Origin of the sequence: Mesorhizobium sp. M0909 (assembly GCF_040319515.1) — a bacterium.
Taxonomy (GTDB): Bacteria; Pseudomonadota; Alphaproteobacteria; order Rhizobiales; family Rhizobiaceae; genus Mesorhizobium.
Map to the genome: position 1 here is coordinate 1 of NZ_JAMYOA010000003.1, position 114,230 is coordinate 114,230.

103 protein-coding genes and 1 tRNA gene are annotated in these 114,230 nt (G+C 62.8%); 57 read left to right on the forward strand and 47 right to left on the reverse strand.

Annotated features, from left to right (window positions below; genetic code table 11):
• Nucleotides 1-581: 581 nt before the first annotated feature.
• Nucleotides 582-1,055: a phosphatidylglycerophosphatase A family protein gene (locus NKH83_RS04580; RefSeq protein WP_352802274.1), complete on the reverse strand. Its 474-nt coding sequence runs from the start codon at nt 1,053-1,055 to the stop codon at nt 582-584.
• A gap of 273 nt (nt 1,056-1,328) precedes the next feature.
• Here NKH83_RS04580 and NKH83_RS04585 point away from each other — a divergent pair, with 273 nt between their 5' ends.
• The 3 genes from NKH83_RS04585 (at nt 1,329) to NKH83_RS04595 (ending at nt 2,937) form a co-directional block, all read left to right on the forward strand.
• Nucleotides 1,329-1,955, forward strand: a complete 627-nt coding sequence (locus NKH83_RS04585) for a CDP-alcohol phosphatidyltransferase family protein (RefSeq protein WP_352647135.1) — start codon at nt 1,329-1,331, stop codon at nt 1,953-1,955.
• A gap of 68 nt (nt 1,956-2,023) precedes the next feature.
• Nucleotides 2,024-2,458, forward strand: coding sequence for an antitoxin Xre-like helix-turn-helix domain-containing protein (locus NKH83_RS04590; RefSeq protein WP_352802729.1), 435 nt, complete (start codon nt 2,024-2,026; stop codon nt 2,456-2,458).
• Nucleotides 2,455-2,937, forward strand: a complete 483-nt coding sequence (locus tag NKH83_RS04595; protein WP_352802276.1) for an RES family NAD+ phosphorylase — start codon at nt 2,455-2,457, stop codon at nt 2,935-2,937. The genes NKH83_RS04590 and NKH83_RS04595 overlap by 4 nt, the downstream gene beginning before the upstream one ends.
• 43 nt (nt 2,938-2,980) lie before the next feature.
• Here the strand turns inward: NKH83_RS04595 and NKH83_RS04600 are convergent, their stop codons facing one another.
• The 6 genes from NKH83_RS04600 to NKH83_RS04625 all read right to left on the reverse strand — a co-directional run bounded on the left by NKH83_RS04600 (nt 2,981) and on the right by NKH83_RS04625 (nt 8,384).
• Complete coding sequence (locus NKH83_RS04600; RefSeq protein ID WP_352802278.1) at nt 2,981-4,009, reverse strand: LLM class flavin-dependent oxidoreductase; 1,029 nt, start codon at nt 4,007-4,009, stop codon at nt 2,981-2,983.
• A 12-nt stretch (nt 4,010-4,021) separates the two neighbouring features.
• Complete coding sequence (locus NKH83_RS31590) at nt 4,022-4,372, reverse strand: hypothetical protein (protein WP_502895550.1); 351 nt, start codon at nt 4,370-4,372, stop codon at nt 4,022-4,024.
• A gap of 18 nt (nt 4,373-4,390) precedes the next feature.
• Nucleotides 4,391-5,533 (reverse strand): DegT/DnrJ/EryC1/StrS family aminotransferase, encoded by a 1,143-nt coding sequence (locus NKH83_RS04610; RefSeq protein ID WP_352802280.1) that lies wholly within the window; start codon nt 5,531-5,533, stop codon nt 4,391-4,393.
• A 252-nt stretch (nt 5,534-5,785) separates the two neighbouring features.
• Entirely contained in the window at nt 5,786-6,709 is a 924-nt protein-coding gene (locus NKH83_RS04615) for a carbohydrate kinase family protein (RefSeq protein WP_352802282.1), read from the reverse strand.
• The gene (locus tag NKH83_RS04620) at nt 6,706-7,152 is read right to left on the reverse strand and encodes an RbsD/FucU family protein (RefSeq protein WP_352705729.1); all 447 of its coding nucleotides are present in this window, start codon (nt 7,150-7,152) and stop codon (nt 6,706-6,708) included. Before NKH83_RS04620 ends, NKH83_RS04615 begins: the two co-directional genes overlap by 4 nt.
• 2 nt (nt 7,153-7,154) lie before the next feature.
• Entirely contained in the window at nt 7,155-8,384 is a 1,230-nt protein-coding gene (locus NKH83_RS04625; RefSeq protein WP_352802285.1) for an ROK family transcriptional regulator, read from the reverse strand.
• A gap of 266 nt (nt 8,385-8,650) precedes the next feature.
• On the opposite strand from NKH83_RS04625, the gene NKH83_RS04630 reads away from it, so the two are divergent.
• The 10 genes from NKH83_RS04630 (at nt 8,651) to bglA (ending at nt 24,726) form a co-directional block, all read left to right on the forward strand.
• Entirely contained in the window at nt 8,651-9,628 is a 978-nt protein-coding gene (locus NKH83_RS04630) for a sugar ABC transporter substrate-binding protein (protein WP_502894341.1), read from the forward strand.
• Between the two features lie 154 nt (nt 9,629-9,782).
• Nucleotides 9,783-10,844, forward strand: a complete 1,062-nt coding sequence (locus NKH83_RS04635; protein WP_352479482.1) for an ABC transporter permease — start codon at nt 9,783-9,785, stop codon at nt 10,842-10,844.
• Between the two features lie 2 nt (nt 10,845-10,846).
• Nucleotides 10,847-11,629 (forward strand): ATP-binding cassette domain-containing protein, encoded by a 783-nt coding sequence (locus tag NKH83_RS04640; RefSeq protein WP_352479483.1) that lies wholly within the window; start codon nt 10,847-10,849, stop codon nt 11,627-11,629.
• 175 nt (nt 11,630-11,804) lie between these two features.
• Nucleotides 11,805-14,273, forward strand: coding sequence for a glycogen/starch/alpha-glucan phosphorylase (locus tag NKH83_RS04645; protein ID WP_352802287.1), 2,469 nt, complete (start codon nt 11,805-11,807; stop codon nt 14,271-14,273).
• 147 nt (nt 14,274-14,420) lie between these two features.
• Nucleotides 14,421-16,637, forward strand: coding sequence for a 1,4-alpha-glucan branching protein GlgB (gene glgB, locus NKH83_RS04650; protein ID WP_254819895.1), 2,217 nt, complete (start codon nt 14,421-14,423; stop codon nt 16,635-16,637).
• A gap of 35 nt (nt 16,638-16,672) precedes the next feature.
• Nucleotides 16,673-17,938, forward strand: coding sequence for a glucose-1-phosphate adenylyltransferase (gene glgC, locus NKH83_RS04655; protein ID WP_254819896.1), 1,266 nt, complete (start codon nt 16,673-16,675; stop codon nt 17,936-17,938).
• Nucleotides 17,939-17,941: 3 nt separating this feature from the next.
• Entirely contained in the window at nt 17,942-19,387 is a 1,446-nt protein-coding gene (glgA, locus tag NKH83_RS04660) for a glycogen synthase GlgA (protein WP_352479486.1), read from the forward strand.
• A 3-nt stretch (nt 19,388-19,390) separates the two neighbouring features.
• On the forward strand, nt 19,391-21,019 hold the full coding sequence (locus NKH83_RS04665) for an alpha-D-glucose phosphate-specific phosphoglucomutase (RefSeq protein WP_352802291.1): 1,629 nt from the start codon (nt 19,391-19,393) through the stop codon (nt 21,017-21,019).
• Between the two features lie 82 nt (nt 21,020-21,101).
• Complete coding sequence (gene glgX, locus NKH83_RS04670) at nt 21,102-23,108, forward strand: glycogen debranching protein GlgX (RefSeq protein ID WP_352802292.1); 2,007 nt, start codon at nt 21,102-21,104, stop codon at nt 23,106-23,108.
• Nucleotides 23,098-24,726 carry a beta-galactosidase BglA gene (gene bglA, locus NKH83_RS04675; RefSeq protein ID WP_352802294.1) on the forward strand — a complete coding sequence of 543 codons (1,629 nt, stop codon included), beginning with the start codon at nt 23,098-23,100 and terminating at the stop codon, nt 24,724-24,726. The genes glgX and bglA overlap by 11 nt, the downstream gene beginning before the upstream one ends.
• A 16-nt stretch (nt 24,727-24,742) precedes the next feature.
• Here bglA and NKH83_RS04680 read toward each other — a convergent pair whose 3' ends face one another.
• The gene (locus NKH83_RS04680; protein WP_352802296.1) at nt 24,743-26,449 is read right to left on the reverse strand and encodes a pilus assembly protein TadG-related protein; all 1,707 of its coding nucleotides are present in this window, start codon (nt 26,447-26,449) and stop codon (nt 24,743-24,745) included.
• Between the two features lie 78 nt (nt 26,450-26,527).
• Nucleotides 26,528-26,950: a TadE/TadG family type IV pilus assembly protein gene (locus NKH83_RS04685; protein ID WP_352802731.1), complete on the reverse strand. Its 423-nt coding sequence runs from the start codon at nt 26,948-26,950 to the stop codon at nt 26,528-26,530.
• Between the two features lie 441 nt (nt 26,951-27,391).
• On the opposite strand from NKH83_RS04685, the gene NKH83_RS04690 reads away from it, so the two are divergent.
• The 4 genes from NKH83_RS04690 to NKH83_RS04705 all read left to right on the forward strand — a co-directional run bounded on the left by NKH83_RS04690 (nt 27,392) and on the right by NKH83_RS04705 (nt 32,805).
• The gene (locus tag NKH83_RS04690; protein WP_352479492.1) at nt 27,392-28,984 is read left to right on the forward strand and encodes a peptide ABC transporter substrate-binding protein; all 1,593 of its coding nucleotides are present in this window, start codon (nt 27,392-27,394) and stop codon (nt 28,982-28,984) included.
• Between the two features lie 163 nt (nt 28,985-29,147).
• Complete coding sequence (locus tag NKH83_RS04695) at nt 29,148-30,071, forward strand: ABC transporter permease subunit (protein ID WP_352479493.1); 924 nt, start codon at nt 29,148-29,150, stop codon at nt 30,069-30,071.
• The gene (locus NKH83_RS04700; RefSeq protein ID WP_254819905.1) at nt 30,064-31,182 is read left to right on the forward strand and encodes an ABC transporter permease; all 1,119 of its coding nucleotides are present in this window, start codon (nt 30,064-30,066) and stop codon (nt 31,180-31,182) included. Before NKH83_RS04695 ends, NKH83_RS04700 begins: the two co-directional genes overlap by 8 nt.
• A 3-nt stretch (nt 31,183-31,185) precedes the next feature.
• Nucleotides 31,186-32,805: an ABC transporter ATP-binding protein gene (locus NKH83_RS04705; RefSeq protein WP_254819906.1), complete on the forward strand. Its 1,620-nt coding sequence runs from the start codon at nt 31,186-31,188 to the stop codon at nt 32,803-32,805.
• Nucleotides 32,806-32,873: 68 nt separating this feature from the next.
• Here the strand turns inward: NKH83_RS04705 and NKH83_RS04710 are convergent.
• Nucleotides 32,874-32,950 (reverse strand) — tRNA-Pro (locus tag NKH83_RS04710).
• A gap of 204 nt (nt 32,951-33,154) precedes the next feature.
• Here NKH83_RS04710 and NKH83_RS04715 point away from each other — a divergent pair.
• Entirely contained in the window at nt 33,155-34,669 is a 1,515-nt protein-coding gene (locus tag NKH83_RS04715) for a phosphomannomutase/phosphoglucomutase (protein ID WP_502895541.1), read from the forward strand.
• Between the two features lie 15 nt (nt 34,670-34,684).
• Entirely contained in the window at nt 34,685-36,955 is a 2,271-nt protein-coding gene (locus tag NKH83_RS04720; protein ID WP_352802301.1) for an AGE family epimerase/isomerase, read from the forward strand.
• Here the strand turns inward: NKH83_RS04720 and betB are convergent.
• Genes betB through betI form a run of 5 tightly spaced genes read right to left on the reverse strand, consistent with a single transcriptional unit; the run spans nt 36,919 to nt 43,218 of the window.
• Nucleotides 36,919-38,382, reverse strand: coding sequence for a betaine-aldehyde dehydrogenase (betB, locus tag NKH83_RS04725; RefSeq protein WP_352802303.1), 1,464 nt, complete (start codon nt 38,380-38,382; stop codon nt 36,919-36,921). The genes NKH83_RS04720 and betB overlap by 37 nt on opposite strands.
• Nucleotides 38,383-38,441: 59 nt before the next feature.
• Complete coding sequence (gene betA / locus NKH83_RS04730; RefSeq protein ID WP_352802305.1) at nt 38,442-40,094, reverse strand: choline dehydrogenase; 1,653 nt, start codon at nt 40,092-40,094, stop codon at nt 38,442-38,444.
• A 3-nt stretch (nt 40,095-40,097) separates the two neighbouring features.
• A complete protein-coding gene (locus NKH83_RS04735; protein WP_502895542.1) occupies nt 40,098-41,105 on the reverse strand; it encodes a threonine/serine dehydratase family protein in 1,008 nt (335 codons plus the stop codon).
• The gene (gene betC / locus NKH83_RS04740; RefSeq protein WP_352802309.1) at nt 41,105-42,631 is read right to left on the reverse strand and encodes a choline-sulfatase; all 1,527 of its coding nucleotides are present in this window, start codon (nt 42,629-42,631) and stop codon (nt 41,105-41,107) included. The genes NKH83_RS04735 and betC overlap by 1 nt, the downstream gene beginning before the upstream one ends.
• On the reverse strand, nt 42,628-43,218 hold the full coding sequence (gene betI / locus NKH83_RS04745) for a transcriptional regulator BetI (protein WP_352802310.1): 591 nt from the start codon (nt 43,216-43,218) through the stop codon (nt 42,628-42,630). Before betI ends, betC begins: the two co-directional genes overlap by 4 nt.
• A 228-nt stretch (nt 43,219-43,446) precedes the next feature.
• Between betI and NKH83_RS04750 the strand changes: the two genes are divergently transcribed.
• Both NKH83_RS04750 and NKH83_RS04755 read left to right on the forward strand, forming a co-directional pair.
• Complete coding sequence (locus NKH83_RS04750; RefSeq protein ID WP_352802312.1) at nt 43,447-44,613, forward strand: acetyl-CoA acetyltransferase; 1,167 nt, start codon at nt 43,447-43,449, stop codon at nt 44,611-44,613.
• Nucleotides 44,614-44,639: 26 nt separating this feature from the next.
• Nucleotides 44,640-45,644 (forward strand): asparaginase, encoded by a 1,005-nt coding sequence (locus NKH83_RS04755; RefSeq protein ID WP_352802314.1) that lies wholly within the window; start codon nt 44,640-44,642, stop codon nt 45,642-45,644.
• On the opposite strand, the gene NKH83_RS04760 is transcribed toward NKH83_RS04755, so the two are convergent.
• Nucleotides 45,637-47,013: a TIGR03808 family TAT-translocated repetitive protein gene (locus NKH83_RS04760; protein WP_352802315.1), complete on the reverse strand. Its 1,377-nt coding sequence runs from the start codon at nt 47,011-47,013 to the stop codon at nt 45,637-45,639. The two genes, NKH83_RS04755 and NKH83_RS04760, sit on opposite strands and share 8 nt — an antisense overlap.
• A 121-nt stretch (nt 47,014-47,134) precedes the next feature.
• Between NKH83_RS04760 and NKH83_RS04765 the strand changes: the two genes are divergently transcribed.
• Nucleotides 47,135-47,608 (forward strand): GreA/GreB family elongation factor, encoded by a 474-nt coding sequence (locus NKH83_RS04765; protein WP_254819923.1) that lies wholly within the window; start codon nt 47,135-47,137, stop codon nt 47,606-47,608.
• On the opposite strand, the gene NKH83_RS04770 is transcribed toward NKH83_RS04765, so the two are convergent.
• The 4 genes from NKH83_RS04770 to NKH83_RS04785 form a co-directional block, all read right to left on the reverse strand.
• Nucleotides 47,605-47,994: a type II toxin-antitoxin system death-on-curing family toxin gene (locus tag NKH83_RS04770; protein WP_352479505.1), complete on the reverse strand. Its 390-nt coding sequence runs from the start codon at nt 47,992-47,994 to the stop codon at nt 47,605-47,607. The two genes, NKH83_RS04765 and NKH83_RS04770, sit on opposite strands and share 4 nt — an antisense overlap.
• Nucleotides 47,991-48,221: an AbrB/MazE/SpoVT family DNA-binding domain-containing protein gene (locus tag NKH83_RS04775; RefSeq protein WP_352479506.1), complete on the reverse strand. Its 231-nt coding sequence runs from the start codon at nt 48,219-48,221 to the stop codon at nt 47,991-47,993. The genes NKH83_RS04770 and NKH83_RS04775 overlap by 4 nt, the downstream gene beginning before the upstream one ends.
• Nucleotides 48,222-48,294: 73 nt before the next feature.
• Nucleotides 48,295-50,418, reverse strand: coding sequence for a methylmalonyl-CoA mutase (gene scpA / locus NKH83_RS04780; protein ID WP_352802318.1), 2,124 nt, complete (start codon nt 50,416-50,418; stop codon nt 48,295-48,297).
• Nucleotides 50,415-51,857, reverse strand: a complete 1,443-nt coding sequence (locus NKH83_RS04785) for a methylmalonyl-CoA mutase subunit beta (protein ID WP_352802320.1) — start codon at nt 51,855-51,857, stop codon at nt 50,415-50,417. The genes scpA and NKH83_RS04785 overlap by 4 nt, the downstream gene beginning before the upstream one ends.
• 275 nt (nt 51,858-52,132) lie before the next feature.
• On the opposite strand from NKH83_RS04785, the gene NKH83_RS04790 reads away from it, so the two are divergent.
• Together NKH83_RS04790 and NKH83_RS04795 are read left to right on the forward strand one after the other, a co-directional pair.
• Nucleotides 52,133-53,665 carry a helicase HerA-like C-terminal domain-containing protein gene (locus tag NKH83_RS04790; protein ID WP_352802322.1) on the forward strand — a complete coding sequence of 511 codons (1,533 nt, stop codon included), beginning with the start codon at nt 52,133-52,135 and terminating at the stop codon, nt 53,663-53,665.
• A gap of 272 nt (nt 53,666-53,937) precedes the next feature.
• Nucleotides 53,938-55,707: an adenylate/guanylate cyclase domain-containing protein gene (locus tag NKH83_RS04795; RefSeq protein WP_352479510.1), complete on the forward strand. Its 1,770-nt coding sequence runs from the start codon at nt 53,938-53,940 to the stop codon at nt 55,705-55,707.
• A 110-nt stretch (nt 55,708-55,817) separates the two neighbouring features.
• On the opposite strand, the gene NKH83_RS04800 is transcribed toward NKH83_RS04795, so the two are convergent.
• Both NKH83_RS04800 and NKH83_RS04805 read right to left on the reverse strand, forming a co-directional pair.
• Nucleotides 55,818-56,642, reverse strand: coding sequence for a L,D-transpeptidase (locus tag NKH83_RS04800; RefSeq protein WP_352802324.1), 825 nt, complete (start codon nt 56,640-56,642; stop codon nt 55,818-55,820).
• Between the two features lie 174 nt (nt 56,643-56,816).
• Complete coding sequence (locus tag NKH83_RS04805; protein ID WP_352690040.1) at nt 56,817-57,479, reverse strand: haloacid dehalogenase type II; 663 nt, start codon at nt 57,477-57,479, stop codon at nt 56,817-56,819.
• A 151-nt stretch (nt 57,480-57,630) separates the two neighbouring features.
• Here NKH83_RS04805 and NKH83_RS04810 point away from each other — a divergent pair, with 151 nt between their 5' ends.
• From NKH83_RS04810 to NKH83_RS04825, 4 genes are all read left to right on the forward strand, one after another.
• Complete coding sequence (locus NKH83_RS04810; protein ID WP_352507473.1) at nt 57,631-58,509, forward strand: branched-chain amino acid aminotransferase; 879 nt, start codon at nt 57,631-57,633, stop codon at nt 58,507-58,509.
• Nucleotides 58,510-58,616: 107 nt separating this feature from the next.
• Nucleotides 58,617-59,213, forward strand: coding sequence for a superoxide dismutase (locus tag NKH83_RS04815; RefSeq protein ID WP_352802325.1), 597 nt, complete (start codon nt 58,617-58,619; stop codon nt 59,211-59,213).
• Nucleotides 59,214-59,386: 173 nt separating this feature from the next.
• A complete protein-coding gene (locus NKH83_RS04820; RefSeq protein WP_352802327.1) occupies nt 59,387-59,830 on the forward strand; it encodes a c-type cytochrome in 444 nt (147 codons plus the stop codon).
• Between the two features lie 9 nt (nt 59,831-59,839).
• A complete protein-coding gene (locus tag NKH83_RS04825) occupies nt 59,840-60,790 on the forward strand; it encodes a cytochrome c (protein WP_352802329.1) in 951 nt (316 codons plus the stop codon).
• An 11-nt stretch (nt 60,791-60,801) separates the two neighbouring features.
• On the opposite strand, the gene NKH83_RS04830 is transcribed toward NKH83_RS04825, so the two are convergent.
• From NKH83_RS04830 to NKH83_RS04840, 3 genes are all read right to left on the reverse strand, one after another.
• The gene (locus NKH83_RS04830; RefSeq protein WP_352802331.1) at nt 60,802-61,185 is read right to left on the reverse strand and encodes an SET domain-containing protein; all 384 of its coding nucleotides are present in this window, start codon (nt 61,183-61,185) and stop codon (nt 60,802-60,804) included.
• A 145-nt stretch (nt 61,186-61,330) separates the two neighbouring features.
• Nucleotides 61,331-61,957, reverse strand: coding sequence for a LysE family translocator (locus NKH83_RS04835; RefSeq protein ID WP_352802333.1), 627 nt, complete (start codon nt 61,955-61,957; stop codon nt 61,331-61,333).
• A gap of 79 nt (nt 61,958-62,036) precedes the next feature.
• On the reverse strand, nt 62,037-64,148 hold the full coding sequence (locus tag NKH83_RS04840) for a S9 family peptidase (RefSeq protein ID WP_352802335.1): 2,112 nt from the start codon (nt 64,146-64,148) through the stop codon (nt 62,037-62,039).
• Nucleotides 64,149-64,262: 114 nt separating this feature from the next.
• On the opposite strand from NKH83_RS04840, the gene NKH83_RS04845 reads away from it, so the two are divergent.
• Both NKH83_RS04845 and NKH83_RS04850 read left to right on the forward strand, forming a co-directional pair.
• Nucleotides 64,263-64,634, forward strand: a complete 372-nt coding sequence (locus NKH83_RS04845) for an SH3 domain-containing protein (RefSeq protein WP_352479517.1) — start codon at nt 64,263-64,265, stop codon at nt 64,632-64,634.
• A gap of 414 nt (nt 64,635-65,048) precedes the next feature.
• The gene (locus NKH83_RS04850) at nt 65,049-65,474 is read left to right on the forward strand and encodes a Ros/MucR family transcriptional regulator (RefSeq protein WP_023677844.1); all 426 of its coding nucleotides are present in this window, start codon (nt 65,049-65,051) and stop codon (nt 65,472-65,474) included.
• A gap of 104 nt (nt 65,475-65,578) precedes the next feature.
• On the opposite strand, the gene NKH83_RS04855 is transcribed toward NKH83_RS04850, so the two are convergent.
• Nucleotides 65,579-66,007 carry a SufE family protein gene (locus NKH83_RS04855; protein ID WP_352479545.1) on the reverse strand — a complete coding sequence of 143 codons (429 nt, stop codon included), beginning with the start codon at nt 66,005-66,007 and terminating at the stop codon, nt 65,579-65,581.
• A gap of 113 nt (nt 66,008-66,120) precedes the next feature.
• On the reverse strand, nt 66,121-66,489 hold the full coding sequence (locus tag NKH83_RS04860) for a DUF5330 domain-containing protein (RefSeq protein WP_352802337.1): 369 nt from the start codon (nt 66,487-66,489) through the stop codon (nt 66,121-66,123).
• Nucleotides 66,490-67,008: 519 nt separating this feature from the next.
• On the opposite strand from NKH83_RS04860, the gene NKH83_RS04865 reads away from it, so the two are divergent.
• Nucleotides 67,009-68,754 (forward strand): ATP-binding protein, encoded by a 1,746-nt coding sequence (locus NKH83_RS04865; RefSeq protein WP_352802734.1) that lies wholly within the window; start codon nt 67,009-67,011, stop codon nt 68,752-68,754.
• Complete coding sequence (locus NKH83_RS04870) at nt 68,729-69,502, forward strand: peptidoglycan-binding domain-containing protein (RefSeq protein ID WP_254819938.1); 774 nt, start codon at nt 68,729-68,731, stop codon at nt 69,500-69,502. The genes NKH83_RS04865 and NKH83_RS04870 overlap by 26 nt, the downstream gene beginning before the upstream one ends.
• Before the next feature lie 23 nt (nt 69,503-69,525).
• On the opposite strand, the gene NKH83_RS04875 is transcribed toward NKH83_RS04870, so the two are convergent.
• Nucleotides 69,526-69,816: a type II toxin-antitoxin system RelE/ParE family toxin gene (locus NKH83_RS04875; RefSeq protein ID WP_254819939.1), complete on the reverse strand. Its 291-nt coding sequence runs from the start codon at nt 69,814-69,816 to the stop codon at nt 69,526-69,528.
• Nucleotides 69,809-70,084, reverse strand: coding sequence for a type II toxin-antitoxin system ParD family antitoxin (locus NKH83_RS04880; protein WP_502895544.1), 276 nt, complete (start codon nt 70,082-70,084; stop codon nt 69,809-69,811). The genes NKH83_RS04875 and NKH83_RS04880 overlap by 8 nt, the downstream gene beginning before the upstream one ends.
• A gap of 156 nt (nt 70,085-70,240) precedes the next feature.
• Here NKH83_RS04880 and NKH83_RS04885 point away from each other — a divergent pair, with 156 nt between their 5' ends.
• Nucleotides 70,241-70,588 (forward strand): DUF1491 family protein, encoded by a 348-nt coding sequence (locus NKH83_RS04885; protein WP_352802340.1) that lies wholly within the window; start codon nt 70,241-70,243, stop codon nt 70,586-70,588.
• Nucleotides 70,589-70,598: 10 nt separating this feature from the next.
• Here NKH83_RS04885 and NKH83_RS04890 read toward each other — a convergent pair whose 3' ends face one another.
• Entirely contained in the window at nt 70,599-71,609 is a 1,011-nt protein-coding gene (locus tag NKH83_RS04890) for a DUF2336 domain-containing protein (protein ID WP_352802342.1), read from the reverse strand.
• 187 nt (nt 71,610-71,796) lie between these two features.
• Between NKH83_RS04890 and NKH83_RS04895 the strand changes: the two genes are divergently transcribed.
• The gene (locus tag NKH83_RS04895; protein WP_352647215.1) at nt 71,797-71,982 is read left to right on the forward strand and encodes a hypothetical protein; all 186 of its coding nucleotides are present in this window, start codon (nt 71,797-71,799) and stop codon (nt 71,980-71,982) included.
• A gap of 14 nt (nt 71,983-71,996) precedes the next feature.
• Here NKH83_RS04895 and NKH83_RS04900 read toward each other — a convergent pair whose 3' ends face one another.
• The 6 genes from NKH83_RS04900 to NKH83_RS04925 form a co-directional block, all read right to left on the reverse strand.
• Nucleotides 71,997-72,545, reverse strand: coding sequence for a DUF1254 domain-containing protein (locus NKH83_RS04900; protein WP_254819944.1), 549 nt, complete (start codon nt 72,543-72,545; stop codon nt 71,997-71,999).
• Nucleotides 72,538-73,122, reverse strand: coding sequence for a DUF1214 domain-containing protein (locus tag NKH83_RS04905; RefSeq protein WP_352802344.1), 585 nt, complete (start codon nt 73,120-73,122; stop codon nt 72,538-72,540). Before NKH83_RS04905 ends, NKH83_RS04900 begins: the two co-directional genes overlap by 8 nt.
• Before the next feature lie 97 nt (nt 73,123-73,219).
• Nucleotides 73,220-75,379, reverse strand: coding sequence for a transglycosylase domain-containing protein (locus NKH83_RS04910; protein WP_352802346.1), 2,160 nt, complete (start codon nt 75,377-75,379; stop codon nt 73,220-73,222).
• Nucleotides 75,380-75,532: 153 nt separating this feature from the next.
• Nucleotides 75,533-75,694: a hypothetical protein gene (locus NKH83_RS04915; protein WP_352479526.1), complete on the reverse strand. Its 162-nt coding sequence runs from the start codon at nt 75,692-75,694 to the stop codon at nt 75,533-75,535.
• 81 nt (nt 75,695-75,775) lie between these two features.
• Entirely contained in the window at nt 75,776-77,395 is a 1,620-nt protein-coding gene (gene groL / locus NKH83_RS04920; protein ID WP_352479527.1) for a chaperonin GroEL, read from the reverse strand.
• A 98-nt stretch (nt 77,396-77,493) separates the two neighbouring features.
• On the reverse strand, nt 77,494-77,832 hold the full coding sequence (locus tag NKH83_RS04925) for a co-chaperone GroES (protein WP_352479528.1): 339 nt from the start codon (nt 77,830-77,832) through the stop codon (nt 77,494-77,496).
• A gap of 242 nt (nt 77,833-78,074) precedes the next feature.
• Between NKH83_RS04925 and NKH83_RS04930 the strand changes: the two genes are divergently transcribed.
• The 16 genes from NKH83_RS04930 (at nt 78,075) to NKH83_RS05005 (ending at nt 94,562) form a co-directional block, all read left to right on the forward strand.
• Nucleotides 78,075-78,344 carry a hypothetical protein gene (locus NKH83_RS04930; protein WP_352479529.1) on the forward strand — a complete coding sequence of 90 codons (270 nt, stop codon included), beginning with the start codon at nt 78,075-78,077 and terminating at the stop codon, nt 78,342-78,344.
• Nucleotides 78,341-78,607 (forward strand): DUF1488 family protein, encoded by a 267-nt coding sequence (locus tag NKH83_RS04935; RefSeq protein ID WP_254819951.1) that lies wholly within the window; start codon nt 78,341-78,343, stop codon nt 78,605-78,607. Before NKH83_RS04930 ends, NKH83_RS04935 begins: the two co-directional genes overlap by 4 nt.
• A gap of 255 nt (nt 78,608-78,862) precedes the next feature.
• Nucleotides 78,863-79,273, forward strand: coding sequence for a DUF3168 domain-containing protein (locus NKH83_RS04940; protein ID WP_352802349.1), 411 nt, complete (start codon nt 78,863-78,865; stop codon nt 79,271-79,273).
• A gap of 373 nt (nt 79,274-79,646) precedes the next feature.
• A complete protein-coding gene (locus tag NKH83_RS04945; RefSeq protein ID WP_352479531.1) occupies nt 79,647-79,946 on the forward strand; it encodes a hypothetical protein in 300 nt (99 codons plus the stop codon).
• 64 nt (nt 79,947-80,010) lie between these two features.
• Nucleotides 80,011-80,676, forward strand: a complete 666-nt coding sequence (locus NKH83_RS04950) for a response regulator transcription factor (RefSeq protein ID WP_023718390.1) — start codon at nt 80,011-80,013, stop codon at nt 80,674-80,676.
• An 82-nt stretch (nt 80,677-80,758) separates the two neighbouring features.
• Entirely contained in the window at nt 80,759-82,099 is a 1,341-nt protein-coding gene (locus tag NKH83_RS04955) for an ATP-binding protein (RefSeq protein WP_502894334.1), read from the forward strand.
• 109 nt (nt 82,100-82,208) lie between these two features.
• Nucleotides 82,209-82,643, forward strand: coding sequence for an RT0821/Lpp0805 family surface protein (locus NKH83_RS04960; RefSeq protein ID WP_352479532.1), 435 nt, complete (start codon nt 82,209-82,211; stop codon nt 82,641-82,643).
• Between the two features lie 121 nt (nt 82,644-82,764).
• A complete protein-coding gene (gene ccmI / locus NKH83_RS04965) occupies nt 82,765-83,901 on the forward strand; it encodes a c-type cytochrome biogenesis protein CcmI (protein WP_352479533.1) in 1,137 nt (378 codons plus the stop codon).
• 3 nt (nt 83,902-83,904) lie between these two features.
• Complete coding sequence (gene ccmE, locus NKH83_RS04970; RefSeq protein ID WP_352479534.1) at nt 83,905-84,348, forward strand: cytochrome c maturation protein CcmE; 444 nt, start codon at nt 83,905-83,907, stop codon at nt 84,346-84,348.
• Nucleotides 84,349-84,419: 71 nt separating this feature from the next.
• The gene (locus NKH83_RS04975) at nt 84,420-86,408 is read left to right on the forward strand and encodes a heme lyase CcmF/NrfE family subunit (RefSeq protein ID WP_352479535.1); all 1,989 of its coding nucleotides are present in this window, start codon (nt 84,420-84,422) and stop codon (nt 86,406-86,408) included.
• Nucleotides 86,405-86,869, forward strand: a complete 465-nt coding sequence (locus NKH83_RS04980; protein WP_352479536.1) for a cytochrome c-type biogenesis protein — start codon at nt 86,405-86,407, stop codon at nt 86,867-86,869. The genes NKH83_RS04975 and NKH83_RS04980 overlap by 4 nt, the downstream gene beginning before the upstream one ends.
• 116 nt (nt 86,870-86,985) lie before the next feature.
• On the forward strand, nt 86,986-88,530 hold the full coding sequence (locus NKH83_RS04985; RefSeq protein ID WP_352479537.1) for a Do family serine endopeptidase: 1,545 nt from the start codon (nt 86,986-86,988) through the stop codon (nt 88,528-88,530).
• Between the two features lie 289 nt (nt 88,531-88,819).
• Nucleotides 88,820-89,494, forward strand: coding sequence for a response regulator transcription factor (locus NKH83_RS04990; protein WP_254819962.1), 675 nt, complete (start codon nt 88,820-88,822; stop codon nt 89,492-89,494).
• A gap of 6 nt (nt 89,495-89,500) precedes the next feature.
• On the forward strand, nt 89,501-90,970 hold the full coding sequence (locus tag NKH83_RS04995; RefSeq protein WP_352802353.1) for an ATP-binding protein: 1,470 nt from the start codon (nt 89,501-89,503) through the stop codon (nt 90,968-90,970).
• Nucleotides 90,970-93,936, forward strand: coding sequence for a bifunctional [glutamine synthetase] adenylyltransferase/[glutamine synthetase]-adenylyl-L-tyrosine phosphorylase (locus tag NKH83_RS05000; RefSeq protein WP_352802355.1), 2,967 nt, complete (start codon nt 90,970-90,972; stop codon nt 93,934-93,936). The genes NKH83_RS04995 and NKH83_RS05000 overlap by 1 nt, the downstream gene beginning before the upstream one ends.
• A gap of 146 nt (nt 93,937-94,082) precedes the next feature.
• Nucleotides 94,083-94,562, forward strand: a complete 480-nt coding sequence (locus tag NKH83_RS05005; protein WP_352569858.1) for an EF-hand domain-containing protein — start codon at nt 94,083-94,085, stop codon at nt 94,560-94,562.
• A 51-nt stretch (nt 94,563-94,613) separates the two neighbouring features.
• Here the strand turns inward: NKH83_RS05005 and NKH83_RS05010 are convergent, their stop codons facing one another.
• Nucleotides 94,614-96,938, reverse strand: coding sequence for a PAS domain-containing sensor histidine kinase (locus NKH83_RS05010; RefSeq protein ID WP_352802357.1), 2,325 nt, complete (start codon nt 96,936-96,938; stop codon nt 94,614-94,616).
• Nucleotides 96,939-97,128: 190 nt separating this feature from the next.
• On the reverse strand, nt 97,129-99,774 hold the full coding sequence (gene pepN / locus NKH83_RS05015; RefSeq protein WP_352802359.1) for an aminopeptidase N: 2,646 nt from the start codon (nt 99,772-99,774) through the stop codon (nt 97,129-97,131).
• Between the two features lie 154 nt (nt 99,775-99,928).
• Here pepN and NKH83_RS05020 point away from each other — a divergent pair, with 154 nt between their 5' ends.
• Entirely contained in the window at nt 99,929-100,147 is a 219-nt protein-coding gene (locus tag NKH83_RS05020; protein ID WP_352802757.1) for a hypothetical protein, read from the forward strand.
• Nucleotides 100,144-101,121, forward strand: a complete 978-nt coding sequence (locus NKH83_RS05025) for a DMT family transporter (protein ID WP_502895546.1) — start codon at nt 100,144-100,146, stop codon at nt 101,119-101,121. The genes NKH83_RS05020 and NKH83_RS05025 overlap by 4 nt, the downstream gene beginning before the upstream one ends.
• On the opposite strand, the gene NKH83_RS05030 is transcribed toward NKH83_RS05025, so the two are convergent.
• From NKH83_RS05030 to NKH83_RS05040, 3 genes are all read right to left on the reverse strand, one after another.
• Nucleotides 101,122-101,940, reverse strand: coding sequence for a helix-turn-helix domain-containing protein (locus NKH83_RS05030; protein WP_352802361.1), 819 nt, complete (start codon nt 101,938-101,940; stop codon nt 101,122-101,124).
• Nucleotides 101,941-102,045: 105 nt separating this feature from the next.
• Nucleotides 102,046-102,927 (reverse strand): uracil-DNA glycosylase, encoded by an 882-nt coding sequence (locus tag NKH83_RS05035; protein ID WP_352802363.1) that lies wholly within the window; start codon nt 102,925-102,927, stop codon nt 102,046-102,048.
• A gap of 37 nt (nt 102,928-102,964) precedes the next feature.
• Entirely contained in the window at nt 102,965-103,609 is a 645-nt protein-coding gene (locus tag NKH83_RS05040) for a hypothetical protein (protein WP_352802365.1), read from the reverse strand.
• Here NKH83_RS05040 and NKH83_RS05045 point away from each other — a divergent pair.
• The 3 genes from NKH83_RS05045 (at nt 103,560) to NKH83_RS05055 (ending at nt 106,236) form a co-directional block, all read left to right on the forward strand.
• Nucleotides 103,560-103,742 carry a hypothetical protein gene (locus NKH83_RS05045; RefSeq protein ID WP_254820002.1) on the forward strand — a complete coding sequence of 61 codons (183 nt, stop codon included), beginning with the start codon at nt 103,560-103,562 and terminating at the stop codon, nt 103,740-103,742. The two genes, NKH83_RS05040 and NKH83_RS05045, sit on opposite strands and share 50 nt — an antisense overlap.
• Before the next feature lie 106 nt (nt 103,743-103,848).
• Nucleotides 103,849-105,528: an electron transfer flavoprotein-ubiquinone oxidoreductase gene (locus NKH83_RS05050; protein WP_352802367.1), complete on the forward strand. Its 1,680-nt coding sequence runs from the start codon at nt 103,849-103,851 to the stop codon at nt 105,526-105,528.
• A gap of 111 nt (nt 105,529-105,639) precedes the next feature.
• Entirely contained in the window at nt 105,640-106,236 is a 597-nt protein-coding gene (locus NKH83_RS05055; RefSeq protein WP_352802369.1) for a DUF922 domain-containing protein, read from the forward strand.
• A 30-nt stretch (nt 106,237-106,266) separates the two neighbouring features.
• Here NKH83_RS05055 and NKH83_RS05060 read toward each other — a convergent pair whose 3' ends face one another.
• From NKH83_RS05060 to NKH83_RS05080, 5 genes are all read right to left on the reverse strand, one after another.
• Nucleotides 106,267-107,304, reverse strand: a complete 1,038-nt coding sequence (locus NKH83_RS05060) for an endonuclease/exonuclease/phosphatase family protein (RefSeq protein WP_352802371.1) — start codon at nt 107,302-107,304, stop codon at nt 106,267-106,269.
• Between the two features lie 80 nt (nt 107,305-107,384).
• On the reverse strand, nt 107,385-108,887 hold the full coding sequence (locus tag NKH83_RS05065) for an AMP nucleosidase (protein WP_352802373.1): 1,503 nt from the start codon (nt 108,885-108,887) through the stop codon (nt 107,385-107,387).
• An 85-nt stretch (nt 108,888-108,972) separates the two neighbouring features.
• Entirely contained in the window at nt 108,973-109,167 is a 195-nt protein-coding gene (locus NKH83_RS05070) for a hypothetical protein (RefSeq protein WP_352802375.1), read from the reverse strand.
• A gap of 30 nt (nt 109,168-109,197) precedes the next feature.
• Nucleotides 109,198-109,350: a hypothetical protein gene (locus NKH83_RS05075; RefSeq protein ID WP_352480304.1), complete on the reverse strand. Its 153-nt coding sequence runs from the start codon at nt 109,348-109,350 to the stop codon at nt 109,198-109,200.
• Between the two features lie 206 nt (nt 109,351-109,556).
• Nucleotides 109,557-109,901, reverse strand: a complete 345-nt coding sequence (locus NKH83_RS05080; protein WP_352480305.1) for a DUF2147 domain-containing protein — start codon at nt 109,899-109,901, stop codon at nt 109,557-109,559.
• Between the two features lie 459 nt (nt 109,902-110,360).
• On the opposite strand from NKH83_RS05080, the gene NKH83_RS05085 reads away from it, so the two are divergent.
• Both NKH83_RS05085 and NKH83_RS05090 read left to right on the forward strand, forming a co-directional pair.
• The gene (locus tag NKH83_RS05085; RefSeq protein ID WP_115145099.1) at nt 110,361-110,627 is read left to right on the forward strand and encodes an SEL1-like repeat protein; all 267 of its coding nucleotides are present in this window, start codon (nt 110,361-110,363) and stop codon (nt 110,625-110,627) included.
• Nucleotides 110,628-111,004: 377 nt separating this feature from the next.
• On the forward strand, nt 111,005-112,126 hold the full coding sequence (locus tag NKH83_RS05090) for a branched-chain amino acid ABC transporter substrate-binding protein (protein WP_352480306.1): 1,122 nt from the start codon (nt 111,005-111,007) through the stop codon (nt 112,124-112,126).
• 82 nt (nt 112,127-112,208) lie between these two features.
• Here the strand turns inward: NKH83_RS05090 and NKH83_RS05095 are convergent, their stop codons facing one another.
• Nucleotides 112,209-114,194, reverse strand: coding sequence for an acetyl/propionyl/methylcrotonyl-CoA carboxylase subunit alpha (locus NKH83_RS05095; protein ID WP_352480307.1), 1,986 nt, complete (start codon nt 114,192-114,194; stop codon nt 112,209-112,211).
• Nucleotides 114,195-114,230: the final 36 nt, after the last annotated feature.

Sequence of the window (114,230 nt, forward strand, 5' to 3'; positions counted from 1 at the left end):
CCTCGTTGAAACGATCGAGGCAACCGAATGCAACAACTACTTCGCAAACGCCGGCTACGCTTCCGTCAAAACGTGAAAGACTCTAGGACTGACCTCGCTTTGCCTTGGAGCTTTATGCGTGCGGACTATTCGCTTCGGTCACATTGGCCGGCGGGGCGGCTGGACAAGCTGAAAGCATGGCCGTGACGGCCCTTTATACGCTTCTGAGTATACGTAGCGGCGGTGCCGCCTTGGTCAGGCCGGACAGCTTTATCGCGTGGCGGTCACCGCACGGTGTGCCTGATCCCGTACAGGTGCTGATCGAAACACTTGACGGGTTTGGTTTCCGCACGCAGGCACACGAACACCATCGGTGAGCGCGCGGATACCTGCTGCATTCTGGCACGCCGATGTCGTCGCCGGGAATGCGGGCGATGCCAAGGGTGCAGACGGCCAGCGCACGAAGCCCGGCCGGTGCGACTTCCTTGCCGATCCCATCGCCTGGAATGGCCGCGATCCTGTGGCTTCGCATCGTTCCGGTCTCCCCTTGTGGCGCTAAATCCGATGGCCCCACCGTGGCCTTGGCAGACCGAATGTCGCCATTACCGCAAATGGCCAATCAAGCCGTTCAGCAGGAGCAGCAACGCCCCAGCGACGACAGCCGCGGCCGCGTCGTCCAGCATAATGCCGGCCCCACCCCTTACCTTGTCATGCATGATACGGATGGGCCAAGGCTTGACGACGTCGAAAAACCGGAAAGCGAGGAAGCCTGCTGCCCACCAGAGTGGGTCGATCGGAAGCATGGAAAGTGTCAAGGCGGCGCCGAAGGTCTCATCGATGACGACGATCTGCGGGTCCTCCGTCCCGGTACGGGAGATGACATGCGACGACGCCCATACGCCGACGGCAAACAGGGCCGCATAGGCAAGCGCGGTCAGCCACGGCGATGTGGGTATCAGAGCGGCGGCAACAGCCACTCCAACCATTGCGCCGGCCGTGCCCGGCCATACTGGAGACAATCCCGCGCCAAGAGAGGTCGCGAGCACGTAGGCGAACTTGGGTGGAAATTTATGCATCGAGTTCCGCCGGCTTTCCGAGGATGGCAAACAATCATAGTCACATCGTTCGGGTGCGACCGCCAGACCGTCGGCCGATCTGCTCCGTCAGCCTGGCGAGCGCCTTAATCCGCCGGCCGCATCCGCCAAAAAGAAATCGCTGTTGCCGCCGGTTGCGAACGTTGCTGAGCCAGTTCTCCGTCTGCGTTGACCAAGTCGAACGGTGGCGACGGTGGAACAAACCCGCAAATTGCTGGTAAAGCTCGGTGAAACGACATCATCAGAGGAGCCGCCATGATCGCCGGTCTCATGAAAAGTCGCATCGACCCGCTATGGGAGCAGGCCGCCTCTCCGCTGATCGGGATCGGCATGACGCCGAACCAGGTTACGGCCAGTGGGCTCGTGCTAGTCGCTTTGTCGTCGGCGGCCTACGTCTATCACCATTCAAGCCTTGCCTTTGGCCTTTGCCTGGCGTTTGCCTTCACCTTCGATGCGCTGGACGGTGCTGTCGCCCGCCGAACAAATATGATCACCAAGGCCGGTGGCTATTTCGACGCTGTCGTCGACCGCTATCAGGAATTGGCCGTCTTTGCGGCTATCGGCTGGGTCGCCGATCTGTGGGCGATCGCAATGTTCGCGTTCGCCGGCGGGATACTCACAAGTTACGCCAAGGCGCGGACGGCGCTGGAAATCCCTGTGGAAAACCATGGTTGGCCGGATTTCTTCGAGCGGATGGAACGTCTGGTTTTCATTTGCGTGCTGCTCGCCGCCGACGGAGTCGCGGCCGCCCTGGGCGCGGCATCGCCCTGGATTCTGGCGGGTGGGTTCGCGCTTTACGCAGTGCTGGCCAACGCCACAGCGCTGCAACGGATCAGTCGCGCATTCACGATGCTGAAACGAGCCGACGGAAAGCAGCCGTGAGACTGCAGCCCACTTGCGCGTAGTCTCACATGAAGGTATATCATGCTTCACATGAGGAGGCAGTGATGATGCTGGCGTTCGGAAATGTCGCCGACGTGCTGGGCTTGCCGCCCAAGGAAACGGCTGCACGGTCGCCATTCGGGCTGATGGCTCGAATTGAAGACGGATTGCCCATCGGCGCGCTCGAACGCGTCTCACAATTGCTGGCACCGGCCGATGCCCAGTTCAAATATCGCCTCGTTCCAAAGGCAACCTATGAACGTCGCAAGAGGGGTGCTCTTCGACTGTCTTCGGAAGAGGGCATGCGGGTGGCACGAGTTGCTCGTGTATGGGACTTGGCCCTCGACGTCTGGAAGGTCGAAGATAAGGCTCGTGACTTTCTATTTCGGCCTCATCCCATGCTGGAAGACCGGCGCCCGATCGAAATGGTCATCCAAAACGAGATCGGCGCCGAGCTGGTGATCGATATCCTTGCAGGCCTGAAGTACGGCACCGCCGCTTGACGGCGCAGATACTCGACCGGACGCTGCTGTGCTTCAGGATCGGCGATCCTGCCGGCCCTTATCCGATCTTTGACGCGACGGGCTCGACGATTGCGCCCGGCCGCTGGAACACGCCCGGCAGCCCGGTGATCTACGCCAGCGAGCATTATTCGACTGCCTTGCTGGAAAAGCTAGTGCACGGCAGCGGCAGACTGCCGCCCAACCAGCACTACGTCCAGATCATGGTTCCGCGCGGGCTGAGCTACGAGACCTTTTCTCAGCCGTCGCTGCCGGGTTGGGACGTAATGCCGGCAAAGGTGAGCAAGGAATTCGGTGAGACTTGGTGTATCGAGCGCCGCAGCGCGATCGTAATCGTACCAAGCGTCGTGGCTCGCCTCGACAACAACGTGTTGATCAATCCGGCCCATCCGGAGTTTGCCTTGATCACAGCCAGCCTGCATCAGCCCGTGTATTGGGACAGGCGGCTGTTCGGTTCCTGAGCGGGGCCGGGAGGGGAGGTTCCTGCCTCCTGCGGTCGATTGCTCAAACTCGCCAGCGCCAGCCCAAGCCCGGAGCGACATGGGTCAGGATTGCCTCGATGACATGGGCATTGTAGTCGACGCCGAGTTGGTTGGGGACGGTAAGCAGCAGCGTATCGGCCTCGGCGATGGCTTCGTCGCCCTTTAGCTGCTCGATCAAGACGTCCGGTTCGGCGGCATAGGAGCGGCCGAAGACGGCAAGCCTGTCTGCCTCGATATAACCGAAATGATCTCCGCTTTGGTTGCCGCCGAAATAGGCCCGGTCGCGATCGTCGACCAAAGCAAAAATGCTCCGGCTGACCGACACCCGCGGCTCGCGCGTGTGTGCGGCCGCCTTCCAGGCCTCACGAAAAGCCCGGATCTGTTCGGCCTGCTGGATGTGAAACGGCTTTCCGCCCTCGTCGAATTTGAGGGTGGAGCTCTGCAGGTTCATCCCCAGTTTCGCCGCCCATTCAGCGGTGGCGTTTGTGGCGGCGCCCCACCAGATGCGCTCGCGCAGGCCCTCCGAGTGCGGCTCGACGCGAAGCAGGCCAGGCGGGTTGGGAAACATCGGCCGCGGGTTGGGCTGCGCAAAGCCTTTGCCCAGCAACACTTCGAGCAGCACTCCGGTGTGTCTGCGGGCCATGTCGGCATCGCTCTCGCCCTCTTGCGGGGCGTAGCCGAAGTAGCGCCATCCCTCGATTACCTGCTCCGGCGAGCCGCGGCTGATGCCCAGCTGCAGACGCCCTCCGGCGATTAGGTCGGCGGCGCCGGCGTCCTCCGCCATATAGAGCGGGTTCTCGTAACGCATGTCGATCACCGCCGTGCCGATCTCGATTCGGCTGGTCTTCGCCCCGACCGCTGCCAGCAGCGGGAAGGGCGAGGCGAGCTGGCGCGCGAAGTGATGCACGCGGAAATACGCGCCGTCCGCACCCAGCTCCTCGGCCGCGACGGCCAGCTCGACGGACTGCAAAAGCGCATCGGCTGCCGTCCGCGTCTGCGATTGCGGGGAGGGCGTCCAGTGCCCGAACGAGAGGAAACCAATCTTCTTCATGAAATAGCCAGCCTAGAGGGAAGACAGGTGCAGACTATGCTTCGACGCAGAGCAAAGCATCCCGAAATCGGTACCGACGGCCCAGTTTGAGGTGAACGGTCCGTTGTTGATCAGCGATGCCGTCAATGGCGAGCCTGTTGCCGGCGCGAGCGCATCTAGGAAGGCGCCGCGAATGCGAGGCACTATCGCGATGAGGAGCAACAGCGGCCCCATCCATTTAAAATGGGTTCCAAAGTTGGTCCACCATGCCTGCCGTTGGCCGGGGCGAGCTTGAGAGGGGTCCGAGAAAAATCCGAAGCCAACGCCAGCCATCCACAACCCGGCGCAGAACATGATGAACTCGTCGATGTAATCCGCGACCACGCTTCGAAGCTTTCGAATTTATGCCGCCGCTACATGCGCCGAATTCGAGCCGATATAGTTACGGATCGTTTCGATGATCCGGTCCTGGTCAGCCTCGCTCAGATAGGGATGCATCGGCAGGCACAGGATGCGCTTCGGCAGCTCTTCCGAAACGGCAAGGCCGGTCGGCGTGCGCGGATAATCGCGATAGGCAATCTGGCTGTGCAGCGGTTTCACATAGTAGATGACCGACGGAATGCCCTTTTCACCGAGATGTGCCTTGAGCCCGTCGCGTTTCGGCGTTTCGATGGCGTATTGCGCCCAGGCCGAGCGGCCGCCGCCCAGATTGCGCGCCGCCTTGACGATATCGCCCAGACCTTCGGCATAGCGATTGGCGACCGCTTGCCGCGCCACCATCTCGTCCTCGAGGATGGCCAGCTTCTCTATCAGGATCGCCGCCTGAAGCGTGTCGAGCCGTGAATTGATGCCGACGCGGACATTGTCGTATTGCGTTTCGCCCTTGCCGTGAAAGGCGAACGAGCGCAGCTGTTCGGCCAGCGCATCGTCATTGGTGAACATCGCACCGCCGTCGCCATAGCAGCCGAGCGGCTTTGCCGGATAGAAGCTGGTCGAGCCGACGGTGCCGAACGAGCCGCACATCTTGCCGTCGGCCGAGCCCCCGGTCGCCTGCGCCGCATCCTCGATGACCATCAGGCCTTCGCGATCGGCGATGGCCATGATCGCCTCGTAATCGGCGGCGAGGCCGAACAGGTCGACGGGAATGATTGCCTTCGGCCTCAGCCGGCCTTCCGCCTTGATCATGGCGATTGCCGCCTCGAGGCTGGCGGTGTCGATATTGTAGCTGTCGGCATCGACATCGACGAACACCGGTTCGGCCTTGGTCAGCGCCACCACTTCGGCCGTGGCGGCGAAGGTGAAGCTCGGCACGAACACCGCGTCGCCTGGGCCGATGCCGGCGGCAAACAGCGGCAACAGCAGCGCATCGGTGCCGTTGGCGCAAGCGACCACGTGCTTGGTGCCGATATAGGCGGAGAGCTTGTTTTCGAATTCAGTGACCTGAGGTCCGAGGATATAGCGGCCTTCGTCGACGACCCGGTCGATTGCCGCTTTCAGCCTGTCGCGGATGCGTTCGCGCTGCGCGCCAAGATCGATGAACTGCATGTCGGCCTCAAACGGTTTAGTCAGATAACCGGCCGCTGGTAGCAGACTTGGCACGGCCGAGAAAGCCGCAGGGCAAAACCCTGAATTGCTCAAATGTCGCAGCCTGTTACCGCTGACTTCCGACCTGCCCTCTTAAACGCGGGGAAATCCGGGCTTCGGCCGGCTCGATATGGACCTTCACAGCCCGTCCCGCCGGGTCGACGAAACATAAAGTGATCGCGGCAGACAGTCCTTGAGCGTGTTGCCAGCCGGTCAGGCGATTTCATGCCGCCATGGCGGGTTGGCGCCGGCCCGCGAGACCGTCACAGCCGCGGCTTTCGCGCCGAGCGTCAGCGCCTTATGGATGGCTTCTTCCGGCAGGCTGGCGATTGCCGTCTTCAACAACAGGCCCTGTTCGTGCAAGGAGGCAAGGATGCCGGCATTGAATGTGTCGCCGGCGCCGACCGTATCGACCACCTCGACCTTGTCCGGCACGACCGTGACCCGGTGCCGGCTGCTGTAGCCGACTGCGCCCTCGCTGCCGTGGGTGACCACGATCAGCTTCGGGCCGCGCTCCAGCCAGTTGCGCACGACGTCCTCATGCGAGCCGGCTTCGCCGAACCAGTTCAGATCCTCGTCCGACAATTTGACGATGTCGGCCATCGCCATCATGCCGCGGATGCGCCTGAGGTGCTTGGCCTTGTCGGGAATGAAGTTTGGCCGGATGTTGGGGTCGAGCATCATCACGCGGCGCTCATGCTCGCGTCGCATGAACTCTTCATAGGCCGACCCGGCCGGCTCCGAGATCAGGCTGATGGCGCCGAACAGCATGGCCTCGATCTCGCTGCCGAGTTCCGGCAGGTCCTCGATGGTCAGCATGCGCCCGGCGGTGTTCTCGTCGTAGAAGGTGTAGGTCGCCTGGCCGTTGTTGAGCCGCACGAAGGCGAGCGTAGTCGGGCGCGGCGAGGTGTGTGCATAGGTGGAACTGACCTTGCTGGCTCCCAGTGCCTCCCTGAGCTGGCCCCCGAACAGATCCGACGACAGGCCGGAGAAGAAGGCAGCGGGCGCGCCGAGCCGGCCAAGCGCAATTGCCGAGTTGAAGACGGCACCGCCGACATAGGGCGCAAAGGCCGACTCGCCCTCCGTCGTGGTCCGCGGCAGCATATCGATCAGGGCTTCGCCACAGCAGAGGATCATGAAGTCTTGCTTTCCGGCGGATAGATCACGCCCTTGCGAATGATGATGTTGGCATAAAGCCGCGGCTCGCTCGTCGCGACAATTGCGTGCGCGGCCTTCACCCGTGCATAGAAGTCGGCGCCGGCAAGCGCAACCACCTTGCGGCCCGGCGCACGCCTGGCGCAGATCGCTTCCATCTCATGGTGAACCGGATCGGCGAGCAGGGGATCGCCTTTGGCCGAGGCGCGAAACAGCGCCTGCGGCACGGCGTCGTCGACCGGCAATACGCTCAATACCGCATCGAGCACCGGGACGAGATGATGACCGTCGGCGCGGATCAGCCGCTGTGCCTGCTGCTCGGCCGGGTAGTTGCCGTCGACCAAGGCGATCTCGTCGCCATGGCCCATGGCGCGCAATATCGCCAGAAACTCCGGGCCGAGCAGCGCCGGGATGCCGATCAGCATGCTCAGAAGCTCCGGGAAATCGTGGTCGAGCCGATGAGGAAGCGCTCCGACAGCGGCAGGCTGGCGCCACCCAGCGCCCGCGCATGGATGCCGACGGTTCCCTCACGAATGGCCGGCAGCCTCAGGCCCTCGCCGTCGATCCGGCCGATGGCCTGGATGACGGCATCGACAAGCCGCCTGCGCACGGCAAGCGGCATCCACCCGTCGATCACCGCGGCTTCGAAATCAATGACGGAGGACGCCGAAACGATGGCATAGGCGAGCGCTTGCGAGGCGCTGGCGATCCAGTCGTCGAGCTCGGCGCCGATCTCGCCCCAGTCCCCTGGTGATGTCCACAGATGCGAGGCCTCGATGCCGCGCGCGTTGAGCGCCTTTTCCAGCATGGCGATCGACGCCACGTCGATCAACTGCGTCGGCTTGCCGTCCGGCCCGGGCACCGGCATCGAGCCCAGCGCGCCGGCATTGCCGGTTGGGCCGCCAAACAACCGGCCGTTCAGCACGATGCCGCCGCCGGCAAAGGCGCCGATGTAGAAATAGACGAAATCGCGTGCCGCACCTGCCGCGTGACCGAACACGAGCTCGGCACCGCAGGCCGAGGTGGCATCGTTCTGCAGATAGACTGGAAATTCGCATTGCGCCTGGATGTCGGCGCGGATGTCGCGATGGCGCCATTCGTCCATGATTTCGCGCGGCGCGCCCGCGGTATCGGCCCAGTTCCACAATTCGAACGGCATGGCGATGCCAAGCCCGGCAATGCGCTTGTCTTGCGCCGGGGTGAGCTCGCCGCGCATCTTGTTCATGCCGCCTGTGACGAATTCCACCGTCTCGCGCGGGGCAGGGTAGCGGTAGGAATGCTGCAGCATCGAGCGTACGTTGCCGAGGAAATCGATCAGCACCAATTCGGCGCTGCGGCGGCCGATCTTCAGGCCGATGAAATAGGCACCGTCGGGATTGAGCGCCATGGGTATCGAGGGCTGGCCGATCTTGCCGCGCAACGGCGCCTGGCGGACGAGCAGGTCGTCGTCCTCCAACTCGCGCATGATCACTGAGACCGTCTGCGCCGAAAGGCCGGTCATACGGGCAATGTCGGATTTGGCCAGGCTGCCATGCTGGCGCACCAGCGACAGCACCAGCCGCTCATTGTGGTCCCGCATGCCGCTTTGATTGGTGCCGCGGTGCAGACGGCTTTCGGCCGCATTGGGCGAACCGTGCCTCGTAACGCCGGTCTCCACCCTGTTCCTCCGTCGTTTCCCCTCAATGCTTTTGGTCTAGAGTGGGTGAACAATCCTGCGTTGTCAATAATAAATAAGAGTGATTTAATTATTGACAGTGCTGGCGGACTGGTGTCTCTTGGGATCGGCGCCGATGCTGGGAGATTTCGTCGGACGCGCTGCAGATGTCGGTTGGCCGGCATCCTAAATGGTTCCATGGGAGGAAAATCGTGACCACGTCAAAACTGTTGAAATCCACCGTGTTCGCCGCGGCCGGACTGAGCCTGATGGCCTTTGCGTCGACGGCATCGGCCGCCGGGGTCGGCGCCTGCTTGATCACCAAGACCGACACCAATCCATTCTTCGTCAAGATGAAGGAAGGTGCGACGGCCAAGGCCAAGGAGCTTGGCGTCGATCTCAAGACTTACGCCGGCAAGATCGACGGCGACAGCGAGAGCCAGGTTGCTGCAATCGAGAGCTGTATCGCCGACGGCGCCAAGGGTATTCTCATCACCGCGTCCGATACCAAGGGCATCGTGCCGACGGTGAAGAAAGCGCGGGACGCCGGGCTGTTGGTGATCGCGCTCGACACGCCGCTTGATCCGATCGATGCGGCTGACGCGACCTTCGCGACGGACAATCTGGAAGCCGGCAAGCTGATCGGCGCATGGGCCGCCGCGACACTCGGCGATAAGGCCAAGGATGCCAAGATCGGCTTCCTCGACCTGACGCCGTCGCAGCCGACGGTGGACGTGCTGCGCGACCAGGGCTTCATGATGGGCTTCGGCATCGACGTGAAGGACCCCAACAAGATTGGCGACGAGGACGACCCGCGCATCGTTGGCCATGACGTGACGAACGGCAATGAAGAGGGCGGCCGCAAGGCGATGGAGAACCTTCTGCAGAAGGACAACACCATCAACGTCATCCACACCATCAACGAGCCGGCAGCTGTCGGCGCCTACCAGGCGCTCAAGGCCGTCGGTCTCGAAAGCCAGGTGCTGATCGTCTCGGTCGACGGTGGTTGCCCCGGCGTGAAGTCGGTCACCGAAGGCGTGATCGGCGCTACCTCGCAGCAATATCCGCTGCAAATGGCGGCGCTCGGCATCGAGGCGATCGCCACTTTCGCCAAGGACGGGACGAAGCCGAAGCCGACCGAAGGCAAGAACTTCTTCGACACCGGCGTCAACCTTGTCACCGACAAGCCCGCCAACGGTGTGAAGTCCATCGACACCAAGGAAGGCCTCGCCAAGTGCTGGGGCTGAGGCTGGCCTGACCGGCAACAGATCGCGATCGGCCGGGGCTTGATCCCCGGCCGCTCAGGGTGGACGATGTGCCGGTCTAAACGCAAATAGTCCCGGCGGCAGACCGGAAGGCGTGGACGGCGTTGGCTCTTGGCTGAAGCCCAGGGGAGGAAACATGTCTCAAGCACAAGAATTCGAAAAAGTTCTATCGAGCAGCGACACAAGCGTCGCCGCGTTCGACGAGCATAAATCGGCCGTCAAGCGCGCCCAGCATTTCCTGCATTCCACGCCGGCAGCGGTGCCGCTGATCGTGCTGGTTCTCGCGATAATTATCTTCGGCATCACCATCGGCGGGCGTTTTTTTTCATCCTATACGCTGACGCTGATCCTTCAGCAGATTGCCATTGTCGGCATTCTGGGCGCCGCGCAGACGCTGGTGATCCTGACCGCCGGCATCGACCTGTCGATTGGCGTGATCATGGTGATTTCGGCTGTGATCATGGGCAATTGCGCGGTCAGCTACGGTATGCCGGCCGTGCTCGCGGTGGCAATCGGGCTTGTCGCCGGTGGCGCATGCGGCCTGCTCAACGGGGTGCTGGTCGCCTACATGAAGCTGCCGCCCTTCATCGTGACGCTAGGCACCTGGAACATCGTCATGGCTACCAACTTCATCTACTCGGCCAATGAGACGATCCGCGACACCGACGTCGACGTTCAGGCGCCTCTGCTGCACCTGTTTGCCTTGAGCTTCAAGGTCGGCACGGCCGTGCTGACGCTTGGCGTCATTGCCATGGTCGTTCTCGTGTTGGTCCTCTGGTACGTGCTCAACCACACCGCGTGGGGCCGCCATGTCTACGCGGTTGGCGACGATCAGGAGGCCGCGAAACTGTCGGGCATCCAGACGAAGAAGGTGCTGGTGACGGTCTATGCCCTTGCCGGGCTGATCGCCGCCTTCGCAGCCTGGGTCTCCATCGGCCGCAATGGCTCGATCTCGCCTTCCGCCGCCGTGACCGACTACAATCTTCAGGCCATCACCGCGACGGTGATCGGCGGTATTTCGCTGTTCGGCGGGCGCGGCTCGATCCTCGGCACGCTGTTCGGCGCCATGATCGTCGGCGTCGTCTCGATGGGCCTCAACATGCTGGGCGCGGATCCGCAGTGGAAGGTGCTGCTCACCGGCGTGCTGATCATCGGCGCCGTGGCGATCGATCAATGGATCAGAAAGGTTTCGGCATAGCCATGACCCAGGAACCCATCCTCACCGCGCGCAGCCTGGTCAAGCGCTACGGTCGCGTCACCGCACTCGACAATGCCGATTTCGATCTCTATCCGGGCGAAATCCTTGCCGTCATCGGCGACAATGGCGCCGGCAAATCGTCGCTCATCAAGGCGATTTCCGGCGCGGTCGTGCCCGATGAAGGTGAGATCCGGCTTGAAGGCAAGCCCGTTGCCTTCAAGTCGCCGATGGAGGCCCGCGAGGCCGGCATCGAGACCGTCTACCAGAACCTGGCTCTGTCGCCGGCGCTGTCTATCGCCGACAACATGTTCCTCGGCCGCGAGATCCGCAAGCCGGGGTTCCTCGGCGAATGGCTGCGCATGCTCGATCGCCCGGCGATGGAAAAGCGCGCCCGCGACAAGCTCACGGAGCTTGGCCTGATGACCATCCAGAACATCAGCCAGGCCGTGGAAACGCTTTCCGGCGGCCAGCGTCAGGGTGTGGCGGTGGCGCGCGCCGCCGCCTTTGGCAGCCGGGTGGTGATCATGGATGAGCCGACGGCCGCACTTGGCGTCAAGGAGAGCCGCCGCGTCCTCGAACTGATCCTCGACGTGAAGAAGCGAGGCCTGCCGATCGTGCTGATTTCACACAACATGCCGCATGTCTTCGAGGTGGCGGATCGCATCCACATTCACCGGCTTGGCCGTCGCCTGTGTGTCATCGATCCCAAGCAGTATACGATGTCCGACGCCGTCGCCTTCATGACCGGCGCCAAGGTGCCGCCGGAAGCGGCGCTGGCAGCTTGAGCAAGAGCTTGAGGCCCATCGCCGAGGAACCTGAACGCGCTGTTTCCAAATGCCAAATTGCCGCAGGGCAACCCGGCTTTCGGTCGCCTGAATCGATTGAACATCCGGTGGGATGCACTAGCATTGGCAGAGATGGTGAAAGCCGCATGATCCTGGCAACGTCACGAGAGGCAGCATGACGCGCGCGATGACAACCGAAGCTCCTCAGCCCACACTCGAAAACCCGGATCCCAAGACACTCGCCGACGAAGTCTTGCAGGCCCTCAAATACAGGGTCGGCAAGGGCACCAACGTTGCAACCCAGTACGACTGGCTCACCGCCTCGATCAAGGTTGTGCGCGACCGCATCGTCGATCACTGGATGCAGGCGACCCAAGAGGCCTACGCCCAGCAGGAAAAGCGCGTCTATTACCTGTCGCTGGAATTCCTCATCGGCCGCCTGATGCGCGATGCCTTCTCCAATCTCGGCCTGATGGACAATATGCGCGAGGCGCTGTCGTCGCTTGGCGTCGACCTCGACATCGTTGCAGCGCTCGAACCGGACGCTGCCCTTGGCAATGGCGGTCTTGGCCGGCTCGCCGCCTGTTTCATGGAAAGCATGGCTACCGTCGATATCCCCGCCCATGGCTACGGCATTCGCTATGCCAACGGCATGTTTCGGCAGGAGATTCATGACGGCTGGCAGGTGGAACTGCCCGAGACATGGCTCGATCACGGCAATCCCTGGGAGTTCGAACGCCGCGAGCGCTCCTTCGAGGTCGGCTTCGGCGGCTCGGTGGAATCGATCACCTCGAAGGACGGCAGGCTCGAGCGCCACGTCTGGAAGCCGACCGAACATGTTCTGGCCGTTGCTTACGATACGCCAGTGGTCGGCTGGCGGGCCAATCGCGTAAATACGCTGCGTCTGTGGTCCGGCATGCCGGTCGACCCGATCCTGCTCGACAAGTTCAACGCCGGCGATCACATCGGCGCGCTCGCCGAAAGCAACAAGGCCGATGCATTGTCGCGCGTCCTTTACCCGGCCGATTCCCACAAGGCCGGCCAGGAGCTGCGACTGAGGCAGGAGTATTTCTTCTCCACCGCCTCGCTGCAGGACATCGTCCAGCGTCATCTCAGCCAGTATGGCGACTTGCAATCGCTGCCCGACAAGGCGGCGATCCATCTCAACGACACCCATCCGGCGATCGCCGTAGCCGAGCTGATGCGCCTGTTGATGGATGTCCACGGCATGGATTTCGACCAGGCCTGGAGCATCACCAAGCGCACCTTCGGCTACACCAACCACACGCTGCTTCCCGAAGCGCTCGAAAGCTGGCCCGTGCCGCTGTTCGAGCGGCTGTTGCCGCGCCACATGCAGATCGTCTACGCCATCAACGCCGAAGTGCTGCTCGAGGCGCGCGCCTCCGACCAGTTCTCGGACGAGCAGATCAGCCGCATCTCGCTGATCCAGGAAAATGGCGATCGCCGCGTGCGCATGGGCAATCTGGCCTTCGTCGGCTCGCACTCGATCAACGGCGTCTCGGCCCTGCACACGGAATTGATGAAGGAGACGGTGTTTGCCGATCTCCACAGGCTCTACCCGGACCGCATCAACAACAAGACCAACGGGATCACACCGCGGCGCTGGCTGATCCAGTGCAATCCCGGCCTCACGACACTCACCCGAGAGGCTATTGGCGACGGTTTCCTCGACGACATCGACGAGATAAAGCGGCTTGATCCTTTCGCCGAGGACGCCGCGTTCCGAGACAAGTTCGCCGCCGTCAAACGGGCGAACAAGACGAGGCTTGCCAATCTTGTTGCCGACCGGCTCGGCATCAAGGTGGACCCCTCGGCGCTGTTCGACATCCAGGTCAAGCGCATCCACGAATACAAGCGCCAGCTCTTGAACATTCTCGAAGCGGTCGCGCTTTACGACCAGATCCGCTCACATCCAGAGCGCGACTGGATGCCCCGCGTCAAATTCTTCGGCGGCAAGGCGGCGCCCAGCTATCACAATGCCAAGCTGATCATCAAACTTGCCAACGACGTCGCCCGTGTCATCAACCGCGACCCCGCGGTGCGCGGCTTGCTGAAAGTGGTTTTCGTGCCGAACTACAATGTCAGCCTGGCCGAGATCATGATGCCGGCCGCCGATCTTTCGGAGCAGATATCGACCGCCGGCATGGAAGCCTCCGGCACCGGCAACATGAAGTTCGCGCTGAACGGTGCGCTGACCATCGGCACGCTCGACGGCGCCAATGTCGAGATCAAGGAATGCGTCGGCGACGACAACATCTTCATCTTCGGCCTGACCACAGAGGAAGTCGCCGAGCGGCGCAACAATGGTTACGATCCGCGCGCCGTGATCGAGGGCTCGCCCGAATTGGCGCAGGCCCTGTCGGCGATTTCATCGGGCGTCTTCTCACCTGACGATCCGGACCGTTATCGCGATCTGATCAACGGTCTTTACCAGAGCGACTGGTTCATGGTCGCCGCGGATTTCGATGCCTACGCCGCCACCCAGCGCGACGTCGATGCCGTCTGGCGCAACAGCCCGGACTGGTACGCCAGAGCCATCCGCAATGTGGCCCGCGTCGGCTGGTTCTCGTCCGATCGAACGATCCGCCAATATGCGAAAGACATATGGCACGTGCCCGCCTGATATGATTGCATGAGACCACGGACAATGTGGTCCTAGTGGAGTGGATTTGACCCTCGCATCCTTTGGAGGGTCAGGCGGCATGCGAATGTCGAATTCAAAACTCCAGTAGAAACATACACTTGGTGCCCCGGGGAGGATCACTGCCTGATGAGCAAGCCGCGCGCGACCGTTGCGACAAGCGGGCCGGACGGACTGGCGCAAACCAGCGATGTCGCGGCGATTGTCGCGGGCACGCACGGCGACCCGTTTGCCGTGCTCGGCGTGCATGAGGCTGGGAAGGGATTTGTCGCCCGTTGCTTCGTTCCTCATGCCGAGTCCGTCACTGCCTACACGCTGACCGGCAAGAAGGCTGGCGAGCTGTCGAGGCGTGACGATCGCGGTTTCTTCGAAGGCAAACTGTCGCTGCGCAAACGCCAGCCGCTGCGCTACCACGCCAGGAACGCCGGCGGTGACTGGTGGCTGACCGATCCATATTCCTTCGGCCCCGTGCTCGGTCCGCTAGACGATTATTACATCGCCGAAGGATCGCATCTCAGGCTGTTCGACAAGCTCGGCGCCCATCTCATAGACCATGAAGGTGCATCGGGCGTACATTTTGCGGTGTGGGCGCCCAATGCAAGGCGCGTCTCGGTGGTCGGCGACTTCAACGAGTGGGACGGCCGCAGGCATACCATGCGCGTCCGCCGCGACACCGGCATCTGGGAGCTGTTCATTCCCGACATCGGCGCTGGCCGCCCTTATAAGTATGAAATCATCGGGCCGGATGGCGTGAGATTGCCGCTCAAAGCCGATCCGTTCGCCTTCAAGTCCGAACTGCGCCCGGCCACCGCCTCGGTGACGGCTTTGCCGCCGGCGCATGAATGGGGTGACGAGGCGCACCGGAACTACTGGCGCAATGCCGACCACAGGCGCGAAGCTGTATCGATCTACGAGGTCCATGCCGGGTCATGGCAGCTTCACGACGACGGCAGCTTCCTGTCGTGGGATGAGCTCGCCGACAGGCTGATCCCTTACGTGGTCGAGACCGGTTTTACCCACATCGAATTCATGCCGATCTCCGAACACCCCTATGACCCGTCCTGGGGCTACCAGACGACGGGTCTTTATGCGCCGACTGCCCGCTTTGGCGATCCGGACGGTTTTGCCCGCTTCGTCGACGGCGCCCACCGTGCAGGCATCGGCGTCATCCTCGACTGGGTGCCGGCGCATTTCCCTGTTGACGAACACGGTCTGGCAAAGTTCGACGGTACCGCGCTCTATGAACATGCCGATCCGCGCAAGGGCTTCCATCCCGACTGGAACACAGCGATCTATAATTTTGGGCGCCGCGAAGTGATTTCGTTCCTGGTCAACAATGCGCTGTTCTGGGCCGAGAAATATCACGTCGACGGACTGCGCGTCGATGCGGTCGCCTCGATGCTTTATCTCGATTATTCGCGCAAGGCCGGCGAATGGATCCCCAACGAGAAGGGCGGACGCGAAAACCTCGAGGCGGTCAGCTTCCTGCAGCGTATGAACAAGGAAGTCTACGGCCACCATCCGGGCGTGATGACCATCGCCGAGGAATCGACCTCGTGGCCGAAAGTCTCGCAGCCGGTGCATGAAGGCGGGCTGGGCTTCGGCTTCAAGTGGAACATGGGCTTCATGCACGACACTCTGGAGTATTTCTCCAAGGAGCCGATCTTCCGCAAGCATCACCACAACGACATCACCTTCGGCCTGGTCTACGCCTTCAGCGAGAATTTCGTGCTGCCGCTGTCCCATGACGAGGTGGTGCACGGCAAAGGCACGCTGCTCAACAAGATGGCCGGCGACGACTGGCAGAAATTCGCGACGCTGCGTGCCTATTACGCCTTCATGTGGGGTTATCCCGGCAAGAAGCTGTTGTTCATGGGCCAGGAGTTCGCGCAGCGCCGCGAGTGGAGCGAGGCGCGCGCGCTCGACTGGAACCTGCTCGATTTCCGGCTCCACCGCGGCGTCTGGCAGACAGTGCGCGACCTCAACTATCTCTACCGCTCGCGCCCGGCGCTGCATGCCCGCGACTGCGAGCCGGAGGGCTTTTCCTGGCTGATCGTCGACGACAGCGCGAACTCGGTCTTTGCCTGGCTTCGCAGCGCGCCGGGCGGCAACCCGGTCGCCGTCATTTCCAACTTCACGCCGGTGCCGCGCGACAATTACCGCGTGCCGTTGCCGCAGGCCGGAAAATGGCGCGAGATCATCAACACCGACGCCACGGACTATGGCGGTTCCGGCAAGGGCAACAGCGGCGCGGTCGAGGCTCGAGCGGAAGCGGGAGGAGGCATCTCGGCGACGATGCTTTTGCCGCCATTGTCGACGATCATGCTCGAATTCGTCCCGGACTGAGCTATGTCTGGAGCATCTAACCTGGGAGGATAGGAATGGCTGAAATAAAACGAACACAGCCGCTGGCACGCGACGCCATGGCTTATGTGCTGGCCGGCGGCCGTGGCAGCCGGCTCAAGGAACTGACCGACCGCCGTGCCAAGCCGGCGGTCTATTTTGGCGGCAAGACCCGCATCATCGATTTCGCGCTCTCCAATGCGCTCAATTCCGGTATCCGCCGCCTCGGCGTCGCCACCCAATACAAGGCGCATTCGCTGATCCGCCACCTGCAGCGCGGGTGGAACTTCCTGCGGCCCGAGCGCAACGAGAGCTTCGACATCCTGCCGGCCAGCCAGCGTGTGTCGGAAACGCAATGGTACGAGGGCACCGCCGACGCCGTTTACCAGAACATCGACATCATCGAGGCCTATGGGCCGGAATACATGGTCATCCTGGCCGGCGACCACGTCTACAAGATGGACTACGAAATGATGCTGCGCCAGCATGTCGAGGCCGGCGCCGACGTCACTGTCGGCTGCCTCGAAGTGCCACGCATGGAAGCTACCGGCTTCGGCGTCATGCATGTCGATCCCAAGGACACCATCATCTCCTTCATCGAAAAGCCAGCCGATCCGCCGGGCATTCCCGACAAACCGGATTTTGCGCTGGCCTCGATGGGAATCTATGTGTTCAAGACCAAGTTCCTGATGGAGCAATTGCGTCGCGATGCGGCAGAGCCCGGCTCGAGCCGCGACTTCGGCAAGGACATCATCCCCTACATCGTCGAGCACGGAAAGGCGATCGCCCATCGCTTCGCCAAATCCTGCGTGCGCTCGACCGCCGAGAACGAGGCCTATTGGCGCGACGTCGGCACGGTCGACGCCTATTGGGAAGCCAATATCGACCTGACCGACATCACGCCGGAACTCGACCTTTACGACCGCGACTGGCCGATCTGGACTTACGCCGAGTTGAAGCCGCCGGCAAAGTTCGTGCATGACGAGGATGGCCGCCGCGGGTCGGCCGTGTCGTCTCTCGTGTCGGGCGATTGCATCGTTTCGGGCGCTTCGCTGAAGCGGAGCCTGATCTTCACCGGCGCGCGTATCAATTCCTATTCGACGCTGGAGGAGGTCGTCATGCTGCCTGACGTCCATGTCGGCCGCAACGCCAGGCTGAAGCGCGTAGTCATCGATCACGGCGTCAGGATTCCGGAGGGGCTGGTGGTCGGCGAGGATCCCGTCCTCGACGCCAAGCGTTTCCGCGTTTCGGAAAAAGGCATCTGCCTGGTCACGCAGGACATGATCAACAGGCTGGGATCGTAGTGCATGCAGGTTCTGTCGGTGGCGCCCGAGATCTTTCCGCTGGTCAAGACCGGAGGGCTCGCCGACGTAACCGGCGCCTTGCCCATGGCATTGGCCGGCAAGGGCGTCACTATGCGCACGCTCGTCCCCGGCTACCCGCAGGTGATGGGCGCCTTCAAGAAAAAGAAGGCGGTTCAGCAATATCCGCTGCTGCAGGGCGGCAAGGCGTCGGTGCACGCCGTCCAGATCGCCGGCCTCGACCTGTTCGTGCTCGACGCGCCGCATCTTTTCGACCGCCCCGGCGGTCCATACGGCAACGCGACCGGCGCCGACTGGCCGGACAATTGGCGGCGGTTCGCTGCCTTGAGCCAGGTAGGCGGCGACATCGCCGGGGGCTCCATCTCGGGCTACCTGCCCGATATCGTCCATGCCCATGACTGGCAGTCGGCAATGACGCTCGCCTACATGCGCTACGGCAAGGCGGTCGGCACGCCGTCGATGATCACCGTGCACAACCTCGCCTTCCAAGGCCAGTTCGGCGCCAGCATCTTTGGCGAGCTTGGCCTGCCGGCGGCGGCGATGGCGCTCGACGGCGTCGAATATTACGGCGGCGTCGGCTTCCTCAAGGCCGGCCTGCAGGCCGCCTGGGCGATCACCACGGTCAGCCCGACCTATGCGCAGGAAATCCGTTTGCCCGAATTCGGCATGGGCCTCGACGGCCTGATCAACATGCGCTCCGTCGATCTCCATGGCATCGTCAACGGCATCGATACCGAGATATGGAACCCGGAAACCGACAAGCATCTGGTCTCCAACTACACGGCAAAGACGCTTAAGGCGCGAATGCCCAACAAGGCCGCGGTCGAGGACCGTTTCAGCCTCGATCGCGATGACAGCCCGATCGTCTGCGTCGTCAGCCGGCTGACCTGGCAAAAGGGCATGGACATATTGGCTGCGGCCGTCGACGGCATCGTCGCGGCAGGTGCACGGCTGGCAATCCTTGGGTCCGGCGACGCTGGGCTGGAAGGCGCGTTGCTTGCCGCCGCAGCCCGCCATCGTGGCCGCATCGGCGTCGTCGTCGGCTATGACGAGGGGCTCTCCCACACCATGCAGGGCGGCTGCGACGCCATCATCATCCCGTCGCGCTTCGAACCTTGCGGGCTGACGCAACTCTACGGCCTGCGCTATGGCTGCGTGCCGGTCGTCGCGCGCACCGGCGGCCTTGCCGACACGGTCATCGATGCCAACGAAGCCGCCATCTCTGCCGGCGTGGCGACCGGCTTCCAATTCGCGCCCGCCAATGCCGGCGCCTTGCTGCACGCCGTCCGCCGCCTTGTCGAGGCGCATGCCAATCCCGCGGTGTGGACGTCGATGCAGCGGCAAGGCATGAAGGCCGACGTTTCGTGGGACAAAAGCGCCGAAAAATATGTTCAACTCTTTCGCTTGCTGCTTTCGAAAAGGGCTGCCTGACTGATGATCCGCACCGTCGCCACCAAACCCTATCCCGACCAGAAACCCGGCACCTCCGGGCTGCGCAAGAAAGTCCCGGTGTTCCAGCAGGAGCACTATGCCGAGAACTTCATCCAGTCGATCTTCGACGCGCTGCATGGATTCGATGGCAAAACCCTGGTGATCGGCGGCGACGGCCGCTTTTATAGCCGCGAGGTCATCCAGAAGGCCATCGCCATGGCCGCGGCAAACGGCTTCGGTAAGGTGATGGTCGGGCAGGGCGGCATCTTGTCGACGCCGGCCGCTTCGCATGTAATCCGCAAATACAAGACCTTCGGCGGCATCATCCTGTCGGCCAGCCACAATCCGGGTGGCCCACATGAGGATTTCGGGATCAAGTACAATGCCGGCAACGGCGGCCCGGCGCCGGAAAAGCTGACCGACGCGATCTTCGAAAAAACCAAGGCGATTTCAAGCTTCAAGATCGCCGATATCGGGCCGGTCGACATCGACACGATCGGCACGGTCAAGGCGGCTGACATGACCGTCGAAATCATCGATCCGGTTGCCGACTATGCCGATCTGATGGAAAGCCTGTTCGATTTCGAGGCCTTGCGGGCGCTGTTCAAATCGGGTTTCCGCATGCGCTTCGATGCCATGCATGCGGTGACCGGCCCCTACGCCAAGGAGATCCTCGAAAACCGGCTCGGCGCGCCGAATGGCACCGCCCGCAATTTCATTCCGCTGCCGGATTTCGGCGGCCACCATCCCGATCCCAATCTGGTGCATGCAAAACACCTCTACGACGAGATGATGAGCCCGAATGCGCCCGACTTTGGCGCTGCCTCTGATGGCGATGGCGACCGCAACCTGATCATCGGCAAGGGCATTTTCATCACCCCGTCGGATTCGCTGGCGATGCTCGCCGCCAACGCCCATCTGGCGCCGGGCTACAAGGCCGGGCTGAAAGGCATAGCCCGTTCGATGCCGACCAGCGGTGCTGCCGACCGCGTCGCCGAAAAGCTCGGCATCGGCATCTATGAAACGCCGACCGGCTGGAAGTTTTTCGGCAATCTGCTCGATGCCGGCATGGCGACGATCTGCGGCGAGGAGAGTGCGGGGACCGGCTCCAACCATGTACGCGAAAAGGACGGCCTGTGGGCCGTGCTTTTGTGGCTCAACATCCTTGCCGTGCGCGGCGAAAGCGCCAAGCAGATCGTTACCCAGCATTGGGCAGCCTACGGCCGTAACTACTATTCGCGGCACGATTACGAGGAGGTCGAGACCGACCGTGCCAATGCGCTCGTCGACGAACTGCGCGCCAAGCTCGGCTCGCTGCCTGGCACCAGCGTGCGCGGCATGACGATCGCCAGCGCCGATGATTTCGCCTATCACGATCCGGTCGACGGCTCGGTCAGCAAGAACCAGGGCATCAGGGTGTTGTTCGAAGGTGGCTCACGCGTCGTCTTCCGCCTGTCCGGCACCGGCACCTCGGGCGCGACACTGCGGCTTTATGTCGAGCGCTACGAGCCGGACAACAGCCGCCACAATCTGGAGACCCAGGAGGCACTTGCCGACCTGATTGCGGCGGCCGACGACATCGCCGGGATTCGCAGCCATACCGGTCGCGCCAAGCCGAGCGTGATTACGTGACTTTGGTTGACAGCCGGCCGTCTGAGTTCGGCCTGCGTTGCGAGGCTCCCCCTTCTCCCACAAGGGGAGAAGGAGACGCCGTATGAGCCAACTCGGCGCAACCATCACCAAAGAAGGCATCCGCTTCGCCGCATGGTCCTCGTCGGCTCGGCGCATCTGGGTCTCGATCTTCGACCAGCGCGGCAACCGCGAAATCGACCGGCTGCAACTCCAGTCGGAAGGCGAGGGCGTGCACGCGCTTTTTGTTGCCGGTCTCGGCGCCGGCACCCGATACGGGTTCCGCGCCGATGGCGACTACGCGCCGGAGCAGGGCCTTTGGTTCGATCCCGACAAGCTGCTGGCCGATCCCTACGCCGTCGAGATCGACAGGCCTTATGCCTATGACGGCCGGCTGGCCGCGCGCCGGGGCGAGGGGGTCGATACCGCGCCGCTGATGCCGAAGGCGATTGCCGGCGCCTTGCCGAAGCCGCTGCCTGCCTTGCCGCCGCTGTTTCGGCCCGGCGGCCTAATCTACGAAGTGCCGGTACGTGCCTTCACAAAGCTGCATAAGGACATCCCCGAGAAGCAGCGCGGCACCATTGCAGCTCTCGCTCACCCCCTTGTTGTAGAGCATCTGCAAAAACTTGGTGTTGCAGCCGTTGAGTTGATGCCGGTGACGGCATCGATCGACGAACGGCATTTGCCGCCGCTCGGGCTGCGCAACGCCTGGGGTTACAATCCCGTGACCTTCATGGCGCTCGATCCGCGACTGGCGCCCGGCGGTCTGGCCGAGTTGCGCGGAACGGTCGCTGCGCTGCGCGAGGCCGGCATCGGCACCATTCTCGACCTGGTGTTCAATCACACCGGCGAAAGCGACCGGCTCGGCCCGACATTGTCGCTGCGCGGCCTCGACAGCCGCGCCTACTACCGGCACGAGGCCAACGGCGCGCTGGTCAATGACACCGGAACCGGCAATACGGTGGCCTGCGACCATCCGGTCGTCCGGGAAATGGTCCTCGACACGCTTCGCCACTTTGTCCAGCGGGCTGGTGTCGACGGATTCCGCTTCGACCTGGCGCCGATCCTCGGCCGCCGCGACGGCGTTTTCGACGCCGATGCGCCGCTGCTGAACGCCATTCGCAACGACCCTGTTCTTGGCGACCGGGTGCTGATCGCCGAGCCCTGGGATGTCGGACCGGATGGCTATCAACTCGGCAATTTTCCGCCGCCCTTCCTAGAATGGAACGACAGATACCGTGACGATATCCGCCGCTTCTGGCGCGGCGACGGCGGCATAATCGGTGCGCTGGCGACGCGGCTTGCCGGTTCGTCCGACGTCTTTTCCAAAGCAGGCCAGACAACGGGCCGAAGCCTCAATTTCATCGCTGCGCATGACGGCATGACGCTGGCCGATATCGTTGCCTACGAGCACAAGCACAACGAGGCCAATGGCGAACAGAACCGCGATGGTCACGATGACAACCTGTCCTGGAACAATGGCGTCGAGGGCGAGACTGACGACCAGTCAATCGTTACGGCCCGTTTCGATGACCAGTGCGCGCTGCTGGCGACGCTCTTTGCCTCGCGCGGCACGATCATGCTGACGGCCGGAGACGAGTTCGGCCGCACGCAGCGCGGCAACAACAACGCTTACGCGCAGGACAATGACATTACCTGGCTCGACTGGTCCGGGCGCGACCGGGCGCTGGAGCGGTACACGGCTCTGCTCGCCAAGATGCGTCGTGCCGCGCCGGCGCTTTCGGACACCAGCTTCCTGACTGGAGAACTGCCGGCCGGCTCGCAATTACCTGACGTCGCCTGGCTGACGGAAACCGGCGTGCCGCTCGATGAAGCAGCCTGGCACGATCCTAGGCGACATCGGCTGGTCATGGTGCTCGGTGACAATGAGGACAGTCGCCTTGCGATGGTCATCAATGGCGACCGCCGAGCCTGCGTGTTCACGCTGCCGGAACGGGCGGGTTTTCATTGGCGCCCAGCCATCGAAACGGATACTGGCGACATCTCACGGCCGGTGCCTGGGCGAACGGTCATGTTCATCATCGAAAGCAGGACAGCGCCGGCGGGCGCAGGGGGAAGCCATGATGGCTGACAATGCCGAATGGTGGCGCGGCTGCGTCATCTACCAGATCTACCCGCGCTCCTTCCAGGACACGACAGGCGACGGCAGCGGCGATCTCAGCGGCATCACCTCGAGGCTGGCCCATGTCGCATCGCTCGGGGTCGACGCAGTCTGGCTGTCGCCTTTCTTCAAGTCACCAATGGCCGATATGGGTTACGACGTTTCGGATTACTGCGCTGTCGATCCGATGTTCGGCACATCAGAGGATTTCGACGCGCTGGTTGCCGAGGCACACCGGCTCGGCCTGAAGGTGATCATCGACCAGGTCCTGTCGCACTCATCGGATCGGCACGAATGGTTCGTCGAAAGCCGCACGAGCCGCGACAACCCCAAGGCCGACTGGTACGTCTGGGCCGATGCGAAGCCCGACGGCACCGCCCCCAATAATTGGCTGTCGCTGTTCGGCGGCCCGGCCTGGGAGTGGGATGCGACGCGCAGGCAATATTACCTGCACAATTTCCTCGCCTCGCAGCCGGACCTGAATTTCCACAACCCGCAGGTGCAGGACGCCTTGCTGGAAACGGTGCGGTTCTGGCTCGAGCGCGGCGTTGACGGTTTCCGGCTGGATACGGTCAACTATTACGTCCACGACCGCTGGCTGCGCAGCAACCCGCCTTTGGCGGAAAGCGTCGCCGGCACCAATACGGCAACCAGCCCCTATCTCTATCAGGAGCATCTGTTCGACAAGAGCCAGCCGGAAAACCTTACTTTTCTCAAGCGCTTCCGGGCCTTGCTTGACGAGTATGAAGGCCGCGTCGCTGTCGGCGAGATTGGCGACGAAACTCGTTCCTTGCAGACACTCGCCGCCTATACCGGCGGTGGCGACAAGCTCCAAATGTCCTACACGTTCGATCTGCTCGGCCCGCAATTCTCGGCGTCGCATGTGCGTGGCTGTGTCGAGGCCTTCGAGAGTAAGGTGTTCGACGGCTGGGTTTGCTGGGCGTTCTCCAACCACGATGTCGTGCGCCACGTCAGTCGATGGACAAGGCCGGGCGGCGATCCGGACAGGGTGGCGAAATTCTCGATCGTGCTGCTTTCCTGCTTGCGCGGATCGATCTGCCTTTACCAGGGCGAAGAACTCGGGCTGGAGGAGGCCGAACTGGCGTTCGAGGATTTGCGCGATCCCTTCGGCATCCGCTTCTGGCCGGCAATCAAGGGGCGGGACGGGTGCCGAACGCCGATGGTCTGGGAGGCTGTCGCCGACAATGCCGGCTTTTCAACCGGCAAGCCGTGGCTTCCGGTCCCGGCAAGCCATCGCGCCCGGGCGGTCGACGTCCAGAATGGCGAGCAAACCTCCGTCCTGGCGAGCTACCGGGCGATGCTGGCCTTGCGCAAGCAGCATCCGGCGCTGGTTCGAGGCTCGATCCGGTTCCTCGATGCCGAAGGCGACGTCCTTGCTTTCATTCGCGAAGGCGGTGACGAAAAGCTGCTGTGTGTCTTCAATTTCGCCGACGAGCCGGCCGGCTGGCAATTGCCACCGGATCTGGAAGCGATTGAGCCGAGAGATCTTGGCGGTGCTGCCGGCGTCTTGCAGGAAAGAACTCTGTCGCTGCCGCCGCTGGGCTGCTTCTTCGGCCAGATCGGCTGAGCTCTATTTCATCATCTCATTGAACAAGCACGGAGCGCCCGCAAGTCGCGCCGACAACCCGCACATCGGCCTCGCCGACATGCACGCCGACCGCCGCAAGCACGTTGTAGACCAGTGCGTCGACCGGCGCCGTCACGCCGTTCAGAACCGTTACCACCGCCGGCTTAACCGTTCCGAGCAGGGCCGTCACGTCCAGCCCGAGGCCCAGTGCATTGACGGAGAGCGAGAGGCCACTGACCAGCGATGTCGTGAGCGATTGCGTCAGGTTTTTTGTGGCGGCAGTTTTTATCGTCTTGTTGGCGATATCGGTGCTGTCGAAGGTCAATGTGGTCGGATCGTTGTTGGTGATAGCAAGTGATGAAGAACCCTTCACATCAAGCAGATTGAGGGTTAGCAGCAGAAGCTTCACGCTTACCTGGGCAATCGTGGTGTCGGAGAACGATTGCGGATTGCTGAAATCGGCGAAGGCCGATGGATTGTTGTCTGCGTCGCTGGCGGCAAGGTGCAGCGAGGCCACGCCAGGCTGCGCGGCGATCGACACCTTGATGCTATCCGGCCGGCCCGTCGGGCAGCTGATGTCAGTCAGCTTGGCTTCCGCATAGGCGACTTCGACATGCAGAGGCAGATTGACGGACAGCAGACTGATGCCGCCGCCGAGATTGGAATTGCCGATGCCGACTGTGGTGACCAGCTTGATTCGCGTCTGCGCGGTGCGCACCACGGTGCCTTTTTCCCCGACGGCCAGCCAGGGTGAATATTGCATCGGTTCACCGATGGCGATGGCGAGTGTGGTGGAGGTAAGTCCCGGAATAGTGGCGCCGAGATCGACCTCGACCTGTTTTGAGCCATTGGCCAGCGAGGCGGCGGCACCCAGCATGCCCATCGCGCTTGCGTCGACGGAAAAACCGGGAGATTTTTGTCCGAGGCCAAGCTTACCGATCGGGCCAAGATCGATAAGATGACTGAGGGGTATCTTGACCGTGTTCGTGGCCCTTGACGCGATCGTCTGCAGCACAAGTTTGCTGGCGCTGCCCGACCCGGACGCATTGGCCATGGCGGTCGCGATCTGGCCTACCGTCGCTTTTGACGCCAGCACGTCGGAATAGCTGACACCTGTCAGTTGCAACTGTACGGCAAGGGCGTCGACGAACGAAAGCACGTTGACGTCGGCCGAGATCAGCGCGTTGTAATCCATGACGCTGAGCGAGATGTTGCCGCCCAGCAACTTGCTTAGAAGCGCGTTAAGGATGCCGCCATTGACGCTGAGGAGCCTTGACCCGACCGAGAACATCGCTTGCGGGGTCACGCTGGCAATGGCTTCGGTGCCGATAACCGGAGTAGGGATGAGCGAACTGGCGAAATACCGGGCGGGGATTTTGTGCAGAGTGACGCGAACGGCGTTGTACGGCGTTTTACCGGCTTCGAAGCGCTTGTCGACACCAACGGAGGAAGCCGCTGAGTATCGGCCGCCGGTGACGGACACGACGGTTTTCCCAGCCGTGGGGACGATTGTCTGACCTGGCTTTTGAACAATGATGCCGGGCATTCGGTTGTCACCGAGCGTGGTTACCGCCGCGGCTTCCATATTGTTGATGTTCGACGCCGCGGTGATCGCCGCCAGATCCGTCATCGCTTGGGCTTCCCTGCGCTCCGTGTAGATCGAACCTTCGTCGACGGCGAAGGCCGCAAGCCCCAGGGCGAATGGCGCTATCAGCGCCGTCATGACGGCAAAGTTCGCCTTCTCGTCGCTAACCAGCGAGCGAGCGATCCGACCTATGCCCCTCAGCAAGAACTGCGACATTCAAATGCCTCCAATCCTTATGGTCGACCTGCGTGAGATCGTGGTTTGCGGCATCGCAAGGCTCGGTAACAGGTTCCAGATCGGCAGGTTGCTCGCATCGTACTGGATGGACACGACGAACTGATTTCCATCGGCCGTGCTGTCCGTCGCCTGATATGTCAGCTTGCCGGAATCGACGAACGGGTATCCACTGGCATTGTTTTTGACGAAACTCGCCACCAGCGCCTGGCGCTCGGTTTGGTTCAATCCGGCAATCGCAGTGCGGGCGGCATCGGCGGCGATCTGCTGTAAGGAGTTGCTTGCACCAAAATAGATACCATATGCAACCATTCCGAGCAGGAGGAGGATGAAGACCGGTGAAAGCAGGGCAAATTCGATCGCGGAAGTTCCGGACTCATCTCCAATTTTGCGTAGATTTGTCATTATTCGACACGTGTTTTTTGCCGCTAATGAGACAGCTTTACTGTCTGTCTTATCCATTGCCCTTGTCCACGGAACTTAAGAGGGATGTGCCGAACCCGTCCAAATATGTAACCCGTGGTTGACTAAGAACCAATTAAGACATTCCCGCAAACTGAAATGATCAGCCAGATTATCTCCCACGGAAGGGCGTTTTCTGGGCGATGAAACGCAGACAAGCCCATGGTTTGGATCATTGATTGGCCGTTCGCAAGACGACTGTCCCGGCGCCTTACTTTGGGTGACCCCGAGAGACTGTTGAAATAAAAAATCTCCACGTTACTGTTTGGCCACCAGCTGCCGGAAAGGGAACCGGCTGCGCGCTCGAAAGGAACCAGCCAATCGGTTTCGGGGCGTCAACGCTTAGAGACGTGGCTGAAGGGCGACGTCATTAGGGAGAACTCCATGTTGAAACATGTGCTGAAGGCGACGGTACTCGCCACGACCATGGCCTTGGCCGCCGGTACGTTCTACACGCCGGCTTTCGCCGAGACCGTCTACAACCGCGGAGCCGCCGCCGAAGCGGAGACGCTCGATCCACACAAGACCTCGACGGTCTACGAAGCCGATATCATACGCGACCTGTTCCAGGGCCTCGTCATGCATGACCAGAAGACGAACCTCATTCCGGGTGCCGCCGAAAGCTGGACGGTCTCCGACGACGGCACTGTCTACACCTTCAAGCTGCGCAAGGACGGCCTCTGGTCGGATGGCAGCCCGGTGACGGCGGACGACTTCGTTTATTCGTTCCGTCGGCTGGAAGATCCGGCCACCGCTGCCGAATACGCTTCCATGCTCTATCCCGTGAAGGGTGCCGAGGAAGTCAACACCAAGAAGGGCAAGCCGGAGGATATGGGCGTCAAGGCGATTGACGCAAATACTCTCGAAGTCACGCTCAAGGCGCCAACGCCTTACTTCCTGGAGATGCTGACCCATCAGGCGACCTATCCGGTTAACAAGGCGTCCATCGAAAAGCTTGGCGCCGACTGGATCAAGGCAGGCAAGCTGGTCTCCAACGGGGCCTTTACAGCGGCGGAGTGGATTCCCAACGACCATCTGAAGCTGGTCAAGAATCCGAAATTCTGGGACGCCGCGAGCGTCAAGTTCGACGTGGTCAACTACATCCCGACCGAGGATCGCTCGTCTGCGATGAAGCGCTTCGAGGCCGGCGAACTAGACAGTTACGGTGACCTGCCGACCGAACAGCTCGCCGATCTCAAGGCCAAATTCGGCGACCAGGTCCGCGTCGGGCCATATCTCGGCATCTACTATTATGCGATCAAGACCGACAAGGCGCCGTGGGACAATGTCGAACTGCGCAACGCCATCTCTATGGCGATCGATCGCGACTTCCTGGCCGAGAAAGTCTGGCAGAATTCGATGCTGCCCGGCTATTCGATGGTACCTCCGGGCATCGAGGGCTACACGCCGGCACTGGCGAAATACGCCGACATGCCGCAGATCGACCGCGAAGATGAAGCCAAGAAAATCCTGGAGAAGCTCGGCTATACGCCCGAGCATCCGCTGAAGATGCAGATCCGCTACAACACTTCGGAGAACCACAAGAACACCGCTGTCGCCATCCAGGAACAGCTGAAGCCGCTCGGCGTCGAGGTCACGCTGCTCAACACCGACACCAAGACCCACTACTCCTTCCTCGAGCAGAAGGGTGATTATGACGTGGCGCGTGCCGCCTGGATCGCCGACTACAAGGATCCGGAAACCTTTCTCGGCATCTCTCGCAAGGCCAGCGGCAACAACTATTCGGTTTACAACAGTCCGAAATTCGAGGCAGCCATGGACGAGGCGGCCGCCGCGGGCGGCAAGCCCGAAGAGCGTATGAAGAAACTCGCCGAAGCCGAGCGCATCCTCGTCGACGACGTCGGCGAGATCCCGCTTCTCTACTACAGCTACCACGATATCGTTTCCTCGAAGCTGCATGGCTTCGACGACAATGTGATGGACATCCATCCGTCCCGCTTCATCAGCAAGGACTGATCCCTTCGCTGGGCCGCCGCGCAACTCAATGCGCGGCGGCGCTGGTTTGCCATCGCATCGGCCCGGGAACCGGAATAGATTTTCGGCAATGTCGGTGCGAAGATTTGAAGGCTAGAGTGCAATCGTCTAGCTGGACGCGCGCTCTGGATCAAGCGGGGCACCGATGCTGCGTTACGTATTCCGGCGGCTTCTGACCGCCATTCCGACGCTGTTCGTCATCGTGACCATAGCGTTCTTCCTGATACGTGTCGCGCCGGGCGGCCCGTTCAACCAGGAGCGGGGTCTGAGCCCCGAGATCAGGGCCAATCTCGAAGCCCAGTTCGGCCTCAATGATCCGCTCTGGTTGCAGTACGTCCACTATCTGGGCAATCTTCTGCGCGGCAATTTCGGTCCCAGCTACAATATGCCGGATTTCACCGTCGGCGAGTTGTTCAGGGAGGGCCTGCCGATCTCGATCCAACTCGGCGCTTCGGCACTCGTTCTGGCGCTGCTGCTCGGCAGCGTGCTCGGCACTGTTGCGGCGCTCAACCAGAACAAGCTTGCCGACTATTCGGTGATCGCGCTGGCGACCGCCGGCAGCACCATACCGACCTTTGTCATCGCCCCAGTAATCCAGCTTGTATTCGGATTGACGTGGAAGCTGCTGCCGATCGGTGGCTGGGGCGATGGAGCCCTCATCAACAAGGTCGGCCCGGTGCTGACGCTCGCTCTGCCGCAGATCGCCATCGTTGCCCGCCTGATGCGCGGCTCGATGATCGAATCGCTGCACTCGCATCACATCCGTACTGCGCGCGCTCTCGGCCTGTCCGACTGGTCAGTCGTCGTCAAGCATGCGCTGCGCGGCGCCATCCTGCCGATCGTCTCCTTTACCGGTCCGGCAGCTGCAGCCCTTCTCACCGGCTCGATCATCGTCGAGACCATCTTCTCTATACCGGGCATCGGCCGCCATTTTGTCGTTGCCGCGCTCAACCGCGACTACACTCTGGTTATGGGGACGGTGGTGGTCATCGCGCTCTTCACCATTGTCTTCAACCTGATCGTCGACGTCCTCTATGGTGTCGTCGATCCGAGGGTGCGCTATGACTGATATCGCAGTTGCCGCACCGGTCGTCGGCCGATCCCTGTGGGGTGACGCCTGGGCGCGCCTCAAGGCCAATCGCGCGGCCATGTTCAGTCTGTATTATCTTGCCTTCATCACCGTCATCAGTGTGTTTGGGCCCTATTTCGTGCCGCACCAGTATACCACCATCTATGCCGACTATGTGCGCACGCCGCCGAGCTTCTCCGCCTATCCGCAGGCCGACATGATCGAAGGCGCTCTCGATGAGGCGATCAGGCGTATGCGCGTCGACATCAAGGATTGGCGGCAGGAGGGCAGTCGTGTGTTCGTTACCGTCAGATCGTCCAAGCCGATCGACGACCGCAACATTCGCTACCTTGATCGTTCCGATACCTTCGATGACACAAAGATCGAGAGCAAATCGCCGGATGGTCTCGAAATGGTGATGAGTGCCTCGATCAAGCAGCAATATTTCCTGTTCGGTACCGACAACACCGGCCGCGATCTGCTGTCGCGAACGCTGATGGCCGGGCGCATATCGCTGGCCATCGGATTGCTTGCCGGCATTGTGGCCGTGGTCATCGGCGTGCTCTACGGCGCCACCGCCGGCCTTGCCGGCGGCAGGGTCGACGAGGTGATGATGCGTGTCGTCGACGTGCTCTATTCTTTGCCGTTCATCTTCTTCGTCATCATGCTGGTGGTGTTTTTCGGCAGGAACTTCGTGCTGATGTTCCTGGCCGTCGGCGCGGTGCTGTGGCTCGACATGGCGCGCATCGTGCGCGGACAGGCGCTGTCGATCCGCCGGCAGGAATATGTCCAGGCGGCGGAGGCGATGGGCGTCGGACAGCGTGGCATTTTGCTGCGCCACGTTATCCCCAATTTGCTCGGGCCGGTGGTGATCTACATGACGCTGCTGGTGCCGCAGGTCATTATCCTGGAGAGTTTTTTGTCGTTCCTCGGGCTCGGCGTCCAGGAGCCGATGACCAGCTGGGGCGTGCTGATCTCGGTCGGCGCCCAGAACATCGGCTCGGCCAACTGGCTGCTTCTATTCCCGGCCTTCTTTCTCGTTTCCACGCTGTTCGCGCTGAATTTCGTCGGCGATGGGCTGCGCGACGCGCTCGACCCGAAGGATCGTTGAGAGATGGCTGCCTCCGAAACCATCCTCAGCGTCAAGGACCTTCGGGTCCGCTTCCGCACCCTCGACGGTGTGGTGGAGGCGGTGAAGGGCATCAATATCCACGTCAAATCAGGCGAGACCGTCGCCGTCGTCGGCGAATCCGGTTCCGGCAAGAGCCAGACGATGATGGCGGCGATGAGCCTGCTCGCCTCGAACGGCGAGGCCACCGGCACAGTCGATTATCGCGGCCGCAATCTTTTGACCTTGAGCAAGCCCGAGCTCAACAAGATCCGCGGCCGCAAGATCAGCATGATCTTCCAGGAGCCGATGACTTCGCTCGACCCGCTCTATTCGATCGGCAACCAGTTGATCGAGCCGATCCGCAAGCATCGCGGACTTGGCGCCGCCGCCGCGCGCGAGGAGGCGCTTAAGCTGCTGCGGCTGGTCCATATTCCCGATCCGGAGCGGCGGATGAAATCCTACCCGCACGAATTGTCGGGCGGTCAGCGCCAGCGCGTCATGATCGCCATGGCGCTCGCCAACGACCCCGACATACTGATCGCCGACGAGCCGACGACCGCGCTCGACGTCACCATCCAGGCGCAGATCCTCATGCTACTCGCCGAATTGCAGCGCAAGCTCGGCATGGCGATCGTCTTCATCACCCACGATCTCGGCATCGTCCGGCGCTTTGCCGATCGGGTCTATGTGATGCGCTATGGCGAGGTGGTCGAGGAGGGCGAGGCGGAAGCGATCTTCGCCAACCCGCAGCACGCCTACACCAAGATGCTGCTGGCCGCCGAACCGACCGGCACCAAGGCGCCGCCGCCGCCGAATGCCCCTGTCCTGCTTGAAGGCAGGAACGTCGAGGTGACCTTCAAGATCGGCGGCGGATTTCTTGGCGGCGAGCCGCTGCTGCTGCGCGCCGTCGATCGCATTTCGATACGGCTGAAGCGCAACCAGACGATCGGCATCGTCGGCGAATCCGGCTCGGGAAAATCGACGCTTGGCCGCGCCTTGCTGCGGCTCCTGCCCAGCGACGGCATCATCCGGCTTGGCGACCGCGACATTTCCCACGCCGACCGCCAGGCGATGCGGCCGCTGCGGCGCGAATTACAGCTGGTCTTCCAGGATCCATTCGGCTCGCTGTCGCCACGCATGACCGTCGGCCAGATAATCACCGAGGGGCTGCTGGTCCACGAGCCCAATCTGTCTGGCAGGCAGCGCGATCTCCGCGCGGTCGACGCCTTGCTCGAAGTCGGGCTCGACCCGAACACGCGTAACCGCTATCCGCATGAATTCTCCGGCGGTCAGCGGCAGCGCATCGCCATTGCACGCGCCATGATACTCAAGCCTAAAGTGGTGGTGCTGGACGAGCCGACCTCGGCGCTGGACCGCTCCGTGCAGAAGCAGATCGTCGAATTGCTACGCAAGCTGCAGGCCGACCACGAGCTGTCCTATCTGTTCATCAGCCACGATCTCGCCGTCGTGCGCGCCATGGCCGACTACATCATCGTCATGAAGCAGGGCAAGATCGTCGAAGAGGGACCGGCCGAGGCGATCTTCAGTAATCCGCAGGCAACCTACACACAGACACTGATGGCCGCGGCCATCGATGTCACGCGATTTCGCCTGAGCGCATAGCGATTGGTCAGAACTGCGGCGGATAGTGGTTGTTTCGGGAACAAAAACAGCTAAGCCGCTGTTTTTTCTGGTCGGAGTGGCAGGATTTGAACCTGCGACCCCATCGTCCCGAACGATGTGCGCTACCAGGCTGCGCTACACTCCGTGACCAGACCGCGGGCTTATAGCCGCCGCGTTTGGTTACTGCAAGCGCCAATGGAGGCGCTTCTGTCGCATTTCTTTCGCTTCGCCGCCACGTCATACAGGTTTCAGTTTCCTGTCGCACAAACACGGCTTAAAGGGCTTCTGGGTAACCGTCGCCTTGCCTCGAAGCACCTGATTCAGCAGCCTGGAGTTTGCAGCCTTGTCGATGAAGATCGTTAGCGATGTCAGACCAAACACTTTTGAGTTTGAAACCTCGGCGCTGATCAAGCCGTCCGGGTTTCGCGAATATGATGCGCGCTGGTGGTTCGGCCATCCCGGCTCGAACGAAACGCCGGAACTCAATCTGATCGGCGTCCAGGCGCTCGGCATGGGGCTCGGCACGCTGATCCGTCGCGTGGGTGCCGGGCCCGACATCGTCACCGGTCACGATTTTCGCTCCTATTCGCTTGCCATAAAGCTGGCGCTGGTTTCCGGGCTGATGGCAGCCGGCGCACGGGTCAAGGATGTCGGGCTGGCCCTGTCGCCGATGGCTTATTTCGCCCAGTTCGCGCTCGACACGCCGTCCGTCGCCATGGTCACTGCCTCGCACAACGAGAATGGCTGGACCGGCGTCAAGATGGGCGCGGCGCGCCCGCTGACTTTTGGTCCGGAGGAGATGAGTGCGTTGAAGGCGATCGTGCTGTCCGGCGATTTCGATCTTGTAGGTGGCGGCTCCTATGACTTCGTTGCGGACTTCCGCAAAACCTACCTTGACGATCTGACAGCGGGAAAGCGTATCTCGAGGAACCTCAAGGTGGTGGCCGCTTGCGGCAACGGCACCGCTGGGGCTTTCGCTCCCGAGGCACTGGAAAGGATCGGCTGCGACGTGATCCCGCTCGACGTCGAGCTCGATCATACGTTTCCCAATTACAATCCCAACCCCGAAGACATGCAGATGCTGCACGCCATTCGCGACAAGGTGCTGGAAACGGGCGCCGATGTCGGGCTCGGTTTCGATGGCGACGGCGACCGCTGCGGCGTGGTCGACAATGAGGGCAACGAGATCTTCGCCGACAAGGTCGGTGTCATGCTGGCGCGCGACATTTCGCACCTCTATCCCGGCTCGACTTTCGTCGTCGACGTCAAGTCGACCGGATTGTTCATGACTGACAAGGCGTTGCGGGAAAATGGCGCGGTCACCGACTATTGGAAAACCGGTCACTCCTATATCAAACGGCGCGTCGCCGAACTCGGCGCCGCCGCCGGTTTCGAGAAATCGGGCCATTTCTTCTTCAATCCGCCGATCGGCCGCGGCTATGACGATGGCCTGGTAACGGCCATCGCCATATGCCAGATGCTGGATCGCAGCCCGCAAAGCAGCATGGCCGATCTCTACCGCGATCTGCCGCTGACCTTCGGCACGCCGACCATGTCGCCACACTGCGCCGACGAGCTCAAATACGGCGTCGTCGAGCGCGTCGTAAGCGATTTTCGCAAGATGAAGAACGACGGCGCGGTCTTCGCCGGCCAGAAGATCGCCGAACTGATCACCGTCAACGGCGTCAGGGTCGTGGCGGAGGATGGTACCTGGGGGCTGGTGCGGGCATCATCGAACAAGCCGGAGCTTGTGGTGGTGGTGGAGAGCCCGGTATCATCCAAGCGGCGCCGGCAGATGTTCGAAGCCGTCGATGCGGTGCTGCGCCGCAGCCCCGAAGTCGGCGCCTACAACCAGACCTTTTGAGCGGGGCTCGTCTTCATGACCGAACGGATCGTCAGTTTTGTGATGAGTGGCGGCGTCGGCTCGCGGCTGTGGCCGCTGTCGCGCGAGGATAATCCCAAGCAGTTCCATGATTTCTCCGGCGACGGCTCGATGCTAGCCAAGACGCTGCGCCGGCTGACCGCACGGCCGGAGGGCGAAACGCCGGTCTTCCTGATTGCCTCGGAAAGGCACGCCGACCGCGTTCATGCCGATATTGCCGGTCACGAGCTTTCCGGCGGCGGCCCGCTGTTCGAGCCGACCGGCCGCAACACTGCCGCGGCTGTTGCCCTGGCAAGCCTGCGCACCTTGTCGGAATTCGGCGACAGCCTGGTGCTGGTGGTGCCCTCCGACCACGAGATCGCGACGGCGCAGCAATTCTGGCAGAGCGTCGAAGCCGGCACCGCGGCGGCGCGCGAGGGCAGGCTGGTGGTTTTCGGCATCAAGCCCGCGCAACCTGAGACCGGCTATGGCTACATCGAGGTGGCCGGCGAGCGGGACGGCATCTGCGACGTCTCGCGTTTCGTCGAAAAACCCGATCTCGCCACGGCGCAGAGCTATCTCGAGGCCGGTAACTTCTATTGGAACACCGGCATCTTCCTGTTTCGCGCCAGCGCCATGCGCGACGCATTCATGGCTTTCCAGCCCGACATCTGGAGCGCCACCGAGGCTGCTTATCAGGCGGCGACATCAGACCTTTCCGGCCTCTACATGCCTCTGGAGCTCTATGCCGCCATCCCATCGACATCGATCGACTATGCGATCATGGAGCGCGCCAGCGGCATCGCCATGGTGCCGGCGGGCTTTCGCTGGAACGATCTCGGCTCCTGGCAATCGCTGCTCGACGTCGGCCCCTCCGACACGCAGGGCAATGTCATCGTCGGCGATGTTGTCGCCATCGATTGCGAGAACTCCTATATCCGCAGCGATGGTCGCCTGCTGTCGGCCATTGGCCTGAAGGACGTCGCCATCGTGTCGACCGCCGACGCCACTTTCGTCGCGCCGGTCAGCCACAGCCAGAATGTCAAAAAAATCGTCGAGCAGCTCGAAAAGAGCGGTCGCCTTGAGACCAGGTTCACGCCCGCCGACGATCGCGTCATCGAAAGCGGCGCCTGGCAGCGCCGCGTGCACCACTGGCTGTTCGAGGAGACGGTGCCGTTGTGGTCGACGGTCGGCGTCGATGAGCGCCATGGCGGTTTCCACGAAGCGCTCGGCTTCGATGCCGCCCCGCTGATGAAACCCAAACGCATGCGCACGCAGGCCAGGCAGATCTACGCCTTCGCCGTCGCCAAGGCGCGCGGCTGGAACGGCCCGGCCGATCGGCTGATCAGCCACGGCCTCGAATTCATGGCCAGGCACGGACGTACCGACAATGGCGGCTGGGTGCGCACCCTCAACATCGACGGCACCGTCGCCGACGGCGCCGAGGATGCTTACGATCATTCCTGCGTGCTCCTGGCGCTGGCGCATGCCCATATGTGCGGCAATCCCGATGCGTTGCGGCTTGGCGAGGAGACCTTTGCGTTCATCGACGCGCATCTCGAGGACGAACGCCTGACCGGCTTCCGCGAGACCTCGAGCGGCGAGGGCGAGCGCCGCTCCAACCCGCACATGCATCTGCTCGAGGCGTTCCTGGCCTGGCATCAGGCGACCGGCGAGCGCGCTCATCTCCGCCGCGCCGCGCGCATCGTCGATCTGTTCCGCAGCCATTTCTTCGACCCGGAAAGCTGGACCCTTGGCGAGTATTTCGACCATGAATGGCGGCCGGCCCCTGGCGAGAAGGGCACCTGGACCGAACCGGGCCATCATTTCGAATGGGCCTCGCTGCTGGTCGACTTCGCCGGCCGCAGCCGCCAGAGCGACTTGACCGGCCTCGCCAGGAAGCTCTACGCGTCGGCGATCGCCAATGGCCTGAACCGCGCCACGGGCCTCGCCTACGGGGCCGTCTCGCGGCAAGGACTGCCGCTCGACCGCGTCTCGCGCAGCTGGCCCCAGGCCGAAGCGATCAAGGCGGCGATCGCGCTGGACGGTTCGGGGGGCCCCGACCTGAAGCCGGAGATCGAGGCACGGGTCGGCCGGCTGTTCCGCTGGCACATCAATCCGGCACCGCTCGGCCTGTGGATCGACCGCATCGACGAGCGTGGCCGCTCGCTGGCAAGCGAGGTGCCGGCCAGCATCTTCTATCATCTCGTCTGCGCGCTGACCCAGTATCTCGACGGCACGGCCCGCAAGGATCAGTACGGGCTGGCGACATCCCCGGTCTCGACATAGACCGACTTCAGCTGCGAATAGAGTGCTAGCGCCGCGAGCGAATTCTCGCGGCCGATGCCGGACTGCTTGAAGCCGCCGAAGGGGATTTCGACCGGCGTCAGATTGTAGGCGTTGATCCAGCAGGTGCCGGCCTGCAGTTCGGCGATGACACGATGGGCGCGCGCCAGGTCGCGGGTGAACACGCCGGCGGCGAGGCCGAATTCGGTATCGTTGGCGCGCTCGATCACCTCGTCCTCGCTGTCGAACTTCAGCACGCTCATCACCGGTCCGAAAATCTCCTCGCGCGCTATGCGCATCGTGTCGGTGACACCGGTGAACACCGTCGGCTCGACGAAGAAGCCACCCTGGAAACCCTGCAGCGAAGGCACGTTTCCGCCGCAGGCGAGCACCGCGCCATCCTGTTTGCCGGCCTCGATGTAAGAGACCACCTTGTCGTGCTGCGCCTTCGAGACCAGCGGCCCCATCTGCGTGTCCGGATCGAGCGGATCGCCGATGCGGATTTTCTTCGTCCGTTCGGTCAGCCTCTCGACGAAACGGTCATGGATGCCGCTCTGCACGAAGACCCGCGTGCCGTTGGAGCAGATCTGGCCGGTCGAATAGAAATTGCCGAGCATCGCGCCGCCGATGGCATTTTCGAGGTTGGCGTCTTCGAAGACGATCAGCGGCGACTTGCCGCCGAGCTCCATCGTCGCGTGCTTCATCTTCGAGCCGGCGAGCGACAGCACCTTGCGGCCGGTCGGCACCGAACCGGTCACCGAGACCTTGGCGACGACATCGTGGCCGACAAGGCCGGCGCCGACATCGCCAAAACCCTGCACGACGTTGAACAGCCCGTCCGGCAGGCCGGCCTCGGTGTAGATTTCGGCGAGCGCCAGTGCTGAGAGCGGCGTGTTCTCCGACGGCTTGAACACCATCGCATTGCCCATGGCGAGGGCCGGTGCGGATTTCCAGCCGGCGATCTGGATCGGATAGTTCCAGGCGCCGATGCCGACGCAGACGCCGAGCGCCTCGCGCCTGGTATAGGCAAAGGGCCCGCCGAGATCGACGGCCTCGCCATTAAAGGCGGCAACGGCGCCGCCGAAATATTCCAGGCAGTCGGCCGCCGACGGGGCGTCCGCAACCAGCGTCTCCTGGATCGGCTTACCGGTATCCAGCGTCTCGATGCGCGCCAGATCGGCATTGCGCGCGCGCAGAATGTCGGCGGCACGGCGCAGGATGCGGCCGCGTTCGACGGGCTTCAGCCGCGCCCAGGCCGGTTGTGCTGCACGCGCCGCCTCGATCGCGAGCTCCAGCACGTTCGGCGTCGCCGAGCGCAGCATGGCGATGGTCTCGCCGGTTGCCGGATAGATAACCGGCAGCGCTGCGCCGCGCTCGTCGTCGATATAGCGGCCATTGACATAATGCGATGCCGTTGGCTGGGCGCGCATGACTGTTCTCCAAATCGTCTTGTCGCGGCATGCGGAATATGCGTCCGCCGGATCATGGCCTATCTGTCCGACACCTGCCAGCGCGGATTGATCCATGGTTCCTGGTTGGAAGGTGGCAGCGGCGTGCGCCCGAGAATGTGGTCGGCGGCCTTCTCGCCAGTCATGATCGACGGCGCGTTGAGATTGCCGTTGGTGACGCGCGGGAAGATCGAGGAATCGGCGACCCGTAGCCCTTCGATGCCGATGACGCGGCATTCGGGATCGACGACGCTCATCGCATCATCGGCACGGCCCATCTTGCAGGTGCCGCAAGGATGGTAGGCGCTTTCGGCGTGATCGCGAATGAAGGCGTCGAGTTCGTCATCCGATTGTATATGCGAGCCCGGCGACAGTTCCTTGCCGCGGTACGGATCGAAGGCCGCTTGCCCGAAGATCTCGCGGGTCAGCCGGATGCAGTGGCGGAACTCCTTCCAGTCGTCCGGATGCGACATGTAGTTGAAGCGGATCACCGGCTTCGATTTGGGATCGGGCGACCGCAGCGTGACCGAACCGCGCGACTTCGACCGCATCGGCCCGACATGCGCCTGGAAACCATGCGCCTTGGCCGCCGCCTTGCCGTCATAGCGGACCGCGGCCGGGATGAAGTGATACTGGATATCGGGATAATCGACGCCAGCGCGCGAGCGCACGAAGGCGGCTGCCTCGAAATGGTTGGTGGCGCCGAGGCCGGATTTGAAGAACAGCCATTGTGCCCCGATCATCGCCTTCGAAAACGGATTCAGCACCGAGTTCAGCGTGATCGGCTTTGTCGATTCCTGCTGGATGTAGAGCTCCATATGATCTTGCAGATTGCGGCCGACACCCGGCCGGTCGGCGATCACCGGAATGCCGTTCTCCCTAAGGTGCTGGCCGGGGCCGATGCCGGACAGCATCAGGATCTTGGGCGAGTTGATCGAGGATGCGGCAACGATCACCTCGCGCCGCGCTCTGACTACCTGAATCCGTTTGCGCGCTTCGATCTCGACGCCGGTGGCGCGTTGATTCTCGATGATCACCCGCCGGGCGAAACCCTTGACCAGGATGACGTTTTTCCGCCTCAGCGCCGGCCTCAGATAGGCGCTCGCCGCCGACCAGCGACGGCCGCCGCGGATGGTCTGCTCCATCGGCCCAAAGCCCTCCTGCTTCGCGCCATTGTAGTCGTCCGTCAGCTCGAAGCCGGCCTGACGGCCTGCCTCGACGAAGGCGCCATAGAGTGGGTTCGTCCTCGAGCCGCGCTGCACAGTCAGCGGGCCGCCATGGCCGCGCCAGCCATCCTCGCCGCCTGCGCTGTCCTCCATGCGCTTGAAATAGGGGAGCACGTCGGCAAACCCCCAGCCGGCCGCGCCCTGTTCGGCCCAGTGGTCGAAGTCGCGGGCATGGCCGCGCACATAGACCATGCCGTTGATCGACGACGAGCCGCCGATCACCTTGCCGCGCGGCGTCGCCAGCACGCGGCCACCGAGGTGCGGCTCGGGCTCGCTGGCAAAGCCCCAGTCGTAGAGGCTCATATTGAGCGGGATCGACAGCGCCGACGGCATCTGGATCAGCGGCCCAATATCGCTGCCGCCATATTCGATGACGATGACCGAATGCTTGCCGTCCTCCGACAGCCGGTAGGCCATGGCCGAGCCGGCCGAGCCGGAGCCGATAATGACGAAATCCGCTTCAAGCATGGTTCATGCGCGCCCGTGGTTCATATGCGCAATGAAATCGGCCAGCGAGACGTTGCCGCCGGTTGCCACTACGAGAACGGTCTTGCCGGTCGCGTCGACCTTACCGCCGAGCAACGCCGCCAGCGAAGCAGCGCCGGATGGTTCGAGCACCAGCTTCAGCCGCTCGAAGGCGATGCGCATGGCGCGCCGCACCGAGGCATCGTCGACGGTGACGCCGCGAACGCCGGCCGCCTTCACCGCTGCGAACGGCGCGTCGCCCGGCCGCCGCGACATCAGCCCGTCGCAGATCGATTTCGGCCCGATCGGCATGGTTTCGATGGCACCATGCGCCAACGACGAGCCCATGCCGTCAAAACCTTCCGGCTCGACGCCGATGATCTCCGTGGCGGGCGACAGGTAATGGAAGGCCAGCGAAACGCCGCCGATCAGGCCGCCGCCGCCGACTGAGCAGAACAAGAGATCGACCTCCGCTTGCCTGGCGGCGAGCTGGTCGAGTGCCTCCAGCCCGGCACCGGCCTGGCCGGCGACGATCTCCGGATCGTCGAACGGGTGCAGCAGCGCCAGGCCTTCGCTAGCAGCGATCTCGCGCGCCTTGGCGGCGGCGACTTCCTCACGCGCGCGCTCGCCATGGTCAGTCAGCACCACGCGCGCGCCGTAGCCCGATGTGGCGTCGCGCTTGGCGGCCGGCGCGTCGATCGGCATGACGATGGTGACGGGAATGCCAAGCGCCTGGCCTGCCGCCGCCAGCCCTTGCGCGAAATTGCCGGAGGAGTAGGCGACGACGCCCTTTTGGGTTTCGTCAGGCGAGAGCTTCTTCAGCCGCCAGTAGGCGCCGCGCACCTTGAACGATCCGGCCCATTGCAGCGATTCGGCCTTAACGAAGACGCGGGCAGCGCCGGTCTCGCGGGCGAGTGCCGCCGATTCCAGCAGCGGCGTGACCTGCGTTGCCTTGGAGGTGACGGCATAGGCCTGCCTGAGATGGTCGAGCGAGGGGACGAGACGGTCTGCCATCATTTGCCTCGCGGAAAGCGCTTCTGCTCTTCGAGCAGGTCGAGATTCATGTGGTTGCGCATGTAGCGCTCCGATGCCTTCTGCAGCGGCTGGAATTCCCAGGGATAATGGGTGCCGTTGCGCAGCGCCGGGTAGACCACCCAGCGGCGTGCCTGGCTGGCACGCACCGCGGCATCGAACGCCGCCATGTCCCAACGCGCCCGCACCTTGTCGGTGAAAGCGGCCACCAAAGCCGCATTGGCCGGATCGGCGGCGAGGTTGGTCAATTCCCGCGGATCCGATTCAAGATCAAACAGTTGCGGCGGGTCGATCTCGCAATGGATGAATTTGTAGCGGCCCTCGCGCATTGCCACCATCGGCGCGTTGGAGCCTTCGGCGGCATATTCCATCAGCACCGGCGCGGAGCGTTTCTTTCCGTTCAGCAACGGCAGCAGCGACTGGCCGTCGGTCCACGGCGCAATCGCGCTGATGTCGATGCCGGCGAGATCGCAAAGCGTCGGCGTCACGTCGAGGTTGGAAACCGGCGTCTCGATCAGCCCGGCGTGTACGCCCTTGCCGGCGATCATCAGCGGCACCCGCGCCGAACCTTCGAAAAAGCACATCTTGAACCACAGGCCGCGCTCGCCGAGCATGTCGCCGTGATCCGAGCAGAACAGGATGATCGTATCGTCGAGCATTCGCGTGCGCTCGAGTACCGACAGCAATTCGCCGAGCTTGTCATCGAGATAGGAGATGTTGGCGAAATAGCCGCGCCGTGCGCGGCGTATCTGCTCAGCGGTGATGTCGAACCTGTCATAGTCGCTGGCGCGGTAGAGCCGCTGCGAATGCGGGTCCTGCCTGTCGTAAGGAATGAAGCCGACCTCGGGCTCGAGCGCCGGGCAATCCTGGTAGAGGTCCCAGTAGCGCCGCCGTGCGACGTAAGGATCGTGCGGATGGGTGAAGGAAACCGTCAAGCACCAGGGCCGATGTGCGGCATCGTCGGAGACGCGGGCAAAATCGTAGAGCTTCTGCACCGCATGGAAGGCGACCTCGTCGTCATATTCCAGCTGGTTGGTGATCTCGGCAGTACCGGCGCCGCTGACGGAGCCGAGATTGTGATACCACCAGTCGATGCGCTCGCCGGGTTTGCGATAGTCGGGTGTCCAGCCGAAATCGGCCGGATAGATGTCGGTGGTCAGCCGCTCCTCGAAACCATGCAACTGGTCCGGCCCGACGAAATGCATCTTGCCGGAGAGGCAGGTGTGATAACCTGCGGCGCGCAGATGATGGGCAAAGGTCGGGATCGAAGACGCGAATTCGGCGGCGTTGTCGTAGACACCGGTGCGTGACGGCAACTGGCCGCTCATGAATGCGGCGCGGCCCGGGGCGCAGAGCGGCGAGGCGGCGTAATTGTTGCAAAACCGCGCCGAACGCGCGGCGAGCGCCTTCAGATGCGGCGCGTGCAGGAAGTCCGCCGGCCCATCCGGGAACAGCGTTCCGTTGAGCTGATCGACCATGACGATCAGGATGTTGGGTTTGGATGTCACTGCTTCTGCCGTCCGCTGAGCTTCGTTTCGAGATAGTCCTCGACCAGTGCAATCGCGGTCGCGGCATCGGGAACACCTTCTTTCAGCGCGCGCCTGATATAGAGCCCGTCGATCAGCGCCGCCGTCGCTTCGGCGACCCGGTCGGCCTCGCTCCTCGGCAGGATGCCGGTCAGCCCGCTGAGCAGATTGGAATGCAGCCGCCGTGCATAGACCTTGAGCAGCCGGCGAAGTGCTGACGACTTCTGCGCCTCGACATAGAAAGCGAGCCAGGCGGCGATCGTTTCGGCCTGGAACTGGATGTCGGAGAAGTTGACCGCGACCACCGCCGAGACGCGCTGGCGCGCCGTGCCGGCCGCGCGAAGTGCACGGCGCGTATCGGCGGTGAGTTCGCTGAGGATGTGCCGCATGGTCGCCAGCAGCAATTCGTCCTTGGCGCCGAAATAATGGTGGGCAAGCGCCGAGGACACGCCGGCGCGCCCGGCGATTTCCGACATCGTCACATCGAGCGAACCGCGCTCGCCGATCGCCGAGATCGTTGCGTCGATGAGCGCCCTGCGGCGCAACGGTTCCATTCCGAGTTTCGGCATTTTTGCTCCGGCCTGTTGGCACCAAGATTATTTTTTATTGACGCATCAATCAACAAAAATCCGGTCTGATTTGCTGGCAAAAGCCAGGCACTATGACCAGATGTTCAAGATCAAGCGATTGTGCGGTTCTGGCCCCTTCACGAAGCCGGCGGAACGGTTCATGCTTGAACAATGCTGAGGGCGCGCCGCAAGTATCGCGTAGCCCGGGTCCACAGGATGGAGATCGCCATGACAGCATGCATCGTCGGTTGGGCGCATTCGCGCTTCGGCAAGCTCGAAGGCGAGACGCTGGAGGGCCTGATCACCAAGGTGGCAGTCGAAGCGCTTGATCATGCCGGCATCGGTCCGGATGACGTCGATGAAATCGTGCTCGGCCACTTCAACGCCGGGTTTTCCGCCCAGGATTTCACCGCGAGCCTGGTACTCCAGGCCGACGACCGGCTGCGCTTCAAGCCGGCGACCCGCGTCGAGAACGCCTGCGCCACCGGCTCGGCGGCAGTCAGGCAAGGCATCCGCGCCATCGACGCCAATGCCGCCCGTATCGTGCTGGTGGTCGGCGCCGAGCAGATGACGACGACGCCCGGTCCCGAGATCGGCAAGAACCTGCTCAAGGCCTCGTATCTGCCGGAGGACGGTGACACGCCGGCAGGCTTCGCCGGCGTCTTCGGCAAGATCGCCCAAGCCTATTTCCAGCGCTACGGCGATCAGTCGGATGCGCTGGCGATGATCGCCGCCAAGAACCACAAGAACGGCGTCGACAATCCCTATGCGCAGATGCGCAAGGATTTCGGTTACGAGTTCTGCCGGCAGGAAAGCGAAAAAAACCCCTTCGTCGCCGGTCCGCTGAAGCGCACGGACTGCTCGCTGGTCTCAGACGGCGCCGCCGCGCTTGTCCTTGCTGATACGGCCACGGCGCTGAAGATGCGCCGCGCCGTCGCCTTTCGCGCCAATGAGCATGTGCAGGATTTCCTACCGATGTCGAAGCGCGACATTCTCGCCTTCGAAGGCTGCGAGCAGGCCTGGAACCAGGCGCTGAAGCAGGCGGGCGTGACGCTCGGCGACCTTTCCTTCGTCGAGACGCATGACTGCTTCACCATCGCCGAACTGATCGAGTATGAGGCGATGGGCCTGGCCAGGCCGGGCGAGGGCGCCAAGCTGGCCCTGGATGGCGAGACGGCGAAGAATGGAAGGTTGCCGGTCAATCCGTCGGGCGGGCTGAAGGCCAAGGGCCACCCGATCGGTGCCACCGGCGTATCCATGCATGTGCTGAGCGCCATGCAGCTTGTCGGCGAGGCGGGCGGCATCCAGGTGCCGGGAGCAAAACTCGGCGGCATCTTCAACATGGGTGGTGCCGCGGTCGCCAACTACGTTTCCATTCTCGACAGGATCAGATAAACCCGCCCGCATTTGCGGGAGGTGACATGGCAAATCCGGTTCTGGTCGAAGTCTTGCGCGGCGCAATCGTCGAGAGTGCCCATCGCGGCGCTGTTGCCGTCTTCGACGCCGATGGCAAGCCTGTCTGGGAGATCGGCGACACGGCACAGCCGGTGTTCCCGCGTTCGGCGGTCAAGGCGATCCAGGCGCTGCCGCTGGTCGAGAGCGGCGCTGCCGATGCCTACGGCTTCGGTGATCGGGAGCTGGCGCTGGCCTGCGCCTCGCATTCCGGCGAGCCGCCACATGTCGAGCTGGCGCGCGCCATGCTGGCGAAGGCCGGCCTGGACGAGGCGGCACTCGAATGCGGCGCGCATTGGCCGTCGAGCCATGGAGCGACGCTGGCACTTGCGCGCGCCGGCAGCGTGCCGAACGCGCTGCACAACAATTGTTCCGGCAAGCACTCAGGCTTCCTATGCACCTGCGTTCACAGCGGCATCGCCCATCGTGGTTACGTCAAGGCTGGCCATGCCTCGCAGGAGATGGTGCGCGAAGCGATGCAGGCGGTGACCGGTGCTGCCCATGACGCCGATCACCGCGGCACCGACGGCTGCTCGATTCCGACCTATGCCGTGCCGCTGCGCAGCTTTGCCCTTGGCTTTGCCCGCATGGCGACAGGTGCCGGCTTCGAGCCGGTGCGCGCCCGGGCGGCGAAGCGGCTGCTCTCCGCCTGCATGGCCGAGCCGTTTTTCGTCGCCGGCACGGGCAGGTCCGATGTCGCGATGATGGAGGCCGCGCCCGGGCGGATTTTCGTCAAGGGAGGCGCCGAAGGTGTTTTTTGCGCCGCCCTTCCGGAGCTCGGCCTTGGCATCGCGCTGAAATGCGATGATGGCGCCGGCCGCGCCGCTGAAGCGATGGTCGCGGCCGTGCTGGCTAAGCTGCTGCACGCCGACAAGATGGTAGCGGCGAAACTGGTCGAACAGGCAAATCCGCCCATCGAAAGCCGGATCGGCGCCAAGGTTGGCGCGCTCCGGCCGACAGCCACCCTCAACTGACGTGGTTGCGCTCGACGGTCAAATGCGCGTAGCCGGCATTGCCTGATGCGGCGAGGTCGCCGGTCACCGGCTCGGCCCAGCGTTGGCCGACGATCGCGCCATTCTGGACCCCGTCGATGACATTGTCGGAGATGATTGCCGTCCCGGCACCTTCGACCACGGTGACGACGATGCCGGTCCTCGCCTTGCGGATGACGTTTCCCGTGGCGACCACGTTGCGCATGAACGGTCCCCAGCCGATCTGCATGCCGTAGAGCGGCGCATTCTCGACGACATTGCCGGAAACTACGGTGTCTGCCTCGACGCTGATGCCGACGCCGAAGCCGGGCGCGTCGGCAGGGTAGGGGCCGCTGGTCGACAGATTGCGGACGATGTTGCCGGAGCAGACGCCCATGCGGCCGCCTTCGTTGAAATTGACGATCGAAATGCCGTTCGCGGCGCCATCGACGATATTGTTGCCGATGATCGCACCTTCGAATGAGAATTCGGAATACACGGCCGTTTCGCCCGAGCGCGAGCAGGTATTGCCGGTGATCTGCACATTACTGGCACTGTTGGCGCGGATCGCCGAAAACGCGCAGTCCGAAACAATATTGCCGGAGATGATGACGTTGCCGGCGCGGAAGGCATTGATGCCATTGCCGTTCTGGCCGGTTCCGCCGCTGCGCGCCTGGATTCGTTCGATGCGGTTGCCGCTGACGATGGTGCCGTCTTCCGCTGCCTGCCAGCGGTGCACGAGGATGCCGCCATTGGCGCAATCGGAGACGCTATTGCCTGATATTTCCAGGCCATCGGCCTCGACCGAATAGATGCCGGCGTCGGCTGCGCCGGATATCTCCGAGCGCTCGATGCGGCCCGAGGCGTGTTCGAGCGCCAGACCGTTCTTGCCGCTGCCGGTCATCTGGCAGTTGTCGACGACCAGATGGACGATGCGGCGCAGATCGAGCAGGCCTTGCGTGTAGTCGCCCATCCAGCGCTTGCTGCCGTCGAACACGAGCCCGCTGAGTTCGATATGCTCGGCCTGTTCTGCCATGATGAGATGGCCATTGCCGCCATAGACGATCCGCGATGCGCCCGGCACCCCGGACAGGCGCACGCGGCCGGGCAGCGACAGGCTGGAAACGATATAGGTCCCCGGCGGCAGGAACACCGCCATGTCGCGGTCGTGCGCATCGCGCAGCAGCTTGGTGAAAGCCTTGCTCTGGTCGTCAAGCGCGCCGGGCCGGACGCCGAGATCGGTCGCGTTGATCGCGCCGCGCATCGCGGCTTTCTCGATGCCGGGCAGGTTTTTCGCCGCTGCCTTGCCGAGCGAAAGCCCCATGACGGCAAATCCGGCGGTCTGCGCAAGCAGCGTTCGTCTGTTCAACATCGGCACAGATTCCTTGCGTTCAACGGTCGCGCCGCAGGATTCGTGCCAGACAGGATCGGCCCCGACGTCGGTTCGCCGGCTACGGCTTGTGGAGTCGTCGCGTCAGGCATAAGTTCGTCGGATGAGCAGGGCCTTCACCCGCGAGGAAGACAGCGAAAACGCCATCGCCGGCATCGGCGAGCGGCCGATCAGCCATCACCGCAATCTGGTGACGGAACGCGGCCTGGCGCTGATCGATGCGGAGGTGGCCGCTCTGCGCGACGAGCTCGGCCGAGCCGAAAAGCGGGCCGACCGCGAGCGCATCGCGCTGGTGTCGCGTGATCTTCGCTATTGGACGGCGCGGCGCGAAAGCGCCGAACTTTCGGTGCCGGAGCCGGGCAGCGACATGGTCCGCTTCGGCATGGGTGTCACGTTGGAAAGCGACGACGGCAAGAAGGTGCACTGGAAGATCGTCGGCGAGGATGAGGCAAATCCCGCCAAGGGGACAATTTCCCATGTGTCGCCGATGGCGATGGCGCTGTTCGGCAAGAAGGTCGGCGAAGTTGCCGTGGTCAATGGCAAGGAGTGGGAGATCGTCAAGCTCTCCGACAGTTAGTCTTCGAGCTTGACGACATGATCGCGGAAGAACGCCGCGGCACCAGCCTTGTCGATTTCGCCGGCGGCGACCATCATGACCAGTTGAATAATGTCCGCCTGCTCGGCTTCGATGCTCAAGCCATTGAAATAAAGGAACAGATCGGCCGCCGCGAAAGCAGTACGCTTGTTTCCGTCGACGAATGGATGGTTTTTGGCGATACCGAAAAAAAGATAAGCGGACGCCAGCTCACAGAGATCGGGCTCGCCATAGATTTCCCTCTGCTGCGGCCTGTAGAGCGCCGACTCCAGCATTCCCTCGTCGCGGATGCCCGCTGCGCCGCCGTGGAGGCGCAGCTGCTCGGCGTGAAGCGCCTCCATGAATTCCCGCGAATGATGCTCGGTCATTTTGCGAGCGCGCGGTAGGCAACCTCATACTTCTTCATCCGCTCACGCGCGATCTTCATCTTGCGCTCGAATTCTTCAGCAGTGTCCTCGGTGCGGCGCAGACGAAGCTCATCGCCTTCCTGAACGATGACGATGCTGTCGCCCGCCTTCAGGTTCATGCGGACGAGAATTTCCCTCGGCAGGATCACGCCTTCGGAATTGCCGATTTTGCGAATGGTGGTGTTCATGGTGAGACATCCTGTTGCAACGCTGATTATAACTCTGCGTGTTTCTCGTTACAACAGACGTTAGAACAAGGCATCAGCCAACCTGCAGCAGGCGGTCCATCAGCCGGTCCGCCGCTTCCGGGATGACTGTGCCGGGCGGGAAAATTTCAGTGGCGCCTGCCTGCCGGACTGCGTCGTAATCCTGTGATGGAATGACGCCGCCGGCGACGATCAGCATGTCGTCGCGGCCGAGCTTCTTCAGCGCAAGTTTGAGTTCGGGAATAAGCGTCAAATGGCCCGCAGCCAGCGACGAGGCGCCGACGATGTGCACGTCATGCTCGACGGCCAGCCTGGCGATCTCTTCCGGCGTCTGGAACATCGGCCCGACGGTGACGTCGAAGCCTAGGTCGGCAAAGGCGGTGGCGATCACTTTCTGGCCGCGATCATGGCCGTCTTGGCCCATCTTGGCGACCAGAATGCGCGGCCTGCCGCCCGACTTCTCCTCGAACGCCACGATCTTGTCCTGCAGCCGGTCGACCACTGGACTGTGACCAAGCGCGTTGCGATAGACGCCGGAGATCGTCTGCACCGAGGCGACATGACGGCCGAAGACTTTTTCCAGCGCCAGCGAAATCTCGCCGACCGTGGCATTGGCGCGGGCGGCCCGGATGGCGAATTCCAGCAGGTTTCCGTTACTCCCGGCAGCGCGGGTAAGCGCATCGAGCGCGCTCTCGACGGCTGCGACGTCACGCGTGCCTTTCAGCCGCTGCAGCTTCGACAATTGCCGCGCCCTGACTTCGGCATTGTCGATCCTCAGCACGTCGACATCGATGTCCGTCCCGGGCTGGTGGGCATTGACGCCGACCACGATCTGTTCGCCGGAATCAATGCGCGCCTGGGTGCGCGCGGCAGCCTCTTCGATGCGCAGCTTCGGTAGGCCCTTTTCGATCGCCGCGGCCATGCCGCCGAGGCTCTCGACCTCCTCGATATGCGCAAGCGCACGCGCCGCCAGGTCATGCGTCAACCGTTCGACATAGGCGGAGCCGCCCCACGGGTCGATAATGCGCGTCGTGCCGGACTCCTTCTGCAGGATGAGCTGTGTGTTGCGGGCGATGCGGGCCGAATGGTCGGTCGGCAGCGCCATTGCCTCGTCGAAGGAATTGGTGTGCAGCGACTGCGTATGCCCTTGAGTCGCGGCCATCGCCTCGATCATGGTGCGGATGATGTTGTTGTAGGGGTCCTGCGCCGTCAGCGACCAGCCCGAAGTCTGGCAATGGGTGCGCAGCGACAGCGAACGCTCGTCCTTCGGCGAAAAATTCTTCAGCATCAGGCTGGCCCACAAAAGGCGCGCTGCTCTCAGCTTCGCGACTTCCATGAAGAAATTCATGCCGATGGCCCAGAAGAAGGAAAGGCGCGGAGCGAAACGGTCGATATCGAGGCCGGCCGCGACGCCAGCGCGGGCATATTCGATACCGTCGGCAATCGTGTAGGCGAGCTCGAGGTCCGCCGTCGCTCCCGCCTCCTGCATGTGGTAGCCGGAGATGGAGATCGAATTGAACTTCGGCATGTGCTTCGACGTGTAGGAAAAAATGTCCGCCACGATCCGCATCGAAGGTTTTGGCGGATAGATATAGGTGTTGCGCACCATGAACTCTTTCAGGATGTCGTTCTGAATGGTCCCGGCGAGGTCCTTCTGCGCGACGCCCTGTTCCTCCGCCGCCACGATATAGAGCGCCATGATCGGCAGCACCGCGCCGTTCATCGTCATCGATACCGTCATCTCGTTAAGCGGGATGCCGTCGAACAACTGGCGCATGTCGAGAATGGAATCGATGGCGACGCCGGCCATGCCGACATCGCCGGCGACGCGCGGATGGTCGCTGTCGTAGCCGCGATGCGTGGCGAGATCGAAGGCGACTGAGAGGCCTTTCTGGCCGGCGGCAAGGTTGCGCCGGTAGAAGGTGTTGGACTCCTCTGCCGTCGAGAAGCCGGCATATTGCCGGATCGTCCAGGGTTGCTGGACATACATCGTCGGATAGGGGCCGCGCACGAAGGGCGGCAGGCCCGGATAGGTATCGAGATGAGGTAAGCCCTTGAGATCGCCCTGGTTGTAGAGATGCTTGATGGCGATGCCTTCCGGCGTCATCCGCTGACCTTTGACCTCGACAGGCGCCCGCCGTGGCGGCGACCAGGCGATCTGGCTGAAATCCGGGATCATGGTACCGCTCCGATCGACTGATCGATGCGGATCGGAAACAGCGGCTCGCACACCGCAACGCCTTCGTCGAAGGCAGGCCGCCGCGCCGCCGCCAGCGTCTCGACCGGACGCTCGGTCTTCGACGGGTGCAGCGTCGTGCCGACGATCGCCCGTTCGCCCGCCTCGTAGGCTGTGTTGCGGCGCGCGGAAGCTGCCTGGACGCGCCTCTGGATGTGGCCTTGCTCAAGGCTGGTCAGCACGCCGCCTTCCGCCTCGATCTGCTGGAAATCCTGCCAGGCCGCCGCGCAGAGCTCCGCAGTCAGCGCTTCGACGGCGCCCGAACCGCAAGCCGGATCGGCGACGTGGTCGAGGTGGCTTTCATTGGCCATGATCAGTTGCGCGTTGCGGGCAACGCGGCGGGCAAAACCCGCGGGTAGGCCGTGCGCGATCGTGTGCGGCAGGATGGCGATCGAATCCGCGCCGCCGGCGGCAGCCGCAAAGGCGGCGATGGTGGTGCGCAGGATGTTGGTTTCCGGGTCGGCCGCCGTCATCATCCGGAAGGAGGTTTCGGCATGGATGCTGGCAGTGGAGGGCGGTATCGAGCAGGCCTCCTGGACACGCGCCCACAGCCTGCGCAACGCCCTGACCTTGGCCGTCGATACGAACTGGTCCTGGTCGACGCTCAGCGCAAAACCGATATGCGGCGCCGCGTAGACGAGCGGCTGGCGCGCCTTCTCGAACAGCCTCAGATAGGAGACGGCCGAGGCGAGCATGGTGCCAAGCTCCTGCGCCTCGGTGGCGCCGGCATTGTGGAATACCCGCCCGTCGGCCTCCAGCAGCACGCCGGGCACACCCATCGAAAAGAAATGCGCCAGCGATTGCGGCATCGAAGCCTGTAAAGCGTCGATCGACATGCGCAGCCTGCCGGTCCCGGCAAAAATCGCCGCCGGATCGATGCCGAAGGAGAGGTTGAGCTTTGCCGGGTCGGAGCGGCGCTTGGTCAAAAACGCCACCAGCCAGTCTGCCACGGCACGGCTCCAGGGATGGGCGTCGATGCGGATCTGGATGCGGTTGAGCGGCACGCCGTCGAGCACGCCCTCCAGCGCCTCCGCCGTCCTCGGCAAGCCATAGCCGAAGGCGTTCGGCGCACCCTCGAAGACAAGCGACAGTCCGGTGGCACCCTGCGCGACGTCTTCCAGCGCCTGCGCACTGGCCCGGCCTATGTCCGGATCGTCGATACGCTGGCTGACGATCCACGATGATCCCGGGTTGGCGCGCACGACAGGCTCGGCGGTTACCGAACGCTCGTAGAGCGGTTCGATGCGGATGGCGTCGTCCGTATGCGAGACGAGCTTTTCCTCGAAGGACCCGCCGGCCAGCGCCTTCTCCGCCAGCGCCAGCCATCGTTGCCGGTCGGCGTTCGGAAGTTCGGCATCCTGGGTCAAGGCACCGGCGCCCATCCGTTCTCCTCATTCTAGCGGCCGCAGCGGCCAGCTACGTCAGTCTACGTTCCCCGGTCGCATATCACAATGCAGCGTACACGCCGTGCAACACGTCTTGCGTGACTGCGACCGTCAATCGATTGCCAAACATGGGCAGGTTCCGCAAGCTCCAAAAGCCATTTTCGACGACGCCCATTGTCGCTGCGCAATGGCCTCACTATACCTGCGGCGGGGCTCCCTTTTCTTCAAGGGATCAGGGCATTCAACCCTATAGGTTTGCGGAGACCGGGCACATGGCCGATGACACCAGTATCTTCATAGGAGCCAGCCGTAAGCCGGACGACAGCTATCAGCGGCCCGAACAGCTTTTGCTGCAATATGGCAATCGTCACGGCCTGGTCACCGGCGCGACCGGCACCGGCAAGACGGTGACCCTGCAGATATTGGCCGAGGGTTTCTCCAGTGCCGGCGTGCCGGTGTTCTGCGCCGACATCAAGGGCGACCTGTCGGGTATCGCCATGATGGGCACAGCGCAGGATTTCCTGGTGAAGCGGGCCGAGCAGGTCAAGCTCGATCCCTATGAATTCCAGGAATTCCCGGTCATCTTCTGGGATCTGTTCGGCGAGCAGGGCCACCCGATCCGCGCCACCATCTCGGAGATGGGGCCGCTGCTTCTGTCGCGGCTGATGAACCTTTCAGAGGCACAGGAAGGCATCATGAACATCGCCTTCCGCATCGCCGACGAGGAAGGCCTTCTGCTGCTCGACTTGAAGGACCTGCGGTCACTGCTTGCGAACATAGCCGACCGCGCCGAAGAGATCGGCGCCCGCTACGGCAATGTGACGAAACCTTCGGTCGGCGCCATCCAGCGCACGCTGCTGGTCCTGGAGCAGCAGGGCGCGGCCAATTTCTTCGGCGAGCCGGCATTGCGGATCGCCGACATCATGCGCACCACGCGCGATGGACGCGGCGCCATCAGCGTGCTCGCCGCCGACAAGCTGATGATGAATCCGCGGCTCTATGCGACGTTCCTTCTGTGGCTGATGTCGGAACTGTTCGAGGAACTGCCCGAGGTCGGCGACCCGGACAAGCCGAAGCTGGTCTTCTTCTTCGACGAGGCGCACCTTCTGTTCGACGACGCCCCGAAGGTGCTGGTCGACCGCGTCGAGCAGGTGGTCCGGCTGATCCGTTCGAAGGGCGTCGGCGTTTATTTTGTCACGCAAAATCCGCTGGATATCCCTGAAACGGTGCTGGCCCAGTTGGGCAACCGTGTGCAGCACGCACTTCGTGCCTATACGCCGCGCGAACAGAAGGCCGTCAAGACGGCGGCCGAGACGTTCAGGCCCAATCCCGAGTTCGACTGCGCAACCGTGATCACGCAGCTCGGCACCGGCGAGGCGCTTGTCTCGACGCTGGAAGCCAAGGGCGTGCCGTCCATGGTGCAGCGGACGCTGATCCGCCCGCCATCGTCGCGCCTTGGCCCAATCACGCCCGAAGAGCGCCGCAAGCTGATCACTGAAAGCCCGGTTGCGGGACAATACGACCAGACCGTCGATCGCGAATCGGCCTTCGAGATCCTGCAGAAAAAGGCTAAGGACGCCCAGGAGGCACAGGCGCAGCAACAGGACGCAGGCCGTTCGCGCTGGACCATTCCCGGCTTCGGCAACGACGATCCCCAGCCGACCGGCGGCCGCCGCGCGCCGCGGCCCTCCAACCGCCAGACGGTGGCGGAGGCTGCGATCAAATCCGTGGTGCGCTCGGTCGGCTCGTCGGTCGGACGAGCGATCGTCCGCGGCATTCTGGGCAGCCTGTCCAGGGGGCGATGAAGAGCATCGGACCCGAAGGCGGGCATCGGTGTTGGCAAATTCTGCCTTGGCATGAAGCGCCAGTAGCCAGATCTGGAGGACAGCGGACGGCGGCTATGCGCCATTTCGAGACCTTTCTGACAATCGCCGACAATGTCGCGCTTCGGACCCGAAGCCGCTTTCCGGCCAGTGGCACTCCGGGCGCCATCCGTCGTCGCGAGTTCACGCCGTTCCAAATGGAGCGGTCTTGCGCTTGAGTCTGTGCTATGTTGGGTAGTGAAGGAAGGGGCAAGGTGAGCGAGATCCGCAAACTTGCGGCGATCCTGGCCGCCGATGTTGTCGGATACAGCCGGCTGGCTGGGTCGGACGAAGATCGGACGCTCGCGCGACTCCGGGCGCTCCGCAGCGATGTCATCGACCCCACCATCGCGGTTCACGCCGGTCGGGTAGTGAAGCGAACAGGTGACGGAGCCCTCGTGGAATTCCGCAGCGTTGTCGATGCCGTGCGCTGCGCCATCGAAGTGCAAAATGGCATGGTCGAGCGCAACGTCGGCCTCCCACCGGAGCGCCGCATTGAATTCCGGATCGGTATTCATCTTGGCGATGTGGTCGAGGAGAGTGACGGCGACCTGATGGGCGACGGCGTCAACATCGCCGCCCGTCTGGAAGGAATCGCCGAACCAAATGGGATCTGCCTCTCAGGTGCGGCCTATGAACAGGTGCGCGACAAGTTGAAAGAAGAATTCGTCGATCTCGGCGACAAGGAGCTCAAAAACATTGTACGGCCGGTGCGAGCCTATCGTCTGAGCCTGAGCCAAAACGTGGCGAAGTTGGAGCTCGTCGCGTCGGCCGTGTCCGGCGGAAACCTGCCGCTTCCCGACAAGCCTTCCATTGCCGTACTACCATTCCAGAACATGAGCGGAGACAGGGACCAGGAGTTCTTGAGCGACGGCATCAGCGAGGATATCATCACCGCGCTGTCCAAGCTGCACTGGCTGTTCGTCATCGCCCGCAACTCGACATTCGCCTACAAGGGCAAATCGGCCGACATCCGCCAGGTGGCCCGTGAGCTCGGCGTCCACTACGTGCTCGAGGGCAGCGTTCGCAAAGCCGGCGACCGTATTCGCGTTACTGCCCAGCTGATCGAAGCCGCATCCGGGACGCATGTGTGGGCCGAGCGCTATGACCGCGCGGTGAGCGACATATTTGCCGTGCAGGACGAGATCACGGGAAGCGTCGTCGGATCGCTGGAGCCGCAGCTCTATGCTGCAGAGAACGTGCGCCTCAGGAAGCGGCCGACCGAGAGCCTGGACGCCTGGGGCTGCGTCGTGCGCGCCATGCCCTACGTGTGGACCTGGGTTGCCCGGGACAACGAGGTCGGTGTCGGTCTGCTCAAGCGGGCCATCGAGATCGATCCGGAATATGCCCGCGCCATTGGCCTGCTCGGCTGGCTTTATGCCGCGAGGGCGCATCTAGGGGTGGCGGAGCCTTCCGAGGTGCTCGACGGGGCACTCGCGCTCGGCCAGCGCGCGCTCGACCAGGACAATGACGATCCATGGGCTCATCTCGTGCTCGGTTATGTCCACATGGTCGCGCGGCGTCCCAAGCCTGCCAGGGAGGCGCTTACCGAAGCGATCGAGCGAAACCCGAGCTTTGCCATGGCGCATATGGTTCTGGGCTCGAGCTACGGCTACGCCGGGATGGGCGCGGAGGGCGCCCGCCACGCAGAACTAGCGATGCGGCTCTCCCCACGCGACACGATCCAAGCAGCGGTGCTCTCGACGATCGGCACCTGTCATTTTGCAGCCGGGCGCATCGCCGAGGCGGTCGAGTTCCAGCACCGCGCGGTACAGCTCAGGCGCGACTTCGGCACCGCATGGCGCAGTCTCGCGGCAGTGGCCGGGCTGTCCGGCGACCTTGCGCTCGCCGCTTCCGCGCTTGCGGAGGCCCTGCGGATCCAGCCGAACCTCACGCTGGACTGGATCGAGCGCTATCATCCGATCGCCCCCGCGGAGCTTCGTGCGCTCTATGCCGAAGGGCTGCGCCGGGCGGGCCTAAGCTAATTAATCAACCTGGCCGTACAAAGCGACACCCAACAACCTGGCAACCGCCGGCTCGAGGCAGATCGACCGCTTGAGCCGCGAGGAAGATCCCGCCCGCGCTTTCGACCAGCTCAGAAGATCGAATTTGTGATCGATTTTATCGGGCCGAGCAGGATCGATCCTTCCGGCACGCCGGCGTCGATCGGAATGGCTCTGCGGTTTGCTGTTGCCACCACCGGCTGGCCGACATCGGCTGTCACCACGACCGGGGTCTTGTTCGGCACACGATCGTAGAGATCGATAATGTCCTGGTTCATCAGGCGCACGCAGCCCGACGACACCGATTTGCCGATCGACCGCCATTCCGGCGAGCCGTGCAACCGGTACAGCGTGTCCTGGTTACCCTGGAACAGGTAAAGCGCACGCGCGCCAAGCGGGTTGTCCAGCCCGCCGGGCATGCCGCCATTATCGGCGCTGTATTTTGCGAGCTCGGGCTGGCGGGCTATCATGTCGTCCGGTGGCGTCCATTTCGGCCATTTCTGCTTCCATTGGACCACCGCATCGCCCGACCATTCGAAGCCGGCGCGGCCGAGGCCGACGCCGTAGCGGATCGCCTGGCCGCCCGGGCGCACCAGGTAGAGGAAGTGGTTGGTCGTGTCGACGACGATGGTGCCGGGCTGCTGCCCGGTCGGATCGTCAACGATCTGGCGCAGGAACTTCGGGTCGATCTTGTCGACAGGTATGGCCGGCAGCTCGAAGCCGCCATCGGACATCGGCCCATACATCGTCACGTAATCGCCGAGCGCCGGCTCGACATAGGTCGGCGGCGGTGGCTCGACCGGCTGCTGCGACAGGGCGGTGCAACTGGAGACCGCGACCGAGGCGGCGCCAAGGGCTGCTGCGTTGAGGAAACCGCGACGGCTAAGGCGCAGAGAGGACGATTGGGGTGTGAACATGATTGCCTTTTTTAAGTCTCAAATCGCAACAAAGCGTGAATGCGTCCGATACGGCGGAGGTGCTTGAGCAATGTCAGTGCGATAGGCGGTTCCAATTCTGGCCGCAGGGTGGACAAACAAAGGCAAAGCTGTGACTGGATCGTCACTGTTGCGTCGAGGCAACATGTCCGGCCGTCAAACCCCGGAGATCAGACCATCGAGGGACGGCAGGATCAGGGCCGGTGGGAAATCCCGGTATTCCTCTGGCTGATTGGCGCGGTTGATCCACACCGTCCTGAAGCCGAATTTGGTGGCGCCGGCGACGTCCCAGCGGTTGGATGACTGGAAAGAGACGGCGCCCGGATAGAGGCGCCAGCCCGTGGTGACCATGTCGTAGACCGACGGATCGGTCTTGAAGCGCCTGACGCTGTCGACGGAAAAGACGTCGTCCAGGACCTGGTCGAGCGCGGCGGATTTGACCGCCGCTTCCAGCATCTCAGGCGAACCGTTTGACAGGATCGCCAGCCTTGCCCCCGATGCCTTGAGCGCCTTGAGCACGGCCGGTACCTCCGGATAGCAGTCCAGCCGCCAATAGGCCTCGAGCAGCTTCGCCCTCAGCCCGGCATCCGCGGATGGAACCTTGCGCAGGGCGAAGTCGAGGGCCTGCTCGGTGAGCTGCCAGAAATCGGCATAGGCCCCCATCAGCGTCCTGACCCAGGAATATTCCAGCTGCTTGGCGCGCCAGATATCGGACAGCAACTGGCCGTCCGGCCCAATCTGGTCGGCGTGACGGCGCACGGCCGCATGCACGTCGAACAGCGTGCCATAGGCGTCGAAAACGTAAGCCGCGAACTGCATTCGACAGTTTTGAGACCGCGTAAGGCAAGGCGCAAGCGCTGATTGCAGTCCGCCAGCCCGCTGGCCTCAACAAATCTCAGCCAAGCCGGTTGACGGCGGCCGCCAAAGCATCTTCCAATGCGCCGCAACAAGCATCGAACGGAACCTGGCAATGACACTGGCGACTGCGGCGCAATCCGCGACATGGACCTTCGTCGACGGCGACTGGTACGAGGGCAATGTTGCCATTCTAGGGCCGCGCAGCCACGCCATGTGGCTCGGCACCAGCGTGTTCGACGGCGCCCGCTGGTTCGAGGGCGTCGCTCCCGATCTCGATCGCCATGCAGCGCGGGTAAATGCCTCGGCGATCGCGCTCGGCCTGAAGCCGACGATGAGCACCGACAAGATCGTCGGCCTGACCTGGGACGGACTGAAGAAGTTCGACGGCAAGACGGCAGTCTACATCAGGCCGATGTATTGGGCCGAGCATGGCGGCTATATGGGCGTGCCGGCCGACCCGGCCTCGACGCGTTTCTGCCTTTGCCTCTACGAATCGCCGATGATCTCGCCGGCTGGGTTTTCGGTGACGGTGTCGCCGTTCCGGCGCCCGACCATCGAAACCATGCCGACCAACGCCAAGGCTGGCTGCCTTTATCCCAACAACGGCCGGGCCATCCTCGAAGCCAAGATGCGCGGGTTCGACAATGCGCTGGTGCTCGACATGCTGGGCAATGTCGCCGAGACCGGCACCTCGAATATTTTTCTGGTCAAGGACGGCCATGTCATGACGCCGGCGCCGAACGGCACCTTCCTGTCCGGCATTACCCGCGCGCGCACCATGGCCCTGCTGGGCGAATACGGCTTCACGACGACGGAAAAGACGCTGTCGATCCGCGATTTTCTCGAGGCTGACGAAATCTTCTCGACCGGAAACCACTCGAAAGTCGTGCCGGTCACCCGTATCGAGGAGCGCAATCTGCAGCCCGGACCAGTGGCCAAGAAGGCGCGCGAACTCTATTGGGAATGGGCGCATTCGACTTCGCCCGGCTGACCCGCTAAAAAGCGGCCGGCGCTTCGTTTCCGGAGTTGTTCCAGACCAATCCAGTCCTATGTTAGTCCGGTATCGACACCGGATTTTTCCACGAGGGAGTACGACCGATGGCTTTTGAATTGCCCGCCTTGCCCTATGATTACGAGGCCTTGCAGCCTTACATGTCAAAGGAAACGCTGGAATATCACCACGACAAGCACCACAAGGCCTATGTCGACAACGGCAACAAGCTGGCCGCCGAGGCGGGCATGGGCGATTTGTCGGTCGAAGAGGCCGTCAAACAGTCCTTCGGCAAGAATGCGGGCCTCTTCAACAATGCCGCCCAGCACTACAATCACATCCATTTCTGGAAATGGATGAAGAAGGGCGGCGGTGGCAACAAGCTGCCGGGCGCATTGCAAAAGGCGGTCGACAGCGATCTTGGTGGCTACGACAAGTTCAAGGCCGACTTCATCGCCGCCGGCACCACCCAGTTCGGTTCGGGCTGGGCCTGGGTTTCGGTCAAGGACGGCAAGCTGGCGATCTCGAAGACGCCGAATGGCGAGAACCCGCTCGTCCATGGCGTGACGCCGATCCTCGGCGTCGATGTTTGGGAACATTCCTATTACATCGATTATCGCAACGCCCGGCCGAAATACCTCGAAGCCTTCGTCGACAGTCTCATCAACTGGGACTATGTGCTCGAACTCTACGAAAAGGCCTGATCCGTTCCAGAAAAGCCCCGGCAGAACCGGGGCTTTTCTTTTTCACCATCAGAACGACAGTTGCAAAATTTCACGCAAGCGTGAGGCGCAGCGTCGGAATTTTTAAGCCATCCTTGCCGTTTGTCATCGGGTGGGACCGCATCCTGAATTGCCTTCAACATGGAGCCAAGTGAATGAGAAAGCTTATCCTCGCCATCTCGATGCTCGCCTTAGCCGGTTCGGCGGCATTTGCCGACCCGGTTACTGACCGGCAGGCCCTGATGAAGGAACGTGGCAAGATTGCCGCCGGCTTGTCGAAAGTGGTCAAGGGCGAGACGCCCTACGACGCAGCTTCGGTGCTGACCGCGTTGCAGGCACTGCAGGCCAATGCCGAGAAATTCCATGCCGGCGTCGACACGCTTTTCCCGGCGGGCAGCGACACCGGCGACACCACAGCGTCTCCCAAGATCTGGCAGGACATGGCCGGCTTCAAGACGGCTGAAGGCAAGTACCTCGCAGACGTCAAGGCAGCGGTCGCCGCAGCACCTGCGGACGCCGAGGCGTTGAAGGCACAGTTCAACACCATCGGCGGCGGCTGCGGCAACTGTCATCAAAACTACAGGGTGAAAAAAGGCTGATGGCGGGCAATGCGCTTGCTGAAGAAACTTGTCGGCGCCGCCCTCGTTCTGGGCGGCGCGGCCGCGATTGCCGGCTGGTTCCTGTCGGCTCCGGTCAGGCTCGATGCCGCAACGCTGGCTGAGCTTGGTCCCGGCGACGCCGCCAGGGGCAAGCGCATCTTCTACGCCGGCGGCTGCACGTCCTGTCATGCCAAGCCCGGCTCGCAAGGCGACGCCCGCCTTCAGCTGGTCGGCGGCCTCGAGCTCAAGACGCCGTTCGGCACCTTCGTGCCGCCGAACATATCGCAGGATGCCAGGGACGGCATCGGCGCCTGGTCCGTCGAGGACTTTGCCAACGCCATGCTGAAGGGCGTATCACCGTCGGGCGAGCATCTTTATCCGGCATTTCCCTATACTTCGTACGCGCGCATGAAGCCGGCCGACATTGCCGATCTCTATGCATTTCTGAAGACCTTGCCCGCGGTCGCCGGCAAGGCGCCCGCCAATTCGCTGGCATTTCCCTTCAATGTCCGACGCGGTATTGGCTTGTGGAAGCTGCTCTATTTGAGTGACCAGCCGGTCGTTTCCTTTCCCGACGGCACGCCCGACCCGGTGCTGGCCGGCCGCTATCTGGTGGAAGGCCCCGGTCATTGCGGCGAATGCCACACGCCGCGGGACCTCGCCGGCGGCACCAGGAAGGGCCAGTGGCTGGCAGGTGCGGCCGCCGCCGAAGGCAGCGGTATCGTGCCGAACATCACGTCGGGCGAGGGCGGCATCGCCGACTGGTCCGAAGCTGACATCGCCAACTATCTCGAAACCGGCTTCACGCCGGACTTCGATACGGTCGGCGGCGCGATGGTCGACGTGCAACGGAACATGGCCGTGCTGACCCCGGAGGACCGTGCGGCGATCGCCGCCTATCTGAAAGCCGTGCCGCCGCATCCCAACGGCTATCCGGCTCGCAAGAAGCCGGCGAGCTGACGGTCGCTGCGTCAGCGGTCGCCGAGAAAGTCGAAGCCGGTTTTGAAGAAGTGATTGTAGTCGCAGGTCATTTCCTCGCCAGGCGCAATGTCGCGCAAGGCATAGGTCTCCTCCGGCTGCGAGACGTCGCAATTCGGGTCGTCGGCATGGTTCATGTAGCGCGCATCGTCGGCTTCGAAGACGATGTAGTTCGGGTCGCACCGGTCCGGGTAGGCGTAGCGGTCAAGGTAGGTTTTCACCGGCCCGGTTTCCCGCTCGTAGGTCGTCACCTCGATGCGGCGGTCGTATTTCGGGTCGAGCTTCCAGACCAGCGTGCCGCGGGGAATGTGGTTCTTGGCAAAGACGCCGATGCCCTGGATGGGCGATTTGTCGAGATAGACATCGACGAGCAACATGGCAGATCCCTGGGTGAATGAGTGTTGGCGGCGACCGTGAAAAGGCCGCGCATTGGGTAGCGCGCGACCTTTGCAATTGCGAGCGGAAAATCAACTGTGCTTGCCCAGTATCCGAAGCCTCATACGGCGTCGCATGTCGAGAACCCTAGCGCTGCTGCAGCGCCAGCCGGATGCCCAAGGCGCAATAGATGCCGCCGACAGCCTTGCCCTGCCATCTCAGCACCGTAGGGTTTCGGCGCAGGAAAGCGCCAAGGCCGCCCGCACCCACGGCGAAAACCACCGTGCTGACGAGGCCCAACAGAACAAAGATCACGCCCAATGTCGCCAGTTGAAGCATCACCGATCCGTTTTCAGGCCGCACAAACTGCGGAAGAAATGCAAGGAAGAAAAGCGCGGTCTTGGGGTTGAGAATCTCGGTCAAAACAGCCTGCCGAAATGCTTTGGCAGCGGGGATCGCAAGTGCGCCGGCGGCCGGATAGGCAGGCGTTTGCTCGATGATCGCGCGAATGCCGAGATAAATGAGGTAGGCTGCGCCGATGTACTTCACTATGCTGAAAAGCGCCGCCGACGTGGCAATGATCGCCGAAATGCCGACGATCGCCATGAAGGTGTGAACCACGTCGCCGGCCGCGATCCCCGCGCCGGTCGCGATGCCCACCCTGGTTCCAGAGCTGGTTCCTCGCGCCACGGTCAAAAGGGTGGCAGGACCCGGGATGAAGACAAAGCCAAGCACAACCGCGACATACGCAATCAATGTGGCAAGATCGATCATTGGTGGGCTTCTCCGCAACTTTCATCCTCAATGAAGGCATGTAGCGGAACAGCAAGCAATACCTGCCTATCCGCGGTGTTCACGCGGCCAGCTCGGCCTTGCCTGTGACCTTGAGCGCAAAGGCATAGGTGAAGGCGATTTCCTCCAGCCTCGAAAACCGGCCGGAGGCGCCGGCATGGCCTGAATCCATGTTGATCTTGAACAGCACCGCATTCTCACCTGTCTTGCGGTCGCGCAACCGCGCTACCCATTTGGCCGGCTCCCAATAAGTGACGCGCGGGTCGGTCAGGCCGGCCAGCGCCAGAATCGGCGGATAATCGAGTGCGGCGACATTGTCGTAGGGTGAATAGGCGGCGATGGTCCGGTAATCCTCCGCCGAAGCGATCGGATTGCCCCATTCCGGCCATTCCGGCGGCGTCAGCGGCAGGCTGGCGTCGAGCATGGTGGAGAGCACGTCGACGAAGGGAACCTCGGCGACGACGGCGCCGAAGCATTGCGGCGCCATGTTGGCGACCGCCCCCATCAGCATGCCGCCGGCCGAACCGCCTTGCGCGACGATGCGGTCACGCTGCGTATAGCGTTCGGCGACGAGGTGCTGAGCGACCGCGATGAAATCGGTGAACGTGTTCATCTTGTTCGCCCGCTTGCCGTCGTCGTACCAGCCATAGCCCTTGTCCTTGCCGCCGCGAACATGGGCTATCGCGTAGACAAAGCCGCGGTCGACCAGCGAAAAAAGATTGGTATTGAACGCGGCCGGCACGGTGATGCCGTAGGAGCCGTAGCCGTAAAGCAGGCACGGCGCCGACCCGTCGAGCGGCGTGTCGCGGTGATGGAGGAGCGAGATCGGCACCAGTTCGCCGTCGGCGGCAGGCGCCATCAGCCGGCGCGTGACATAGTGCTCCGGGTCGTGGCCGGACGGCACTTGCTGGGTCTTGAGCAGCACCCGCTCGCGGGTGCGCATGTTGTAATCGAAGACCTGCGCCGGGGTCGTCATCGACGAATAGGAAAAGCGCATGATCTCGGTGTCGTATTCGTAGGAGCCGGACAGGCCGAGCGAGAAGGCCTCCTCGTCGAAGGAGATCAGGTGCTCCTCGCCGCTCTTGCGGTCGTGCACGACGATGCGCGGCAGGCCTTCCTTGCGCTCGAGCCGGACCATGTGGTCCTTGAAGCCGATCACCGAAAGGATCAGCCGTCCCGCTTCGTGCGGCACCAGTTCCTGCCAATTGGCGCGCACCGGATCATGCGCTGGCGCCGTCATGATCTTGAAGTCCTTGGCGCCGTCGGCATTGGTGAGGATGAAGAAGATGTCGCCGCCTTCCTCGAGCTCGTACTGCAGGCCGGTCTGGCGCGCCGCAACCAGCTTCGGCTCTGCGAACGGATCGTTGGCGCTCATGATGCGGTATTCCGAGGTCTCATGGTCGTTGATGCCGATCATGATCCACTCGTCGGAGCGCGTGCCGCCGACATCCATGAAGAAGCCGGGATCGGTCTCCTCGTAGATCAGCCGGTCGTTTTCAGGACTGTCACCAAGCGCATGGAACAGCACTTTGGAAGGACGGTGGTTGGGGTCGAGGCGAGTGTAGAAAAAACCGTCATTGCCGGCATCCCAAACACCGCCACCGCCGGTGTCCGGAACCCTGTCCGCCAGGTCATTGCCGCCGGCCAGATCGCGGACGCGCAGCGTGTAGAATTCGGAACCCTTGTCGTCGAAGGCCCAGAGCAGCTTGCTGTGGTCGTCCGAATGATCGACGCCGCCCAGCCGGAAATAGGGTTTACCCTCGGCCTCGGCATCGCCGTCGAGCAATATCTGCTTGTCGCCGCCGTCGCGCGCCGTGCGGAAATAACGCGGCTGCTGGCCGCCAAGCTTGAAGGAGGAGCCGTAGGCATAGGGCCCATCCTTCATAGGCACAGAGGAATCGTCTTCCTTGATACGCCCCTTCATTTCCGCGAAAAGCTGCTTCTGCAGCTGAGCCGTATCGGCCATCAGCGCCGCCTGGTAAGCATTCTCGGCTTCGAGGTGGGCGCGGATTTGGCCGTCGAGCAGAGACGGATCCCTGAACATCTCTTGCCAATTGGTGGCCCTCAGCCAAGCATAGTCGTCCGTCCGCGTCATGCCGTGATGCGTGTCGAAGATCGGCCGTTTCTCCGGCTTCGGTGGGGTGGCGGTCGGAAACACTGGGGTTCTGGTCATTGCGTCTCGCTGTGGAAGTTACTTGAATAGCGAATGAACACGCCGCTCAGCGCGGGTTCAACGGCTATGATCTATTGTCTGGTGGCTCGAGGGGACGGGCTGGAGGAGAGGACAATGAACATTTTTTCTCGGACTGTCGCGGCCCTCGCCGTCGCTGCGACGACCCTGGCCAATGCCGGTCATTCTCATGCAACTGCCTTTGCGGCTTGGCAAGTGGCCAATGTGCCGTTCGGCGACACACTCAATGTGCGCAAATATCCTTCCGGAACTTCGCAGAAGCAGGCCGCCTATCCCAACGGGACGGTTCTGCAGATGACCGGCAAATGCACCGGTGGGATAAATCTGCTCAATCTCGCCAACCATTCGTACTGGCAGCAGAAACAGAAGATCCGCAATCACTGGTGCCAAGTCTGGCATGATCCGGCACAGAACGGCCAGTTCGTCACCGGCTGGGTCTACGGAAAATACATCACTCCGTTTCAGTGACGCGGCACGCCGCTCCCGGCCGACGGCTCACGAGCAACAGTAATCCTTCGCAACCTATGATTTTACTGAATCCGCCGATTGGCCAGGCTGTAATGCTGCCGGCTGGAACAAGCATTGAGCTCTATTTACCTGCTGCAGTCTGTGTAATGGCTGCTTGCCGCCGCGTCAGTCGATGCTGGTCTGACCAGAAAAAACGGCAAGTTTACACTCTGCACGAAAGAGTGAAGCTGAATATGAAAGATTTGACTTGCATCGCTGAATAGAGCGCAAGAAGCGAATTGACTTACTTGACGCCAAGGCCCATTAAGGTGCCGCGACGCGAATCGCGGAGGCTTTTTCCTGCACAAGTTCGCGCGATGCCCAACTATCGAAACGGGCGCAAACAGAAACAATTCTCGTTGGGGCCTGAACGCCATGGATATTACCGAAACACCTTCCAGAAACAGTGACGCGCTGATCGAGCTTACCGCCGACGTGGTGGCCGCCTATGTCAGCAACAATCCCGTGCCGGTCGGCGAATTGCCGAACCTCATTGCCGATGTCCATGCCGCTTTGGGGCGCGTCGGCGGGGCCGCCGAGCAGCCGCCTGCCGACAAGCAGAAGCCGGCGGTAAATCCGAAGCGTTCGGTGCATGACGACTACATCATCTGTCTCGAAGACGGCAAGAAGTTCAAGTCGCTCAAGCGTCACTTGATGACCCACTATGATCTCACGCCCGACCAGTATCGCGAAAAGTGGAACCTGGACCCGAGCTATCCGATGGTTGCGCCCAATTATGCGGCCGCCCGTTCGCAGCTCGCCAAGAAGATGGGTCTCGGCCGCAAGCGCAAGGGACGCTGATAACCGGCTCTTCGGGTTTGACACTCAAACGGCGCCTGCGGGCGCCGTTTTGTATTATCCGGTCAAAGGTCGAACCCGCCATGCTGCCGGCAACTGCCGTCCGGTCAGGCGGTCTGCTTCAGCGCTGCTTCGGCGTCACGCTTGATGCGCTTGACCATCGAGCGAAGACCATTGGCGCGCTGCGGCGACAGGTGCTCGTCAAGTCCGAGCGCCTTCAATGTGGCCTCCGCGTCGGTCCTCTGGATTTCGCTGGCCGGCCGTCCCGAAAACAGCGCCAGCATGATGGCGACCAGACCGCGCACGATATGGGCGTCGGAATCGCCCTTGAAGGTGATAACGGGGTCGGGACCACCGCCCTGTTCGGTGGTCAACCAGACCTGGCTGACGCAGCCGGGCACCTTGTTGGCCGGTATGCGTTGCTCGTCGGGAAACGGCGGCAGCGCTTCACCCAGTTCAATCACATAGCGATAGCGGTCTTCCCACTCGTCGAGCAGGGAAAAGTCGTCGCGGATGGTCTGGATCGTCGTAGTCATCACCCCGGATATAGTCATCCGGCGCTGCCACGTCACGGAAAAAGAGGAGAAACGCCGCAGGCGCCGAGAGCGGGGAGCCTTGCGGTCTGGCGACGAATTCGGCCGAAACCGTCTCAGTTCTTCGCCGGCAAGTGCAGTTTCGCCGGCAGATCGACTTTCGCGGGCAAGACGATTTCCTCGGGCACGCTGCCGGTGGTCGTCACCGCATCTGGTTCAGGGGTCTTGTCGTCCAGCATGGCGGCCGCGATCTTGGCGGTTTCCCTGGCCCGGGCGGTGATGGTGTGCATTGCCGATTTACCGGTCTCGCACACGTCCGGCTTGCGCTCGCAGATGCCGGCGATGTCGCCGACGGCTTCGCGTGCCGCAAACAGCGCCTGGAGCGGCCCGACGCTTTCGCGGCCCGCATCATCGGCGCCGACACCCAGCGGCAGCGCCAGAAGCACCAGGGAAAACCAGAAAGCAGCTCTTATCAGAAAGCCCATCTGTCTGTCCTTTATGACGGTCATGCCTCCGAACCACACGACCCTTGTACCGCGATACTGGCACGGAGGCGCAAAGGACGGCTTGTCCCGAAAGCAACAGTTTTCCTCAAATTTTAGGCAGATTCGAAACGAAGCGCTTTGAAGTTCACTTGCCTCGAATGGGTCATATTTCATTCAGCAAATGGTAACCATCCAACCTGTTGTTTCTCCTCGTTATTTTTTGCATTGGTGACAGTTTGGTGCGATTGGCCGCAAGCTTAGGCGCGGGTGGTCCGGATAACGCTCCGTTTACTATGGCGGCAAGTGCCCCCGTTTTTCCCCACCGGGATCCCGATATTTGCTGCCTGCCGGGGGACGATCGGCCCAGCCTTATCCATTCCTTAAACGCTGGATGCGAGTTTCGGATCGACAAAAGCCGCCTGCCAAGCAGGGCCGTTCACGACCGGGTGCGTTGAGTTGAGTGCGATCAAGGCCAGATACGCCGAGTTGCCGGGCGCGATAGCCGCCGGTTGCGAACGGATGGTTCATCCGTCCGTCCTCGGCCAGGACGACCGCCGCCGTGAGAGCCGGTTCATTGGCGTCATGCTGGCGGCTCCCTTCTTCAGCGCGGGTGCAGCGGTGACGCTGGTCACGTCGGGCATGGGCGCGGCCGTGACTGTGGCTGCGATCTTTGCGGCGTTCGGCCTTTGCTGGTTCGCCGCCCTGCTGGTGGCTGCATCGGGCAAGATGACCCTGGCCGGCCAACTCGCCTTGGTCGTCGGCAGTGTTGCCCTGGGTGCCCTTATCGCTGCCGCCGGCGGTGTGGCCTCGCCGGTTGCCTTGCTCGCGGTGGCGCTGCCGTTTGAAGCCTGGTGGATCGGCCAGTCGCGGCGTGCCGTGATCTGGGGCGCCATCTCGGCCCTTGTCGCAGTCTTGCTGCAGCCTTTAGCCGGTTCCGTCTTGCCGCTCGGCCAGACCGAAATCGCCGCATGGCACTGGCTGGTGCCGTTGGCCTGGGCGCTCACGCTCATTCCGCGTGTCGCTTCACTTCGTGCCACCGCCAGCGCTCAGCTCGATCCGGCCGGCAGCCACCGGCTCGAAGACCTGATCGACGCCGTCGTGCTGCGAATCGCTGCCCATGGCGAGGTTCTGGACGCCTCGGCTAAGGCACGCACGATACTGAGGCTGCCACCGGAGCTGCTTTTCGGCACCGGACTTTTCGATCGCATCCATCTGTCCGACCGCGTCCCGTATCTCAGTGCGCTGGCCGATATGCGCGATGGCGCCCTGTCGCGCCGGCTCGACCTTCGCGTCCGGCTGCCGCAGAGCAGCGGCGTGACAGCCGACAATTACCGGCCGTTCTCGCTCGAGATGATGCGCGCGCCTGGGCAGGGGACTGTCTTCACGCTTCTTCTGCGCGAAAACGATGAAGTGGCCGGACTGCGCCAGGAGCTTGCCGCTGCCAACGAGGCGGCTGCTTCGGCCGAGGTGGCGAAAGGACGCTTCCTTGCCGTCGTCAGCCATGAGTTGCGCACCCCGCTCAATGCCATCATTGGCTTTTCCGACATGCTGCTGCACGAGATGTTCGGCAGCTTCAAGGATCCGCGCCAGAAGGAATATGTCGGCTTGGTCAGGGATTCGGGCCAGCACTTGCTTGCCGTCGTCACCTCGATACTCGACGTATCGCGGATCGAATCGGGCGCCTACGCGACCGAACCGGAACCGTTCCGCTTCCGCGAAGCGGTCGAGATGTGCCAGTCGATGATGCGCCTGCAAGCCGAGGCAAAGGCCATCGATCTGCAGGCCCAGATCGCGCCGGACGCAGGCGAAATAAATGCCGACCGTCGCGCCGTGCAGCAGATCCTGATCAATCTCGTCTCTAACGCGATCAAGTTCACGCCCGAAGGCGGCAATGTCGTCATCGGCGCCAAGCGCATCGGCTCGCGGCTGCATTTCTGGGTCCGGGACACCGGCATCGGCATCGCCGAGGAAGACTTTGTCAATCTCGGCAAGCCGTTCATGCAGATCCAGAACGACTATACCCGCCGTTTCGAAGGCACAGGGCTCGGGCTTTCGCTGGTGAAGGGGCTGGTGGCGCTGCACGAGGGCACAATGTCGATCGAAAGCATGCCGGGCGAGGGCACCACGGTGACGATCAGCCTTCCCGTGAGCGGCCCGACGGGCCGCTCGGCGGAGAAGACCGGCGTGGTGCCGATGTCCGCGGTCAAAGCCAAGGCGGACGGTGGCAAAGGGGAGAGCAATGGGTCGCTCCGCAAAACAGCCTAAGGCGGTCAAACGCCGCGGCAATGCCTTCGAGCACGGAGCGATGGCGCTGGGCAGCCTGATCTCGCGCAATCCTGTTGTGGTCGGCGGCTCCACCGCGTTCCTGGTGACGCTGTTCTACGTCTCGGCGAACGCGCTTTGGTACCAGCCCTTTCCGCATGCCGGAGCGTTTTTCGCTACCAGAAGCATCGAACGCTTTCCGCGGGCGGATAGCGATGAGCCCGAAACCACCATCAATATCGTGCGTCCGGCCGCTACGCCGATCAAGAGCGACCCGGTCGTCGAGCAGGTCCAGGGCATCTTGAAGGATCTCGATTTCTATTCCGGCACCATCGACGGTATTCCCGGACCGAATACGCGCAAGGCCATCCAGGCCTATCAGCAGAAAGTCGGATTGAATGCCTCCGGCGAGATCGACGGCGTCCTGCTGGATCAACTGGGCGCCACGCCAAAGACCGCGGCCGTGGTTCCGCATCCCGTGCCGCGGCCGGTCGAAACGGCCGCTGCTCCGGCCGCCATTCCGGTATCCGCACCAGCAAATGCAGCGGCGCAAACGCCGGATCCCCGCATCGTCAAGATCCAGGCCGGACTGAAAGCGTTCGGCAATGAGGACATGCAATTGGATGGCGTCGTAGGCGCGCGCACCAAGGCCGCGATCAAGGAATTCCAGGCGCTGTTCGGCTTGCCGGAGACCGGCGAGCCAGACGAGATCGTCTACGTCAAGATGCGCGAGATCGGCCTGACCAACTGAGGGCCGAAACCTAGTCTCCCGGCCTATTTAAGCCATTGCTCCGGGTCACGCATTCCATGGACTATCGCCACGGCTAACACGCCGTAGGGCATGGGCTCGTAAATCACGATGTAGCGCCCCTCGACCAGAATGCGGGCGGTGGCGCTCAATTCCGGTCGAGCTGCGCCCATTTTGGCGTGCTCGCAAGCCAATTCCAGCCTGTCGAAAATGCGTCCGATCAGCTTGTCAGCCGCCTTCTCGTTATCGACGGCAATGTGATGCCAAATATCTCGCAAATCCTGAGAAGCTCGCGGGGTGAGCCGGTATTCAGCCACGGACTGCGCGTTCGGCCTTCAGAGCGCGTAAGAAAGCCGTACGATTTACGTGTTGACCTTCGCCACTTGCCATTCCTTCGTCATAGGCCCTTTTGAGGCGTTCCAGTTCAAGAGTGCGGAATTCCTCGCGCTGCTCCCATAGACGTAGTGCTTCCCTGACGATTTCACTGTTGGAAGCATAGTCTCCGCTGTTCACGGCGTCTTGTAGACGGGCGGCCTGCTTGGGGGTAAGCGACACAGTAAGAGTGCGCATGGGCTGGGCTTTCATACCGGGCACTATAGCATTTTTCACAGAGGCCAACAAGTTTTGTTAGACTTTGTTGGTAAATCGTCGCATTCCGGGACTTGCTTTGATGGCCAACCGTTGCTCGCGAATAAGTGAGAATCTCGACACCACAAACCCGAAATCGTACAGGGTCCCGCCATGCGGGTAACCACCGATCTGTGGGTGTCGGCCCTGTTGCGCCGGGTTTTTAGCGCCGGCGGCTTTGCCGCCGTGGTCAAGCGCGGCGCCACGGAAGCCGGCGCAGTTTTCGTGTTGGCGCGTGGCCGGCTAGGAGAGATGGCGCTGTTCGGGCCGGCGCCGCAGACGAGCTACGATTCGGCCAAGCCGGACGACCGTTTTTTCAGTCTGCTTGGCGAAGGCGACGATGTCGCCATTTTCGACGCGCGGCTGGAGCGCGAGAAGAAATTCGATCCGGATATCTGGGTGATCGAGATCGAGGCGGGCGCCGTTCCCGTCGAGGAGCTTATCTCGGTCAAGGCGTCGTAACGGCAAGCCTTCAGATGCGAAGCGCCTTTGGGGTGGCGGTTACATCGGCGCTGTTCGGCTTGCGCAGGTCGGCATTTGCCGCGACGCGCCCGGGCTTGCGAACGATTTTCGACACGGTGTCGGCCTTCCAGCCGCGGAGCCTGTCCAACGCAGCGTCGCGGTGCAGCAGGCGGTAGCGGTCGAGGAAGATGCGGATCGCCTGCGGGTGCGGAAACTCGGTCGGATAGATGGCAGCCGTGATCAGGAACGCCTTGTCTTCGCTGAGGTCGAGCGCGCGCAAGGCGAAAAGTAGCGGTGTGTAATTTTGGGTCGCGGTGAGCGTCCGCGCCGTTGAAAAATCGACTTCGAGCGCATCGGCGAGCGCTGTCTGAAAGAATGCCGCATTGCCGGTCAGCGCGGTTTCGCGCAGCTTGACGTAGGTTTGTGGCTCGACGAACGGTCTGATGGCGGTGCCGCGCTCGGCGCGCATCATGGATCGCAACCGGCGGCGTACAGTTTCGGCGGCGTCGGCCGCCTCTTGTCTGTTTGCGTCGCTCGCGACCATTTCCGCGTTTTCGGACGCGGCTTTGGCGGTTGCTTCCGGCTGCTGCTGCGACCGCACCAGCGTCGGCCTTTCAAGCACTTTGATGAGATCGGCGATGGTTTGGTTGAGATCCTTGCGGCGGGCAATGGCACGGGCATGCGGCAGGCCGTGACGCCCAATCAGCGCGATCAGGTCGACGTCGCTGAGGGCACGCGAGCGGATGAGTAGCGGAGCGGCGATGTCGACCCGCTCCTGGCAAAGCCGCCGCACCAGCGCGGCGGGTGCATATTCGCATTCGGAAAGGGCTGCCGCGACGTAGCGGCGCGATTCGACCGAGACATTCTCGAAAAGCGGCAGCGTCAGGTCTTCGAGCTGCGCGATCTCCCGGCGCGACGGGCGGGTGAGCGAGCAGAATGCCGATACCGCGGCGCGAAACAGCCTTTCGGCCTTTCCCGATTCAGCTCCTGCTGCGATTTGCCTGAAATCCGAAGCTGACACGGAGGATACGCCCGACACTCGACACGATCTGGAGGGCGCTCTGCCGGGCTGTACCGGTTTCGCGTTTCCCAAGAACAAAGATCAATTTAGCGGCGATCCGTTAGCGCTCCGTTAACCTACTGCCTTCTTAATCGACTATGGAGGCGTTGCGTTGTGCTCCGGGGCAACCGAGAGGAATACGCGAACCATGGGCATGGTACTGTCTTTCGTGCCGCGAACGGCGGCAACCAATCGAGCACAACAAGCCGCGCCGGCGGCAGTGATCATATTTCCCGGGGTGCGCTACGAGCAGCGGCCGCTGACGGGCGAAACGCGGCCGACCGGCCCCGACAAGCCGGGACCGTCGGGAACATTGCCGGTACCGCACCACTGAGCATCGGAACCGGCCTAAAAATCCTGCAGTTCGCAGGAACTCTGTTCGAGAAACCGCGAGACGATCGGCTTCCAACTGTCGTCGGGCACGAACGAACGGATGACGAACACGCCTTCCTCTATCGGCGCCTCGACGAAGATGGCTCCTTGCAGTTCCTCGGGAAGGTCCTTGCGGACTTCGATCATCTGGGCCGGCGTCAGCACAACGGTGTCGAGCACGCCTGCGGTCGCACTGTGGTCGTTGAACGAGTAGATGTTGTGGCCGCCGCGGTCGTAGACCGATATCGACCAGAACGGCACCTTGCCCGGCGCCTTGACCCGCACCATCCCCTCGGCAAGGTCGAAGCGGCAAGCCGCCGCATAAAACAGCGGATCGACCGATTTCACCACCGGCGCGCCGCCGGCTTCCGCGTCGAGCCTGGTCATCTTGTAGAGATCCGAAGCCATGGCCAATCGCGACCAGGCGTCGCGTTCGGAGAACTCGGGGACGAGCAGCAGCACGACGATGTGCACGATGCCGGCGCCGAGCAGGCCGAGCAGCACGGCATGCAGCAGGCTACGCATTGCAGCCGACCTTCTGGATCTGCGGCAGCGTGACGTCCGACAGACCGGTGCTGCTGGCGATCGGTGTGTCGTAGAACGTGAGCACCAAGTACATCTTGCCGGCGCCGCTGGTCAGTAGCCAGTTGCCGGGCGCAGGGCGGCTGCCAACGGAAATGACCACCGAATTGTCGGCCTGGCGCAGCACTTGATAGGACTGCAGCGCAGCCGGCCTCGGCGTGCCGGTCTCGACCACCCCAAGCGACTGGTCGGCGGCATAAAGCGTCCAGAACCGGGCGGTGGGAAAACCGCCCGCAATCTTGTAGGCGCATTGCCGGTTGAGCTGTTCGCCGCCGGAATCGCGTTCGGCTATGAAGGACAGTCCTTCCGCCTGTCCGAGCGCCAGCACGCCTTCGCGAGCCACGCGGGCCTTGGAATAGGGATCCGCCGTCGGCGTGCCGATATCCGGGAAGGCGGTCCATTGGCCGATCCTGATGGCGCCGACGCCATCCTGCAGCTTCAGCGCGTACCAGACGCTGGCGCCACCGCCACCGATGGCGATGGCAAGCGAAAGCAGCGTCAGGAAGGCGTTCTTGAGCATGACGAGCCGGGAGAACCGAAGGCCGAGGACAGAAAGATTGCCGCCGGGGATATCTCGGCGCAGGGGCTTATGGCAAGCGGCCCCACAGAATTGGCCGTCACAGCGCCGACAGGGTCTCCGGTGCAGCGGGCGCGTCGAGCACGGGTGCCGCCTGGAAAAGCCTGGTCAGTTCTTTCAGGGTCCGGGTGGTCCGGCTGGACAGCACCGGCGGACGCTCGGCGGCGGCATCGGCTGCTGCCTGTTCGGCGTTCTTCTTTTCCGCTTCCTCGGCCTTGGCGGCGATTTCGGCATCGACGAAGGGGTGATCGATACCGGGGATCGGTTTCAGGTCGATATTCTGGTGCGCATAGAGCATCAGCCGCTGCCACACCATTGCCGGCAGCGTGCCGCCGGTCATCTTGTTGGTCGCGGTGAAGTCATCGTTGCCGAGCCAGACGGCGGCTGTGTAGTTGCCGGTAAAGCCGACGAACCAGGCATCGCGGTAGGACTGCGTCGTGCCGGTCTTGCCGGCGACAACGATGTTTGGAAGGGCCGCGCGCCGGGCCGTGCCGATCACCGGCACCGCCGCCAGCATGGTGTTCATGTATTTGAGCGCCTGCTCCGACAGCACCCGGTGCGGCGGCGGCGCGTCCTTGGCGAAGTCGTAGACCACTTCGCCGGTACGGTTGAAGAGTTGGCTTATGCCGTGCCGGGTTCCGGCAAAGCCGTTCTGGGCGAACACGCTGTAGCCCGTCGCCTGGTCCATCACAGTCATGCCCGATGTACCGAGCACCATGGTCTTGTGCGATTCCAGCGGCGACTCGACGCCCATGGCTTCCGCCATCGCCTTGATCGGCTTGATGCCGAGATAATCCTTGGCCAGCCGCACCGGCACGGTGTTGATCGATTTGGCCATCGCCGTGATCAGCGTCACCTTGCCGGCCGACCCGCCATTGTAATTGTGGGGCGACCAGCTGCCCCAGGAGATGGGTCCGCCGGACACCACCGAATCCGGCGTGAAGCCATGCTCCATCGCCGTCGCATAGACATAGGGCTTGAACGAGGAGCCGGTCTGGCGAAGTGCCTTGGTGGCGCGGTTGAACTGGCTGGCGCCGTAGTCGCGGCCGCCGACGATCGCCCGGACGGCGCCGTTGGTCTCGATGACGACGATGGCGCCCTCGGTGACGTTGTATTCCTTGCCGAACTGGCGGAGGTGGAACTCCATCGATTCTTCGGCCGCCTTCTGGATATTGGCGTCGAAGGTGGTGTGGGCGACAAGCGAGTGCGGGCCGCCTTTGGCGGCGATCTTCTTGACCTCGTCGAAGGCCCAGTCGAGGTAATAATCGGGGCTCTTCTGCTCGCCGCGGTCGACGATTTCGGCCGGGTGTAATCTTGCCTGCAGCACCTGGCCTTCGGTCATGAAGCCGGAATCGACCAGATTGGACAGTACCACATTGGCCCGCGCCCGGGCGGCGGGCAGGTTTATGTGCGGCGCGTATTTGGTCGGCGCCTTGAACAGGCCGGCCAGCATCGCCGCCTCGGCAAGGTTCAGGTCCTTGACGCTCTTGCCGAAATAGAAATCGGCTGCCGCCTCGATGCCGAAAGTGCCGCCGCCCATGTAGGCGCGGTCGAGGTAAAGCTGCAGGATTTCCTTCTTCGACAGATTGGCTTCGAGCCACAGCGACAGGAAGGCTTCCTTGATCTTGCGCTCGAAGGTCCGTTCGTTGGTCAGGAAGAGGTTCTTGGCCAGCTGCTGGGTGATGCTCGAGCCGCCCTGGACGACGGAATTGGCCCGCACATTCTCGAATATCGCCCGCGACAGGCCGAGCACATCGATGCCGTAATGGTCGAAGAAACGGCGGTCCTCGGTGGCCAGCACCGCCTTGATGACATGGTCGGGCATCTCGTCGACCGGCACCGAATCGCGCTGGATAATGCCGCGCTGGCCGATCTCGTTGCCGTAGCGGTCTAGGAAGGTGACGGCGAAGTCGCCTTGCGTGCGCCAGTCGCCGGCGGTTATCTGGAAGGCCGGCAAGGCCAGCGCCAAAAGGACGACGATGCCGCCGGCACCGAGCGTAAAGCCTTCACTCAACAGTTCGATCAGGCCGCGGCGCCAGCCGCCGACGCGGAAACGCCGCGAGAAGATGGTGGCCGCTTCCCAGAACTGGCGCGCCCTGAAGCCGATTTCGTAGACAGAGGAATCGATCCACGCATCCACCGCCAGCAGCCTTGCGGCGATCGGACCTCTTCTCTTGCGTGGTTCCAAAGGACTGGCCATTCCAGGATCCGGCTGCGGCGACGCCGCCAACTGAGAAACCGCATGCCGGCAATTTCACGGCGGCGCGCCTTTCAAGACTATTCGTCCATTTTGGTGCTGCCTACAAGGGCGATGAAGGTTCCGCGCTTGCGTGGGTGCTGAGGATTGGCAGCGTCACATGGGACGCTTGTCCGCGATCTTTTTCGGGTCGCGGCCTATCATACCGGCGTTGGCTTTCCTGTGCTTGTCGGCAAGCCTGCGAATGCGATCGAAGCGGCTTTCCTCGGCCACTTCGATTTTCGCCGCTGCATTTGGCTTCGGGACGAATGCGATCATTGATCGATCTCCTTGCCGATGGTGCGCGCCTGGAAGATACCCCGGAGACTGTCTTTCAGGCTTGTTTCCGGCAGTGACTGGTCAAAAGCCCATGCCGCCGGGCGAAGCAGCGGCTTCCTTCGCCGGAACGTCGGTGATCATGGCTTCCGCCGTGATCAGAAGCGCCGCAATGGAGCCCGCGTCCTGCAGCGCCGTCCGTACCACCTTCGCAGGGTCGACGATGCCGGCCTTGATCATGTCGACATAGACCTCGTTCTGGGCATCGAAGCCCTGATTGTGATCCTTGCCGTCGGCGAGCTTGCCGACGACGATCGAACCTTCGACGCCGGAATTTTCGGCGATCTGCCGGATCGGCGCTTCGAGCGCTCTCGACACGATCGAAATACCCGCCGTCACATCGGCATTGGCTCCGGTCATCCCGTTCAGCACAGCCTTGGCGCGCAGCAACGCGACACCGCCGCCCGGAACGATGCCTTCTTCAACGGCCGCGCGCGTGGCGTTCAGCGCATCGTCGATGCGGTCCTTCTTTTCCTTGACCTCGGATTCGGTGGCGCCGCCGACACGGATGACGGCAACGCCGCCCGCCAGCTTGGCGAGACGTTCCTGTAGCTTCTCCTTGTCATAGTCGGACGTGGTTTCCTCGATCTGCCCCTTGATCTGCTGGACGCGCGCCTGGATGGTGGTCTTCTCGCCGGCGCCGTCGATGATCGTGGTGGTGTCCTTGTCGATCAGCACGCGCTTGGCGCGGCCGAGCATCTCTATGGTGATGTTCTCCAGCTTGATGCCGAGATCCTCGGAAATCATCTGTCCGGCGGTGAGCACGGCGATGTCTTCCAGCATCGCCTTGCGGCGGTCACCGAAGCCAGGCGCCTTGACGGCCGCGACCTTGAGGCCGCCGCGCAGCTTGTTGACGACCAGCGTTGCCAGCGCTTCGCCCTCGACGTCCTCGGAGATGATCAACAGCGGCCTGCCGCTTTGCACCACGGCTTCGAGGATGGGCAGCAGTGCCTGCAGATTTCCGAGCTTCTTTTCGTGGATGAGGACGTAAGGGTCTTCCAGCTCGGCGCGCATCTTCTCGGCATTGGTGACGAAATAGGGCGAGAGATAGCCGCGGTCGAACTGCATGCCTTCGACGACGTCTAGTTCGGTTTCGGCGGTCTTGGCCTCCTCGACGGTGATGACGCCGTCATTGCCGACCTTGTCCATGGCCTTGGCGATCATGGCGCCGACGCTGGTGTCGCCATTGGCGGCAATGGTGCCGACCTGCGCGATCTCGCCTGAGGACTTGACCTTCTTGGCGCGCGCCTGGATTTCCTGGACGACGGCGCTGACGGCAAAGTCGATGCCGCGCTTGAGGTCCATCGGGTTCATGCCGGCGGCAACGAATTTGGCGCCCTCGCGCAGGATGGAAGCGGCAAGCACCGTGGCGGTGGTGGTGCCGTCGCCGGCGAGGTCGTTGGTTTTCGAGGCCACTTCGCGCACCATCTGTGCGCCCATGTTTTCGAACTTGTCGGAAAGCTCGATTTCCTTTGCCACGGCCACCCCGTCCTTGGTGATGCGCGGCGCGCCGTAGGCCTTGTCGATGATGACGTTGCGGCCTTTGGGGCCGAGCGTCACCTTGACGGCGTTGTTGAGGATTTCGACGCCGCGCAGCATGCGGTCACGCGCGTCGGTGGAGAATTTGATTTCCTTGGCAGACATGATCTTTTCCAGTTCGGTTGTCGTGGCACGGCGCTTGCAGCGCCTGAATCAAAGCTCGGAGCGTCCTTGCGCGCCCGGGAGCGCGCGCGGCCTTCCAATCAGGCGGCCTTCTTGGCAGCCACGGTCTTATCGACGGTGCCCATCTCGCTTTTGTCGATGATGCCCATGATGTCGGCCTCCTTCATGATCAGAAGGTCCTCGCCGTCTATCTTGACCTCGGTGCCGGACCATTTGCCGAACAGGATGAGGTCGCCGGCCTTGACGTCGAGCGGGATCAACGCGCCGCTTTCGTCCCGCGCACCCGGCCCGACGGCGATCACTTCGCCTTCCTGCGGTTTTTCCTTGGCATTGTCGGGGATGATGATGCCGCCCTTGGATTTGGTGTCGCTTTCGGCGCGCCGAATGACGACGCGATCGTGGAGTGGCCGGAATTTCATGGGGACTCTTTCTGGGGCCGGCTTAGGCGGCCGCCCCTCTCTATAGGCGCCTTGGCACTCGATTGATAGGAGTGCCAAAAAATATTCATAGGGCACATCAAATATTGAATTTATTATCTTGCCTGGCCATCCCCCTGTGTTCGGGACTTGCCGAATATTATTGAAATTGAATTTCTGTCTTTGAACACCTATTTACGATGAAGTTCACAGCCATGACTTTCGCTGCAAGGGAGATTTTACCGATGGCCGAAGGCAATCAGAACATCATGGAAAAAGCTCAGGCTCGCTTCATGGAAAACCAGAAGAAGACGGCGGAACGGAACAAAGCAACTGCCGAATATCTCTCGGAGGCGAAGGCTAGGAGCATCAAAACGGCAAGGCTGAGGGAATTGCGACTGGCCAAGGAAGAGGCGGACCGCGCGGCGGAAGCTCTGAATCCGGTCGCCGCAAAGAAGAAGCGGGCACGGGCAGTCAAGAAGGCCGTATCCGCATCGATGGAGGCGAAATCATGAGCCTGACATTTCCCAATCCCAGCCGCAGCTACGACGAGGCAAGCAAACGCATCCGCTTCGTCGGCCATGACGGCATGTTCCAGATTTCCTTCTCTGTCGCTACCGATGCCATCTCCAAGATGCAGCCGGGAACGGCGGCCTCAGAAGCTACCTACCTGGCAGCCTTCGACACGGCTTCCAACTCGATCCACGATGTCGCCAGGAATGCCTATGCCCGCACCCGCAGGAGCATATATGTGCTGACTGCGGCGGATTTTCGCTAGTCGCGATCCGTCCACAAGACGCTTTCTCAGGGCGTCCGACTTCGCTCGCCGTTTGACGTCGCGACCGTTCAGCCGGTCACGGGTCCGTGACGCGGACGGCTGCGGCGTCGCGCATTCCAGGAGCAGGGCTTATTCCCGAGGTCATGAAGGTTCATAATCCGTATGAGACGCGCTGATTCGCGCTTTTGCCGGGATGCCGTCATGCAACGCAGCTACGCAGCCGGGAGGTCGACGCGACGGGCGAGGGCAAAGACAATGACCGCCCCGGCCGTCGAATTGCAGAAGGCCATATTCGAGGCAGTGAACGACGATCCCGATTTATCGGCGGCACTGGGCGACGCACGATTGTTCGACCGTGCGCCGGAAAATGTTGCATTTCCCCACATGACCGTCGGCCGCACCAGCGTCTACGACTGGGCAACAGGGACGGAGAACAACGCCGAGCAGTTGCTGACGCTGCATGTCTGGTCGAAGTCCGAGGCCAGCAAGGAAACCACCGACATCATGGACCTGGTCAGCGCCCGCCTGCGAGATGCGGCGCTCTCGCTTGGCGACCATCGTCGCGCCCACCTCAAGCTCGAATTCGCCGAAGCCCGCTACGACGAGGACCTTTCGGCCCATCATGGGCTGCTGCGCTTCCGCGCCGTAATCGAGGAAGGCGGCTGACCACCGGGCACTTTTCGCGAATCGGGCAACTTTGTTCTTGCTTTGTGCCGGCAGCTATGCTACTAATTTAGGCATGGTGCTAATTGGCTCCAACGACCCGCAGCTTGGCGGGTTTTTTTGTTTCAGGTTCGGTTCGCCTGAGCTGCTATCGGTTGCCTTGGGCCGGATGCTTCGTCCTCCCAAATGGTCCTGCCCGCCAGATGATGCCGGTTGTCGGCGAAGGATTGCAGGGCTAGGTTAAACTTTGGCGATTTCGCGAGACGGGCGGCGAAATGGCAATCCGATAATCTCGCGCTTCAGGGGTGTGGCGGGCATGCATTCGAGCGTTCACCGTTCATATCACGTTCAGCACCGGCGCGTTAGAACGCTGGCCATGAAAACCCTTCGCTCCCACTTCCGGACCGCGGCACTGGCGCTCTCAGCCGCCGGCCTGCTTGCGTCGCAAGCGATGGCGATCCCCGCTGTCACCCCCGAGCAGCCCCAGCCGGTCGTCCTCGCCGCGTCCGACTGCTACGCGATCGGCCAGCAGGTGGCCGAGCAGAATGGCGGCACCTTGGCCAAGGCCTCGCAGTCGACACGCGGCGGCCAGCCGGTCTGCGTCATCGTCGTGCTCGTTCCGGGCAAGGACGGGCAGCGTCCCCGCCGCTCGGAGATCGTCGTTCCGCTGAACTGAACCGTGCCGTTTCCCAGTCTGCCGGAATCGGCCTATATCTGAACAGCTTCAACAGGCCTTCCGCATGCGCGTACTCGTCGTCGAAGATGACAAGGATCTCAACCGGCAGATCGGCGACGCGCTGGTCGATGCCGGCTATGTCGTCGACCGCGCTTTCGATGGCGAGGAAGGGCACTTTCTCGGCGACACCGAGCCCTATGATGCCGTGGTGCTCGATATCGGCCTGCCGCAGATGGACGGCATCAGCGTGGTCGAGCGCTGGCGGCGCGGCGGCCGCAAGATGCCGGTGCTGATCCTGACGGCACGCGACCGCTGGAGCGACAAGGTTGCCGGCATCGACGCCGGCGCCGACGACTACGTCACCAAACCTTTTCACATCGAGGAAATCCTGGCCAGGGTGCGCGCATTGATCCGGCGCGCTGCCGGGCATGCCTCGTCCGAGCTGACCTGCGGGCCGCTGCGCCTCGACACCAAGGCCTCCAAGGCCGACGTCGACGGCGTGCCGCTGAAGCTGACCTCGCACGAATTCCGGTTGCTTGCCTACCTCATGCATCATATGGGCGAGGTGGTGTCCCGGACCGAGCTGGTCGAGCATCTCTATGATCAGGATTTCGACCGCGATTCCAACACGATCGAGGTCTTTGTCGGACGGCTTCGCAAGAAGATGGGCATCGACATGATCGAAACTGTTCGCGGCATGGGCTACCGCATGCGTAAGCCGGAGGCGTAACGCGGAACCGCTTCCTACAAGACCCGCCGTCTCGAACACGCCGTCGCTGCGGTCATGGCCGCGTTCGCTGGCGTTTCGCGTCATCGCTTTTTCCACGGTCTGGGCGATCCTCACTCTGGTCGTCATCTTCACCTTGATCACCACGCTTTATCGCCAGGCCAGCGAGCGCGGTTTCGACAGCCTGCTTTCGGCGCATCTGTTCAACCTGATCGGCTCGGTCGGCGTTTCCGAAAGCGGCCAATTGACCGGCGCCCCCGACCTTGGTGATTTGAGGTTCTCGGAGCCGAATTCCGGCTGGTACTGGTCGGTCGAGCCCGCCTCGGAAGGCGTGCACGGCGATCTCCATTCGTCGTCGATGACCAAGGCGATCCCGTCGCCAAGCGTTGCCGAGGTGCCCTTCAATGCCAGCTTCCAGCGCAGCTATTCAGCGGATGGCATCGAAGGCGAGCAGTTGGAGGTGTTCGAGAGCGAGTTCGTCCTCGATGCGAAAAACCGCGCCGCGCGCTTCCGTGTCATGGGCAACCAGACCGAGCTGGAGCAGGAAATCGCTACCTTCCAGCGGCGCCTGTTGACCTATCTGTCGCTGTTCGGCGTCGGCATGATCGCCATCAACGCGATTGCGATCCTGCTCGGCTTGCAGCCGCTGCGCCGGGTCAGGAATGCGCTTGCGATGGTGCGCGAAGGAACCGCGCAACGCCTCGACGGCCGTTTCCCGGCCGAGATCGAGCCGCTCGCCAACGAGACCAATGCGCTGATCGAGAACAACAGGCGTATCGTCGAGCGGTCGCGCACGCAGGTCGGCAACCTGGCGCACTCGCTGAAGACGCCGCTTGCCGTGCTGCTCAACGAGGCGCGGGCGCTGGGTGGCGCCAAGGGGCAGCTGATCGCCGAGCAGGCTGCTTCCATGCAGAAGCAAGTGGACCATTATCTGCAACGTGCCCGCGTCGCCGCGCAGCGGGACAGCGTCGTCTACCGGACGCCGGTGACACCGCTGGTCCAGCGCATGGTGCGCGTGCTGCAGAAGCTCAACCCGCAGACGGCGCTGTCGCTGTCATTGCCGGCCACCGACATCGTCTTTGCCGGCGAACGCGAGGACCTGGAGGAGTTGCTCGGCAATCTGCTCGACAATGCGATGAAATGGGCAAGGAGCGCGGTCGCCGTTTCGGTCAAGCTCGTCGCTGGCACGGAAGGCTCAGCCAACCTGTTCGAGATAGCCATCGAGGATGACGGCCCCGGCATTCCCGACGACAAGGCGCGCGAGGTATTGCAGCGCGGCCGGCGTCTCGACGAGACAAAACCGGGCAGCGGGCTCGGACTTGCCATTGTCGCCGACCTTGTCAACGAGTATGGAGGCTCTCTGGCGCTGGAACGATCCGTCATGGGTGGATTGAAGGCGATGGTTCGATTGCGGAGCCTTCAGTAATGCTTTTCCAGGTGGCCGGCTGCGGCCAAATTTCCGACAAACATCGACATTATGGCCGCGCCAGCCTGATGACAGCGCGGCGGTCCAGCTCAAGAAAGCCGGTATTGGCATGAAGATTCGCGTCGCGCTCGTTTCCGCCTTGCTCGCCATCTCCGGCTGCACGACGCTCAGCAAGGGCCCGGCCGTTACGGTAACGCCGGCCGCCACGCCCCCCAGCGGCGCCAAGGTGGCGACGACGATCATCTCCGCCATGGGCGGCGGCCTCGTCGGCGGCTCTATCGGCGCCGGCCTGAGCGAGACCGAGAAACGCAGCGCGCTCGAGGCGGAATACAAGGCGCTTGAATACACGGCGAGCGGCCAGAAAGTGGCTTGGAAGAGCGACAGTTCGGCCCATCGCGGCGAAGTGGTTGCCGCCCAGCCCTATCGCGTCGGATCGCAGGACTGCCGGCAATACACCCATACGGTGTTTACCGGCACCGCCGGCGCCACCGCGCGCGGAACCGCCTGCCGCAATGCCGACGGCAGCTGGACGCCGCTGACGTAGCTGGTCCGGCCGTTGGTGCGCCGATCCCGATCGGCACCAAAGCACGTCGCGTTCGGCCCCGCCAAAGCGTCGCAGCACGCTTGTGTTGGCAGGGCAGGGGTCTCGTTCTATTGGAAGAGCCATGCTGTTCTGGGTCATAGCCGCAATCCTGACGCTGGGCGCAAGCCTGGCGGTGCTGCTGCCGTTGGCCGGTGGATCGAAGAACGCGTCCGCTGCCGGCGATCACGACCTCGAAGTCTATCGCGACCAGCTGGCCGAGCTTGACCGCGATATGGCGCGTGGCCTGATCCAGCCGATGGAGGCCGAAGAGGCTCGCGCCGAAATCGCCCGCCGCATCCTTCGCCTGAGCAATGCCGGCCAAGCCGGCGAGACGGCGACGCAGCCGTCGCGGTCGACAAGACTGGTGGCGACGGCTGCCGTGCTGGTGGTTCCACTGGTCAGCTGGGGCCTCTATGGCCATCTCGGCTCACCCGACCTGCCATCGCAGCCACTCAGCGAACGCCTGGCCAAGAACCCCGCCGACAGCTCGGTCGACGAGCTGATAGCCCGCGCCGAGGCGCACCTGGCGGCCAACCCATCCGATGGCCGTGGCTGGGACGTTCTGGCGCCGGTCTATCTGCGCATGCAGCGATACGCCGATGCGGTGACCGCCTATCGCAACGCCGTCCGCCTCGACGGCGACAGCGCCGCCCGTCAGGCGGGTCTTGGCGAGGCGATCGCCAATGCGGCCGGCGGCATTGTCTCAGCCGAAGCGCAGGCGGCGTTCGAGGCGGCGTTGAAGCTCGATCCGGCCAATCCGAAGGCCGCGTTCTATCTCGCGATGGGCATGGCACAGGAGGGCCGCATAGCTGAAGCCACGGCGGCCTGGCAAAAGATGCTGGCCGCCTTGCCGCAGGGCTCGCCGTGGCGCGGCGCCGTCGAGCAGGCGCTGGCCGAATCCGCCGCCCGCAGCGTCGCTTCGGAGGGGCCTGCGAAAGGGCCGAGCGCCGAGGATATCGATGCTGCTTCCTCGATGTCGCCGCAGGACCGGCAAGCCATGATCAGCACTATGGTTGCCGGCCTCGACGAAAAGCTTCGGCAAAATCCGCGCGACGAGGAAGGGTGGATGCAACTCGTTCGTTCTTATGTCGTGCTGGGCAAGACAGATCAGGCACGTGACGCGCTCAATCGCGGTATTGCTGTCTTTGGCGCCGATAGCGACCAGGCCAGGAAATTCACCGCCTTTGCCGCCTCGCTCGGCGTGACGGCGACGGAGTAGACGATGACGCGCAAGCACAAACGACTGTCGGTGATCGCCGCAGGGCTGGCGTTTCTCGGTGTTGCAACCGGGCTGACCTTCTATGCGCTCGGCCAGAAGGCCTCCTATTTCTACATGCCGGCTGATCTGGCCACCGCCAGCCTTCAGCCGGGCCAGCGCATCAGGCTCGGCGGCCTCGTCGAAAAAGGCACAGTAGAGCGTAGCCAAGGCGCCACCGTCGCCTTTTCGGTGACCGACAACCAGAAGGACGTCAAGGTTACCTATACCGGCATTCTTCCCGACCTTTTCCGGGAAGGGCAGGGCGTGATCACCGAAGGCTCGTTTGGCCCTGACGGCATCTTTGTCGCCGACAGCGTGCTCGCCAAGCATGACGAGACCTATATGCCCAAGGAAGTGGCCGACGGCCTCAAGGCCAAGGGCGTGTGGCAGGAGAGCAAGAGTGACTGAGCAGGTTCCGCAAAAGTGTTCCACGGTTTTGCGGCAAGAACCTGCGGCAAGATCTAGCGGGTGCGGCGACAGTGGTTGAAACCGGACATTTCGCCCTGGTCCTGGCGTTTGCGCTGGCCCTGGTGCAGACGGTGGTGCCGGTGTTCGGCGCGCGCACCGGCAACCACAAGATGATGGCCGTCGGCGCACCCGCCGCGCTGACCGGCTTTGCCTTGACGGCGCTGTCCTTCGTAGCGCTGGCGACCGCCTATGCAGGGTCCGATTTTTCGGTTGAGAGCGTCTGGGAGAACTCGCATTCGCTGCAGCCGCTGATCTACAAGATCACCGGAACCTGGGGCAATCACGAAGGTTCGATGCTGCTCTGGGTGCTGATCCTGACCTTCTTCGGCGCGCTTGTCGCCGTTTTCGGCGGCAATCTTCCGGCGACGCTCCGGGCCAATGTGCTTGCCGTGCAGGGAGCGATCGGCGCCACGTTCTTCCTGTTCATCCTGACGACGTCGAACCCGTTCGTCAGGCTCAATCCGGCGCCCATCGAGGGCCGCGATCTCAACCCGATCCTGCAGGACCTCGGCCTCGCCATCCATCCGCCGCTGCTCTATCTCGGCTATGTCGGTTTCTCGATCTGCTTTTCCTTCTCTGTCGCTGCCCTCATCGAGGGCCGCATCGACGCTTCGTGGGCGCGCTGGGTAAGGCCGTGGACATTGGTTGCCTGGATGTTCCTCACCGGCGGCATCGCCATGGGCTCCTATTGGGCCTATTACGAGCTCGGCTGGGGCGGCTTCTGGTTCTGGGATCCGGTCGAGAACGCATCCTTCATGCCGTGGCTGGCGGGCACGGCGCTGCTGCATTCGGCCATCGTCATGGAAAAGCGCTCGGCGCTGAAGATCTGGACGCTGCTTCTGGCGATCCTGACCTTCTCACTGTCGCTGCTCGGCACCTTCCTGGTGCGTTCCGGCGTGCTGACCTCGGTGCACGCATTCGCCACCGATCCGACGCGTGGCGTTTTCATCCTCTGCATCCTGACGCTGTTCATCGGCGGCTCGCTGGCGCTGTTTGCCTTGCGCGCCTCCCGGCTGACGGCCGGCGGCCTGTTTCACCCGATCTCGCGCGAAGGCGCGCTGGTCCTGAACAATCTGTTCCTGACCACCGCCACCGCCACCGTGCTGGTCGGCACGCTCTACCCGCTCGCCGTCGAGGCGCTTTCGGCCGACAAGATTTCGGTCGGCGCGCCGTTCTTCAACCTGACATTCGGCCCGCTGATGGTGCCGCTCTTGGTCGTCGTGCCGTTCGGGCCGCTGCTCGCCTGGAAGCGCGGCGACATTTTCGCGGTCGCCCAGCGCCTGATGGCGGCTTTCGCGGCGGCGCTGCTCGCCGTACTAGTGACAGCCTTGTTCATCGATGGCGCATCGGTATTCGCAGCGCTCGGTGTCGGCCTTGCCTTCTGGCTAATCTGCGGTGCGCTCACCGATCTCGGCGTCAAATCCGGCTTCGGCACCGTCGCGCTCGCCACCATGCTCAGGCGCTTCGCCGGCCTGCCGCGCTCGGTCTTCGGCACAGCGCTTGCGCATCTCGGCCTCGGGCTGACGACGCTCGGCATTGTCGGCACGCTTTGCTTCGGCACCGAAAAAATCCTGTCGATGCATGCCGGCGAGACCGTCGAACTGTCCGGCCACAAGCTGCGCTTCGAGGGGCTCTACCCGGTCCAGGGGCCTAACTACAGTGAGGATCGCGGCCGCTTCGCCCTGCTTGGCGCCGACGGCAGCGTCGCAGGCGAGATCACCTCGGCCAAGCGCTCATATCCGGTTCGCCAGATGACCACAACCGAATCCGGCATCAGGACGATCGGCTTCAGCCAGCTCTATCTTTCGCTTGGCGACGAGGGCAGCGATGGCTCTGTGGTCGTTCGTCTGTGGTGGAAACCGCTGGTGACGCTGATCTGGGGCGGCGGACTGGTGATGATGGCGGGCGCGGCGATGTCGCTGCTCGACCGTCGCCTGCGCGTCGGCGCACCGTCGCGCCGCAAGCCTGCAGGCGCCATGCCATCGGCGAGCCCGCAATGAGAAGGAGCACGCTGGCCTCGCTGGTCCTGCTGCTGGCGCTGTTGTTCGCCGGCGCCGCGCAGGCGGTCAAGCCCGACGAGGTGCTCGCCGACCCGGCACTCGAGGCGAGGGCGCGCGCTTTGTCGGAAGGCCTGCGCTGCATGGTCTGCCAGAACCAGTCGATCGACGAGTCCGATGCCGATCTTGCCCGTGACCTGCGCATCCTTGTGCGCCAGCGTCTGGTCGCCGGCGATACCGATCAGCAGGTGATGGACTACGTCGTTTCGCGCTACGGCGAGTTCGTGCTGCTGAAGCCACGCTTCAATCTGCGCAATGTCTTGCTCTGGGGAACGCCAGTTCTTCTGCTGCTCGTTGGTGGGACGTGCATCCTGCTGGCCGCCCGCTCGCGCCGCTCGACGGCGACAAATGCCCTGACCGCGGACGAGCAGGCGGCGTTGGACGCGATACTCCGCCGCGATTGATCGATACATTACGAAAGTTTCATGTACCGGAAATGGCGCCGTAATGTGCGGCTCTCTATTTCCTTTGTCGAGGATGCCAAGCAAGGGGCGTCCCTTGAAAAGAGGATACGAGAACCATGAATGTTGCCCCCAATTCATCTCTTCGCACTCGCAAACGCCTGCTGGCCGCAGCCGCATCCCTGGCCATTGCCGGCGCGATCGGCTTCGGCGCCGTTGCCACCGGGACAGCCCCGGTGCTGGCCGACGCCGTACGTGTCGAGGCACCGCAGGTCCCAAGCTTCGCCGATGTGGTCGAGCGCGTTTCGCCGGCGGTTGTCAGCGTGCGCGTCAAGGCCAAGATCCAGCCGACGGCGGATGACGGTTCCGACCAGATGGACGACGAGGACGGCTTAGGCAATCTTCCCGATAACCCGCAGCTGCGGCGTTTCTTCCGCGAATTCCGCGGCTTTGGCGATCAGGGCCCGAACGGAATGCGCCGTTTTGGACATCGTGACCGCAACAACGACCAGCCGCGGCCGGTGGCGCAAGGGTCGGGTTTCTTCATCTCCGATGACGGCTATCTCGTCACCAACAACCATGTCGTCGAGGAGGGCACCGCCTTCACCGTGGTGACCAATGACGGCAAGGAACTCGACGCCAAGCTGATCGGCACCGATCCGCGCACCGATCTTGCCGTGCTCAAGGTCGATGACGGTAACAGGTTCACCTATGTCGACTTCGCCGATGATTCCAAGGTTCGCGTCGGCGACTGGGTGGTGGCTGTCGGCAATCCGTTCGGCCTCGGCGGCACGGTTACCGCCGGCATCGTTTCGGCCCGCGGCCGCGATATCGGCGCCGGTCCCTATGACGACTTCATCCAGATCGACGCCTCGGTGAACCGCGGCAATTCGGGCGGCCCGACCTTCAACCTCAACGGACAGGTTGTCGGCATCAACACCGCGATCTTCTCGCCGTCGGGCGGCAGCGTCGGCATTGCCTTCGATATTCCCGCTTCGACCGCCAAGCAGGTCGTGCAGGATCTGATGAGGAACGGTACCGTCCAGCGCGGCTGGCTCGGCGTCGAAATCCAGCCGGTCACGCCCGAAATCGCCGAGTCGCTTGGCCTTGGGTCCGGCAAGGGCGCGCTCGTTGCCAGCGCGCAGGACAGCGGTCCCGGCAAGAAGGCCGGCATCACCGCCGGTGACGTGATCACCCAGGTGGACGGCAAGGACGTTGCTTCACCGAAGGAACTCGCCCGACTGATTGGCGCTTACCCGCCCGGCAAATCGGTCGATGTCACGGTGTGGCGCAACGGCAAGAGCGAGGCGGTCAAGGTCGACCTTGGCAAGCTGCCGTCGAGCGACAAGCAGGCCTCGGTCGACCAGCAGCCTGCTCCGGCACCGAAGACCGACACGCTCGCCGATCTCGGCCTGACCGTTACCAAGTCCGAAAATGGCAAGGGACTTGTGGTGACCGACGTCGACCCCGACAGCGATGCCGCCGATCGCGGCATCCAGCCCGGCGACGTCATCACCTCCGTCAATTCGACGGAAGTGAGCGGCACCGCCGACGTCGACAAGGCGATGGCCGACGCGGTGAAGTCCGGCCGCAAGGCGGTGTTGATGCAGATCACCCGCGACGACAGCAACCGCTTCGTCGCACTGCCTGTCGCCAAGGGCTGACTTTTCCGGTGCGGCGGTTTTCAACACCCCCGAGCCGCCGCACGGGAAAGCACGGGGCCTGAATACGTTAGTCAGTCATCGTGTTCCGCCCCAGCGGCAGCGGGCTTCCCATCGCCCGCTGCCGCTCGAACATGTCGCTCAAAGCGTGAAGCGGTTTTAGGCTACGACATGCTAAAACAAAGACTTACCGCGTATCCCTGAATCACTTTGTTCGCGATACGCCATGGAGAAGGCCACGATGCGTATGCCGGCCACTCAATCTTCCAGTGAAATCGCGTATAACGGTTCTATGAAGATTCTCGTCATAGAAGACGATCGCGAGGCAGCCGACTACCTGCAGAAGGCGTTCGCCGAGGCCGGCCATACCGCCCATGTCGCCGGCGACGGCGAAACCGGCTTCGCGCTCGCTGATTCCGGCGACTATGACGTCATGGTCGTTGACCGCATGATGCCGCGCCGCGACGGCCTGTCCGTCATTGCCGGGCTCAGGTCCAGAGGCAACACGACGCCCGTGCTCATCCTGTCGGCGCTCGGCGAAGTCGACGACCGGGTCACCGGTCTGCGCGCCGGTGGCGACGACTATCTGACCAAACCCTACGCCTTTTCCGAACTGCTCGCCCGCGTGGAGGTGCTGAACCGCCGCGCCAGCGCCAGGGAAGCCGAAACCGTCTACCGGGTCGGTGATCTCGAACTCGACCGGCTGTCGCATTCGGTGCGCCGCGCCGGGCGCGAGATAACGCTGCAGCCGCGCGAGTTCCGCCTGCTCGAATATCTGATGCGCCATGCCGGCCAGGTGGTGACGCGCACCATGCTGCTCGAGAACGTCTGGGACTACCATTTCGATCCGCAGACCAACGTCATCGACGTTCATATCTCGCGGCTGCGGGGCAAGATCGAGAAGGGCTTCGACAAGCCGATCCTGCACACGGTTCGCGGCGCCGGCTACATGCTGAAAAGCGGCTAGAACCCCATGGCTCTTTCCGTGCCGGCCATCATGAAGACGACGGCAGCGCGGCTTTCGGCGCTTTATCTTCTGCTTTTTGCGCTGTGTGCGGTGTTGCTGGTCTTGTACATGACCTCGCTCTCGGTGCGCATGCTGACCGCCCAGACGCAGGAGACGATCAACGACGAGGTGCTCGGCCTTGCCCGCGCCTATCAGCGCGGCGGCCTCCCGCTGCTGGTCCGCGTCGTCGAGCAGCGCTCCCGCCAGCCCGGCGCCAATCTCTATCTGATCGCCGATGCCAACGGCCAGATCCTGACCGGCAACGTGCAGAGCCTGGAGCCGGGCGTGATCGAGGCCGAGGGCTGGACCACCGAACCGTTCTCCTACCGCCGCTTCGGTGAGGGCGAGCTCGAGCGGCAGCGCAACCCGGTCTCCGACCCGAACGAGCCCGCCCAGAGCGAAGTCCAGACCGAAGGCGAGAAAGGCCACAACGCCGTTGCCCTGGTGCTGCGCCTGCCCAACCAGATGATCATGCTGGTCGGCCGCGACCTCGGCGAGCCGGAGCGCTTCCGCGCCGTCATTCGCCGCGCCTTGATGCTGGCGCTCGGCATGATGGGCGTCGGCGGGCTGCTGATCTGGTTCTTCGTCGGGCGCGCGGCGCTGAAGCGCATCGACAGCGTGTCGGAGGCGAGCCGCCGCATCATGGGCGGCGATCTTTCCGGCCGGCTGCCGGTCACCGGCGCCGGTGACGAGTTCGACCGGCTGTCGGAAAACCTCAATTCCATGCTGGCCCGGATCGCCACGCTGAACGAGGGCCTGAAGCAGGTCTCCGACAACATCGCCCACGACCTGAAGACGCCGCTGACCAGGCTGCGCAATCGCGCCGAGGCGACGCTTTCCGGCAAGCACAACACCAGTGACTACCGGCAGGCGCTGGAAGGAACGATCGCCGAATCCGATCAGCTGATAAAGACCTTCAACGCTATCCTGATGATTTCGCGGCTGGAGGCAGGTTATTCCTCGGAAAGCACCACCAGGGTCGATCTGGCCGCTGCCGTGCACGACGTCGTCGAACTCTACGAGCCGGTAGCGGAGGAGGCGGGCGTGACGCTCGAAACTTCGGTGCAAGGTTCTTTCGTCGTCGACGGCAATCGCGAGCTGATCGGCCAAGCACTGTCCAACATCGTCGACAATGCGATCAAATATTCGACCGACTCGACCTCCAGGCCTACGGTTCGCGTGACGCTGGAGCGTATCGGTAGCGAGATCAGACTCGCCGTCTCCGACAACGGCCAGGGCATTCCCGACGATGTCGACCGCGCCAGGGTGACCGAGCGTTTCGTGCGGCTGGAAAAGAGCCGCTCGCAGCCGGGTTCCGGCCTTGGCTTGAGTCTCGCCAAGGCGATCATGACATTCCACAATGGACGGCTTGAGCTTCTGCCCGGCAATCCCGGATTGTTGGTCGTCATGAGTTTTCCCGGGCGGGAGGATCGCTGATGGTTGCGAGGATGGCAGTGCGACGCCTGGAAACGGACTGGCTGTTGAAGCCGGCGGTAGAGCTCGTTCCGCTGGATGCAAGCCGCGCCAGGCAGGAATTGTCGGAGATCGCCGACGCCGCGCGGCAAAAGGAACTGCCGCGACTGGCGAAATTTCTCGCCGGCAAGGGGGTCGTCCAGGATTTCCTCGCCGCCGTGTTCGACCTGTCGCCGTTCCTGCGCGATACCGCGCGCCGCCGGCCGCGGATACTCGATGCGCTTTTCGACGGGAGGGTCGAGGCGCGGCTGTCATCGATCGGCGCCGCGGTCGACAAGGCAGCACGCGCAGAGGCCGTCTCCGAAAGCAGCCTGATGATGGAGCTGCGCCAATGCAAGGCGGAGGCGCATTTCCTGATCGCCTTGGCCGATCTCGCCGGCGAGGCCGAGACCTCGTTGACAGTGCGGAGACTGAGCGACCTTGCCGATGCCTGCACGCGTGCGGCCGTCGATTTCCTGCTCCGCGATGCGCATGAGCAGGGTAAGCTCCGATTGCCGGATCCCAAAAATCCGGCGCGACGCTCGGGCTGGATTCTGCTCGGCATGGGCAAGCTCGGCGCGCATGAGCTGAACTTCTCCTCCGACATCGACCTCGTCGCCTTCTTCGACCCCGATGCGCCTGCCGTCGTCGACCCGCTCGATGCCACAGAGCTGTTTTCGCGCCTGACTCGTCGGCTGGTCCGTATCCTCCAGGACCGCACCGAGCACGGTTACGTCTTCCGCACCGATCTCAGGCTTCGTCCCGACCCCGGCTCGACGCCGCTGGCGATCCCGGTCGAGGCGGCGCTGCGCTACTATGAGGCGCGCGGCCAGAACTGGGAGCGCGCCGCCATGATCAAGGCTCGCCCGGTGGCCGGCGACGTTGCCGCCGGCGCCGCGTTCCTGAAGGAACTGCAGCCCTATATCTGGCGCAAATACATGGACTATGCGGCGATTGCCGACGTCCATTCGATCAAGCGCCAGATCCACGCCCACAAGGGCCATGGCGAGGTCGCGGTCAAAGGCCACAACGTCAAGCTCGGTCGCGGCGGCATCCGCGAGATCGAGTTCTTCGTCCAGACCCAGCAGCTTATCGCCGGCGGCCGCTTTCCCGAACTGCGCGGCCGCGAGACGGTGTCGATGCTCGGCGAACTCGCCGCGCGCGGCTGGATCACCGCCGACGCGCGCGATGCGCTCACCAGGCAATACTGGTTCCTGCGCCGCGTCGAACATGCCATCCAGATGGTTGCCGACCAGCAGACGCATATTCTGCCGGAGGACGAAGAGGGGCTGGAACGCGTCGCCCGCATGCTGGGCTTTGCTGATGCGGCAGGCTTTGCCGAAACGTTCCGCGCGGCGCTGCATCAGGTCGAGCGCCACTATGCAGCGCTGTTCGAGACCGCGCCGGAGCTTTCGGCCGGCATCGGCAATCTGGTCTTTACCGGCGACGTCGACGATCCCGATACCTTGCAGACCCTGCGGCGGCTCGGCTTCCAGCGGCCGAGCGACATCTGCCGGGTTATCCGCGGCTGGCACTTCGGCCGCTACCGCGTCACCCGGTCGGCGGAGGCACGCGAGCGGCTGACCGAACTGACGCCGGCGCTGCTGCAAGCCTTCGGCCAGACGCGGCGGGCGGACGAGGCGGTGATCCGCTTCGACGAATTCCTTGCCGGCCTGCCTGCCGGCATTCAGCTGTTTTCGCTGCTGCAGTCGAATCCGGCGTTGCTGAATCTGATGGCGACGATCATGGGCGCAGCACCGCGGTTGGCCGCCATCATCACGCGCCGGCCGCATGTCTTCGATGGCCTGCTCGATCCGGCGCTGCTGAGCGAACTGCCCAACCGCGCCTATCTGTCGGCGCGCCTTGCCGCCTTCCTCGAAGGCGACAGGGCTTATGAGGACGTGCTCGACCGGCTCCGCATCTTTGCTTCGGAGCAAAAATTCCTGATCGGCGTCAGGCTGCTTGCAGGGTCGATCGATCCGCCGCGCGCCGGCCGCGCCTTTTCCGATCTCGCCGATCTGACCATCGAGGCGGCGTTGCAGGCGGTGACGGCGGAATTCGCGTTGCGTCATGGCTATATTGCCGGCGGCAGGGTCGCACTGCTCGGCATGGGCAAGCTCGGCAGCCGCGAACTGACGGCGGGTTCCGACGTCGACCTCATCCTGCTCTACGATCACGACGCCGATGCCGAGGAGTCCGACGGCGACAAGCCGCTTGCCCCGTCGCATTACTACAGCCGGCTGACGCAGCGGCTGATCGCCGCCGTTTCCGCGCCGACCGCCGAGGGCGTGCTCTACGAGCTCGACCTTCGCCTGCGACCGTCCGGCAACAAGGGGCCGGTGGCCACGCACGTCGATGCCTTCAAGAAGTACCAGCGCCAGGACGCCTGGACGTGGGAGCATATGGCGCTGGCGCGGGCCCGCACGATCGGTGGCGATGCCGAGCTCTGCCGCGAGGTTGAGGAGGAAGTTGCCGCAGTGCTCGCTCTGCCGCGCGATCCAGCCAAGGTGATGGCCGAGGCATCCGAGATGCGCGCCATGGTCGATAAGGAGAAGCCGCCGCGCGATCCCTGGGACATCAAGCTGATCCCGGGCGGCCTCATAGATCTCGAATTCATTGCCCAGGTTGCGCTGATCACGGGAAAGATCGAAGCCGGCCGCAGGGCTACCGGCACGGCTGAGGTCCTGTCGCGCCTGGCGCCGGATTTCGCCGGCGCCCAGGTCAGGCAGGAACTGGTGGATGCCTTTTCGCTCTATCTGGCGCTGACTCAGATGATACGGCTTTGCCTCACCGGCGCGTTCGAACGCGACGACGTTCCGCCAGGGCTTTCCGATCTGCTTCTTGCGGTCACCGACCTGCCTGATTTCGGTGTGCTTGAAGCGCATCTTAAGGAGACGTCGCAGAAGGTCAGAAAGGATTTCGACCTTCTGCTTCGTGCGAAGCAACCGTGACGGCAACCAGCCGTACGGGCGAGAGCATCGGACCCAAAATTGCGACCTTTTTTTGGGAGGTTCCGATGTTCAATCAAAGAGATAGAGCGGGGGATTGAAGGTTCGCCGCTCTAGCATCGGGGGTGACGATGCAACAGGAGAAGACCATGAGAAAGACAACCAGACTTGCACTCGTTTTCGCAGCCCTGGCCGGCGCCGTCGGCACCGCGGCCTATGCAGACGAGCACTCCGGCGCCGGGCCGCGCGACGGCATGATGATGCGCCTGGGCAAAGTCATGAAGGACAATGACGGCACCATCACCTTCGACCAGTTCTCCGACGCCATGAACGCGCGGCTGAAGAAGATGGTCGCTGACAATGGCGGCAAGCTGACCGTGGCACAGCTCGCCGACGCGCTGGAGAAGGCACGCTTCGAGCAGATGGCCAGGCGCATCATCGCCCGCTACGACACCAAGGGCGACGGGACGCTGACCGCCGACGATATCACCAGCCGCCAGAAGAAGGTGTTCGCCATGCTCGACCGTGACAATGACGGCAAGATCGAGAAGAACGAACTGCCGAAGGGTCCCGGCCGTCACCGCCAATGGGACGGCGAAGGCAATGATGGCGCTGACGGCATGCAGTGAGAATTGACAACCGCTCCGGCGGCGCGAGCCGCCGGAGACTTATCTGGTCATTCACGCAGCCGCCCTGATCGCCTGCGCGACTTTCTTCATCGGGATGCGTACCGAGACGATCGTGCCGATGCTTTCGGTCGAACGGATCTTCAACGCGCCACCCTGAAGCTCGGCCAGCGAGCGCGAGATGGCGAGGCCGAGGCCGGAGCCGGTATGGCTCTTGGAGAACTGGTTTTGCACCTGTTCGAATGGCCGTCCGAGCTTGCTCAGCGCCGCTTTCGGGATGCCACAGCCATTGTCCTCGATCGTCAGGATCAGCGCGCTGGAAATGCTGCGGGCTCTGACCGATATGTGGCCGCCTTGCCCGGTGAACTTCACCGCATTGGACAGAAGGTTGATGAGGATCTGCTTGATCGCCCTGCGGTCGGCGAACAGCGTCAGCGAATCGGCGATGCGGGTTTCGACGGTGATCGACTTTTCCGCCGCCTGCAGCGAGACGACGCGAACCGTCTCCCTGATGAGCGGGCAGAGATCGATTTCTTCCTGATCCAGGGCGAACTGGCCGGCCTCGATCTTCGACATGTCGAGGATGTCGTTGATCACGCCGAGAAGATATTTGCCGCTGCCATTGATGTCGGTGGCATACTCTTCGTAGCGCGGCGACCCCAGCGGCCCGAACAGCCGCCGTTCCATCAGTTCCGAGAAGCCGATGATCGCGTTGAGCGGCGTCCGCAACTCGTGCGACATGTTGGCCAGGAATTCGGATTTGGCCCGGTTTGCCGCTTCGGCCCGCTCGGTTTCCTTCATGTATTTGCGATTGAGCTCGACGAGCTCACGAGCCCGTTCTTCTTCCGCGCGGCGGGCAAGGCTGAGGTCGTGGATTGTCGCCATCAGCCGGCGCTCGCTGTCGACCAGCTTCTCCTGGTGCAGCTTGATCTGGGTGATATCGGAGCCGACCGAGACGGTGCCGCCGTCCCTTGTCCGCAACTCGTTCACTTGCAGCCAGCGGCCGTCGGCAAGCTGGCGTTCGAAGGTCGCGCCCCCCTGCGGTCCGTTGGTATTGGCAAGCCGCCGCTCCGAGGCGAAGGCCAGCATGCGTTGTTCCAGCACGGCGCGCGGGGCGCCCGGCATCACGTCGCGATCCGACAGGCCGTTGTCCTGCTGGTATTTGGAATTGCACATGATCAGGCGCTCGGACGAATCCCACAGCACGAAGGATTCGTTGATGTTTTCGATGGCCGTCCTCAGGCGCAGGTCCGCCGCTTCGGAGCGCAGCGCCAGGTGCCGCTGCTCGGTGACGTCGACGGCGATGCCGATCAGCTGGATCTCCGGCGCTTCCGGGTCGATAACCTGTGCTCTTGCGCGCATCCAAACCCATTGCCCGTCGGCATGGCGCATCCGGAACACCTGGTCGATATGGTCGATCTCGCGTGCGACGATCCTGTTGGCGAGTTCGAACAAATCGCCGTCCTCGGGATGAATGATTTCGTCGACTTCGCCGAACGACAGCATCGTGTCGCAAGGCTCGTAGCCCAGCATGTCGTACATCGAGCGCGACCAGTACATCTTGCCGCGCACCATGTCCCAATCCCACAGGCCGCAGCGGCCGCGCACCAACGCCATGTCGATGCGCTGGTGGGCTTCGAAATAGATGCGGTCGGCGGCCTGGGCACGCGCCGCCTGGCCGAAATAGGCATAAAGGATGACGATCAGCACGCCGGCCGTCAGCACGAACAGCGTGACATTGAGTGAGACCGTCTTGCGCCAGGCGTCAAAAACTGCCTCCTGCGGCACGAACGCTGCCGCGGCACCCTTTCGGCCATTCGCCAGGCTCACTGCCGCGTACCAGTCCTGTCCGCCGATGCTGACCTCCATCACTCCGGCGCGGTCGCCGAACATGAACAGCGGCTGCCCGCCCTGCACGACGCCATCGAGCGATCGGCCCTCCCAGTGCATCGACTGCGGCGATACGGCAATGATCTTGAAGGCGCTGTCGGTGATCGCCAGTACGTGGCTTCGGCCCATCGCGCCCTGACGACCGGTGCTCTCCAGCAGGTTCTGGATCGCACCTGGCGCGGAAACCATGGTCGCGTCGGCGATCGAACTGGCCAGTTGGCCGGCGGCCAGCGCAAGGATCGCCTTGGCGTCGCGCTCGATCTCGTCGCGCTCGTTCATCAGTGACAGAAAGCGCAGTACCGCGATGATCAACAGAAACATGATAATGAGGGCCGGTATCGATCGCCGCAACAGCGGCTCGGCTGCCAGCAGCCGTCGGTAGGCAGGTTCGGCGATGAGCCGCGTATTGCCCGCGAGACCGTCGTTTCGCGCCTCGCGACGCTCAAACGCCGTCCCACCGGGCGCGCCCCACGCGTCCGCCTTCGCCATAAATGGCACTCCCCGATTTTCTGTCCCGCTTGACGATCCGGCAACGCCGCACTTCCGAATCGTCACTAAAGAATCAAAGGTGATTCGCCTTGTCCAGAGGTGCGGCGAAAAAAGATTAAAAATCGACTAAAATAATGGGTTTTCGCATGGTCTTCCCTTCTCCCACGACAAGGGGAGAAGGGGAGGTCGCTTACGCCAGGGTGCGCTCGACGATGTCTCGCAAATCGGCCGACAGCTTCTCGGTATTGGCGATTGAAAGCAACGCCTCCCTTGCCTTGGCCTGCCGCACGGGTTCGAGCGAGCGCCACGACCTGAGCGCCGTCGCCAGCCTGGCGGCCACCTGCGGGTTGCGTTTTTCGACCTGCAGCACCGTTTCGACGAAAAGCCGGTAGCCCTCGCCGTCGGCGCGATGAAAGCCGGTCTGGTTGGCGCTGGAAAACGTACCGATGAGCGAGCGTACCCGGTTCGGGTTGACCATCGAGAACGCTGGGTGGCTGGTCAAGGCGCGCACTGCGTCGACGGTTTGCGGGCCGGGCACGCTGGCCTGGATCTGGAACCATTTGTCCATGACCAGCGGATCGGTTGCATATCTCGCCTCGAAATCGGCCAGTGCCTTGGTTGCCTCAGGTGAGCCGTGGTGACGGTGCGCAAGCACGGTCAACGCCGCGGCACGATCCGTCATGTTGGTCGCCGATTGGAAGTGCCGGGCAGCGAGTTCCGCACCTCCCGGCAGCAAGGAGAGATAGTCCAGCAGGACATTGCGCAGCGCCCGCCGCCCGGCACTGGCCGCGTCCGGGCTGAACGGACCATTGTCGGCGAGCCGATCGTAGAAATTGGAGAATATCTCGCGGTTGGCCTCGGCGATCGCAACTGCCAGCGCCCCGCGCGCCGCGAAAATGGCGTCGGGGTCGATGTTCTTGCCGATGTCGCGGGCGATATCGGCCTCGCCGGGCAGCGCCAGCGCCAGTGCCCGATAGGCGGGTTCGAGCGCCTCGTCGCCGGCTATTTTGCCGGCAAGCCCGGTCAGCCGGGCGCTGAACTCGGGTTGCCTGTGGTCCAGGATCTGGCGGAAAGCTGCAATCAGCGCATCGGTCAAAAGCGTGTTGAACGCCTGCCAGCGCGAGAAGGCGTCGCTGTCGTGGCCCGCCAGAAAAAACTGGTCGTCGGGCCGCTGCTCGACCGAAAGCGTCACCGGCGCCGAAAAGCCGCGGTTGAGCGACATGGCCGGCCGCTCGGCAATCCCGGAAAACCTGACGACATGGCGGCGTTTGCGGATATGGATGACGCCGTCCTCGACATTCGCCCCCTCCACGCCGCTATAGGCTGTCGCCTCGCCGCCGGCGCCGACCAGGCCGAAGGCAAGCGGAATGTGCATCAGCCGTTTGCGGCTTTCCGACGGCGTTGGCGGCACCGACTGCTCGATTTCGAGCGTGAATTCCTGCGCCGCAGGATTATACGCCGAACTGACGGTCAGGTTCGGCGTACCGGCCTGATGATACCAGAGCGAAAACTGCGACAGGTCGCGACCGGAAACGTCTTCGAACACCTTGATGAAGTCTTCGATCGTCGCCGCCTGGCCGTCGTGACGTTCGAAGTAGAGGTCCATGCCGGCGCGGAACGTCTCTGCGCCGAGGATAGTGTGGATCATGCGCACGACTTCCGAGCCCTTTTCATAGACCGTCGCCGTATAGAAATTGTTGATCTCGCGATAGCGGCGCGGCCGCACTGGATGCGCCAGCGGCCCTTGGTCCTCGGGAAACTGATGGGCGCGCAGCGTACGTACCTCGGCGATGCGCTTGACGGCGCGCGAGCGCTGATCGGCGGAGAATTCGTGGTCGCGGAAAACGGTCAGGCCTTCCTTCAGGCAAAGCTGGAACCAGTCACGACAAGTGATTCTGTTACCTGTCCAATTGTGGAAATACTCATGCGCAATGATGGCTTCGATATTGGCGAAATCGGCGTCGGTCGCGGTTTCCTGGTCGGCCAGCACATATTTGTCGTTGAAGATGTTGAGACCCTTGTTCTCCATCGCGCCCATATTGAAGTCGGACACGGCGACGATGTTGAAGACATCGAGGTCGTATTCGCGGCCGAATGCCTCCTCGTCCCATTTCATCGACCGTTTCAAAGCGTCCATGGCGTAGCCGGCGAGCCTCTCTTTGCCCGGTTCGACATAGATTGCGAGCTCGACCTTGCGGCCAGACAGGGTAACGAAATTGTCCGAGATATTGCCGAGGTCGCCCGCCACCAGCGCAAACAAATAGGACGGCTTGGGGAAGGGGTCGTGCCAGACCGCATAGTGCCAGCCGCCGGCAAGCTCGCCGCTGCCGGCCGGGTTGCCGTTGGACAAAAGCAGCGGCGCCTCATTGCGCTCAGCTTCGATACGCACCGTATAGACCGACAGGATGTCGGGACGGTCGAGGAAATAAGTGATGCGGCGAAAGCCTTCGGCCTCGCATTGCGTGCAATAGACGTTGCTGGAGCGATAGAGGCCCATCAGCGCTTCGTTCTGCGCCGGCGCCAACACGGTTTCAATTCTCAGCTGGAAGCGCCTTGTGGCAGGGGGGCTGATTATTGTCAGTTGATCGGGCGTGACGAGAAAATCCTCAAGGCTCGGTTCCTGGCCGTCGATGGCGATACTGCGGAGCGTCAGCCCGTCGCCATCCAGCACCAGTGGCACCGACGCGGCAATCTCGTCGCGACGTTCGACCGTCAGCACGGCGGTGACATGCGTTGCTTCAGGCGAAAGGCGGAAAGTCAGGCTGGTTTCCGGAATCAGATAATCACTAGGGCGATAGTCTTCGAGTTTGAAGACCTGGCCGGTATCTGTGCGCATTCCTTTATTTTTCCTGTCGATCCGGGAGCGGCGGGCGGGTCCGCTGGTCCAAATAATTTGAAGTCTGCGCTCTTTACACGAAACACTCCCTCGACAAAACTGCAGCGACGTCTATTTCCGGCGATCATTTTCCAAGCATCATCGCGAGGCTTCCATGACCATCGTCACGCCGAAATTCGGGATGAGCGCCTCTGTGTTGCGTCGCGACGATCGGGCCTTCATCAAAGGCGCCGGGGCGGTTACGATCGGATCGACGCCTGCCGCGCTCGATGCGGTGGCCGACGCGTTCTACCGCGCCGACGGCATCAGGCCTATCGACATGCCGGCAACGCCGGCGCGCATCTGGGCGATCGAGGAAGCAAAAGGGGCGTGACAGCCAGACCGGATTTGCCAGTGCTTGCAGCCGGCGACCTTGCCGGCGAGCACAGCACGCTGACCGGGATATTGCTCAAGATCGTATCGGTGGCGGTCTTCGTCGGCATGTCGTCCTGCATCAAGGCGGCAGGCACCGTGCCGGCGGGCCAGATCGTCTTCTTCCGCTCCTTCTTTGCCATTTTTCCGATCATCGCCTTTCTCGCCTTCCAGGGAAAACTCGGAACCGCCTTTTCGACAAAGCGCCCTCTCAACCACATTGCGCGCGGCGTCGTCGGTGTCTGTGCCATGGGGCTCGGCTTCTTCGCGCTGACGCGGCTGCCGCTGCCGGAGGCGATCACGCTGAACTACGCGCAGCCGCTGCTGGTCGTGGTGTTCAGTTCGATCTTCCTCGGCGAAGCCATCCGCATATATCGCTGGAGTGCGGTTGCCGTCGGCCTGGTCGGGGTGCTGATCATCTCATGGCCGGAACTGACGCTGCTCAGTTCGGGCGCTGCCCTCGGCGATCAGGAGGTGCTCGGCGTCATCGCCGCCCTCATAGCCGCGGCGATCTCGGCCATCGCCATGCTCCTGGTTCGTAACCTCGTCCAGAGCGAGCGGACGGCGACCATCGTGCTGTGGTTTTCGGTAACCGCGAGCGTCATGGCGCTGCTTTCGCTGCCATTCGGCTGGCAGGCGCTGACGACGGCACAGGCGGGGCTTCTGATTGCCGCGGGTTTTTGCGGCGGGCTTGGCCAGATCCTGATGACCTCGGCCTATCGCCATGCCGAGGCTTCCGTCGTGGCACCCTTCGAATACACTTCGATGATCCTCGGCGTCGTCGTCGGGTATCTGGTCTTTGGCGACGTCGCCACGATTAACATGCTGGTCGGCGGCATGATCGTGGTTGCGGCGGGGATTTTCATCATCTGGCGCGAGCGCCAGCTGGGTCTCGAACGCACCCGCACCCGCAAGGCCGTCGCGCCGGAAGGGTGATCACGGCTCCGCTGCGTCAGTCCGCTCTTTCGCCAGCCGCACCAGCACCGCCCGCGTCTGCTCGTCAGCAGGGAAAAAAGATTCGATCGCCAGCTCCGACAGCGTCACGTCGAGCGGCGTGCCGAACACGGTGATGGTGCTGATGAACGACAGCACCGCGTCGCCATGGGCAAGCTTGAGCGGATGGACAATAGCGTTCGGTTCGACCGGCGCCGGCCGGCTGCCTCTAAGGCCGGACGGATAGGCCCGAAGCTCGCGCTCGAGCTCGACAAGAACCGGATCGGCGGTAGCGTCGTTCTGCCGCTTCAGCCGCTCCAGAAGATGCGTCCGCCATTCCGCTAGGTTGACGATACGCGGCGCGATGCCGCCGGGATGCAGGCTGAGGCGCAAAACGTTGACCGGCGGCTTCAGCAGGGAGGCATCGGCGACATTGGCGAGGAACGGGCCGATGGCGGCGTTCGCCGACACCAGGTTCCAATGCCGGTCGACGGCAAGCGCCGGGAACGGCTCGTGCGCCATGAGCACGGTCTCGACCGCCGCCATCGCCGGTGCCATCGAGGCATCGTCAAGTGGTCGTTCGCCGAAGCTCGGGGCAAAGCCGGCAGCCAGCAGCAGCTGGTTGCGCTGCCTGAGCGGGATCGAAAGCTGCTCCGCCAGATGCAGCACCATGTCACGCGAGGGTGCGGCGCGGCCGCTTTCAATGAAACTCAGATGCCGCTGCGAGATCTCGGCCTCCATAGCGAGGTCGAGCTGGCTCATGCGCCGGCGTGTACGCCATTCGCGAATGAGACTGCCGGCGGAAATCTGGGCTGCTGTCATAACGAGATGACTAGGCCGGCAGTGGGCCCATTTCAATTACCTGCGAAGTCATGATGCCGCCCTTCCTTCCTCGCAAGGGGAGAACTGAAGACGCGCTCTGCACCATTACCCAAGCGCCCGCAACTTCGCCTTCACTTCGAGGAAATCCCGCCACGCCAGCTTCTTGTGCGCCGGCGTTCTCAGCAAATAGGCCGGATGCAGGGTCGGCATGGCAGGAATGGCGACGCCGGACGGGGTCGTGTGGACGCGCCAGTTGCCGCGCAGCCGCAATATGCCTTCGGAGGTGTTGAGCAGGGTCTTTGCCGACGGGCCGCCGAGATTGACCAGCACCTTCGGATTGACCAACTCGATCTGCCGCTCGATGAACGGCCGGCAGATCTCGGTTTCGTGCGGGGTCGGCGTGCGGTTGCCGGGCGGCCGCCAGGGAATGACATTGGCGATGTAGACGGACGTCCGGTCAAGACCGATCGCGGCCAGCATGCGGTCGAGCAGCCGGCCGGAGCGGCCAACGAACGGCAAGCCCTCTATGTCTTCATCGCGACCCGGCGCTTCGCCGACCAGCATCACCTCGGCAGTCGGATTGCCGTCGGCGAACACAAGGTTCTTGGCGGTGAATTTGAGATTGCAGCCGTCGAATGCCGCCATGTGCTGGCGAAGCTCGTCGAGGCTTGCCGCCGATCTCGCCAGTTGCCGCGCCAATGCCGCTTGCGCCTCGTCGGGCACCGTTGACATGGCCGGGGACGTTCGCACTGCCGGTGCCGTATTGGGTCTCTCGCCCATTTCGGCGCGCGATACGCTCGTCGAGCGTTGTGGCGCCGCATTTTCACTGGGCGGCACAGCGGCCGCCGCAGGCACCCGCTCCGGTGGCCTGGCTTCTGCAAACCTGTTTACCGGCTGTTCTTCAAGTGCCTCGTCGACGCCGGCGGTGGCGTAGAAGGCCAGCAGCTCGGCGAGATCGGCTCGGCTATTGTGGGGGGCGGCAGTCATGGTTTCACATTCGGCCGCGAAGCTTGAATTTGCAAGTTCAGCTCGACGGTATGCGCGGATCCTGCACCAGATAGAACGTCCAGCGCGGCGTGTAGTCGGTGATCAGGAAATAGAAGCTGGCGGTCTTCAGCGGGTCGATCTTGCCGTTCTTGAACAGCAGGCGGTCATACGGTTCGAAATTGCGGTCGAAATCGGCGTAGCTGCTCGACCAGATATTTTCAGGCGTTTTGTTGCGCTGGTCAAACGACAGGCCGTCGCCGAACACGCTCGGCTGGTCGAGGATCTCCTGGAGTTCGAACTGGAACTCGACCCAGGCCTGGCCGCTATTGTTGAGCACGTCGATGCGCATATACATCAGACCATTGGCGAAGTCTCCCGCCTTGCCGAACGGCTGGATCGGCTTTGTCGTGCGAATGGCAAGCGTTACCGGCGTCGCTGAATTCAATTCTTCGGTGATGACCAGCGGATCCTCTTTCGTGCCGATGCCGGAAGCCCCGGTGATGCGGAAGCCGCCGCGCTCGTCGGAAAAGGAATAGGCGCCGGTCGCCCAGACCAGTTGCTGCTCGGCATGGGCATCGAGAGCCGTCAGCGGCAGAAGCGCCAACAGCGCCGCACGGCAAATCCGGCCGGGCGTGAAAAAAAAGCGCGTCGATGAAAAGCCAGCCGGCCTGAATATGCGCATGGCGGGAAGTATGGCCGATAAGCAAGCCGTCGAACAATTAAAAACATCAGTGCGACATATCTGTGCAAACGGAATAGGATTGAAGATTGATGCTCGCCACCGCGAATCTGTGTGGCAGGACGCGACTTTTTGACGAAATCGGTATTGTCACGTCCGCGCCGGTTTCCCGTCGCTATTTGATGCGCTATGCAGCGCGTGAGCCAGCAAGATGCCGGGAATAGCGAGCCAGTGAGGGGTCGATGAGCGATATCGAACGCGAAAGCATGGAATTCGACGTGGTCATCGTCGGCGCCGGCCCGGCCGGCCTCGCCGCCGCGATCCGTCTCAAGCAGGTCAATCCCGAGCTTTCCGTCGTCGTGCTGGAAAAGGGCGGCGAAGTCGGCGCGCACATCCTGTCCGGCGCCGTCGTCGATCCGATCGGCATCGACCGGCTGCTGCCCGGCTGGCGCGAAGAGGAGGGTCATCCCTTCAGGACACCGGTCACCGACGACCATTTCCTGGTTCTCGGCCCCGCCGGTTCGTTCCGTCTGCCCAACATACTGATGCCGCCGCTGATGAACAATCGCGGCAACTATATCGTCTCGCTCGGCAATGTCTGCCGCTGGCTGGCGACCAAGGCCGAGGCGCTGGGCGTCGAGATCTATCCGGGCTTTGCCGCGGTCGGTCTGCTCTACAACGAGGCCGGTGCGGTCACCGGCGTCGTCACCGGCGACATGGGCGTCGAGAAGGACGGCACGCACGGTCCGGGCTTTGCGCCGGGCATGGCGCTGATGGGCAAATATGTCTTGATCGGCGAGGGCGCGCGTGGCTCGCTCGCCAAGCAGCTGATCGCCAAATACCACCTTTCCGACGGCCGCGAGCCCGGAAAATACGGCATCGGCCTCAAGGAACTCTGGCAGGTCAAACCGGAAAACCACCGGCCGGGCCTTGTCCAGCATTCCTTCGGCTGGCCGCTCGATATGAAGACCGGCGGCGGCTCCTTCCTCTACCATCTCGAGGACAACCAGGTGGCAGTCGGCTTCGTCGTTCACCTGAACTACAAGAACCCCTATCTGTCGCCCTTTGACGAGTTCCAGCGCTTCAAGACCCATCCGGCGATCCGCGGCACCTTCGAGGGTGCCAAGCGGCTGGGCTATGGTGCCCGCGCCATCACCGAAGGCGGCTGGCAGTCGGTGCCGAAACTGTCCTTCCCCGGCGGTGCGCTGATCGGCTGCGCGGCCGGCTTCGTCAACGTGCCGCGCATCAAGGGCTCGCACAATGCCGTGCTCTCCGGAATGCTGGCGGCCGAGCATGTCTGTGATGCGATAGCCGCCGGCCGCGCCAATGACGAGCTGGCCTCCTATGAGGCCACCTGGCGCGCCACCGATATCGGCAAGGACCTGAAGAAAGTGCGCAACGTCAAGCCGCTATGGTCGCGCTTCGGCACCATTGTCGGTGTCGGCCTTGGCGGGCTCGACATGTGGCTGAACACGCTGTTCGGCTTCTCGCCCTTCGGCACGATGAAGCACGGCAAGGCCGACTACGCCACGCTGGAACCGGCCGCCGCGCACCAGAAGATCGCCTACCCGAAGCCGGACGGGGTGCTGACCTTCGACCGGCTGTCGTCGGTGTTCCTGTCCAACACCAACCACGAGGAGAACGAGCCGGTCCATCTGCTCGTCGCCGACATGGACCTGCAAAAGCGCTCCGAGCATGACGTCTATGCCGGGCCCTCGACGCGTTACTGCCCGGCCAGCGTCTACGAATGGGTCGACAAGGACGGCAATGCCGCCGCCGATCCTGCGGCAAAGGATGTGCGCTTCGTCATCAACGCGCAGAACTGCGTGCACTGCAAGACTTGCGATATCAAGGACCCGAACCAGAATATAAATTGGGTGCCGCCACAGGGCGGCGAGGGCCCGGTCTACCAGAACATGTAAGTCACAAGGTTTGTTCCGGACTAAACAAGATGAGGAGCAGCGCAACCGTAGGATTGTTGAATAAACCGCCTGCCTGTGTTTCCTTTCTGCGGCGACAGGGAGGAAGGAAAAATGCGCCTGGCAGTTCTGACGAGCGTTGTGGCGATCGGGGCATTGTGCGCCCCTGCAGCCTTGGCCGGCACTAAGGTGCTGGTCAAGACACGAACTTACAACATTGCCGGAACCACCGGCGCGGCCCTGATCGAGGCCATGGATCGCAGTGGGCCGAAGCACGGCTTCATGACCCACGCCATCGCGCAGACCGGCTACAGCGTCGATGATTGGACCTTCGACGCCTATCAGGAAAACGGCGTCTGCCGCCTGCGCCAGGCCAACGGAACGCTCAATCTCTTCTATACCTATCCCAAACTGGTCTCAGCCACGTCGCCTGCGCTGCAGAAGCGCTGGAAGCGGTTCTTCGCTGGCGTCCGCGCCCATGAAGAGACCCATGGCCGCATCGCCAGACAGATGATGCGGGCCACCGAAAAGTCGGTTCGAGGGCTGACAGTCGCTGATGACCCGCATTGTTTCGAGGCACGTCGCGAGGCAAAGCGCCGGATCAATGCCATCTATGCCGAATACGAGGCAAAGCAGATCGCCTTCGATGCGCACGAGCATCGCGACGGCGGCCCTGTCGAGCACCTCATCCGCGCTTTTGTGGGCCAGTAATAAGCCAGGTCGAGGCTGGACTGCGGATTTTCAGCTTTGCGTCCCGCCAGGCAGCGCCGCAAGCGCGGTCGCCGTCTGGTGCTCGCCGAGCGGCTTTTGTTCATCCGACCGTAGCGAAAACTCCACCAGCACCGGCAGATGGTCTGAGCCGGTGTCCTCAAGGGTCGACGCCGAACGGATAACGATGGCGCCCTTGCTGAAAACCTGGTCGATCGGCAGTCCGGCGAAGCGCAGGAAATCCGGCAGCTTTCTGTAGAGCCAGGTCGGCCCGACCGACGGCATTACAGTCAGCTTGCCAAGCGACGCGACGCGCCGGACGGCGGCGCTCCATGGCGCTGCGTTGCAGTCGCCCGCCAGGATCGACGTCTTGCCAAGCGAGGCGATTTCGTCAGACAACCCTCCAATCTGCCGTGATTGGTTGTGCGGCCATGGCCAGGTGAGGTGGATGGCGGCGACATCGACGTCGGTTCCGCCGAAATCGACCGTGGCGATCGCCATCGCGCCGCGGCTGTCGCAGTGCGGCGCTGTGCCTATGGCAAACGGTCGTCTGGACAGCAGCGCAACGCCGAACACGCCATTGGGATACGGGCAGAGGATCCGGTAGGGATAAGCGCCGGACAGCAGCCCAAGCTTTGCCTTCCACATCTCGGACACCTCGTCGAGGGTGATCACATCGGGCCGGGTCCGGCCGATCAGCGACAGCACCTTCTCAGGCGTTGGATTGTTGAACCTGAGGTTCATCTGCAGCAGGCGGTAGACCGGCTCGTCACCAGGTTTGGCTTCGTAGGCGGCCTGCACCTGCCATAGCCGCGAAAGCGGCAAGGCATTCGACGTGGTGGCAAAGGAGGCTACCGCAAACAGCAAGGCGGCCGCAGCCTGCAGGCGAAACGAGGTGGCGAGCAGGGGCAGCGCGCAAAGCGCCATCAGCACCGAAAAATGGACGCGGAAATGAGCAAAGGAATCGAGGGCCGGATGCAGCGATCCGAAAAACCCGGCCACCAGCGCGGCCGAGAGTGCAAGCATTGCGACGAATGCCAGCGCAACCGTCATGTCCCGAATACGTGCCATCGCTTTGTCTATCGGCAGAAGTGCGGCTCAATCAAGATGACGAAATGTCCTGACCCGGACCGACACATGCGATTCGGCATTTACTGGAAGGCCGTTTCCGAAAAGCTCCTGAGCTTACGCGAATGCAGTCGCTCCATCGGCATTTCAGCCAGCTTCTCCATCGCCCTGATGCCGATGGTCAGATGCTGCGCCACTTGCCGCTTGTAGAACTCGGTCGCCATGCCGGGCAGCTTCAATTCGCCATGCAGCGGCTTGTCGGATACGCAAAGCAGCGTGCCATAGGGAACCCGGAAGCGGAAGCCGTTGGCGGCGATCGTTGCCGATTCCATATCGAGCGCGATCGCCCGCGACTGCGACAGCCGCTGCACCGGCCCGCGCTGGTCGCGCAGCTCCCAGTTGCGGTTGTCGATGGTGGCGACGGTGCCGGTGCGCATGATGCGCTTGAGGTCGTAGCCGGAAAGCCCGGTGACCTCGGCGACCGCTTCCTGCAGCGCCACTTGGATTTCAGCCAGCGGCGGGATCGGCACCCAGACCGGAAGATCGTCGTCGAGGACATGGTCTTCCCGAACGTAGGCGTGTGCCAGCACATAATCGCCCAGCGCCTGCGTGTTGCGCAGGCCGGCGCAATGGCCGAGCATCACCCAGGCATGCGGCCGGAGCACCGCAATATGGTCGGTGATGGTCTTGGCGTTGGAAGGTCCAACGCCGATATTGACCATGGTGATGCCGCCATGATTCGGCTTCTTCAGATGATAGGCCGGCATCTGCGGCAGGCGAGGGGGCGCAGCACCCTCACCAGGCGCGCTGTCGCCCACTTTGGTCACGATATTGCCCGGCTCGACGAACTCTACATATCCGTCACCGCCATCGGCCATCAATTCGCGTGCACGGGCGACGAATTCGTCGATGTAGAACTGGTAGTTGGTGAACAGCACGAAGTTCTGGAAATGCTGGGGACTGGTCGCCGTATAGTGCGACATCCGATGCAGCGAATAGTCGATCCGTTGTGCCGTGAACGGCGCCAGCGGCCGTGCCTCGCCCAATCCCACTTCAAATGTACCGTTGGCGATCTGGTCGTCGGTGCCGTCGAGATCCGGCACGTCGAACAGGTCACGGATCGGCCGTTTGATGCGTTCCGCAGCGGAACCGTCGACATGCGTGCCTTCGAGAAAGGCGAAATGCAGGGGGATGGGAGTGGTCGATTCCGAAACCGTGACCGGAACACCGTGGTTGCGCATGATCAGCCGAAGCTGTTCGGTGAGATAGCTCTCGAAAAGAGCAGGCTGGGTGATGGTGGTTGAGAAATGCCCCGGCGTCGGCATGTGACCATAGGCCTGCCTCGAGTCGATTTGGGTGAACGAACTCGTGGTGACGCCGATCTCCGGATAGAAGGCCCGGTAGCGTTTGTTGTTGTCGCCACCCGCGGCGAGCGCGGCAAATGAATCGCGCAGGAACTTGGTGTTGCGGTCGTAAAGCACCTGCAGGGCCGCGACCGCCTTCTTGGCATCGTTGAAGCTCTGTCGGCCGAACGGCTCCGGCGTGACGACCGATTCAATGGCTTGAGGATAGATTCGCTTTTCCATGACCCAATATAGAGAGTTGGGCGCGCAGTTGGGAGGGGGTAAGGCGGTCTCAAAACGCGCTGTCGGCGGTTTTCTTTCCGGCGGCCTAGCCTCGCCGCAAGCTGACCAGCAGCACAAAGCCGACGCCGGACTTTCTCAGCGCGGGCGCCTCGATGGTCGAACCGGCATCGGCGCGCATCGTCGGCACGGCCAGGACCGGGGCCGCCAGAACCGTCAGGATGAGTGCCGTCCGCGGCAGAAGCCGAAGGATCTTGACGACATTGGCGGTGAGGTGGGTCATGGCGTGGGTTTCAATATCTCGCTGTCGAGTTCAGTGGCGAAGCTGGTTCGGGCAACCGAGCCGGCAGGAAATGGCCACATCCCAGGCGCGATCCGGCCGGCCGGCTTCGGCGACAAGGACGGCGAACAACATGCCGAACAGGCTCATCAGCAGGCAGACGATGGTGAAGCGGCGGGCAAGCATCGGGCGGTGTCTCCTTCAACACGCATCATAATGCCTTGCCTAGGGTGAACCGGCTCTGATCCCGGCGTTCATCTGGGGTTCAAAATGGTTGATGATCTCTGGGCGGGCCGCCTTGAAAGCAGTGACCTATGGCGAGCCGCGGCTGCGAGACCGATATATGAAAACAGGGCCGACTGGCCCCGCGCACCCCGGCAGGAATGGCACGATCAGAGCTTGTGCCAGGTCTGGCTCTTGCAGATCAGCCCGCCGAACACGCAGCCGCTCATCTTGAGCGAATTGCCGGAAAGCGAAGCCTTGCCCGAATAGGTCTTGTCGGTTTCGGGGTCGGTTATGGTGCCGGCATATTTGTTGTCGCCGGCCACCTTCAGTGAACCGATGTTCTTGCCGGCAAATTTGCCGGATTTGAGCGTAATCGAAAATGCCCCGCCGCCACCCGAAATGGCGGCAGTCGCTCCGGCTTGCGTTTTCCAATTGCCTTCGATCGGATCGGCCCATGCCGCGCCGGTCATCATTATTGCGGCCGCGAGGGCCAGACTCACGTATCGAAACATGTCTTTCCTCCCTCAGGCAAGTCCAATCGGGATCCGTCCCGGCTGTCTGCCCCTTACGCAAACGTAAGCTAGTCCAGCTCCCGGAAAAACAAAAGCGGTGCCGCGACGGAAGGGTTGCGGGTTTTTGCCCGCTCCCGAACGGCCGCGCCGGCGAAAAATGAAACGGGCCGCACACGTCTTTGTCTTCTGTGGTTAGCGGAGTCTTGATCCGCGCCTCGCAAGTTTTCTTCAAATTTTGTGCAAACTGGCGCAGTTGCTGGCTTTGTATCCTTAACGAATTTTCGCGTTTACCTCTTGTTTTAGCTTTGTTTTCCTCAAATTAAGCACGCCATTTAACGACGGATTCAAGCCTCCGCGGCATCCTCGAAAGCATCGAAAGAGCGGCCGCCCCCGAAGGTAATCAAGGACACCGAGGGACAGACGGAGACAGCTCTCGGGAGCCAGAACAGGGGATTTGAAATGGCACGTTTTGAAATGCTTGAAGCCGGCTTCGGCGCCATGGGGGCAACTGCCCAGGCCGATATTCTTTTCGAGTTGGGCATGATGTATGCGACCGGCCGTGATTGCGAGACCGATGTCGTCGCCGCCCACAAATGGTTCAACATCGCCGCGATCAAGGGTTCGGCCCGCGCCGCGGAACTGCGTTCTGAATTGTCGGCCGCCATGTCGAAAGTCGAGATCGCCAGGGCGCTGCGCGAAGCCCGCGAATGGATGACGATGCACTGAATTCGCCGACACTGAGTTCACTGACAGGGACGCTTCGGGTCAAGGCCGCGCAGACGGCTGGCCCCGAAAAAAAAGAGGCCGCGCAAGATGGCCGACCAATTCAAAACCAAGAACACGGCAGGCTGATCGGGCCGAGCCGTGCAACTGACAGGGAAAGCCAGCGGGTTCCGGCGCTGATGCGCCGGCAAGCTCAACGGCAAAAGCCGCGACCCGGCCGGAACAGGGCTGGCGCGGCTTTGTCTTTGGGACCGCATGTTACAGGCCCAATCGAGTGCCGACGATGCGTCTAGACAGCTCCGGCGAAGGATGAAATTCTCCCGCCACTCTGGAAGAGGCGCGGCCGGGCGGCTGCGCGAGAGTGGAGGAGTTATGTCACCATGAAGAAATTCAGTATTTTGAGCGCAGCCATATTTGGCCTGATGATGACCGCGCCGGTCGCCTTCGCCGACGACGTCACCTTTTCGGTGGTCGGACCGATGACCGGGCAGCTTGCCACCATCGGCGATCAGTTCAAGCAAGGCGCGCAAGCCGCCGCCGACGCGATCAACGCGGCTGGCGGCGTCGACGGTCGCCAGATCAAGCTCGACATCGAGGATGATCAGTGCGATCCGAAGCAGGCGGTTTCGGTCGCCAACCGCATCATCGCCAATGGTGTCAAGTTCATCGATGGCCACGCCTGCTCGGGCTCCAGCATCCCGGCCTCCGCTGTCTACGCAGAAGCCGGTGCGCTGATGATGAGTCCGGCTTCCTCAAACCCGGTGTTGACCGACGCAGCGGCGAAGGCCGGCTGGCCGACGATCATGCGCCTCTATACGCGCGACGATGCGCAGGGCGCTTTTATTGGTCCCTGGATCGCCAAGAAATATGCCGGCAAGAAAGTCGTCATCCTGCACGACAAGAGCGCCTATGGGCAGGGCGTGGCCGATGCCGTGAAGGCAACGATGAACCAGAACGGTCTCAATGAAATCCTCTACGAGGGCATCAACGCCGGCGAGAAGGACTATTCCGCGCTTGTTACCAAGCTCAAGGAGCTGAAGGCTGACGTCGTCTATTTCGGCGGCTATCACCCCGAAGCCGGCCTCATCCTGCGCCAGTCGGCGGAGCAGAACCTCAAGTTCCAGTTGATCATGCCGGACTCGATCGCTTCGCCGGAATTCTGGCAGGTTGCCGGTCCGGCCGGCGAAGGCACCATGTTCGTCTTCCCATCGGATCCGCAGTCGAAGCCCGAAGCCAAGGAAGCCATCGCCAAGATCAAGGCCGGCGGCTTTGTGCCGGAGGGCTTCACGCTGTTTTCCTATGCCGTGATCCAGGCATTCGCCGAGGGCATCAAGCGCGCCGGCAGCGACGACCCGGCCAAGGTCGCCGAGGCGTTGAAGAACGGCCAGCCGATCAGCACGGTTGTCGGGCCGGTCACCTTCGACGAGAAGGGCGACCTCAAGAACGCCAGCTACGACATCAACCAGTGGCATGACGGCAAATACGCGCCGATCCAGCCCTGATAGAACTATGTTGTAATTGAAAATGGCCGGCTCAAACCCGGCCATTTTCATCTCTGCGGTGCCTTTTGTGACGCGCTCGGGGTCACTTCGTGGATAAGGAAACTGCGGTCAGTTGTGGTTCCTCGGCAAAGCGAACCAGCACGGTTCCGTCGGTGACCTGCGCGCCTTCGGCGGCGATCTCGGCGATAAGCCCGTCATGGGGCGCGGCAATGGTGTGCTCCATCTTCATCGCCTCCAGGATCAGCAGCGGCTGGCCCTTGATCACGGCCTCGCCTTTTGCCGCACGCACCAATTTGACCAGGCCCGGCATCGGCGCGCGCAGGCTGCCGGAAGCGGCGGCTTCGTCGGCTCGCGCCAGCGGGTCCGGCACGGCAAAATCGTAGCCGATAGCGCCCTCGAAGACGGTGACGTGGCCCGGCCAGCGGGCGAGGCGAGGGGTGGTACGGAGATCATGCGAATTGACGCTGTCATAGGGCGCTTCCAGCGCCACCTCGAACCGTCTGTCCGGCCGCACCGACACGCGCGCGACGATCTCCTGCTCGCCAAACTTCAGCAGCATGCGCCGCACTACAGCGTGGAAATGCGCATAGCCGGCCAGCGACAACCAGGGATCGTCCGAGGACGGCATGTCGCGCGCACCGGACGCGGCAAGTGCCGCGGCGGCAATCGTCTCACCGCTCGGCGGCGCAACCGCCGTCAACGCCTGCTGATGCCTGGAGATCAGGCCGGTATCGAGATCGCCCGCCGCAAAAGCTGCATCAGCGGCCAGCGCGGCAAGAAAGCCAGTGTTGACGGTCGAGCCGGCGATTTCGGTCTGCGACAGCGCCTCGCCAAGTGCCGTGAGCGCCGCCCGTCTGTCCTTGCCATGGACGATCAGCTTGGCGATCATCGGGTCGTAAAACGGGGAAATCGCATCGCCGGCGCACACACCGGTTTCGACGCGCATGGTCGCACCCTCCGGTGCCGGCTGCGGAAATTTCAGATGGTGCAACGTGCCGGTCGCCGGCAAAAACCCTCTTGCCGCGTCCTCGGCATAGATGCGCGCCTCGAAGGCGTGGCCGGAGAGCGCGATCTCGCTCTGCGTCTTCGGCAGTTTTTCGCCGGAGGCTACCCGCAACTGCCACTCGACCAGGTCGATGCCGGTGACCATTTCGGTGACGGGGTGCTCGACCTGCAGGCGGGTGTTCATTTCCATGAACCAGAAACGGTCGGCCTTCAGACCTTGCGAGGCATCGACGATGAACTCGATGGTACCGGCGCCGGAATAGTGGATTGCCTTGGCGGCTTTCACCGCCGCTTCGGTCATTGCCTTGCGCAGTGCCGGCGTTATGCCCGGGGCAGGCGCCTCCTCGATCACCTTCTGGTGGCGGCGCTGTGCCGAGCAGTCACGTTCGTAGAGGTGCACGACATTGCCGAAACTGTCGCCGAATACCTGCACTTCGATGTGGCGCGGCTTGTCGACATATTTTTCCACCAAGACGCGGTCGTCACCGAACGCGGCTTTCGCCTCGCGCCGCGCGCCCGACAGTGCTTCCGAAAAATCATCGGGATGCTCGACGCGCCGCATGCCCTTGCCGCCGCCGCCGGCGCGCGCCTTGATCAATACGGGGTAGCCTATCTCGCGCGCCTTGGAGGCGAGCAACACGATCTCCTGCGCTTCGCCATGGTAGCCCGGAACGACAGGCACGCCGGCCTTTTCCATCAGCCGCTTGGCCGCGTCCTTCAGTCCCATGGCACGGATCGAGGCCGCCGACGGCCCAATGAAGATCAGCCCGGCCGCGACCACCTGGTCGACGAAATCGGGGTTTTCCGAAAGAAAGCCGTAGCCCGGATGGATGGCCTCGGCACCTGTGGCCAAGGCCGCCGCAATGATCTTGTCGCCGCGCAGATAGCTTTCGTTGGCGGGAGAGGCGCCGATATGCACCGCTTCGTCGGCCATTTCGACATGCAAGGCGTGAGCGTCGGCATCGGAATAGACGGCGACGCTGCGCACACCCATCCTGCGTGCCGTGCGGACCACCCGGCAGGCGATCTCGCCACGGTTGGCGATCAGGATCTTGGCGAACATCGGGCCTCCCGGATTTGGCGCGGGCAAGCCCGGATC

Coding starts and splice junctions, on each gene's coding strand:
- NKH83_RS04760 (WP_352802315.1), bottom strand. CDS start 47,013: ATGTTGAACAGACGAACGCTGCTTGCGCAGACCGCCGGATTTGCCGTC.
- NKH83_RS05010 (WP_352802357.1), bottom strand. CDS start 96,938: ATGGCGAAGGCGGACGCGTGGGGCGCGCCCGGTGGGACGGCGTTTGAG.
- glgC (WP_254819896.1), top strand. CDS start 16,673: ATGGCTGAAATAAAACGAACACAGCCGCTGGCACGCGACGCCATGGCT.
- NKH83_RS04815 (WP_352802325.1), top strand. CDS start 58,617: ATGGCTTTTGAATTGCCCGCCTTGCCCTATGATTACGAGGCCTTGCAG.
- NKH83_RS04835 (WP_352802333.1), bottom strand. CDS start 61,957: ATGATCGATCTTGCCACATTGATTGCGTATGTCGCGGTTGTGCTTGGC.
- NKH83_RS04800 (WP_352802324.1), bottom strand. CDS start 56,642: ATGTTCACACCCCAATCGTCCTCTCTGCGCCTTAGCCGTCGCGGTTTC.
- NKH83_RS04940 (WP_352802349.1), top strand. CDS start 78,863: ATGACCGCCCCGGCCGTCGAATTGCAGAAGGCCATATTCGAGGCAGTG.
- NKH83_RS04790 (WP_352802322.1), top strand. CDS start 52,133: ATGGCCGATGACACCAGTATCTTCATAGGAGCCAGCCGTAAGCCGGAC.
- NKH83_RS04590 (WP_352802729.1), top strand. CDS start 2,024: ATGCTGGCGTTCGGAAATGTCGCCGACGTGCTGGGCTTGCCGCCCAAG.
- NKH83_RS04990 (WP_254819962.1), top strand. CDS start 88,820: ATGAAGATTCTCGTCATAGAAGACGATCGCGAGGCAGCCGACTACCTG.
- NKH83_RS05000 (WP_352802355.1), top strand. CDS start 90,970: ATGGTTGCGAGGATGGCAGTGCGACGCCTGGAAACGGACTGGCTGTTG.
- ccmE (WP_352479534.1), top strand. CDS start 83,905: ATGACGCGCAAGCACAAACGACTGTCGGTGATCGCCGCAGGGCTGGCG.
- glgX (WP_352802292.1), top strand. CDS start 21,102: ATGAGCCAACTCGGCGCAACCATCACCAAAGAAGGCATCCGCTTCGCC.
- NKH83_RS04665 (WP_352802291.1), top strand. CDS start 19,391: ATGATCCGCACCGTCGCCACCAAACCCTATCCCGACCAGAAACCCGGC.
- NKH83_RS04700 (WP_254819905.1), top strand. CDS start 30,064: ATGACTGATATCGCAGTTGCCGCACCGGTCGTCGGCCGATCCCTGTGG.
- NKH83_RS05090 (WP_352480306.1), top strand. CDS start 111,005: ATGAAGAAATTCAGTATTTTGAGCGCAGCCATATTTGGCCTGATGATG.
- NKH83_RS04980 (WP_352479536.1), top strand. CDS start 86,405: ATGAGAAGGAGCACGCTGGCCTCGCTGGTCCTGCTGCTGGCGCTGTTG.
- NKH83_RS05060 (WP_352802371.1), bottom strand. CDS start 107,304: ATGGCACGTATTCGGGACATGACGGTTGCGCTGGCATTCGTCGCAATG.
- NKH83_RS04685 (WP_352802731.1), bottom strand. CDS start 26,950: ATGACAAATCTACGCAAAATTGGAGATGAGTCCGGAACTTCCGCGATC.
- NKH83_RS05030 (WP_352802361.1), bottom strand. CDS start 101,940: ATGACAGCAGCCCAGATTTCCGCCGGCAGTCTCATTCGCGAATGGCGT.
- NKH83_RS04925 (WP_352479528.1), bottom strand. CDS start 77,832: ATGAAATTCCGGCCACTCCACGATCGCGTCGTCATTCGGCGCGCCGAA.
- NKH83_RS04855 (WP_352479545.1), bottom strand. CDS start 66,007: ATGACTACGACGATCCAGACCATCCGCGACGACTTTTCCCTGCTCGAC.
- NKH83_RS04615 (WP_352802282.1), bottom strand. CDS start 6,709: ATGATCCTCTGCTGTGGCGAAGCCCTGATCGATATGCTGCCGCGGACC.
- NKH83_RS05085 (WP_115145099.1), top strand. CDS start 110,361: ATGGCACGTTTTGAAATGCTTGAAGCCGGCTTCGGCGCCATGGGGGCA.
- NKH83_RS04585 (WP_352647135.1), top strand. CDS start 1,329: ATGATCGCCGGTCTCATGAAAAGTCGCATCGACCCGCTATGGGAGCAG.
- groL (WP_352479527.1), bottom strand. CDS start 77,395: ATGTCTGCCAAGGAAATCAAATTCTCCACCGACGCGCGTGACCGCATG.
- NKH83_RS04950 (WP_023718390.1), top strand. CDS start 80,011: ATGCGCGTACTCGTCGTCGAAGATGACAAGGATCTCAACCGGCAGATC.
- NKH83_RS04945 (WP_352479531.1), top strand. CDS start 79,647: ATGAAAACCCTTCGCTCCCACTTCCGGACCGCGGCACTGGCGCTCTCA.
- NKH83_RS04640 (WP_352479483.1), top strand. CDS start 10,847: ATGACCCAGGAACCCATCCTCACCGCGCGCAGCCTGGTCAAGCGCTAC.
- NKH83_RS04905 (WP_352802344.1), bottom strand. CDS start 73,122: ATGCTCAAGAACGCCTTCCTGACGCTGCTTTCGCTTGCCATCGCCATC.
- NKH83_RS04680 (WP_352802296.1), bottom strand. CDS start 26,449: ATGACGGCGCTGATAGCGCCATTCGCCCTGGGGCTTGCGGCCTTCGCC.
- NKH83_RS04620 (WP_352705729.1), bottom strand. CDS start 7,152: ATGCTGATCGGCATCCCGGCGCTGCTCGGCCCGGAGTTTCTGGCGATA.
- NKH83_RS05035 (WP_352802363.1), bottom strand. CDS start 102,927: ATGACTGCCGCCCCCCACAATAGCCGAGCCGATCTCGCCGAGCTGCTG.
- NKH83_RS04895 (WP_352647215.1), top strand. CDS start 71,797: ATGGGCATGGTACTGTCTTTCGTGCCGCGAACGGCGGCAACCAATCGA.
- NKH83_RS05070 (WP_352802375.1), bottom strand. CDS start 109,167: ATGACCCACCTCACCGCCAATGTCGTCAAGATCCTTCGGCTTCTGCCG.
- NKH83_RS04635 (WP_352479482.1), top strand. CDS start 9,783: ATGTCTCAAGCACAAGAATTCGAAAAAGTTCTATCGAGCAGCGACACA.
- NKH83_RS04870 (WP_254819938.1), top strand. CDS start 68,729: ATGGGTCGCTCCGCAAAACAGCCTAAGGCGGTCAAACGCCGCGGCAAT.
- NKH83_RS04750 (WP_352802312.1), top strand. CDS start 43,447: ATGACAGCATGCATCGTCGGTTGGGCGCATTCGCGCTTCGGCAAGCTC.
- NKH83_RS05055 (WP_352802369.1), top strand. CDS start 105,640: ATGCGCCTGGCAGTTCTGACGAGCGTTGTGGCGATCGGGGCATTGTGC.
- NKH83_RS05075 (WP_352480304.1), bottom strand. CDS start 109,350: ATGCTTGCCCGCCGCTTCACCATCGTCTGCCTGCTGATGAGCCTGTTC.
- NKH83_RS05050 (WP_352802367.1), top strand. CDS start 103,849: ATGAGCGATATCGAACGCGAAAGCATGGAATTCGACGTGGTCATCGTC.
- NKH83_RS04805 (WP_352690040.1), bottom strand. CDS start 57,479: ATGCAGTTCGCGGCTTACGTTTTCGACGCCTATGGCACGCTGTTCGAC.
- scpA (WP_352802318.1), bottom strand. CDS start 50,418: ATGATCCCGGATTTCAGCCAGATCGCCTGGTCGCCGCCACGGCGGGCG.
- NKH83_RS04705 (WP_254819906.1), top strand. CDS start 31,186: ATGGCTGCCTCCGAAACCATCCTCAGCGTCAAGGACCTTCGGGTCCGC.
- NKH83_RS04630 (WP_502894341.1), top strand. CDS start 8,651: ATGGCCTTTGCGTCGACGGCATCGGCCGCCGGGGTCGGCGCCTGCTTG.
- NKH83_RS04775 (WP_352479506.1), bottom strand. CDS start 48,221: ATGAACACCACCATTCGCAAAATCGGCAATTCCGAAGGCGTGATCCTG.
- NKH83_RS05065 (WP_352802373.1), bottom strand. CDS start 108,887: ATGGAAAAGCGAATCTATCCTCAAGCCATTGAATCGGTCGTCACGCCG.
- NKH83_RS04985 (WP_352479537.1), top strand. CDS start 86,986: ATGAATGTTGCCCCCAATTCATCTCTTCGCACTCGCAAACGCCTGCTG.
- NKH83_RS04885 (WP_352802340.1), top strand. CDS start 70,241: ATGCGGGTAACCACCGATCTGTGGGTGTCGGCCCTGTTGCGCCGGGTT.
- NKH83_RS04865 (WP_352802734.1), top strand. CDS start 67,009: ATGGTTCATCCGTCCGTCCTCGGCCAGGACGACCGCCGCCGTGAGAGC.
- NKH83_RS05040 (WP_352802365.1), bottom strand. CDS start 103,609: ATGCGCATATTCAGGCCGGCTGGCTTTTCATCGACGCGCTTTTTTTTC.
- NKH83_RS05020 (WP_352802757.1), top strand. CDS start 99,929: ATGACCATCGTCACGCCGAAATTCGGGATGAGCGCCTCTGTGTTGCGT.
- NKH83_RS04860 (WP_352802337.1), bottom strand. CDS start 66,489: ATGGGCTTTCTGATAAGAGCTGCTTTCTGGTTTTCCCTGGTGCTTCTG.
- NKH83_RS04845 (WP_352479517.1), top strand. CDS start 64,263: ATGAACATTTTTTCTCGGACTGTCGCGGCCCTCGCCGTCGCTGCGACG.
- NKH83_RS04900 (WP_254819944.1), bottom strand. CDS start 72,545: ATGCGTAGCCTGCTGCATGCCGTGCTGCTCGGCCTGCTCGGCGCCGGC.
- NKH83_RS04930 (WP_352479529.1), top strand. CDS start 78,075: ATGGCCGAAGGCAATCAGAACATCATGGAAAAAGCTCAGGCTCGCTTC.
- NKH83_RS05080 (WP_352480305.1), bottom strand. CDS start 109,901: ATGTTTCGATACGTGAGTCTGGCCCTCGCGGCCGCAATAATGATGACC.
- NKH83_RS04765 (WP_254819923.1), top strand. CDS start 47,135: ATGAGCAGGGCCTTCACCCGCGAGGAAGACAGCGAAAACGCCATCGCC.
- bglA (WP_352802294.1), top strand. CDS start 23,098: ATGATGGCTGACAATGCCGAATGGTGGCGCGGCTGCGTCATCTACCAG.
- NKH83_RS04755 (WP_352802314.1), top strand. CDS start 44,640: ATGGCAAATCCGGTTCTGGTCGAAGTCTTGCGCGGCGCAATCGTCGAG.
- NKH83_RS04785 (WP_352802320.1), bottom strand. CDS start 51,857: ATGGGCGCCGGTGCCTTGACCCAGGATGCCGAACTTCCGAACGCCGAC.
- glgA (WP_352479486.1), top strand. CDS start 17,942: ATGCAGGTTCTGTCGGTGGCGCCCGAGATCTTTCCGCTGGTCAAGACC.
- NKH83_RS05095 (WP_352480307.1), bottom strand. CDS start 114,194: ATGTTCGCCAAGATCCTGATCGCCAACCGTGGCGAGATCGCCTGCCGG.
- NKH83_RS04910 (WP_352802346.1), bottom strand. CDS start 75,379: ATGGCCAGTCCTTTGGAACCACGCAAGAGAAGAGGTCCGATCGCCGCA.
- NKH83_RS04995 (WP_352802353.1), top strand. CDS start 89,501: ATGGCTCTTTCCGTGCCGGCCATCATGAAGACGACGGCAGCGCGGCTT.
- NKH83_RS04830 (WP_352802331.1), bottom strand. CDS start 61,185: ATGTTGCTCGTCGATGTCTATCTCGACAAATCGCCCATCCAGGGCATC.
- NKH83_RS04580 (WP_352802274.1), bottom strand. CDS start 1,055: ATGCATAAATTTCCACCCAAGTTCGCCTACGTGCTCGCGACCTCTCTT.
- pepN (WP_352802359.1), bottom strand. CDS start 99,774: ATGCGCACAGATACCGGCCAGGTCTTCAAACTCGAAGACTATCGCCCT.
- betA (WP_352802305.1), bottom strand. CDS start 40,094: ATGCTTGAAGCGGATTTCGTCATTATCGGCTCCGGCTCGGCCGGCTCG.
- NKH83_RS04850 (WP_023677844.1), top strand. CDS start 65,049: ATGGATATTACCGAAACACCTTCCAGAAACAGTGACGCGCTGATCGAG.
- glgB (WP_254819895.1), top strand. CDS start 14,421: ATGAGCAAGCCGCGCGCGACCGTTGCGACAAGCGGGCCGGACGGACTG.
- NKH83_RS04770 (WP_352479505.1), bottom strand. CDS start 47,994: ATGACCGAGCATCATTCGCGGGAATTCATGGAGGCGCTTCACGCCGAG.
- NKH83_RS04735 (WP_502895542.1), bottom strand. CDS start 41,105: ATGGCAGACCGTCTCGTCCCCTCGCTCGACCATCTCAGGCAGGCCTAT.
- NKH83_RS04915 (WP_352479526.1), bottom strand. CDS start 75,694: ATGATCGCATTCGTCCCGAAGCCAAATGCAGCGGCGAAAATCGAAGTG.
- NKH83_RS04600 (WP_352802278.1), bottom strand. CDS start 4,009: ATGAAGAAGATTGGTTTCCTCTCGTTCGGGCACTGGACGCCCTCCCCG.
- NKH83_RS04810 (WP_352507473.1), top strand. CDS start 57,631: ATGACACTGGCGACTGCGGCGCAATCCGCGACATGGACCTTCGTCGAC.
- NKH83_RS05005 (WP_352569858.1), top strand. CDS start 94,083: ATGAGAAAGACAACCAGACTTGCACTCGTTTTCGCAGCCCTGGCCGGC.
- NKH83_RS04690 (WP_352479492.1), top strand. CDS start 27,392: ATGTTGAAACATGTGCTGAAGGCGACGGTACTCGCCACGACCATGGCC.
- ccmI (WP_352479533.1), top strand. CDS start 82,765: ATGCTGTTCTGGGTCATAGCCGCAATCCTGACGCTGGGCGCAAGCCTG.
- NKH83_RS04840 (WP_352802335.1), bottom strand. CDS start 64,148: ATGACCAGAACCCCAGTGTTTCCGACCGCCACCCCACCGAAGCCGGAG.
- NKH83_RS04645 (WP_352802287.1), top strand. CDS start 11,805: ATGACGCGCGCGATGACAACCGAAGCTCCTCAGCCCACACTCGAAAAC.
- NKH83_RS04820 (WP_352802327.1), top strand. CDS start 59,387: ATGAGAAAGCTTATCCTCGCCATCTCGATGCTCGCCTTAGCCGGTTCG.
- NKH83_RS04960 (WP_352479532.1), top strand. CDS start 82,209: ATGAAGATTCGCGTCGCGCTCGTTTCCGCCTTGCTCGCCATCTCCGGC.
- NKH83_RS04720 (WP_352802301.1), top strand. CDS start 34,685: ATGACCGAACGGATCGTCAGTTTTGTGATGAGTGGCGGCGTCGGCTCG.
- betB (WP_352802303.1), bottom strand. CDS start 38,382: ATGCGCGCCCAGCCAACGGCATCGCATTATGTCAATGGCCGCTATATC.
- NKH83_RS04935 (WP_254819951.1), top strand. CDS start 78,341: ATGAGCCTGACATTTCCCAATCCCAGCCGCAGCTACGACGAGGCAAGC.
- NKH83_RS04880 (WP_502895544.1), bottom strand. CDS start 70,084: ATGAAAGCCCAGCCCATGCGCACTCTTACTGTGTCGCTTACCCCCAAG.
- NKH83_RS04610 (WP_352802280.1), bottom strand. CDS start 5,533: ATGCAGTTCATCGATCTTGGCGCGCAGCGCGAACGCATCCGCGACAGG.
- NKH83_RS04825 (WP_352802329.1), top strand. CDS start 59,840: ATGCGCTTGCTGAAGAAACTTGTCGGCGCCGCCCTCGTTCTGGGCGGC.
- NKH83_RS04715 (WP_502895541.1), top strand. CDS start 33,155: ATGAAGATCGTTAGCGATGTCAGACCAAACACTTTTGAGTTTGAAACC.
- betI (WP_352802310.1), bottom strand. CDS start 43,218: ATGCCGAAACTCGGAATGGAACCGTTGCGCCGCAGGGCGCTCATCGAC.
- NKH83_RS04695 (WP_352479493.1), top strand. CDS start 29,148: ATGCTGCGTTACGTATTCCGGCGGCTTCTGACCGCCATTCCGACGCTG.